The following is a 115343-nucleotide window of genomic DNA, read 5'->3' as shown; positions in this document are numbered from 1 at the left end:
ATAATACGAGTAGGTGATACTTGATATTTTTCTAAGCTTGACTCTATAAGCGGCAGTAATCGTTCATCTAAAAATGATTGTGCTGATAGATTAATTGCGACTTGATTTAATTCTGGGTGTTTTTCAACACAAGCAAGCGTGTTGCGAATAACACATTGATCCATCAAAAATGTATCGTTTAACATTTCAAGCGATGGAATAAATTGATTGGGGTACACAAGTTTATCATTGAGCTTTAATCGTAGCAGCACTTCAAAGTAAGCAACTTTACTTTGTTTGAAGTCCCAAATAGGCTGATAATGAAGCTCTATATTATCTTGTTGTAATGCTTGGCGGATTTCGTGACCCCATTCCAAACCTGTTTGCAATGTCTTATTTTGCGAGTCTTCTTTTGAATAACAGTGGACTAAATTTCGACCTAAATTTTTAGCTATATATAAGGCGATGTCGGCTTGTTTTAAGCATTCATTGGGATCGCAATTTTTAGATGTTATTTGAGCTAAGCCAATAGAGCAGCTTATTGTGTAAACTTGATCCTCTGATTTAAAAGTATGTTGTTCAATTGCGATACAAACACCTTCGGCCACTAAATGCGCTTCTAATAAGTTCATGTTTGTTAAAATAACAGCAAATTCATCACCGCCAATACGGCAAACAAGGTGTTCATCACCGATATTGTCTTTAAACAGTTGAGCCACTTCTTTTAAGACAATATCGCCCTGGTGGTGGCCCTTACTGTCATTTATTATTTTAAAGTGATCAAGATCGATATAAATAATAGCATGTTCTATATCATCGAAAGTGTGCTTTGGTTGGCAGATACGATTAAGTTGTTGATCAAAATAATAGCGGTTATGTAAGCCTGTAAGTGGATCGTGATGCGCTAAATGGCGTAACTGTAATTCAGCTTGCTTTCGCTCATGAATATTGTCGATTGTGGCGGTAATTGTTGCTGTATTACGACTATTTTTGATCAGTTGAAACCTGCATTCTACCCAAATTTGAGTGCCATTTTTGTGCTGTAACTTAATTTCTACTTGTTGCTGATTTTCACCCCCTAAAATATCACAAATCGTATTTTGTAATTTTTCTTGGCATTCATTAATACAAAATGCGGTTAAAGGTTTTTGCAGTGTTGGTTTTACGCCATGACCACTTAGTGTTTCCCAAGCTGGATTTATAAAGCGTATTTTACCTAGTTGATCAAGTTCAAGTACCACGGTATTTAAGTGTAATAGAATGCGTTGGTGGGCTGAGAATAACTCTTTATATTTCACTTCACTTACACTCAATTGCTCAACTTTGTTGGCAAATTCAGCATAACTGACCATAAAGTCTTCTCGACGTGCTGCGTGGTCACATACTTTATTTAAAAAGAAGGGTCGTAGGGGGCACGAATAAAATCGGTAACACCTGATAATAAGAGCTGCTCTGCATAATTTGCATCATCATTATCTATAATTGTTACAATTGCCTGTTTTGGGTTATGTTGCAAAATCTCTTCTACTAAAACACTCGACGTTTCAGCTCTTGCGGCTGTGGCATCTAACAGTACGATGGCAAATTTTTGCTGGTAGTAAGCGTTTAGCGCTTCTTTGCTTGTTGTTGTATGTGTAATTGCAAAGTTTAGCTTTAGTTGTGCGCTAATATCATTGGCTTTATCTTGCAGTGGCTCAAGTAATAAGAGGTTTAAGCGGCTACTTTTTTCTAAATGTGTCGACAGCACATTAGCCAAAACCTGTGGCAGCATGTCTTGTTGCTCAAAAGGCAGTACGGCATCAATACCATAACTACGCGCAGTTGTTTCTGCGATGCGTTCACAATAAATGGGAGGGATGAGTAGTATCGGCGTATTCTTTGGTGTTTTTAATAAACCCGAACGGATCATCCGTGAAAAGCGCCAACCATCTATTTTACCGACATTGAGGCCCGTGATAATAATATCAACAGGCTGTTGCTTTAATAGTTTTAAAGCTTGTTGGCTGTCTTGTACTTCAATAAAAGCAAAAACATTCAGGCTCTCTAAAGTGGCACGAATAGTAAGGCGTTCAGCACGACTTGCGTTTAATATTAGCAATTTAAGTTGCTCTACCACGTATTTCTCAACCCATATTTATTTAACCGAATAAGAATAGTGATTTTTTGATTGAAGAACAAGAAAATTAATGGTCATTCGTAGGCTTGCGTACTTCAATTTTGCAGAATATAAGGGGATTTCTTGAGCTTGATAGGCGATAGATATACACTTGGCGCGATTTTAAATGATGTGGATTACTAACTATGCGCGTAGCTGATTTTAGCTTTGACTTACCTGATGAATTAATAGCTCGCTTTCCTAAGCCGGATCGTACGAGTAGTCGTTTACTTAGCCTAGATGGGCCTAGTGGTAGTGTAGAACACAAAGTCTTTAGTGACATACTTGAACTGGTAAATGAAAACGACTTACTGGTTTTTAATAATACCAGAGTAATCCCTGCACGCATGTTTGGTCAAAAAGCATCAGGTGGTAAAGTTGAAGTATTAGTTGAACGCGTACTTGATGAACATCGTGTGCTTGCACATGTCCGTGCTAGCAAATCATTAAAGCCTGGTAATGAAGTTATTTTAGAAGGTAAGGCCAAGGCAATAATGGTTGCACGGCATGACACGTTATTTGAGCTTGAATTTGATCACAGTCAAAACGTACTTGATATATTAAACGACATTGGACACATGCCATTACCGCCTTATATCGACCGTCCTGATAACGAGGCAGATCGTGAGCGCTATCAAACAGTTTATGGTGAAAAACCAGGGGCAGTGGCAGCGCCTACTGCTGGTTTACATTTTGATAAACAGTTAATGGCTGCATTAAAGGATAAGGGCGTGCAAATGGCTTTTGTTACCTTGCATGTTGGTGCAGGTACTTTTCAGCCAGTGCGTGTTGACAGTGTTGACGATCATATAATGCATTCCGAATACATTGAAGTGCCAGAAGATGTGGTAGCGGCTGTTGCAAAAACTAAAGCGAAAGGTGGGCGCGTTATTGCCGTTGGTACAACCTCAGTGCGTTCATTAGAATCTGCAGCAAAAGTACATGGTGGCAAGCTAGACACTTACTTTGGTGATACAGATATATTTATTTATCCGGGTTATCAGTTTAATGTAGTGGATGCCATGGTTACTAATTTTCACCTACCGGAATCAACGCTTATAATGTTAGTGAGTGCCTTTAGCGGGCAAGACAACATTATGGGTGCGTATAACACGGCAATTGAACAGCAGTATCGTTTTTTTAGTTATGGCGACGCGATGTTTTTAACACGTAAATAGTTAAGTAACCGGCCCTATTGCAAGTAAATTCAACACAGTTAGCGCTGAAAATAGTTGCTTGAGACAGACTTATTATCCAGGGTTCAGGTTAAGTATTAAATTATCAGTAAAAATGATTACAAACCCCAGTTAAGTTGCTGGGGTTTTTTATTTGAATGAAGTTATCAGTATTGAATTTACCGCAGCTAATAGTATTGGCTGGTCAAAAAGGGTAGAATCGAGCGGTTAAATTATAGCTTGTTGGACTGTTTTTCTGACATTGAGGATGATATGAAATTTGAATTAGACCGTACTGACGGAAAAGCGCGCCGTGGCCGCTTGATTTTTGACCGTGGTGTAATAGAAACACCTGCATTTATGCCTGTTGGTACTTACGGTACTGTAAAAGGTATGACGCCAGATGAAGTAAAAGCGACTGGTGCACAAATTTGTTTAGGTAATACCTTCCACTTAATGCTTCGCCCAGGTACTGAGATCATTAAGCAGCATGGTGATTTACATGACTTTATGAACTGGGATTTCCCTATTTTAACTGACTCAGGCGGTTTTCAGGTATTTAGCCTAGGCGCAATGCGTAAAATCACTGAAGAGGGCGTATTATTTCAATCACCTGTAAATGGTGATGAAATTATGATGTCACCTGAAAAATCGATGGAAGTACAACGCGATTTAGGCTCAGATATTGTAATGATATTTGACGAATGTACGCCGTATCCAGCGACTGAAAAAGAAGCTAAAGATTCTATGGAGCTATCTCTTCGTTGGGCTAAGCGTTCTAAAGAAGGTCATGGCGACAACCCATCTGCTTTGTTTGGTATTATTCAAGGTGGTATGTACCCAGAATTACGTGCACAATCACAAGCCGGTCTTGAAGACATTGGTTTTGACGGTTATGCATTAGGTGGCCTATCAGTAGGCGAGCCTAAAAACGAAATGATGAACATTCTTGATCATTGTGCGTTTAAAATGCCAGAAGACAAACCTCGTTACCTTATGGGTGTAGGCAAACCAGAGGACTTAGTTGAGTCGGTTCGCCGAGGCATTGATATGTTTGACTGTGTTATGCCAACGCGTAATGCACGTAATGGTCATTTATTTATTACCACAGGTGTGGTTAAAATACGTAACGCAGTGCATAAAACAGATACAGGGCCACTTGACCCTGAGTGTGATTGCCATACGTGTGGGAATTATTCACGAGCTTATTTGCATCACCTTGATAAATGTAATGAAATTTTAGGTGCGCGACTAAACACAATTCATAATTTACGTTACTATCAACGTGTTATGGAAGGTTTACGCAATGCAATTAGCGAAGGTAAATTAGAAGAATTCGTAAAAGATTTTTATGCTCGCCGAGGCCAAGATGTGCCAGAGCTAGCAGATATAAAAAATTAAACTTTAAAAATTAAAGAGGAAGTATCATGAGTTTATTTATTTCAAACGCACAAGCAAGTACAGGCGCAGCAGCGGCAGGCGGCGGCACTATGCAAATGCTAATTATGTTAGCTATTTTTGGTTTAGTTTTTACTTTTTGATTTATCGCCCACAAGCTAATCGTGTTAAAGAACACAAAAGCCTAATGAATGCGATGGCTAAAGGTGACGAAGTGCTAACTCAAGGTGGCTTAGTAGGTAAAATAGTTAAAATTTCTGAAGATAAAGATTTCATCGTTATCTCTTTAAATGAGCAAGCAGAAGTAACAGTACAAAAATCATCTGTATCTGCAGTATTGCCAAAAGGCACAATGAAGTCGCTATAAAAATAATAAGGACGACCCCGTGTTAAACAAGTTTCCGGTTTGGAAGTATTTACTTGTTTTAGCTGTGGTAGCCATTGGCCTTTTATATGCTTCTCCAAACTTGTATGGTCGCGATCCGGCTATACAAGTTTCAGGTGCTAAAGGTGCTGATGTTGATCTCAGTGTTGTAGACAAAGTAAACGAAATCCTCAAAAAAATAATGTAACCGCTAAATCGACAATACTTGAAGATGGACAAATTTTAGTTCGTTTAAAAAATGTTGAAGAGCAGTTAAAAGCGCAAGATTTACTGCGTGATTCGCTTAGTGATGATTACATTTCTGCTATTAATATGGCACCTGCTCAACCAGCTTGGTTAAAAGCGGTTGGTGGCAACCCAATGAAGTTAGGCCTTGATTTAAGTGGTGGCGTACATTTCACCATGGAAATCGACATGGCAACAGCGGTTGATAACCAGCTTGAGCAAATGGAACAAGATTTTCGCAGTGATCTGCGCGAAGAAAAACTACGTTACCGTAGTGTTCGCCGTGTAGCTGGCTCTGAACGTATGCGTGTAGAAATGCGTACCGAAGAAGACAAAAATGCTGCAGAAAGTTTCTTAGGAACTCGTTACCCGCTAAACGTTTACATTGATGATAGCAGCAACGATAAAGCATTTTTTGCAACAATGAGTGAGCAAAAACTCAAAGAAATTCGTGACTACGCTATCAAGCAAAATGAAACGATTATTCGTAACCGTATCAACCAAATTGGTGTTGCAGAGCCTAACGTACAACGCCAAGGCGCTGAGCGTATTATTGTTCAACTACCCGGTATTCAAGATACAGCACGCGCTAAAGAAATTTTAGGTGCGACAGCAACACTTGAATTTCGTGAAGTAGACGAAAATGCCGATGCAAGTGCTGCTGCTCAAGGTCGTATTCCAGCGGGTACTGAAATGATCATGAGCCGCGACGGTTACCCTGTTGTACTTAAAAAGCGTATTATTTTAGAGGGCAGCCATATTACGGGCGCGCAATCTGGCGCTGATGAATACCAACGTCCGCAAGTAAGTATTACGTTAGATAGCAAAGGTGGGGCAAAAATGAATGCCTTTACCAAGCGTGCTATTGGCAAGCGCATGGCAACGGTATTTATTGAATACAAGCCATCAGGTAAAAAAGATGCTAACGGTAAAGCACTTCCACCTATTAAAGTTGAAGAAGTTATTAACGTGGCAACGATTCAAGCTCGTCTTGATCGCTCGTTCCGTATTACCGGCATTGATAATCCAGCAGAAGCACATAACTTAAGTTTACTACTTCGTGCAGGTGCGCTTGTAGCACCAATTCAAATTGTTGAAGAGCGCACTGTAGGTCCAAGTTTAGGACAAGAAAATATTGAAGCGGGTATGACTGCGGTTGCACTTGGTTTTGCGTTTGTACTTGTGTTTATGCTTGTGTACTACAAAGGCTTTGGTATGGTTGCAAACCTTGCGCTTGCGGCTAACTTAGTACTGATTGTTGGCGTTATGTCTTTAATTCCAGGCGCTACTCTTACGCTACCAGGTATTGCGGGTATTGTATTAACCGTAGGTATGGCAGTTGATGCTAACGTACTTATTTTTGAGCGTATTCGTGAAGAACTGGCCGATGGTCGTAGTCCTCAACAAGCGATTCATTTTGGTTACGATAGCGCATTTAGCACTATATTTGATGCCAACATCACGACACTAATTGCTGCCATTATACTGTTTGCAGTGGGCACTGGTCCGATTGCGGGCTTTGCAGTGACACTTGCGATTGGTATTTTAACTTCAATGTTTACAGCCATCGTTGGTACCCGTGCGGTAATCAACTTGTTTGTTGGTGGTAAACGCATTGATAAACTTTCGATTTAAGGAGCAGACATGCAAATTTTAAGTTTGGGTAGTAGAACCCTTCGTTTCATGTCTCTTCGAAAAGTGGCTATGGGTTTTTCGACGTTACTAATTTTAGCGTCGTTTGCATCAATTTTTGTTAAAGGCTTAAACTTTGGTTTAGATTTTACAGGCGGTACTGCTGTAGAAGTTGGTTTTTCACAACCTGCTGACCTTAAAAAAGTACGTGATGCGCTAGCTGAAAATGGCTTTTCCGATGCATCGGTACAATTGTTTGGTTCAAGCCAAGAGATTTTAGTTCGCTTAGCGCCACGCGGTAGCGATGTAAAAGCGGAAGTAATTGGCAACCAAGTAATCGACGCACTTAAAAAAGCAGACGACAGCGTAGTAATGCGCCGCATTGAGTTTGTAGGCCCAAGTGTAGGTGAAGACTTAAAAGAGCAGGGTGGCCTAGCCATGTTAACTGCACTTATTTGTATCTTAATCTATGTTGCATTTCGCTTTGAATGGCGCTTCGCTGTGGGTGCGGTAGGTGCACTATTACACGATGTTATTATTACTGTAGGTTTGTTTTCTATATTAGGTTTAGAGTTTGATTTAACTATATTGGCGGCAATTCTTGCGGTAATTGGTTATTCACTTAACGATACCATTGTTGTGTCGGACCGTATTCGTGAAAACTTCCGTAAAGTACGCATTGACGATACCGTTGAAATTATTGATATTTCACTTACCCAAACACTTAACCGTACACTTGTAACATCAATCACCACTATTTTAGTATTGATTGCCTTGTTTGCATGGGGCGGACAAACTATTCATGGCTTTGCAACTGCATTGTTATTTGGTGTGTTTATTGGTACTTATTCTTCTATTTATGTTGCCAGCTCTGTTGCACTTGCAATGGGCGTAAGCAAAGAAGATTTAATACCAGAAGTAATTGAAAAAGAAGGTGCAGACCAAGACGCTATGCCGTAATGGTTGTGTAACTGTTAAAAAAACCGCTCTGTTGAGCGGTTTTTTATTGCGTGGCGTTTATTTCAGTGCAATAAAATTGTAATACAGGCTTGCTACTTTATTATTCTTATCAAATTATAATTAGAGTCCGACGTGACCGTACAACACAAAGTTTTAGAGTATATTTTAAATAATGCTGAAATAACGACATTATTTCAGCCTATTTTTAATATATCTAATCAAAGTATTATTGGTTACGAAGCGCTCAGTCGCGGTCCTAAAAATAGTCCACTTGAAATGCCGAATAAATTATTTGAAGTGGCTCATCAGCATGCATTAATTTCAGAACTTGAATTATTATGTCGCTCTAAAGCAATCGAAAACTTTGTAAAATTAAACCTCCAAGGCAAGCTCTTTTTAAATGTAAGCCCTAAAACTTTACTCGATCCGTGTCACCCCAAAGGCGAAACGTTGCATTTAATTGAGCAATTTGGATTAGCTGCGAACAGAGTTGTGATTGAGGTTACTGAGCAAGAGAAAGTTGATGATGGGTTTTTACTTTTAAAAACAATTGCTCATTATCGAGAACTTGGCTTTACCATTGCTATTGATGATTTAGGCGCTGGCTACTCAGGGTTAAAGCAGTGGTCTGAGTTATGTCCAGATTTTGTAAAAATAGATCGCTATTTTATTGATTTTTGTGATGAGAGTGACGTTAAAAAAGAGTTTTTAAAATCAATCACTATACTTGCTAAAGCAACTAATACAGCCGTTATTGCAGAAGGTATTGAGCGTCCGGAGGAGCTGGCGTTAGTTGAGAGCTTAGGCATTAGTAACGTACAGGGATTTTTACTCGAAAGGCCCAGTTTACGACCAAGTTATGACTTTAGTTCTGAGCAAATACAAGCACTAACATTTAAAGCAAAGGCGCTCTGTGAGCAATCAATGGCAATAGGGTATCTTGCTTTAACTCAGTCAGCAATTGATAGCGAAACACGCTGTAAGGATGCTCACAAGCTATTTGAGCAAGACAAATCAATTATTAGTATCCCAGTATTAAATCAAGATGACCAGCCAATTGGTTTACTTCATAAAGATCAGCTAACGGAAGTATTTGCGGCTCCCTACGGGCACGCACTTTATGATAAACGCCCAGTTACAGAATTAATGGACAAGCAACCATTAGTCGTTGACGAGAATCAAATGCTTGATGTCGTAAGTAAGCAAATAACAGATCAGGATTTTGATATACGCAGGCATATAGTTATTACACGCAATAATAAATACTTGGGATTAGCGCCACTGAGAGATATTTTAAAACATATTACCGAAGAAAAAATTCGCCACGCACAGCACGCTAATCCGCTTACTATGCTACCAGGTAATGTTGCTATAAATGAAGCTATAGAGCAAAGGCTGCGTAATAAGTTAAAATTTTCATTAGCTTATATAGACCTAAATCACTTTAAACAATTTAATGACTTATATGGTTATGCCAGCGGTGATAGTGTAATTAAATTATTAGCCGATGTAACAGTGCAAGCTTGCACAAACAGTGCTAACTTTGTAGGACATATTGGCGGTGATGACTTTATGGTTGTGTTTGACCAAAGTGATGCAGTTACAATTTGCAATACAATTATTGAACGGTTTGAATTGCAGTCACAGCTATTTTTACTCCTGAGCATATTAAAAGCAAAGGATACTGGGCTACAAATCGCGAAGGTGAAAAGCAATTTGTCCCTTTACTGACCTTATCGATTGGTTTGGTTGAACCTGATTTACAACAGTGTAAAAATAGTCATCAAGTAGCTGCATTAGCGACTGATGCTAAAAAAGAGGCCAAACGATACCGTCATAGCTATCTTTTTATCTGTAAGCGAAGAAGGCCTACACCAGCGGTGGTGCGTTTAGCAAATAGTAAAAAGGTAGTTTAACAAAGTAGGTGATTATTATGTTGCCATTTAAGTATCTGGTTAGCGTTGTAAGCTTGTTTGTGTGTAGTGCTATAGCAAGCGAAGTCAATATTATTAATGTCCCTCAAGATCAACACTCGCATTTTACGCGTGACGACTACCTCAATGAATTACTCTCAAAAGCACTTATCAGAGCAGATTACTCAGCTGAAATAAATTTAGTGCCAGTTCACCCTCATCAACAACGAAATCTTATGGCACTTGATGGGAACGCCCTTGATTTATATTGGAGTATGAGTAGCCCTGAGCGAGAGTCGTTGGCGATTGCAATTAAAATCCCTTTATTTAAAGGGTATATTGGTAAAAGAGCACTGCTTACGAATACAAAAAATGTAGATAAATTTAAAGGTATTACCTCTGTTGAGCAATTATCAATGCTTATTGCAGTGCAAGGTCATGATTGGCCTGACATGCGGATATTAGTTAACAATGGACTAAGTGTTAGGCCACTTTCTAATTTAAACTCGATGTTTGCATTAACAAGTCAGGGGCGGATTGATTATTTTCCGCGCTCATTCATCGAAGTTAATTCAGAGCTTATGGATTTAAAAGATAAGAATTTAGTAATAGTGCCAGATTTATACATTAGCTATCCAACTGGGCTTTATTATTTTGTCTCAAAAAATAAACCCGAACTGGCTCAAGCGATTGAAAAAGGGCTTAAGATCATGCAAAAAAATGGTGAATTTGATGCGCTATTTTATGAGTATTTCGCGACAGAGCTTAATTCATTACCTTACACAAAAGGTAAAACAATAGAGCTTAAGCTTGATAACCCTTATTTTTAGACACAAAAAAAGGAGCCTGAGCTCCTTTTTAGTATACTGCTGTACCAATCTACTTAGGTAGGGAAATTTAATTCGTTAAATTGTTCAAATACTTATGCAGATTAGTATTAGTAGCATTAAATTAGCGAAGTAACGACTCAGTTAATACTGGGCGAATTTCACGAATAATTGCTTGAGTCAATTTTGGTGAACCACAGATGATATTACCGCTGTGGCTATAGTTATTACCACCAGCAAAATCTACAACCATACCGCCGGCTTCTTTAACCATTAGTTCGCCCGCTGCAGAATTCCACGGTTTTAAACCAATTTCAAAAAATCCATCAACACGACCCGCTGCAACGTATGCCATATCTAGTGCAGAACAACCTGCGCGACGAATATCAGCAGTGTGTACAAACAATGCTTTAAACGCTTCAGTGTATGCATCCATGTGGTTTTTATTTTTGAAAGGGAAACCAGTAGCAAGTACAGTGCCCGCAAGAACGGTAGTTTTGCTTACACGAAGACGTTTGCTGTTAAGTTGAGTGCCTTGACCACGAGAAGCAGTGAAAAGCTCACCACGAATTGGATCATAAATAACAGCTTGGTCTAAACGACCTTTAACTTTAAGTGCGATAGAAACCGCGTAATGAGGGATGCCTTTGATGAAATTAGTTGTTCCATCGATAGGATCTACAATCCATTGGTAATCATCATCCTTGCCTTTATGCTCACCTAACTCTTCACCAACAATCGAGTGAGTTGGGTAAGATTGTAAAATAGTGTCACGAATTACGGCTTCAGCTTCTTTATCAATGTTAGTTACTAAGTCGTTAGCGCCTTTTTGTTGCACTTCAACTTTTGATAAATCTTCACTTGCGCGAAGTAAAATTTTGCCTGCGTTACGCGCAGCGCGAACCGCAATGTTTAACATTGGATGCATGGAGTTACCTTTGGGTTGTAAAAGAACGTTTATATATTTCAGCCGGCGTATTTTAGCGATTTCTGCCATAAAGTAAACAATAAACCCTAAATACTTTTGTGTGTTTTTTATACTTTATTGTTCTGCATATATATTTGCGGCTGTATAAAATTTAAATAAATCTAAAAAACCACTTTACCTAAAGTTAACTTGAGGTTTTATTGTGTTTGCATACTCAATCAAGAAGGACACATTATGTATTTAGAACATGTCAATTTAGTGGTTAATAATATTGAGGATATGATTAAATTTTATCAAGCGGTATTCCCTTATTGGTCAATCCGAAGTGAAGGTAGGGGCACTTGGCATGGTAAAACAAGGCGCTGGGTGCATTTTGGTGATGACACACAATACATTGCAATGAGCGATCATGGTGAAGGTGAAAACCGAGATTTAGCAGGCCATCAATTAGGTTTAGCGCACTTTGCTTACGTTACTCAAAATTTAGATGCAGTAGTAAAGCGTTTGCAACAAGTTGGTTTTAAAATAGATAAACAAGGCGGTGACAACCCATTTAGAAAAAATGTTTATTTTATCGATCCGGCTGGATTTGAAGTAGAGTTTGTAGAATATTTAAGTGATATACCAAGCGAGCGAAATAACGATTTATAATAAAACGTCAGGCAGTAACTTAGGCTTATTTATCTTTCGAAGTTGAATTTTAAGCCGTGTGTTTGGTTTTTAGTAGAACACACCTATGTGGTGTGCTTATTCCCTATAAATAGGTAATAACAACGTATAAATGCCAAACACAGGCTAACGAAAGGCTCTACCTAGGACTGCAGTTAGCACTGAAAATAGTTGCTTGAGATAGATTTATTATCCAGAGTTCAGGTTATTTAGGTTACAAATCTCGGGCAGCAATTAAACGCACCTAATTAAGGCAATATCTGACCTTAAAGGTCAATCGACTCTAACGCGCTGCTAGATAAATTATAATGAGCGGTTATTATTAACGCCAAGTTGTGTTTTTAGCTCGTTTGCAAAGCTCATAAACTTCTCTTTTATGGTGCGTTTTATTTTAACTTCAACCGACCCCATTACTGCTTTACCTTCAATATGAATAGTGGGTCCTTGGCGCTTGTTAAGCGATACCGACTTGTTTTCAAGGCTGCTTAAAATACAAAACATTTTAGAGACTACATTTACATGCTCTGGTACATAAATTTCATCGCTACCAAAAATACAGTTAACGTGAATCGTTACATTTTGGTGGGTAAAAATGGCATCAGTAAAATCAAGCACTACAGAGCCCATAAAATTGGTTAAGTATATATTTTTTGGCACAACCCATTGACCACTGCGCTCGTTAGAACCCAAAATGCTGCGTAGCGTAAAATCATCATCGCTGTTTTGCTGTGCACTATAATGTGGAGTAAATTGCGATTGTTTTTCTGCTTTATATTGCTGATCGGTATTAAGTGTTAAGTCTTCAACTAGGATTAACAAAGCTTCATTACTACTTGCATCCATAGCCTCATCTAAGCGTCTTTCAAATGCATCAACTGAAATAACGCCATGGCTGTAATTATAAATTAATTGATCAATCACTTGTTCGCGTACTTGCTCTATTGGGCGGTCTTCAACTTTTACAGACATGGGCATTCCTTATTATATTTACTATTGGTAGTGAGTAAGCAAACGGCGTACCAAATATAATTTCAATAATTATCAGAGGCTTAATTTTTCAGTCTGTTTTTAGTTTTGTTATATTAACGATAGATTAACCAAAACAGCAATTATCTAGCTATTTTCACAATGTGAGAAAGTTTTACCGATGAGTCTGTAAATAGTTACACGGCTATAACATGGAATTAGTTAATTTAAAAGGCCAACCCATTGAATTTAAATGTTAAATTTAGTTGGCCTAAAGTTCGCATTAGTTAAAGTGTCTTTAATCAAAAGGAGAAAGATTATGAAAACATTTAACAAATCTATTATCGCGGCTTTAGTTCTTGGTTCTACGGCTATGAGTGCCCAAGCAAACAGCTGGGAAAACGAAAGTAAAGATGCTTGGATTGATGGTAAGGCAGAAACAGTGCTACTTATGAACACTAATCTAAACAACTTTGACATTAACACTGATGTAAAAAATGGCAAGGTAGTACTTACAGGTAAAGTTGATAGCGAAATTGAAAAAGAGTTAGCAGAAGAACTTGTACTTAGCCTAGATGGCGTATCCGATGTTGAAAACAGCCTGACTGTTGTAAAAAACATGGATACCAAAACCACAGACAAAGACATGATGGATGATGGTGATAACGACCTAACAGACGCTAAAATCACCACTGTAATCACAACACGCTTCCTATTTGACTCAGAAGTTGGTGGTACAGACATCGATGTTGATACCGATAACGGTATTGTAACCTTAAACGGTTCTGTAGAATCTGAAGCTGAAAAACAGCTAGCGGTTAAAATTGCCAAAAATGCTGAAGATGTGCGCGACGTGGTAGATAAATTATCTATCGTTGCTGAATAATGCACTATACTCAAAGCCCAGTGAATCTGGGCTTTTTGTTTTTTAATTTTAAAGGAGTTAAGTTATGGATATCATTCGTATAATATTGTCAGTTTTATTACCGCCACTAGGTGTATTTTTGCAAGTAGGCTTAGGTATGCATTTTTGGTTAAATATTTTATTAACACTGCTAGGTTATTTCCCAGGGTTAATACACGCCATTTATATTATTGCTAAAAAGTAACGTTGTGTTATTTGTATTATTAGTTGTGTAAGTCAATTTTAAATGCAGCTTAAATAGGCACTTTTAATTGGCTTGCATGAATCCCTTCTCCTAAATTCCTCATTTTTACACATTACTCCCTCATAAAAGATTACTATTTAAGCAGTTAGCTTACTGATTGTTAAAATAAAGGTTTTTAGTAGTGACAAGCCCCCAAAAAGTTTTTATACTGCAACCCGCTTTAGTCGCTCTGTGACTGAACGCTTCAAAAATTAACTGCCTAGCAGTTATATAAAAGTTGGCCCCTTAGCTCAGTTGGTTAGAGCACACGACTCATAATCGTTAGGTCCCCAGTTCGAGTCTGGGAGGGGCCACCACTTTTACAAGCTTTCCAAGTAAACTCCTACTAACAGAAATTACCCTGTACTACTTTTTTAAATAGAAAAAGATAAATAGCTATTATCAGTATCTAATCGATAAAATATTTCAAATGTGGAAAGTAATAAAAAATTGATGTACCCTTTTATTTTTATTGAACGAGGGAATGTTATGTCAAATAAAATTATGATCGAACGAAATATCGGTGTTCTGCGCGAAAAAATTAGAAACGCAGACACAACGACTGTCATGGGGTGTGTTGCGATTGCGACGAGTGCTGATATGCTATCAGGTGCAAAGTTATCTAAACGGCAATATAGCTTCATAGTTAATAACCGCCAACAATGCTTTTTAATGAAGCAATCACTGACACAAGATTTGACAAAGTTAATGGTATTGAAGGCTATACCTAAATTATTATCTGCTGCAGATCCAACCTCAGATTTATCTAAAACTGCTTTCATGGCCGAAGCTACTGCAGACGCTGCTGGTGAGGCTCTTGAGGTGAAGATAGGTATACCAGCATTTAAAACAGCTGCTGTTTTAAATGCATTAAGTGCTGGTATTCAGATTAAAACTATGTGAGATATTCAAGCGATCGAAGATGGCTTTGCGCAAAGCCCGAAACAGTTTGAAAAATTATTTGCCGACTGGAGAAGTTGGAATATTGAAGAGCGTTATCAGGTGGCCCGATGAAAAAGTTATTAATTTTATTATTCCCAAGTACATGTTTTGCACAGTTTTCAGACTTGTCGTTATGTGAAAACAAACAAACTATGCTTGGAATAGATTTTTATTCAAACTGTGTGGGGGTCGCAGACGCCTCAGTACAAAAATTAAAATCTGAGATAACTGCGAAACAGCTATATGATTACATCACTCTTAGTATTAAAGATGTTAGCGTTTTAGAAGAGCACCTTTCAGATGACATGATAGGCAGAGTACATGCATTAATATCGATTGATCCAAACCCACTTTATTATACTACTGTTGGTAATAATGTCTTAGTCAAGACCAAAGAAGGGCTTAATATTTTTGAAAAGCATGATGGCTATTGGTTACAAAAATTAGTATCAGAGAGATCCGGTAGATAAATAGAGTTATCTCAAAAGTAATTTGATATTGGTAATTACTTTAAATAGGTTTCAGTAATTTCAGCTCTAAAGTAGTCTAGCTCTTTTGGTAAAACTCTAAGAGCTAGCGATCTGCTAAGTCATAATTTTTTAGCTCAGTCATCCTCCCTTATGCGTAACTATATAAATCCATTGGTGCTGCTAGCAAAAAGAGCAGATCGCGATTAGATGCTTTTGAAAGTGAACATTTGTGGACTCTGTCAGTATTATAGCGTTGCAAATAGTTAATTCCCCTACCAGGCACTGTCATAGGTTGCTCTAAGCGCCTTTGTCCTTTCACCGTGTGCTCTGCGCAATCTTCTTGTTTATTAGTAATGTTATCTACTGGCGTTCGTAACTCATCAGAAGTTTTTTATAAACAGCAGTGAGCAAGTATTTAATATTCAAAAAGCCCCTATTGGGGCTTTTACTTACTATTGTGTACTTCTATTACTCAAAACGACAAGAGTTAACTAATTTTTTCGATATACATCATGATCCATATCGTAAATATTGACGCTTAAGCTATCAGAGTCTCTGCAGTAGGTTTTTAAACATGCGAGTAGGTGCTCACTTAACATTTGTTTTTGTTCTACCGTTCGCCCTGCCATTATATGCACTTGAATATGAATAAACCCTTCTTTACCTATACCTAGTTGGTATTGTTGGTATGCAATTGCGCGTGTTTTAATTGTTTCTAAATCAAAAAGTCCGCTTTCAAAAGTACTGTTATGAATTTTCTCTACTAGTACTTGTGGTAAAACAGGGAGGTCTTCTGAGTGTTCAATAATAATATGCGGCATTTAGGCGTTTCCTATTATGAGTTACTGCATTAGCGAGGGTTAATTGTATCAAATACAACAGGGTTCGCTAAACCTAGGGCTATCTAAAATCTTTACTTTAAACTAATTTAGTCGTATTTATTTTTGATGTTAGTATAAAACAAACAGGTGAACCTTTGCTTAGTGACGTAGATGCTAAGTTACCTATTATAGATAAGGATAAGTATGAAATTACCACAAAAATTTAAACGTTTAGCTTTACTTGCAGGTGCGGTAGTTACGTTGAGTGCTTGCTCTGATGATGTTGCGTCGGTAAGCCTTGGGTTATTTACAACTAAAGATGTCGTGGTTAATTCGCAGCAAGATCCGATTATTAAAGGTGTTACGTGCCACATTAGCCATATTGAAGCTGATTTAGACTTTTCTGATCCGTCTGATATGTCAATTGCGTGCCGTCAAACGGGGCCTATTACAGCACAGCAGCTACAAGAAATTGACCGAAGTAAGTCGGGCGAGGTGGTATTTAAATCATCTAAAAGTATTTTATTTAAATCTTTAAAGGTGCGTCGTATTTACGATGCTGAAAACCGCACCTTATTGTATTTATCGTACTCAACGAAAGAATCCAGTGGCAGCCATCATCATGCGCTATCAACAGTGCCGCTATACAATACTCAAGCGTGGGAATGGGCGCTTACACAAAAAAACTAAACTAGCACCTAAAACTTATAAGAGCACCTTATGTTAGCTTTATTTAAATCGGCACCATTATTGGAAGATCAAGAACAGCAATGGCTTATTGATACGTTTATTTGGGCGGTAGAGAATTTTGATGCGGAGTACTTTACTAAGCAAACAAAAATAATATTGCCGACAGCAGCGTTTTTTCCTGATTCGGTATCAAGTATTGAAGAAATGGCGACTAACGTTTTTACCCGCGTTACTAATTATGCAGGTATGAGCGCGTGGCCTATTCAGTTAGTTGCGCCTCAGCAATTGCAGCCTCAGGTTTTTCCGCACTTTGAATTTAGCAATGAAATACGTGGAGAAGGCAGCCATTTAATTGTGCCGCCAAGCCATAAGGTCAGCATTTCTTTTAATCCTAATCAGATTAATCAGCCACAAGATTTAGTAGCAAGTTATGCGGGTACTCTGGCCACCATACTTATTCATCACGTTGGGGTGCTACCGCCAGGTGGCAGGGAGTATTTACCACAAGCTGCCGATGCGCTTGCCTGTTTTTTAGGGTTTGGTGTGATGATGAGCAACACGGTGTATCAGTTTAAGGGCGGTTGTGGTTCTTGTTACAACCCATACGCTAACCGTGAAGCTAAGCTAAGTGAAACACATACGGTATTTATGCATGCCCTTATTAGTTACTTTAAAAACGATAAAGTCTCTAAAAAACACTTAAAACCGCATCTGCGTGGTCAGTTTAAAAAAGCACAAAAAGAAATTAAAGCATTGGTAAATAACTCGGCCAACCCGCTGTTATTAGCTTATTCGCCAAACTAGCAAGGACTTGCGTGGAATACTTAGATGAATTTTTACTGATTGTTATTGCTCATTTTTTTGCAGTAGCAAGCCCTGGGCCTGACTTTGCCGTTGTGCTCAAGCAAAGTGTGCAACAAGGTAGGTGCAATGCATTGTGGACAAGCGCCGGTGTTGGCGCTGCTATTTTACTGCACGTTGCCTATTGCGTGTTAGGTGTAGCGCTTGTTTTAACGCAATCGCCTAGTTTATTTATGGCGCTTAAGTACCTTGCTGGTGCATATTTAGCGTATTTAGGCGTACAAGCTCTTAGAGCTGCAAAACAGCCTGCAAGTAATGAAGGCGAGGCTGCAAAAAATGTTGAAAACAAAACCGTTCAAGAGGAACCTGTTTGGGTTGCTTTTAGACGCGGCTTTTTCACCAATGCATTAAACCCAAAAGCCACGTTATTTTTTATGTCGTTATTTACACTCGTGATTAGTCCAACAACACCTACTAGCGTGCAGATCGTTTATGGCGTGTACATGGCACTGGCTACTTGGGTGTGGTTTTCAATGCTTTCAATAATGCTTTCTAGAGATAATGTGAGGGGCTTTTTCCAGCAGCGTGGTTATTGGTTTGACCGTGGAATTGGCGTTATTTTAATTGCCCTTGCAGTACGTGTTGTTATTTAACTTATTTAAAAAGCGCAGGAGATAAAATGCCGTTATATAATTTTTCGTTTGGCTCTAATATGTCATCTAACCGTTTGTTGGCGCGTTTACCGAATGTAAAGCGTGTAGGAACAGCGGTACTTAAAGGTTACGAGCTTACTTTTGATATGCTATTTAAAGATGGCTCAGGTAAGTGCAGTATTTGCCCAAGCAATAAAGAAGATGCGTTGGTTTATGGCGTTATTTATGAGCTTAATGAAGAAGAAAAAACCATTTTAGACAGTATTGAGGGCGCAGGTTACGACTGCGTAGATATAACCCCAACGCTTTTAACGGGTGAGGCTGTAGCCGCACATTGTTATATAGCTAATACCCATGACAGCGATGTACTCCCATATGATTGGTACATAAAACACGTTCATCGCGGCGCACTTGAAGCAGGCGTACCAAAAGAATACAGTGATGCAATACTCAATAGGCCGCACAAAAGCGATACCAATAAAGAGCGTGCCGAAATTGAATTTGCAGTTCATCAAAAATAATAAAATAGGATTGATATGAAATTAACCAAATTAGCCGCAATTGCATTACTAGCAAGCACTACGTTTAGTAGCTGGGCACAAGTCGATACCAACAAAATTGACGACGTTATTAAAGCGTCAATGGCACGTTTTGACGTACCAGGTATGGCAGTCGCCATTGTTGAAAACGATAAAGTGATATTTGCTAAAGGCTTTGGAGTAACTAATCTCGATACCAACAAAAAAGTAAACAAAGACACCTTGTTTGGTATTGCTTCAAACACCAAAGCGTTTACAACAGCGGCACTTGCCAAGTTGGTTGATGAAGGGAAGTTGAGCTGGGATGACCGCGTAATTGATCATTTACCAGAGTTTAGATTGTACGACTCGTACGTAACACGCGAAATGCGTATTCGTGATTTATTAAGTCACCGCAGTGGGCTAGGGCTTGGGCAAGGCGATTTAATGATTTGGCCAAGCACGGATAAGCCCGTTGATGAAATTTTAGCGGGATTACAGTATTTAAAACCAGCGAGCAGCTTTCGTAGTAAGTACGCTTATAACAACTTGATGTTTGTTACCGCTGGCGAAGTGGTTGCACGTGTGTCGGGTATGAGCTGGAACGATTACATCGAAAAAATATATTACAACCGCTACACATGGACAACTCACGCGCAGGTTTTTCACGCATCCCAAAAAGCAACACTAACTGGGCAACAGGTCATATTCCTATGGATGGCTCACTTCATCCCTTTTTTGTGAACTACCTAGAAGACTTTAGAGGCGCAGGCGCCATCGCTTCAAGTGTAAGCGATATGAGTCAATGGCTTCGTACGCAATTAGCGGGCGGTAAAATGCCTAATGGCGAGCAGCTGTTTAGCGAAAAGCAACAAGCGCAAATGTGGCACCCACATATTACGTCTATGGCATCTAAAAGCGCGTTTGAGTCGTACCATCAGCAGTTTAGAGGGTATGGGCTAGGTTGGAGCATTGAAGACTACCACGGCTTTAAAAAGTTAGGTCACGGCGGTGGTATTTTAGGTATGGTATCGCAAGTTACTTTATTGCCTGAGAAAAAACTCGGTATTGTTATTTTATCTAACCAACAAGCTTTTGGTGCGCTTTCGGCGGTAACCCATGAAGTACTTGAAGATGCGCTTGAACTTGAAGATAAAGACTGGGTAGAAGATCTAGCTAAAAGCCATTTTGAAAGAAAACAAAAAGCGTACGCTAATGCAAAACCAGAAGCACCTGCTGACTACCAGCCACAATTACCAAATATTAATTACACCGGTACATTGCACGACAATTGGTATGGTGATGTGATTATTGAGCAGCTCGATAGTAAATTACACATTGATTTTACGCATACTAAACGTTTAAAAGGCACACTTGAGCACTACACTGGTAATACATTTATTGTTAAGTGGGATGAAAAGCTACTTGAAGCAGATGCGTTTATTACCTTTGATATGGATGTTAGTAATCGTGTGAACAGCGCTAAAATGCGTGCAGTATCAACACAAGTGACCGACTTTAGCTTTGATTTTAGAAACCTGCATTTAAAAGCAAAGTAGTTAATAGTTTTGATATTTAAAGTGTTGATATACACCAAAGTCGCAAAGCCACCAGCCGGTGGCTTTGTTATATTAAGCTTTTACACCTTGTAAGGGACTTTTTATGCGTACCGCAGTTATTTCTCATCCTCATTGCCGTAAGCATAAAATGATAGACGACCATCCTGAGTGCCCAGAGCGCTTAGATGCAATAACCGACAGATTATTAGCCAGCGGTGTAGATGTTGGCTTAACACACCTGCAAGCACCTAAGGCCGAGCGTGAGCATTATTTACTTGCTCACGATGAAGCTTTAGTTAAACACGTAGAAACTACACTACCAACGGAAGGACTCGCTAATTTAGATGGCGATACTTGGCTGTGCCCCGATTCGTTTAAAGCGATTGAGCGTGCAGTAGGTGCAGGATTGTTAGCTGTTGATGAAATACTTGCCGATAAACTCGATGCTGCTTTTTGCTCAGTACGCCCGCCAGGACACCATGCTAATAAAGCGTCATCATCTGGGTTTTGTGTGTTTAATAACTTAGCTATTGCCGTTAAGTACGCACAAAGCAAAGGGGTTAAACGCATTGCTATTGCGGATTTTGATGTACACCATGGTAATGGCACACAAGACATTTTTATTGATGACGAAAATGTACTGCTTTGTTCGTTATTTCAGTATCCGTTTTACCCAAATACAGCAGTTAAAAATAATAGCCATATAGTTAATTCCCCTCTGCCAATTGCTAGTAATGGCGACGACCTAAAAGAGGTGTTTACTGGGCAATGGTTACCAAAATTAAAAGCGTTTAAGCCTGAATTACTTTTTATAAGCGCAGGGTTTGATGCACACCTAGAAGATGATATGGCAAGCTTAAAGTTTGTTGAAAGTGACTACATTTGGCTCACCGAGCAGCTATGCAGTGTGGCAAAGGAGGGCGGTTGCAAAGGGGTTATTTCGTATTTAGAAGGTGGCTATGCGCTATCAGCGTTAGGTCGTAGTGCTGTAGCGCATATAAAAGTGCTTACTGAGGTTTAATTGTGCTGCGTTTTATAGCTCAAGTAAGTTAAATGCCTGCTCAACGGTGAGGGTTGTTATTTTACTTAAACAACAATGCCCTTCATTTAATAAGTAACTTGTTACGAGTACAGCAAGTTGCTCTGCGCTTAACGGCTCACAAGGTGTGTTTTTTAAAGCGCAGTATTCACCACGCTTATTAAGTATGACCACATCAGTTAAGTCGCTTGTTGCAACACTGTGCAAGTGCTCCTCACGGTCTTGTGGTGTGTGAGCTATCTCAAGCTCATTATAAATAACCAATAACTGTGGGTAGCTGTTTAACATAGCCTGTTAGCCTACCGTTACTTCATAAGATGTAAATTTACGAATATTAATAACGCCTTTTTCAAAGATTAGGTACTGACCTTTAATACCTTGTAAAACACCACTTACAACAGGGTCTTTATCAAAGTTAAATGAGCTGATTTTTGTTGGGTATTCGGTTACTGGAAAATCTAAATCAACAACATCTTCATCTAATTGCTCTATTGCTGTTGCGCCAAATAACTCACTTAGCTCGTTTAGTTTTTCGCTAATTTGTGGAATTAACTCAGCCGCTGCTGCTTTTAAATCAAGTGCGTCGTTTTGGCCTTTTAACATATTGCGCCAATTGGTTTTATCGGCAATAAATTCAGCCAAAGCAACTTCCACTAAACCCGATTGCAGGCGAGTTTGCACTTTAAAAATAGGTAATGCCTGAGTAGCGCCTTGATCCACCCAACGAGTCGGTATTTGTGTGTGGCGGGTAATACCTACTTTTAATCCAGAGGTGTTAGCGAGATACACATAGTGTGGGATCATGCAATTTTCTTCGCCCCACTGTGGCTCTCGGCAAGTGCCTTGATCGTAGTGGCAAGTTTCTGGTTTCATAATACACATGTCGCAACTAGCGAGCTTGCGCATGCATACAAAACAGTGACCTTGAGAATAGCTTTTTTTGGTTTTTTTACCGCAGTTAGAACATAAAATAGTGCCACTAAAGGTGAGCGTAAGCTCCTTACCTATAAATGCATTTAAGTCTACTAAGTGCTCACCTACAGGTAAGTGATATTGTACTGGTTCGGTTAAACTCGATTTTAGTTTACGCAGTGTGCCTTGCATCTTTACTTGGCCCCTAAAGATGTTAAAAAGAGGAGTCTAACATTTTTAAGCTATATTGGCTTTTTAAGAAGTGTAAATAGTCGGTGTAAGGCAGTGCTTTTGCGTATAAATAACCTTGGGCAGAATCAGCATTCATGTCTTTAAGTAAGTGATGAATCTCCTGAGTTTCTACCCCCTCAATTGTTATTGATAAATTAAGGTTGTGCGCCATATCAATGGCTGTTTGTACAATAACTTGATGAGTGGGGTTATTAGGTAAATCAAAAACAAACGACTTATCTATTTTTAGTTCACTAAAATGGTAGTTAACTAAGTAGTTAAGTGATGCGTAACCTGTACCAAAGTCGTCTAAAACAACGTTAATGTCTAATGCCGATAATTCATCAACTAATTTAATGAGTGCATCTTGACTCTCTACAAAAGCTGATTCGGTTAGTTCAAACTTAAGTAAACGAGCCGGTACTTGGTATTTAATTAGTATATTTTCTACTTTTTCAGCTAAGTTATTTATGGTCAAGTTTTTAGCGCTGAGGTTGACGCTAATAGTATGATTGATGTAACCATTTTTTGTTAGTTCGGCAATATCTTTACAGGCTTGTTCAATGACCCACAGTGTTAGTTCGTTAATAATACCTGTATGTTCAGCAAGAATTACTAACTCTTCAATCGGTAAATTATTAAAGGTTGGATCGGGCCAGCGTAGTAAAGCTTCTGCGCCAATTACTTGGTTATTTAATAAATTTATTTGCGGCTGGTAATAGAGTGCAAGTTGATTTGTTTTTATGGCTTTTTGTAGCTTTGCAGCTAAGGAAACGTCCATCATTTGGTTATTCACGTTTGATGATAACCCTACTTGATTAACACTACTTTTTGCTTTTTTAAGTGCTAAATATCCACGTTTTAACCAATACTCAAAGTCGTTAGTTTTACCCGCACAGCTAATGCCAATACTGTAATTAAGTTGCAGGTTTAGCCCTTTAATTTCGTATTGTTTTGGTAAGTTGCTAATTACTTTAGTGAGAAGTGCTTCTAGCATTTCTTGGTTTTGTGTTTTAGTCGAAATACAGGCAAATACGCCGCTATTGAGATCGGCTAATCGAGGGATGGTGTTTAAGTTAGTATCAAGATTTATAAATTCGCGCTCGTGGCTCAATTCTAACTCTAATTCTCTCGCTATATGTTTTATAAGTGCATAGCCTTGAGAAGGGGTAATTATAGTATTAAGAGAGTTAAAGTGGCGTATTTTAATCAAACACAAAGTTGTTGAGCGGTTTTTTGCTTGTAACTCCATAAAGGTTTGCTTGAGCTTAGCACTATTAAGAAGCTTTGTTTGTTGAGTGTGCGTAGCGTGATATAAAGCACGTTCACGCTGATACCTAACTCGGTCTGCTAATGCCATTGCCATTAATATTACTTCGCATAGTATAGCCATTAAAAAGGCGTGGCGTGTGGTAAAGCTATAAGGTAAAAGGCCAGTCAGTTCCATAGGTTGAATCGCCGCGCCAAAAATTAGTGGCACCCATGAAAAAACATAAAATTTAGCCCATCTAAAACCACTACGTAATTTGTTATAAATTAAAATAATACACGCTATATAAAGTAGGCTCATCACTCCAAAAAAATAGGTGCTGCTATATTTTCAGGGATAAAAAGGCTGCTTACAGCAAGAACAAACATAAGCTTAAGTAGCGCTGTACTCATTTTATAGCGCCAGCATTTTTCTTTGTGATAACGTAAAAACATAATACAGAAGGAGAGGGTAAAAAAAGCAACGCCGTAATTACCAAGTACTATTTTTTCGTGAATAAATAATTGCCATTCCATTGGCCATAAATAAAAGCCAAAACCTAATACCGCTCCCATTAGTATAATAGCGCTAATAATGTAGCCAATATAAATTAAGTAAACTCGGTCTTTTATACCAAAATAAAGAACAAGATTGTAAAGCGCTGCCATTAGCAATACGCCAACAAAAATCCCCCAAATCCCTGTTTGCGAACGCACTAAGTCAATAAACTCTTTATCACGATATAAATTTACAGGTGTTTTACTTATACCTATCGTATCTATTTTCATTACGAGTCGTTGTGAGGACTTACTTTCGAGCGAAAAGCGGATATGCGGCACACTGTATTGAAATAAAGTAAGTGCTTGTTCTTTATCTCCGAGCTTATAAGTATCCATTAATTGGTTGTTTTTATTGAGTCGAAAAATAGTTAGGTGATCAACCATGGGGTTATCAAAATGGGCAACAACGTTTTCTTTTTTGAAGCTCTTATTTTCTAAATCGAGAAACAGCCAATAATTTTGTTGAGTAAAACTCCATGGTATTTCCGAAAATTTTTGATGAGTGAGTAACTGCGGCTGGGTTATAACATCGTTAAAAGTAAGGCTCTTAGTTTCATCAATATAGTACGCGTAATCAAGATATACGGGCGCGGTTTTATCAATTGTATATCGTGTAGGCACGACGAGGTTTGATGCCAGTGTACTTATAATAAAAAATATAAGTACTAGTATGGCAACAGCAATTGCATGATAACGTAAAGTTCTTAGTTCCAACGTTTGCGTACTTTTAAAAAAACTTTTAATTAGTGTAGCACTAAAAAAGCGCAGAGAGACTGCGCTTTTGTAGTTAAATTAACTGGTTATACCAATAAACAGGTATTTTAAGCCTATTGCTCGCGGGCAATAGCACGATAAGCAATATCTGTACGATATTCCATACCATCCCAGCTTATTTGTTTAACAAGCTCATAGGCGCGTTGCTGCGCTTGCGTAACAGTATTACCAAGTGCTGTTGCGCATAATACGCGACCGCCTGCGGTTACAACGTCATTGCCATCTTGCTTAGTACCCGCATGAAACACTTTTTCACCCGCAGGGTAATCAACTTGTAGCCCCGAAATAGCATCGCCTTTAGGGTAATCGCCAGGGTAACCTTTAGCGGCAAGTACAACACCAACAGCTGCACGTGGGTCAAACTTAATTGTTGTTTTATCAAGTTCTACACGGTTAGCGGCTTCAATCAATTCAACTAGGTCTGATTGCAAACGTAGCATCATTGGTTGAGTTTCAGGGTCGCCAAAGCGACAGTTGTACTCAATGACTTTAGGGGTGCCTGTTTCATCAATCATTAAACCTGCGTATAAAAAGCCTGTGTATGGATGGCCTTCGCTTGCCATGCCCTCTACCGTAGGGTAGATCACTTCGTTCATAATACGCTGGTGGATTTCATCAGTAACAACTGGCGCAGGTGAGTATGCACCCATGCCACCCGTATTAGGACCCGCATCGCCATTGTAAGCGCGTTTATGGTCCTGACTGGTCGCAAATGGTAATACGTTTTTACCATCAACCATTACGATGAAAGACGCTTCTTCACCGTCTAAAAACTCTTCAATAACAACACGACTTCCCGCATCGCCAAAAGCATTACCCGCAAGCATATCGCGAATAGCTTCTTCGGCATCGGCTTGCGTCATGGCTACAATTACGCCTTTACCCGCAGCTAAACCATCTGCTTTTACAACAATTGGCGCGCCTTTCTCTTTTAAATAAGCAAGAGCAGGCTCAATCTGTTCAAACGTTTGGTAGTCGCCCGTTGGGATTTTATGACGTGCTAAAAAGTCTTTAGTAAACGATTTAGAGCCTTCAAGCTGAGCTGCGCCCGCCGTTGGGCCAAAAATAGCCATGTTATGTTCACGAAACTTATCAACAACACCCAGTACTAACGGTATTTCAGGACCTACAATAGTAAGCTCTACCTTATTTTGCTGTGCAAAACTAAGTAAACCATCTAAGTCGTCAACGTTTATTGCTACGTTTTCAAGTTTTGGTTCAAGTGCAGTACCTGCATTACCAGGGGCTACAAATACAGTATTTACTTTGGTGTTTTGAGCGGCTTTAAACGCAAGTGCGTGTTCGCGGCCGCCGCTGCCAATGACTAAAACATTCATGGCGAAAATTCCTATTTAAAGCGGTTTCTTAAATTTCAGCGTCATGCGGTCGCTTTCACCAATGGCTTTATATTTATCAGCATCTTGTTCGCCGAGTCTTAAGCTTGGTGGTAGCGTCCATACACCTTTAGGGTGATCGGCTGTATCTTTTGGATTTGCATTTATTTCACTGCTTGCTACTAATTCAAACCCTGCTTGTTTAGCAAGGTCTACTACGTAGCTCTGCTTCATATAACCTGATGTTTTTTGATCTTCGTCAGCACGTTCTTCAGCTAAACGGTGTTCAACTAAACCTAATGTACCACCTGGTTTAAGGGCTTTATAAAAAGCTTGGAATGCACTTAATGCACCGCTTTTATCTTTGCCCATGTACCAGTTATGTACATTACGAAATGTTAAAACCATATCGGCACTGCCAGCTGGCGCAATATCTAAATGTGTTACAGGTGCAAACTCAGTAATTTTAACGCTACTAAAACGCTTATCTTCAGCTACTTTTTGTTTAAAGCCCGCAAGAGAGCGTTGGTAGTAGCCAACTGATGAATCAGCAGGAAAGTGCGCGGCATAATAAGTGCCTTGCTCTTTTAGTGCTGGCGCTAAAATTTCACTATACCAACCACCGCCGGGCGCAATTTCAACAACTGTCATAGTTGGTTTAAAGCCAAAAAATGCCAGTGTTTGAGCCGGGTGACGATATTCGTCACGAACGCTGTTTTTAGCGCTGCGTTCGCTTGATTGAAGTGCATGTTCAAGGCTCGATTCGTGGTTATGGCTAAGCGCCATAGTCGATGTCATCGTTAGTGTGGCTACAAGTAGCGATTTTAGCGCAAATTTCATTGTTTGTTCCTTCACATTATAATTTTAAATAGGTTATTGAATAATCAGAATACGTGAATTTATAGCAAACAAAAAGGGTTAAACCAACGTTTAACCCTTTGTGTGATTAGTGGCGGAAATGGCGCATACCAGTTAGTACCATTGCCATGCCAGCTTCATCAGCAGCTGCAATCACTTCTTCATCACGCATTGAGCCACCAGGCTGAATTACCGCAGTAATGCCAGCGGCTGCGGCTGCGTCAATGCCATCACGGAATGGGAAGAACGCATCAGACGCCATAACTGAACCTTTAACTTCAAGGTTTTCGTCTGCAGCTTTTATGCCTGCAATTTTAGCTGAGTATACGCGGCTCATTTGGCCTGCGCCTACGCCAATAGTCATACCGTCACGGGCATAAACAATTGCGTTTGATTTAACAAACTTAGCTACTTTCCAGCAAAACAGTAAATCTTTAAGTTCTTGCTCTGTAGGTTGGCGTTTAGAAACAACTTTTAAGTCGCCTTGCGTTACCATGCCTAAGTCGCGGTCTTGAACTAAAATACCGCCGTTAACGCGTTTAATATCTTGGCCAGCGGCTTTGCCTGTCCACTGTCCACATTCTAATAAACGAACGTTCTTTTTAGCTTCAACAATTTTTGCAGCGTCGCTCGAAATACTCGGTGCAATAATTACTTCAACAAATTGACGGTCAACAATGGCTTGTGCCGTTGCACCATCTAGCTCTCGGTTAAAGGCAATAATGCCACCAAATGCTGATGTAGGGTCTGTTTTAAAAGCACGCTCGTATGCTTGTAGGATATTGTCGCCAATTGAAACACCACACGGGTTAGCATGTTTTACAATTACGCACGCAGGTACATCAAATTCTTTAACGCATTCAAGCGCTGCGTCGGTATCGGCAATATTGTTAAACGAAAGGGCTTTACCTTGCAATTGAGTTGCTGTTGCAACTGATGCTTCAGCAATGTCATTTTCAACATAAAAAGCAGCATCTTGATGTGAGTTTTCACCGTAGCGCATATCTTGCTTTTTAGTGAACTGCATATTGATAGTACGTGGGAATTTAGTCTCTACAGCAGCTTCCTCGGTGTAATCAGGCACCATTTTACCGAAGTAGTTAGCAATCATGCCATCGTATGCGGCAGTGTGCTCGTAGGCGGCAATCGCTAAGTCAAAACGTGTTTTATACGTAGTAGAGCCATTGTTGTTTTGCATTTCGCCAATAACACAGTCGTAGTCGCTCGCGTTTACCACGATTGTTACGTCTTTGTGGTTTTTAGCGGCTGCACGAACCATTGTAGGGCCGCCAATATCAATATTTTCAATAGCATCTTCAAGGCTGCAGTTTTCTTGAGCGACTGTATTCGCAAAGGGGTATAAGTTAACTACAACTATGTCGATAGCAGAAATGTTGTTATCTGCCATTACGCTTTCATCTTGTCCGCGACGGGCTAATATGCCGCCGTGAATTTTTGGGTGAAGAGTTTTTACGCGGCCATCCATGATTTCAGGGTGGCCTGTGTGATCTGATACTTCAGACACTTTTATGCCGTTATCAGCAAGTAGTTTACATGTGCCGCCAGTTGATAAAATATCAACGCCTTGCGCTTCTAGTGCGCGGGCAAATTCAACAATACCGGTTTTATCAGACACACTTAATAGTGCGCGACGAATGGGACGATGAGTATCCATTGTAGTTTGATTTCCTCAGTTAATGAGCTAGCTTAGAAGCGGGCATTTTAACTGATTACAACTCAAAAAACGACTTATAAAGCGCCGATGAGGGTGAGCATTTTGCAATTTGGTTAATAAGTTGTAGGCATAAAAAAGCACCCGAGGGTGCTTTTTTTGCATAATACCAGTTGTATTGGATTAGTAAGTAGTTATAACGATAGAAAAACAAGTCTATAACAAGGCAAAAATTTTGCTGTGTAGTTATTCTACATAAAAAATTATTAACGACGTTATGGGCTTGTTTAACTCGTTAGAATACTTACGCTTTCAATATAATTGGTATTAGTTCATGCCGTATTTTTTAAGCTTTTTACGTAAAGTACCACGGTTGATACCTAGTAAAATTGCTGCACGAGTTTGGTTACCACGTGTATATGTCATCACTTCTTCAAGTAATGGCGCTTCTAGCTCTGAAAGAACAAGGTCGTAAACGTCTTGCACATCTTGACCGTTAAGCTGCTTTAAATAGTGGTGAACAGCTTTTTTTACTGCATCACGCAATGGCTGCGGTTTCTCGTGTGACTGAACATGAGGGTTAGTGATAAATGGAGAAGTCACGTTTTGTTCGAACATTATTAAGTCTCTTTCTTTCTTAGTTAGCTGCTAGTGTTTTAAAGTATTGCTCTAATGCGACGACCTGTGCCTGTGGGTTGTCGAGCGCATTAAATACTCGCCTAAACTGACCATCACTGTCATGGGTTTGCAAATACCAAGATACATGTTTGCGAGCAATTCGCGCTCCCATTGGCTCACCGTAAAACAAATGGAGGTTTGTTAAATGCTCCATTAATATACTGCGCACCTCTGCAATAGCAGGCGGCTGTAAATGTTCCCCAGTTCGCAAATAGTGGTCTATCTCCCTAAATATCCAAGGGCGACCTTGGGCGGCTCGGCCAATCATAATGGCATCTGCACCCGTATAGTCTAAAACCTGTTTTGCTTTTTCTGGTGATGTAATATCACCATTGGCAACAACAGGAATCGACACTGAACGTTTTATATCCCTAATCGTGGCGTACTCAGCATCACCTTTGTACATACATGCGCGCGTTCGCCCATGTACAGCAAGTGATGCAATGCCATAACGTTCAGCTATTCTCGCAATCTCTACACCATTACGGTTATCCGGATCCCATCCTGTACGGATTTTAAGTGTTACAGGTATATCTACAGCGTTAACGACTGCATCAATAATCTCTTCCACAAGTTCAGGAAACTGTAATAAGGCAGAGCCTGCGAGTTTCTTGTTCACTTTTTTGCTGGGCACCCCATATTGATATCTATGATCTGTGCACCGTTAGCAACATTGAATTGTGCGGCCTGCGCCATAAGCTCAGGATCTGCTCCTGCAATTTGCACAGCACGTATACCCGACTCACCGCTGTGATCCATACGGTTCATCGACTTTTCTGTTTTCCAAACCTTAGGATTTGACGATAGCATTTCAGACACAGCTAAGCCCGCACCTAAGCGTCGACAAAGTTGTCTAAATGGTCTGTCTGTAATGCCTGCCATTGGCGCGACAATTACATTATTCTCAAGTTGGTATTTACCGATACGCACTATATTCAATAGGCCTCTTTTCAAGGGGCGCTAAGTTTACGGTTTTTTTAGCAAAAATCAAAGGCTATAAATTGAACAAAAGTGACTTTTTTTGCCCTTTTCGTATTGACATTTGATAACCGTATGAGGAATGGCTTTATTTGTGCGAAATTTGAGCGCATTTTGTTTTTGCAACAAAATAAGTTTATTTTTTATTATGTAAAAAAATAGTAAAGCCTGTTAAATACAGGCTTTACATGCATGTTTTGAGTTAATGCTCTAAATTTGATTGTGCAGTTTATTACGCTTTTTTAGTGCCACTCACTCGAGTCCAATCACCTTCAACGGCAATGTCATCTAGCTCAATAAACGGTGCATAAATGTCAGCAACCGATTGGGCTTGCTCTTCTAATATGCCCGACATAGCAATTTTACCACCTGGCTTTAATAACCCTAAAATCACACTATGTAATTCGCGAAGTGGCTGGGCTAAAATATTAGCCACAACTATATCGGCAGTAAACTCAGGTTGGTTTTCTGGAAGGTATACTTCGAGTTTGTCTGCAACACCATTTCGGTTAGCGTTATCAAGGCTTGCCTCAAGCGCTTGAGGGTCAATATCTATCCCAATCATACGCTCTGCACCTAGTTTTATAGCTGCAATACCTAAAATGCCTGAGCCACAACCAAAATCAACAACCGTTTTACCCGTCAGATCTTGGCTTTCTAACCACTTAAGACATAAGGCCGTTGTTGCATGTGTGCCCGTGCCAAAAGCAAGGCCTGGGTCTAGCAATACATTTACTGCATCAGGGTCTGGAATGTCGCGCCAGCTTGGGCAAATCCATAGTTTTTCGCCAAATTGAATAGGGTGGAAGTTATCCATCCATTCACGTTCCCAGTCTTTATCTTCAAGTTGCTCGATTTTGTATACTAAATTGTCTTTTAGCTCATCATGGCGCTTCAATAACGCAACAACTGCGTTCATATCGTGATTAGCTTCGAACAAGCCAATGACTGTGGTATCAGCCCAGAACACAACAGTGCCAATTTTAGGCTCGTAAATAGGGGTATCTTTTGCGTCAATAAAGGTTACTGAAGCGCTACCCGCTTCCATTAATAGGTCGCTTACGGCATCAGCTGTTGCAGCATTGGCATTAATACGAATTTGGATCCAAGCCATGGTTATTTCCTTCAAATAGAAAAAAGGCCGCTATAGCGGCCTTTTTAGTTTATATAGTAGCGCTAAATTATTTAGCGTCTAAAAAGCTTTTCAGTAAATCTGAGCGAGAAGGGTGGCGTAATTTACGCAGCGCTTTCGCTTCTATTTGACGAATACGTTCACGTGTTACGTCAAACTGTTTACCTACTTCTTCTAAGGTGTGGTCGGTATTCATATCAATACCAAAACGCATACGTAGTACTTTAGCTTCACGAGCTGTTAGGCCTGCAAGTACATCGTTAGTTGCGCCTCGAAGAGACTCCATTGTTGCCGAATCGATTGGCGAATCAATGGTTGTATCTTCGATAAAGTCACCTAAGTGAGAATCTTCATCATCACCGATTGGTGTTTCCATTGAAATTGGCTCTTTAGCAATCTTAAGTACCTTACGGATTTTATCCTCAGGCATCATCATGCGTTCTGCTAATTCTTCTGGATTTGGCTCACGACCCATTTCTTGTAACATTTGACGAGAAATACGGTTAAGTTTATTAATCGTTTCAATCATATGTACCGGAATACGGATTGTTCTTGCTTGGTCAGCAATAGAGCGAGTGATTGCTTGACGTATCCACCACGTAGCATAAGTAGAGAACTTATAACCACGGCGATATTCAAACTTATCAACGGCTTTCATCAGGCCAATGTTACCTTCTTGGATCAAATCCAAGAATTGTAAGCCACGGTTTGTATATTTTTTAGCAATTGAGATTACAAGACGTAAGTTAGCTTCAACCATTTCTTTTTTCGCGCGGCGTGCTTTCGCTTCACCAATGCTCATTCGACGGTTAATGTCTTTAATACGCTCAATGCTTAAACCTGTTGTTTGTTCAATAACAGATAATTTATTAATACTACGAATGATTTCTGGCTTAACTTCTTCAAGCTTAGCTGAATACTTTTCGTTACCTGAAATTTCTAAATCAACCCAAGAAGCGTCAGTTTCGTTGTTAGCAAAGTGCTTAACGAACGTTTTCTTCGGTAATTTAGCAATTTGTACAGCTTGTTTCATGATTAGACGTTCTTGAACGCGAACTCTGTCCATCATTTCACGCATGTTATTTACCATGCGGTCAAACTGTTTAGGTATTAATTTAAAGGTTCTGAAAAGCTCGCCAATTTCAAAAATGGCTGCTTGTGATTCAGGATGCGAACGACCTTTAGCTTCAAACGTATCACGTGCTTTGTTGTATAAATCACGTAGATTTTCAAAATGAATGCGAGCTTCTTCAGGATCTGGTCCTGTGTCTATCTCTTCTTCATCTTCATCGTCGCTATCAGCATCGTCTTTGTCGTCTTTATCATCGTCGTCAAGTTGCTTAGCACTTAATTCTGAACCAATATTAGTTGCTGAAATTGGCGCTGTATCTTCATTCGGATCGATAAACCCAACGATGATATCGCTTAAACGCATTTCTTCAGCTTCAAACTTATCCCACTGTTCAAGTAGGTAAGTGATTGCTTCAGGGTACTCTGCAACAGAAATCTGAACTTGGTTAATGCCTTCTTCAATACGTTTAGCGATTACAATTTCGCCTTCACGTGTCAGAAGTTCAACAGTACCCATTTCACGCATGTACATGCGTACCGGATCAGTTGTACGGCCGATTTCTTTTTCTACAGTCGCAAGGGCTGCAGCGGCAGCTTCTGCTGCGTCTTCGTCTGTCGTTGTTTCTTGCATCATTAATTCATCAGCATCAGGCGCATTTTCGCTAACCTTGATACCCATATCATTAATCATGCTTATGATATCTTCTACTTGATCTGAGTCTATAATGTCTTGTGGAAGGTGATCATTTACTTCTGCAAAAGTTAAGTAGCCTTGCTCTTTACCTTTCTGAATCAGAAGTTTTAATTGTGACTGAGGAGTTGGATCCATAGAGATTTTTTCTTCCACTCTGATAAGTTGATACAACAGGCGCCATCATGTAGTTTGCATTTAAGCCAACTAGAATAATGTGACGCAGTGAATAGCACAGTATAACAGCCAAAATTAGATCTGACTAGCTGTTAGTCGCTTTTAACGCTGTCATTAACAAATGACATTCAAGTCTTTCATCGCTATTGAGACCTTGTGTCTTGTCCTTTATTAATAAGGTCTCTAGTCGATAATTTAAACACTGATCTTCAATAAATTTAAAAGTATTTTGAAAAACAGTCTCTAAACGCTCTTCATTTATTTCGTGTTGCCACGTTGCAAGCTTTATTAATGGCTCGTAATCTTCAGTTCCTCTAAAAATTCGAGTAATTGCGCGGTGGTAACATTCTCTTTTTCTAATGCTTGTTCTTGTAGGCGCAGTAATAATCCAATACCGGCTATGCTCATTTGCGCTAAATCGGGCAAATAAGGAATACTTTTAGCCAATTGTGGGTGCTGAATTAAAATACCAATGGCCTGTCGCATAGGTGTTATTTTAAATTTTCGCTCAATAGAGTGCTGTTGCTTAGGTGTTTTTAAGCGACTATTAAGCTGCTCACGTGTTCGACCAATTAAACGACCGAGTTGTTCAAGAATGTTTTCTTGATAAAACTCACTGGGTATTTTTTCTATTAATGGCAGTGCAGCACTAAGTAATTTTGCCTTGCCAGAATCGAGTGTTAAATCTATTTCTAGGCTTAATTTATTGAATAATACTTTAGTAAAGTCATCGGCTTCACTCAAGCGTTGTTCAAACAGCTCTTTACCTTCTTTTTGTACTAGAGAGTCAGGGTCTTCACCATCGGGTAAAAAAACAAAATTTAAGGCTTTCCCGTCATTCAAATAAGGAAGAGCATTTTCAAGTGCCCGCCACGCTGCATCTCGCCCTGCGCGATCCCCATCGTAACAACAAATAACTTTATCTGTTGTTCTAAAAAGGGTGTGCATGTGTTCGCTCGTAGTTGCAGTACCAAGTGCAGCAACAGCATATTCAATACCTTGTTCAGCAAGCGCCACCACATCCATATAACCTTCAACAATAAGTACATGGTCTAACTTTTTATGAGCTTGTTTTGCCTCATATAAACCATATAACTCAAAACCTTTATGAAAAATTCTGGTTTCTGGAGAGTTTAAATATTTAGGACCTTGGTCGGCTTGCATTACACGCCCACCAAAGGCGATAACACGTCCGCGTTTATCGCGAATAGGAAACATTAAGCGGTCGCGGAAAAAATCAAATTGTCTACCGGGTGTTTTTTCTGAAGCGAGCTTTAGCTCAACTAATTGCTCTTTTTGTTCTTTGTTGCGGCCAAGCTGTAGGCATAAACCATCCCATTCACTTGGAGCGTAACCAATCATAAATTTTTTAACTATTTCACCACTTAAACCTCGGCCCTTAACGTAGTCTATTACAGCCGTTGAATTGCTGTGGTGTTTTAATTGGTGTTGATAAAAGCGTGCTGTGTGGAGCATTAAATCGTAATCAGAGCGCTTTTGTGCTGCGGTGCGTTCTGGTGCTGAACTTGTGCCTTGTTCTCGAGGTACTTCTAAATTAAGCATGCTGGCTATTTCTTCAATAGCATCAACAAACTCGAGCTTTTCGTATTCCATTATAAATGAAATCGCATTCCCGTTAGCGCCGCAGCCAAAACAATGATAAAACTGCTTATCTTGAGATACCGTGAACGAAGGGGACTTTTCATTATGAAAAGGGCAGCAAGCTTGATAATCTTTACCTGCTTTTTTTAGACCTACTTTTGAGTCTATCAGGTCGACAATATCGGTTCTGGCAAGTAAATCGTCTATAAAGTTACGTGGGATCTTTCCAGCCATTAGTAAAATGCAGTCCTGAGATAATGATAAAAATAACGAATGTGAAATTTACTTTTTATACTCGCTTGGCGCAGAGTATAACGTGCTTTAACTTACCAAAACGAAAGCTAAATAAACAGAGTAGCTATAAATAATTTTATCTTTAAATAACCACATTGAAGCACTTTTATTAAAGTTAAAAACAAAGAAACCGAGCACAAGGCTCGGTTTACTTCAATCATACTTTAATGTATGTGGGAGTATTAGGCAGTTAATCGTTGCTTAATTAAACCAGAGATCTTGCCCATATCGGCGCGACCCTCAGCCTTGCTTTTGATTATACCCATTACTTTACCCATGTCTTGCATACCTGCTGCATTAGTATCAGCAATAGCCGCGTCAATGAGAGCAATGATTTCTTCTTCACTCAATTGTTGAGGTAAAAAGTTTCAAGCGCTACTATTTCATTGGCTTCAATATCAGCTAAATCATCACGCCCAGCATCTTTGTACTGAGTGTAAGAGTCACGACGTTGTTTAACAAGCTTCACTATAACGGAGGTAATACCTGCGTCGTCTAGCGTTATTTGCTCGTCAATTTCACGTTGCTTGATTGCAGCAAGTACCATACGAATAGGGTTAAGACGTTGCTTGTCTTTGGCTCTCATCGCATCTTTTTGCGCATCTTTTAGCGTTATTAAAAGGCTCATTTATACAAGACCTAATATATTAGTATAATTTAACGCGACGAGCGTTATCACGAGAAAGTTTTTTCATGTGACGTTTAACTGCAGCAGCTTTTTTACGTTTACGTTCAGCTGTTGGTTTTTCATAGTGCTCGCGACGACGAACTTCTGAAAGGATTCCTGCTTTTTCACATGAACGCTTGAAGCGACGAAGTGCTACGTCAAACGGTTCGTTCTCTCTTACTTTAATTACTGGCATTAAAAATTCACCTACCTAAATTATGAGCGTTGCTCAAGTTGATCAAACATTGATCAAGTGGTTCAAAAATGGTGCGGTATTGTAATCCGAAGCAACACCACATGTAAAGGACAATATTAACAGAAACACATCATGTAAAACAGTATTAATTTGATTGGCGTTGGTACAACCTAGAAAACACTTGCCCAGCTTTTTTTCTTTAATTAACAGCCAGTTATCTGGTTTTGTGAATGAGTTTAAATCACTTTCAACTTCAACGTAAATTAAAGCTTCTGAGCTGAGCCATTGATTCTTTTCTAAAAAATCGCAGCTAATTTGGGCTAGGTTTTTACGAAAAGGGGGATCAACGAAAACGAGGTCAAAAGGTTCATTTAGGTTTTTTTGTTCTAAAAACGATAATGTATTTATATTTTTTACGTGCGCGTTTTGCAATTTTAAAGTTGTTATATTGTGTTCTAATTGCGTTGCTGCTAATAAATCAAGCTCAATAAAAGTAGCGCTTTTAGCAAAACGAGATAATGCTTCAAACCCTAAACCACCAGAGCCGGCAAAGCAATCAAGTACGTTTGTATCTCGCGTATCTTGCATTAACCAGTTAAATACTGTTTCTTTTATGCGATCGGTGGTTGGACGCAGACCTTGCACATCCTTTACTGGTAGCTTTCTGCCACGAAATTGACCGCTTATAATTCTAATAAAGCCATCACTTGATTTATTAATTACTTTATTTTGCGCCGTTTTATTTCTCATTTAGCTCACTAAAAAATGGTATCTGGGATCTAGCTCAGATAATATTGCAGTAGATTACGTATAGCTTCATTTTTCAACTGCATTAAAAGTGTTACTATTTAGCTCTTAATGTTTTGAACTGTTTTTTTGCTGGCAGATATTGCCGAGCACAATAAAGCTATTTTCAAATTTTAGTTTATCAGATTTTTATAAGTGGTTATTAGCAAGTATGGCAAAAAAAGTAAATTCCTGTCTTGGTTTGGTTTTGGTAAGTCAGATGAAAAACAAGCAGAGCAAGTAAAAGAAACTAATAACCAACAAGCGTTGGCCGAACAACAAGAAGCTGAGCGTATAGAGCAAGAGCGCGCTGAAACTGAGAAGCACGATGCAGAGCAAGCTGAAAAGTTAGCGGTTGAACAAGCAAATGCTGAATTATTGGCAAAAGAACAAGCTGATGCCCACGCAAAACAATTAGAGCTGCAACAGCGTTTAGCCGAACAAGAAATGCAAATGCGCCTTGAGCAAGAGCGAATTGCGGCTGAAAAAGCTGAAACCGAGCGTTTAGAGCAAGCGCGTATTGCAGCAGAACAAGCAGAAAGCGATCGTCTAGAACAAGCGCGTGTTGAGGCTGAAAAAGCTGAAAGCGAGCGTTTAGAGCAAGCACGTATTGAGGCTGAAAAAGCTGAAATCGAGCGTTTAGAGCAAGCGCGTGTTGAGGCTGAAAAAGCTGAAACCGAGCGTTTAGAGCTGGCGCGTATTGCAGCAGAACAAGCAGAAAGCGATCGTCTAGAGCAAGAGCGTGTTGAGGCTGAAAAAGCTGAAACCGAGCGTTTAGAGCAAGCACGTATTGAGGCTGAAAAAGCTGAAAACGAGCGTTTAGAGCAGGCGCGTGTTGCGGCAGAACAAGCTGAAAGCGAGAGTCTAGAGCAAGCGCGTATTGAGGCTGAAAAAGCTGAAACCGAGCGTTTAGAGCTGGCGCGTGTTGCAGCTGAAAAAGTTGAAAACGATCGTCTAGAGCAAGCACGTGTTGCAGCTGAAAAAGCTGAAGCTGAACGTCTAGAACAAGAGAGTGTTGCGGCTGAAAAAGTTGAAAGTGAGCGTTTAGAGCAAGCGAGTATTGAGGCTGAAAAACTTAAAGCGGAGAAGGAAGATAAACCCAAAAAAGAAGGTTTTTTTCTCGCCTTAAAAAAGGCTTATTAAAAACTCGCGTTAATATTGGATCTGGATTTGCGTCTATATTTAGCGGCAAAAAAATTGATGACGATTTATTTGAAGAGCTGGAAACCCAGCTATTAACTGCCGATTTGGGCGTTGATACAACCATGAAGTTAATCGATCGATTAACAGATGGGGCTAATCGTAAACAGTTAAAAGATGGCGATGCACTTTACGAGCTAATGAAACAAGAAATGGCCACTATGCTTAAAACTGCAGAGCAGCCTTTAGTGATACCAACTGATAAAAAACCATTTGTAATACTGATGGTGGGTGTGAATGGTGTAGGTAAAACCACGACTATTGGTAAACTGGCTAAGCAATTTCAAAACGAAGGTAAGTCGGTTATGTTGGCTGCTGGTGATACGTTTAGAGCGGCTGCTGTTGAGCAACTTCAAGTATGGGGTGAGCGCAATAGTATTCCTGTTATTGCACAACACACCGGCGCTGATAGTGCTTCAGTTGTTTTTGACGCATTTCAAGCCGCGAAAGCTCGTAAAGTGGATGTATTAATCGCCGATACAGCTGGGCGCTTGCAAAATAAAGATAATTTAATGCAAGAGCTTGAAAAAATAGCGCGTGTAATGAAAAAAATTGCCCCTGATGCGCCGCATGAAGTGATGTTAACGATTGACGCAGGCACAGGGCAAAATGCGATTAGCCAAGTGAATTTGTTTAATCAGTGTGTAGGCTTAACTGGTATTACCCTTTCAAAACTTGATGGAACTGCAAAAGGTGGTGTTATTTTTGCGGTGGCTGATAAGTTTAATATTCCAATTCGTTATATTGGTGTTGGCGAAAGTATCGATGATTTACGTACTTTTAAGAGTGATGACTTTATTGATGCGTTATTTAGCCAAGATGAGGACGACGTTTAATTTACTAAGAGGGAGCTTGCTCCCTTTTTAATTGCGAGGAATACCAATTGCATTCGTGTTTATGATGAGGTTGGCATAATAAAAAATGATAAATTTTCAGCAAGTAAGTAAAACCTACCCAGGAGGGCATCGGGCCCTTGAAAAAGTTAATTTTCATATTAAGCCGGGCGAACTTGCATTTTTAACTGGTCACAGTGGTGCAGGTAAAAGTACGTTATTAAAGTTAATTAGCTTAATGGAGCGCCCATCTGCGGGTAACGTGTTTATCAACGGTGTTGATTTAAATAAGGTTAACTCGCGTCAAATTCCCTATGCCCGTCGTGACATTGGTATTATTTTTCAGAATCATCGCTTATTAGAGCGCCATACTGTATTTGATAATGTGGCATTGCCATTAATTATTGAGGGTACTCATCATAATCAAATTGCAAAGCGGGTTCATGGGGCGCTCGATAAAGTGGGCTTAATTGATAAAGTGAAATGCCACCCGTCTATGCTTTCTGGCGGCGAACAACAGCGCGTAGGTATTGCTCGCGCGATAGTTAACTCGCCACCAATTTTATTGGCCGATGAGCCAACAGGTAACCTTGACCCTGAACTTTCGATGGAAATTTTACGATTATTTGAAGATTTTAATAAACACGGTACAACCGTGCTTATTGCCACTCATGATTTAGGCTTGGTTGCGCGTATGAAATATAGAAGCTTAACTTTAAAAGACGGGCGAATGCTTCAAGACCCCTTAGCGCAGGAGGTTTTATGAGCTTACTATTTAAGGGGCGCCAAAATAAAAACGAAAAGCAAAAAAAATCTATATTAGCTGGCGGTTATTTTTTTATTATTAATATTTTTCGTCAAGGAATACACAGCCTTGGTGAAATGTGGCGTACGCCTTTAGCTTCGATGATGACAATTGCTGTACTAGGTTTGAGTTTAACGCTACCAGCAACACTTTATTTAGTGGTTAAAAATGTTCAACAAGTCAGTAGCGGGTTTGAAGAAGCAAGCGAAATATCTTTGTTTGTAAAAGAGACGATGAGCGAGCAACAAACACAAACTTTGGTGAAACGTTTAGCACTGTATCCCGAAGTTGAGAGTGTGGCATTTATTTCAAAGCAGCAAGCACTTACAGAGTTTAAAAGTGTCTCGGGGTTTGGGCAAGCATTAGAGTACTTAGATAGTAACCCACTTCCTGATGTTGTGTTGGTCACGCCAACTAAGCGTGATCGTCAGCCTAATGCAGCTAGAGCTCTTTTAACTAAGCTGGAAGCTGAGCGTGAGGTTGATTTTGGTAAGCTCGATATAGCATGGTTAGAGCGTTTAAATGCATTGTTGAGTTTGTTAAAAGAGAGTGTAATAACGATCACGCTACTGTTACTTACTTCAGTCACGCTTATTATTGGTAATACTATTCGTTTATCTATTATGGATAAAAAAGAAGAAATACAAGTAATGAAATTAGTTGGGGCTACTAATACATTTATTCATGCACCATTTTTATGGACCGGTATTTGGTATGGTGTTATCGGTGGGCTATTTGCTTTTATATCGGTTGCTTTAATGATGTGGTGGCTATCTTCTGCTGTTAGTAGTGTAGCGGGTGTTTACCAAACAAGTTTTTCGTTAATTGGTTTAACATTAAAAGAGTTTGGCCTGTTAGTTTTACTTGCAACAAGCTTGGGCTTTATTGGTTCGTATCTTTCTGTAAATCGATACATTAAAGAAATAGAACCCGATAAAGTATAATTCGAATCTATTAGTCGTTCGATGCTTATGTACCATATAAGTGAACTAACCCTGCTCGGTATGCGTATGCTATCGGGTTGGGTAGTACCTCCTTTATTAAAACTGTCATGTTTGTGTACTATTCTCCTCAAGGTAATAAGTTATAAATGAGGTGCTGCGATGAGGTGAACCTCTTGCATCCCTTTAATTCATCACTTATTCAGCCGCTTATAGTAGACTTAAATAACGCAAAAAAACCTCTTGATTTATGATTAAAAAAAGTTTTAAATTGGGGTTAGCACTCTTGGTTAAAGAGTGCTAAGATGGTTTCAAATGTTTATCACCGAGGTGAAAAATGAGTAAAGATTTATACGCAATGGCACTTACAGTCGGACAACAAAGCGCAAGCATGGACGGTTACCTTCAAGCGGTAAGCACTATTCCTATGCTTAAGGTTGAACAAGAACAAGAGCTTGCTAAAAGGCTTCAGGAAGAAGGCGATCTTAGTGCTGCCAAGCAACTCATTATGTCGCATTTACGCTTTGTAGCACATATTGCTAAAAGCTACTCGGGCTATGGTTTACCACAAGCAGACTTAATCCAAGAGGGCAATATAGGCCTGATGAAAGCGGTAAAGCGTTTCGACCCTACAGTGGGAGTTCGTTTAGTATCGTTTGCAGTTCATTGGATTAAAGCAGAAATTCATGAGTTTGTGCTTAAAAATTGGCGCATAGTTAAAGTTGCGACAACTAAAGCACAACGTAAATTGTTTTTTAATCTTCGCAAAAATAAAAAGCGTTTAGGTTGGTTTAACCAAGCAGAAGTTAGCACTGTTGCGAGCGAGTTAGGTGTGAGTGAAAATGAAGTTCGTGAAATGGAATCGCGTATGAGCGGCCAAGACATGGGCTTCGACTTGACAGGTGACGACGATGATAACGCACCAACAAGTACTTACTCTCCAGTACAATATTTAACGGATGGTGCAGCTGATCTGGCTGACGACGTTGAACAACAACAGTGGAAAGAGCAGGCGCATACGCGTTTATTTAGCGCACTTAAAACACTTGATGAACGCTCGCAAGATATTGTTAGCGCACGTTGGTTGTCTGATGATAAGGCGACTCTTCAAGAGCTGGCACAAAAGTACAGTGTATCAGCCGAACGTGTTCGTCAGCTTGAAAAAACAGCGATGAAAAAGTTACAAAGCGCTATGAGCTAAACACAGCTCAAGCAGCAAAATTTAAAAAGCCCTGCATGAAAATGCGGGGCTTTTTTGTTTACGGCCGTAAGCTTTCACCTGCCTAGTGCTAAAATTGATAACCGGCTCTACTTTAAATAAGTAACTGAGAATATCTATATATGTTTTTATGGCTGGTAAAATTATAATTAATGTAGTTAACGCGACAGCCCAAGGTTTACTAAACCACCATACTTTTGAAGTTTGAAAATAGTTGGGTGGGGCTTTTAATTTTTCTCTTTCAGAAATCATGGTAGGTGAAATCTCTATAACTTCAGCAACAATAAATTTTATTAAATGAAAATTACGTAGCTTGTTAATTGAAGCTTCAGAGTAAAAGCTTTGGCTATGGAGTTAATTGTTTGTATTTCTTTACCATGATTCAGAAAATAATCAGCAAGGAAAAAAATTAGTTATTTTTCATGTTTGCTATACATATAATTTCCTTATTAAAGTACATATCATCGAGCACTAACCCCTTTGCCCTCAGCCTGCGCCAACTGAATGTATTTACGCTCAACCAGCTGCGAAACCGGCACAAGTTCAAAGCCTTGATCTATTAACTGTGGTAACGCTTCACGTAAAAAATCAATAGTTTCAGGATAAGGGTGGGCGATAGCAATGGCAAAATTGTGATCGGTTGCTTGCTGTTTTAATTCATCAAACCTTAACTGCAATTGCTCGGGGGTGATAATGTTGTCTAAAAATACTTGGCGGCTAATATTAGCAACACCTAAAAAGTTTGCCGCATTTTGAGCTTGGCTTAAATCTGTGGTACGACTATCTAAAAAGTATAAATGGCGTTTTTTAAGCACTTCCATTGTCCATTTCATAGCTTGGCTTTGTTGTGTTAGTGCTGAGCCCATATGATTATTAACGCCCTTAACTTGTGGCAGACTAGCTAAGGCAGTGCCTAGAGTTTGCTGGAGCTGCTCTTTACTCATACTTAATGTAAGCGCGCCGGGGCCTAGTTTTTTCCCATTTAGCGCCTGCATGGGCACATGAAGTAATAGCTCTTTATTTGACTGACTCGCTAGCGAAGCAAAAGCTTGCGAATAGGGGGTGTGAGGCAAAATTGAATATGACAATTGCCCCGGTAAGGTTAAGAACTCTAAATCTCTTTGATGGTAGCCTATATCGTCAATTACGATTGCTATTTGCTTCGCTTTAACATCAAAAGAGACAAAGCAAGTGACTAATAAAAGCCACGTTATAATGCTTGCGTTAATATTTTTCAAATTTATAATTTTTATTATCTTATTAAGCTCAGTAAGTTGCTCTAAATAAAGCGAATGTTATTGCATACTGAGCAACTGTTTTGCTTTAACTAATTGTAAATCAGCCAAATTACTTGAAAGTAATTGCTGAGTACCTTTAGTCTGTTCGTTTTTTATTATAACGGCTTTATTGTTTTGTGAAAGGTTTGTTTGATTAATCGCCACATCGGGCGTTATTCCTACACCATCAATTGATTTACCTGAAGGCGTAAAGTATTTTGCTGTAGTCAGTTTTAAGGCTGTATTACCGTCACCTAATGGGATGAGAGATTGAACAGAGCCTTTACCGAATGACTGGCTTCCTACAATCTTTGCACGATTATTATCTTTTAAAGCAGCCGCTAAAATTTCAGCTGCTGAAGCCGAGTTTTCATTTATGAGTACCACAATTGGTGCACCTTTTAACACATCACCGTGCTTGGCGTAAAAGGCTTGATTTGCATCAAAAAAACGCCCCTTAGTGGTTACAATAGTGCCGCTTTGTAAAAACAGGTCTGATACTGCCACAGCACTTTTTAAGGTGCCACCAGGATTGTCGCGTAAATCGATGACCAGTCCTTTGAGTGGGTAACCATAGTGATTTTGCATGGCTGCAACTTGTATTGCTACCTCATGTAGTGTGTGATTGGAAAAGCTATTGATAGCTAAGTAGCCAGTGCCGGTATCTAAAAGCTGACTGGTTACACTTTCTAAATCTATTTGGGTGCGGGTAACATCAAAAGGTATATGGGTTTTATTTGTATTACGTTGCACTGTTAAGTGAATGCTTGCAAACTTACTGTCCCTTATTAAAGCAGCTACTTGGTCAATTGTAAGTGTTGCAACAGTATGGTTATTAATACTAATTATAATATCGTTAGGTAAAATCCCTGCATTTTTGGCCGGAGAGTTATTAACAACATCGATAATAGTCATTTGCTCGTCAATATTTTTAACTTCAATACCAAGACCTGTGTAACGACCGTTTGTGTTGTCAAATAATGCAGTGAGTTCATGCTCGTCGAGGTATTTAGAATAAGGATCGAGCTTTGAATATAAGCGTTCAAATTGATGATTGTTGTATTTTATATGCATGCTATTTTGTAATTCTAAGTCATCAACATAATAAGCATGAATATTAAATAAAATTTCGTCTATTTGTTGCCTCTTCAATTGTTTTACTGAGCTGGCAGAGGCGCTATTGATAAAGAAAATAAAGACAAGTAAACACAGGCTTAAAATGAAACCTGTGTTTTGTTTTTTTCGTAGAATGTCGTTGGGGTTTTGTTTTTCATCAGCTGCTCCAGAGCGGTGCAGCGGTTTATTCAATTAAATGCGTCTGCACCATTTTACAGGATTTACTGCGCGTCCTTTGTGGCGTATTTCAAAGTATAGACCAGAACTTGCTTGTCCGCCGCTTTGGCCAACTAAAGCTAAAGTTTCACCTTCTCTAACCATATCGCCAACATCTCTGAGGAGTGTCTGTGCATGGCCGTATAAACTCATAAAGCCTTCACCATGATCAACAACGATCACCCAGCCATAACCTTTTAGCCAATCGGCAAATACAACTTGGCCATTGTGCACGCTATTAACATTCACGCCTTCTTTTGCACCAATTAACACGCCTTTCCAATCAATACCGCCATGCTTACGCTGGCCAAAGGTGTGCTCTAACTTACCTCTGGTCGGCCAATTTAGTTTACCCTTACTTTTATTTAGGCCGAGTAATTCGATCTTTTGCGTTTTCTCTTTTTCAAGCTCTTCAATGGTTGTAATTAAAGTTTGTTGGTTTTCTTTTAAGGTAATTAATAGAGCTTTTGGTACTTGTGAGCTGAGCTTGTAAGTTTTTAAGATTTGCTTGGCGTTCACTTTGAGCGTTAAGCAAAGCAGTTTGACGCCTTTTTTGCTCGTCATGTAAAGCGATTAACCTTTGTTTTGTTTTAGCCAGCTCTATCTGATTAGAAGCTATTTCCTCTTGAAGGGCTTTTAGGTCTTCAATTTGCTCTATCCTGGCTTTATTTAAGTAATTGTAATAACTGAGAGTGCGCTCAAATTTTGCTGTGTCTTCTTGGTTCAAAATCATTTTAGAGTAGTCATCGCCGCCAGCCATATAGGCACTTTTTAATTGCGCGGCTAAAATGCGCTGAAATAGGGCGTGTTTTTGATCAAGTTGTTCTGCTTCTTGTTGTTGCAGTTTTTGCTGCTGTTGGTTTTTTTAACCGATTGCTCAGCCATATTAAGCGCTTTAGCATTTTTTGCTATGTTGAGCTCATGACTTTTGAGATTTTTTTGTAGTTTTGCTATTTTTTTTCGTTGTTCATTATATTGCGCTTGATTTTGTTCAAGCGCGTTTTGTACTTCGGATAAATCTTTTTTAGTGCGGTCTTCGTTAGCGACTGCAGGTGCAGCCGCTAACGAAGTAAGTATTAAGCCGCACTTAATTAACCGGTTAATACGTTTATTCATTTTATTTCAACATCATGATAGGCGTACCAGTCATTTCTCTTGGTTGCTCCATACCCATTAAGTGAAGCATTGTTGGGGCTACATCACTTAAGGCTTTACCTTGCATTGGCTCTGCATCGCGACCAACATAAATAAAATGCACCGGTTCGCTAGTGTGGGCGGTATGTGCTTGGCCTGTTTTGAGATCAGCCATTTGCTCAGCATTACCATGGTCAGCTGTTATTAACGCTTCACCACCAAACTCTTCTAGCGCATCAATAACACGTCCAATGCAGCTATCTACAGCTTCACAGGCTTTAACAGCAGCCTCAAATACACCAGAATGACCAACCATATCGCCGTTAGGGTAGTTGCAAATAATAGCATCGTATTTACCGCTTTTTATTGCAGCTACCAGCTTGTCGGTTAACATTTCTGAATTCATTTCTGGTTGTAAATCGTACGTTGCTACTTGCGGCGAAGGAATTAGTTCGCGTGTTTCGCCTTCAAATTCACTTTCGCGCCCGCCACTAAAGAAAAACGTAACGTGTGCGTACTTTTCGGTTTCAGAAATACGTAGTTGAGTTTTACCATTTTTTTCAAACCATTCACCTAAAACATTAACTAAAGGCGTAGGACCAAATGCCACTGGTGCGTTAATGTCGGCTGCGTATTCTGTCATCATTACAAAAGCACTAAGTTCAGGCGTTCTTTTTTTAGTAAACCCATCAAAATCAGGTTCAACAAATGCACGTGTAATTTCGCGGGCTCTATCTGCTCTAAAATTAGCAAATATAATAGTATCGCCATCATTTATTGTTGCTGGTGTCGCGCCTGCAGGGGTAATTGTGGTGGCAGCTACAAATTCGTCGTTTTCGTCGCGCTCATATGCAGCTTCAAGTGCTATTACGCCGTTATCGTAATTAAAATCGCCCTCGGCAAGAGTCATTACGTTATAGGCTTTCTCTACACGATTCCAGCGATTATCTCGGTCCATGGCGTAGTAACGGCCAATTAATGAAGCCAAACGACCGCATTTAAGCTCGCTAAATAATGCTTCAATACGTTCAATAGACGCTTTAGCGCTACGTGGTGGTGTGTCACGGCCATCTAAAAAGGCGTGAAAATAGACTTCTTTAGCACCACGTTTAGCAGCAAGTTCAATACTTGCAACGATATGATCTTCGTGGCTGTGCACACCGCCGGGGCTCAATAGGCCCATAATATGAACGGCTTTACCTGCTTTCACAGCTTTATCTATATTTTCAACAAGTGCAGGTGTTGAATCAAATTCGCCATCATTAATGGCTTTGGTGATACGAGTAAAGTCTTGATAAACGACGCGTCCAGCCCCTAAGTTTACATGGCCAACTTCAGAGTTGCCCATTTGCCCATCAGGAAGACCAACATCAAAGCCCGAAGCTGAAATTAATGTATGAGGGCGTGTAGCCCATAAGTTGTCTAGTACTGGCGTGTTTGCCGCCAAAATAGCATTACTTTGCTCATCTTCGCGATACCCCCAACCGTCTAAAATCATTAATACCAGTGGTTTTTTATGTTCTGTCATAGTCACTCCTGAAAGTTAGCACCTGTTTGGCTTTAGCATACCGTGTTTTGTAACTAGGGTCAGCATGCAAAGCCGCATATTAATTTTTTTCACTCTGCTGAAAAACGTAAACACACACTTAGATAAGGTATATATGGGGCGTTTTATGTACTTTTAAACAACGTCTAAACTCGCATTTTAAGTTGGTTTGGGTATACTTGCGTGGCTAAAGTCTAAAATATCTAAAACACTACGTTTTAGGATGTAATTTATAGTGGAAGTCGAATGGATCAATATATTGAATTTATCACCAATCACCCAATTTTAAGCCTTGCTTGGGTGGGTATTGTATTTCTTATTGTTAGTGGCTGGATAAAAAGTAAGTTTTCAGCTGTTCGTCAAATAAATCCTCAGCAGCTTACGTTACTTATTAACCGTGATGACGGTCAAGTAATCGATATACGTGCGCAAAAAGAGTTTAATGCAGGGCGTATTTCTGGTGCTGAGCACTTAAGCCCAGAGAATGCGAAAAAATCTGACTTTTCAAGCCTTGAAAAGTACAAGACTAAACCCATTATAGTTGTATGTACTACAGGTATGACTGCCCAAGGTACTGCAGCCGCTATGAGTAAAGCTGGTTTTGAACGAGTTTACTTATTAGCCGGTGGCATGGGTGCGTGGCAATCTGCTAGCTTACCAACTACAACAGGTCGCTAATCAGTTTAGCTAGGCCGATAGAGGATTTATTATGAGTAATGTTGTTTTATACACCAAGGCGTATTGTCCATTTTGTCAGCGTGCTCTTTCGCTTTTAAACAGCAAAGGCGTTGAATACACAAATTATGATATTGGTGTACAGCCTGAGCTACGCGATGAAATGATTGCCAAAGCAGGTGGTGCAAGCACAGTACCGCAAATTTTTATTAATGATGAACATATCGGTGGCTGCGACGACATGATGGCTATTGAAGCGCAAGGTAAACTTGACGCCAAGCTAAACGCTTAATTTAATTATAATAACGAACAAGTTAGGAATAACAATGAACGAAGAAACTCAAAACGTAGCAGCTGCAGAAGCCGGCGCACAATTTACTATTCAGCGTATTTACACTAAAGATGTGTCTTTTGAAACGCCAAACTCTCCGGCCATCTTTCAAAAAGAATGGACGCCAGAAGTTAAGTTAGATTTAGATACACGTTCTAACAAGTTAGATGAGGGTGTATTTGAAGTTGTTTTGGCATTGACAGTAACAGCTTCGCTTGGTGAAGAAACTGCGTTTTTATGTGAAATTCAACAAGCGGGTATTTTTACTATTGCTGATGTTGAAGAAGTGCAACTTGCACATATGCTAGGTGCATTTTGCCCTAACGTGTTATTTCCATATGCACGTGAGGCTGTATCAAACCTTGTTAACCGTGGTACATTCCCACAGCTTAATCTTGCGCCAGTAAATTTTGATGCGTTATTTGCACAGTACATGCAACAACGTACTGCGCCAGCTGACCAGGTTACAGCAGACGCATAACTTATGAGTACAGCAACTACAGCTGTTACTGTATTAGGGGCGGGGTCTTACGGCACCGCCCTTGCTATTTGTTTAGCCCGAAATGGTCACAACGTGACACTTTGGGGAAGAAATAGCGACGACGTTGCCACGCTTGCAGCTGAGCGGAAAAATCAACGTTACTTACCAGATGCCCCTTTTCCTGACACCCTTACTCTTGAAGCTAACTTACAACGTGCCGTTGCTAGCAGCGCTATTGTACTTGTTGTTGTGCCAAGCCATGCTTTTGGCGATACACTTGCGCAAATCAAACCAGCATTACAAAAAGGCGCTAAAGTAGCATGGGCTACCAAAGGGCTTGAGCCTAATACTGGGCGCTTGTTGCAAGAAGTTGCACTGCAAGAATTGGGAGATGATATTCCACTTGCGGTACTTTCGGGTCCTACATTTGCAAAAGAAATGGCGATGGGTTCACCTACGGCTATTTCTGTGTCTTCTACGTCGCCTGAATTTGCCCAGCAGCTTGCGGATTTACTTCATTGTGGTCGCTCATTCCGAGTGTATAACAATGATGACTTTATTGGCATTCAACTTGGTGGTGCGGTTAAAAATGTAATTGCAATTGGTGCCGGTATTTCGGATGGCGTAGGCTTTGGTGCAAATGCACGTACCGCGCTCATAACGAGAGGACTTGCCGAACTTACTCGTCTAGGTTGTGCTCTTGGCGCCAAGCCAGAAACCTTTATGGGAATGGCTGGCCTTGGTGATTTAATACTAACCTGTACAGATAACCAATCACGTAATCGTCGATTTGGTTTAGCGCTGGGTAAAGGCGAAAGTGTAGATGCTGCTATTAAGTCAATTGGCCAAGTTGTTGAAGGCTTTAGAAATACTAAAGAAGTGTATTTGTTAGCGCAGCGCACTGGTGTGGAAATGCCAATTACTGAACAAATTTATAAAGTTCTTTATGAAAATAAAGACATGAAAGATGCAGCTATGGCGCTATTAGGCCGAGAGCAAAAGTCGGAATAAAAAATAAGCCTTTTAGCTAATATCTGAAAGGCTTATTTTCTTTACGTTTTAAAAACAGTTACTGATTTTTTCAGTTTAAGAGCGAGTGTTTTCATATCTTCTGAATATGTTTGAACTTGTTCAATTTTCCCCATGCTGTTTTGACCAGCACTGACAACTTCATTGATATTTTTACTTAGATCTTCAGCAACAGTGCTCTGCTCTGATACAGCACTAGAGATGTGACTCGACATATGTGTAATAGATTCTATTACTTCAGATATATTTTCTATTAATTCACTGGCTGCATTTGCAGCACTCATGCTTTCTTGACTCATACTTTTACTTAAGCCCATAACATTAACAGCAGATTGTGAGCCTTGTTGTAATTTGTTAATTGTTTCATGAATTTCAGCTGTACTCGTTTGTGTTCTACTTGCTAAAGAGCGTACTTCATCAGCAACAACAGCAAATCCACGGCCTTGCTCACCAGCTCTGGCTGCTTCAATAGCGGCATTTAATGCTAGCAAATTGGTTTGTTCAGCTATCGCTTGAATAACATCCAGCATAGATACAATATCTTGCACGCTATTTTCAAGACTAGCAATTACAGTTGATGCTTCATCTAATTGTCCCACCAAGTTCTCTATTGAATTTATAGAGCTTAGGAATGCATCATGAACTTTTTTTGCATCTATATTTGCTGTTTCGGCGGAGCTTAGCGTTAATTTGGCATTATTTTCAATTTCTACCGCAGACGATGCCATTTGCGTAATTGCAGTTGCTATCTGGTCTGTTTCTGATTGTTGTTCTGTTAAATAGTGAACACCTTCGCTGCTAACATTAGAAATACTCCCAGCAACGTTAAAGGAATCCTCTACTGATAGTTTCACACCGTTAATAAGCTCAGCAATTTTGTGTTCAAATTGGTTGAATGAAGCCGCGAGTTGGCCTATTTCGTCGTTGCGACGAACAATTATCTCTTGTGTTAAATCACCATCGCCATTGGCAATGGTTGCCATTTTTTCAGCCACTTCAGATAATGGTTGAGCAACTAATTTTTTGAAAATATAGATTAAAACTCCAGCTAAAATAGTGACGAGTAGTAATATTTCTATAACCGAAAAAATAGCCAGTTCAAGTAGCACAGCCTCAATATGGCTAAACTCAATATAAAGATTAATTTTGCCTACTTTATTTTGCGTTCCTGCATCATCGTAGAATAACTCAGTTTGTGTCATTGATGGTGTTTCTGCACCATCTGTTTCAACGAATACCTCTCCATTCGTATCGTATACTACTATTTTGGATATATTTTGGGATGCAACTTCGGCATTTATTAGCTTTTTGGCTAATTCATCTTGGAAGTTCCACATCGCATTGGGCAGTGACAGCCCAATACGCTCTTTTGCAAGATTGATTTCAGTATCAAGCTTTAGCTTTAATTGATTGCTTTGTGCGGTGTAATCATAAACACCAAAGCAAAGCAAAACAAAAACCATAGCGCTTAATGTAGTAATAACCAGCCTAAATAGAATTGAACGAGTCAAAATATCTCCTTACTTAATCGGAACTCTGGTTAAAGTTGTTGATAACGTTTTGAACGATAGTTAATTTATTTTTCTGTCCAGGTATTTTAGGAGAGCAAAGCGAATTTACGCGTTAATAGCTGGCTCGTTGCAACTAAATTCAACGAGGTTAATGTTGAAAATAGTTGCTTGGGATATATTTACTATTCAAAGTCCAAATTACTTAAGATAATTTGCCATAATGGTGTTTACATCTATTTTTGTAAGCCCCTGATTATAGATTTTCTGCCATTTTTGCCCTTCAGTATCATTTCTAAAGGCAATGTATAGTTTTTTATCTTCTAATAATGTTGTGTTCATTGCTACCTTATTTTTTAGTGCTGATAGCGATTTATCGGTATCCAGTAAGTACTTAAGTACGTTTGCGTCTATTACTGCAGCATCAATTCGCCCCGCAGCTACTTTTTTAATATTTAATACATCAGAAGGAGCTGCGTCTCCTTTAATTGTGCCAGAGGCAATCATGTCATCAAGTTCTTTTGTATTAACATAGTCTTGTACAACACCAATACGTTTACCTTTAAGGTCTCCCACCGATGAATAGGCAATTGGTTTAGCGTTATTTTGTAGCAGCCCCAGAGGTCCAGTCCCTGTTGCATCAGAAAAAACAAAATCCGATGTTTCATGCATATATTCTGGAAAGTAGCCGACATACTTAGAATTTGCTTGTGAAGCAGAGTTAACGGCACGTGACCAAGGATAAAAATCTACGATAAGCTCATGTCCTTCGGCCTTAAATGCTGCTTTTGCGACTGCGACTGATGCTCCTTGTTGTTCTAATGATTTATCTGAATAAGGAGGCCAAGCCAAGGATGTTAAATAAACTGTTTCAGCAGCTATAAAATTAGAAAAAGTAAGTAAAAGAAAGAATAATGTGGTTTTCATTTATAAACCCTTAGAAGTTAAATGTTCTTGAAACGGTTGCTAGTAAAGTTGCATCACCGTACGTTTCTAAATCTGTGTCTTCATAACCAGCAGTAAAATTCCACTCATTCCAAGTATAGTTTGCAGTTATACGCCAATGCATATAATTATCATCACCAGGCTCCCATTCCCACTTGTCATCGTCGAAACTCATAGAGTAATCGGCGCCTACATCAATTGAAAAAACGTCATTAATCGGAACGTTGTGCGTCAGCATAATGATGCTATGCCCAGCCCCTGTAGCAAAGTAATCCCATGCGTACCAAAAGTTAAGGTTAGTGTTGCCATAATTGAATTTGGCGTAAGTTTCAGCGTAGTTATAATCGGAGCTAAAATCTTCACCATGGTAAGTATATTGCGCAATACCAATATCTAGATTAATCGAGTCTGTTAAGCTTGTGTAATAGCCAATGTAGCCATCGGCTTCTATATCAGTGCCTTCACCAAAGTCGACATTAGAGCCCCAAATTCCGGCATACAACCCCGAGTTTCCGGCCCAATCAAAACTTGCTTGTAAAGCCGGGTCTTCTTGAGTTTGACTTACACCATTGAATAAGTAATCAGATGCTAAGGTAACTGTCGCTGATGTAGCAGCAATACTCGATGTAGAGCATAAAATAAGTGAGCAAAGAAATATTTTTTTCATAGAGTTTCAATGTAATTAAATAATTGTATGACATTGAGCTTAGTTCAATAATTATGATTATGAGAACTATATAGTAAAAAATGAATGTTAATTTGATACAGGATAGTCTTTACTTTGGGGCGGTTTAAATGAGATGCATACAGATAACCTGAATTCCGGTTAAGGGATTTACTAATATATTGAACAATAATGATATTTTAATTTATTTTTCTCTAGCAAGGGATTTGCAGTGAAAGCAAGGTGAATTTACACGCCAATAATGGGCCTATTGTAAGTAAATTCAGGTTAGATAATACGCAGCCGAAGATAGGTTGTTGCTTTTATTCCTGGGCTGTAATTTTGTAGTCCAACATTTTAAGTTTGTATGTATTTTCTGATAACTGCATACATTAGCTAATAGTGTAGCCAAGGGCTTTGATTTAGAGCTCATTTAAACTAAGAGCCATATCTTGGCTTACAATATTAGTAAGTGCATTAGTTATTGTGCGTTAGGGAAACCCAATTGACGCCAAGATTCATAAACAAATACAGCCACGGCGTTTGACAAGTTCATACTACGACTATTAACTTGCATAGGAATACGAACACGTTGCTCATTTGGTAGGGCTTGGATCATATCATCAGGAAGGCCACGGGTTTCTGGGCCAAATACAAGGCAATCGCCAGCTTCGTAACTTGCTTGATGATGAAACTGGCTACCTTTAGTAGTACATGCATATACTTTTTTAGGCTTACATTTTTCTAGGTATGCCTCAAATGAAGCGTGACGTTGAACATGGCTGAATTCATGGTAATCAAGGCCCGCACGTTTTACACGTTTATCATCCCATTCAAAACCCAAGGGCTCAATTAAATGCAGTGAATAGCCTGTGTTTGCGCACAGACGAATAATATTACCAGTGTTAGGAGGAATTTCAGGTTGGTATAAAACGATATCCAGCATAATAAGCCTTTTAAATGATCAGTAGTTTAACGATTTTCAGTATACACGAAACCTTTTAAAAAAATGATATACTCACTGTATTGAATACACCTATTAACGGATAAAAACGTGCACAACCGCAGTTACGAATTTTGGGTTAAAACTTCTAGTATTGTTACCATGATAATGGTTAGTTTAATGATTACTGCAAAAACGTGGGCGTGGCTTGCATCGGGTTCAGCATCAATGCTTGGCTCACTAACCGATTCGTTAATGGATATAACGGCTACTGCAATGAGCTTTTTAGTTTTAGGTTATGCGCTGCGCCCAGCTGATGATGATCACCGATTTGGTCACGGCAAAGCTGAAGCTATAGCAGGGCTTGGGCAAGCCGCTTTTATTGCAGGTTCAGGCTGTTTACTGGCATTTCATGGTATTGAGCGATTATTTAACCCAATACAGCTCAGTCATTCTTTATTAGGCGTGTGGGTTAGCATTTTTGCTATTGCGTGTACCTTGGTTATTGTATTTGTACAAAATAAAGTGATTAAGTACACCGATTCAATCGCAATAAAAGCTGATTCAGTACATTACAAAGGCGACTTGATTTTAAATGCCGCCGTGTTGCTTGCTATTTTATTAGCATACTATGGCGTATTGTATGCCGATCCTGTTTTTGCTATTGGGGTAGCGGGTTACTTACTTTACAACAGCTGGGAAATAGCCAGAGATAGTGCCGATCACTTAATGGATAAAGAGCTGCCAGATGACGAAAAACAAAGCATATTTGAAATAGCTAAAGCGCATGCTGATGTACATGGCGTACATGGTATTCGTACTCGCCAAGGCGGTAAGATAAAATTTATCCAAATGCATTTAGAGCTTGATGACAATTTAAGTTTGATTCGTGCGCATAACGTGGCTGATGAAGTAGAAGTATTGATAACCAAAGAGTTTGAATCTGAGGTCGATATTCTGATCCACCTCGATCCATTGTCGGTGCTTAACTTAAACTCGGATTAAGCGATTTTTAGCATATTGATTTGTAATGCCAACCTGTATAAATCTTTGAGCAATTTAACGAATTAAATTGCACTATTACAATAAAATTTAACACAATTAGCTATTAAATCGTCACAGATTCACAAAACTGATATAAGCTTTTAAGCAGTGGTTGGCGTATTTCATCGCGCTCAAAAAATAGTTCGTGTTTAGCGTCGGCAAAGCTCTCAAGTATTGTATTTTCGTGCCTGTTTGCCAGTTTATATTGCGCACTGTTATCAACTATTTCATCATTTTGAGCACTGGCAATATAAAGTGGAATATTAACCGTTAATTTATTCACGGATGAAATAAATGCAAAAGTAGTGTGTAGCCAACCATAAGTCACACCACCAAGTTGTAATTTAGGCTCTTGTTTATAGGCTTTCCTAAATAGTTCGTAACGTATTGGGCTACTAGTTAAGGTATTTATAGCAAACTCATCAGGCGTATAATCTGTTTGCCCGAGCGCATAGCTGTATTGAAAGCCAAGTAATGTTGCAGTACTTGCGACTAATTTAGCTAAAGGTTTTGGTGTGCCTTTGGTGTAAATGTCGAGCATTGGCGCAGATAAAAACGCGCCACTAAAAGTGTGTTCAAAATGTGCAAGATAATCAAATGCAATAGCCCCCCATTGAGTGACTGACTAATACCTTTTTACCTTGCCAATAATTATCTACAACTTCTTTATTAAATAAATGAAGGTCGGCGGCATAATCTTCAAAGCGCTTTACGTAGCCTTTGTGCTTGTTTTTTAAATGCCTGTAAGAACGACCTTGGCCTTGATGATCAATTATAAACACCGCATAATTATTATTATAAAGTTCCCATAGTAACTCTTTATATTTTTCTAAGCCCTCTATACGACCTGAGCTAATAACAATCGCAATGTGTGGATTTTTTGGGATAGCGTAAGCGTAAAAAAGTTGTCCATAAGGTGTATTTAAATAAGATTTTGTCAGTGTATTATCATAAAAGTTACTAATGGCCGGTTGGTTACTTTTAAGCTCGTTCTCACTACTATAAAACATTGTTTACTCTTTAATTATTGGCAACGTTATATTTGCACATAAGCCGCCTTGTTCTTTATTCGATAATACTAAGTTGCCACCATGTGCAGTAATTGCATTCTTGGCAATTGCCAAGCCTAACCCCGTACCGCCGCTAACTCGGTCTCGCGCATCTGACTGTCTAAAAAATGGTTCACAGAGCTTATTAAGTTGGTTATTAGGGACTCCAGGTCCATCATCACATATTTCTATATAAATGGCATCAGTATGCTTTAGAGTAATGCTAATAGTGCTATTGGCGTATTTAATCGCATTGCGTAGTAAATTTTCAAGTGCGCTGGCAATTAGTGTTTCATCACAGTTAACACTAATGTCTGCACTTCCCATAATCTGTAATTGCTTGTTGTTTTGTTTTGCTTCAAATTGTGCGTCGTTAAGCACATGGTCAATTATAATTTGCAATGATTGTTGTTGAAGTAAAAGTGCCTGACTTTTCGCCTCTAAACGAGACACTTGCAGTACATCAGCAATCATTTTATCTAGTTGATTCGCTTCTTTTTCTATGCGCAGTAAATAGGACTGACTCGCTTCATTTGCTTGCATTTGAGCAAGGCCCGTTGCCATTTTTAAGCGGGTAAGAGGTGAGCGTAACTCATGTGATATATCTGCAAGTAAGCGTTTTTGCGAGCTAATTAATTGCTCTAATTGATTAGCCATGCTGTTAAAATCACGACCGAGTATACCGAGTTCATCTTTTCTGCTTACTGAAATGGCCGCTCGAGCACTTAAATCACCACCAGATAATTTAACAGCTGCTTTTTTTAGGCTATTTATAGGGGCAATTAAGTTACGACTAAATAAAAAGCTTAAAATTAGAGATGCGATGATGGCGATAGAAACTTTCATCCATCCAGGCATAAGCTTTAAGCGAAGGAACAAAGGTGGCTGATGATTTATGTCTATTTCATACAAGTAAAAGTTGCCCGAGGGTACTGTAATTTGAATAGGGCCAAATGCTTGATACTTTTCAGTAAAAATAATTTGCGGTGACATTGTCTTAGTAAAATTAAGTAGGCTCAAATCAACGTCATTCGGGACTTCTTTATTTGTTAATGAGTCTTCTTGTTGCTCAGCACTTAAATATAATAACTTACGTTTAGATAAGCGTGGGTGAGACAACATATCACTCAGTGTCCGCTTATGTTTTACAACAGAGCGTTCTATACTTTTGGCTGTATAGAGTAAGTTTTTTTCCATCGGACCGTGTAATGGCTCGTTACTAACGGCGTTGATTGCCGTAATGTTGCTTAAGAAAACCAGTGCTGTAATCGTGCCTATTATAGTTAGCCAAAACCATATAAATATTTTAAAGAATAAGTAATGCCCAGGATGTTTAAGCCAAGACAAAGAGCCTACTTTATTCTCCTTGGATAAAGACATAACCTGTTCCTCGCATTGTTTTGATTCGCTCGCCTGAAATATGCTCAGCTATTTTTTTACGGATATTGCTTACATGCATATCAATAGAGCGATCGAAGGAAGCTAAGCGACGGCCAAGTACCTCTTCACTTATGAGTTCTTTACTGACTACTTCGCCTGCATTTTTGCTTAAAAGGGCTAGTATTTCGTATTCGGTGCCTGTTAATGTAAGTGTATGATCATTAACAGACGCTTCTCGAGCGGCTAAGTTAACAGTGATCCCATTAACCTGTAACTTATTACTGGTAGTAATGTTAAAGCTATTAATATGTTCTATACGGCGTGTAATCGCTTTAACACGCGCAAGTAACTCACGGTGGTTAAATGGTTTAGGGATATAGTCGTCTGCGCCAAGTTCTAATCCGAAAATACGATCGAAATCTTCCCCTTTTGCTGTAAGCATGATTACCGGCGTTAATTTTGTTTGTCTAAGTTGTTTAAGTACTTCAAAGCCATCTAGAGTTGGTAGCATCACATCAAGTAGTATTAACGCATAATCGTTTACTTGCGCGAGCTTAAGACCTTGTTCACCGTCATGTACGCTTTGTATTTCAAAACCTTGGGCAGTTAAATATTCACTTAATAGCTCGCAAAGGCCGGTATCGTCGTCAATCATTAATAGTTTCATTTACAAACCCTTAGAGTTGCTTATGGCGTTATTTTACCCACTAAATTGTGCAAAAGTGAATCTTTACACAACCTTTACACTGCTTTGCGTTACTTTGCATTGAGTTAGGTATAGTTAACTTAGTTGATTAAGCAGTCACAACCACACAAATAGAACCAATAGTTAAACCAAATAGTTAAGGTAATGATTATGACTAAATTAAATACACTTTCTAAATTAGTACTTGTTTTTGGCCTGGCAACAGCAACACTTGGTGCCGGTAGTGTTATGGCTAAAGCTGACGGGCATAAACAAGGTCATTCTCAAGCTCGTTTTTTACTTTCTGAGCGCGGCGTTGAAAAATTAAGCCTAACAGATGAGCAGCAAACTAAGCTAAAAGCTATTTTTTCAGCGCAAAAAACACAAATGAAAGCATTACGTAGCGACGATAAAGAAGCTCGTAAAGCGATGCGTGAAGCGCATAAAGCAAAAATGGATGCGTTACTTTCGGCTGCAACATTTGATGAAAATGCAGCTAAAGAGTTATTAAATGAACGCTATGAAAAGGGTGAACAATTTGGTTTAATTAAACTAAAAACGCAGCACCAAGTAATGCAAGTACTTAACGCTGAGCAAAAAGAGAAATTTGCTAAAATGCAAAAGCGTATGAATAAAAAGCACCGTAAACAAAAAAGTTAATTTTACTTTTTTGTAAATACTAAAAAACCAGCGTAATGCTGGTTTTTGCTTTTATACCAATTCGCTTAATTAAGTGATCTATTTTGAGGGAAGAAAATCGTGTCGATAACAAGGCAAAAATTTCGTTATTTAGTTGTTCTCGGCAATTGCTCCTGCATTGCTCTACCTCCTGCATCCATGCAGTCGTATATCAGAAATTTTTAACGTAGTTAACGTCTGATTTAACCCCTCAAATTGATTAAGTATTATTGCGGATTGGTATTAGGGCATTATGGAGATAAATTATTTAAAAAAGTCATCTTCATTTTTGGCCATCATAGCTTCAATATCTTCAATCATATCTTGGCTAAACTCTTGTGCTGATGTAATTGGCGCTGAAATTTTATTATTTTCAAACGACCACTCACCAAGATCAATTAGTTGGCAGCGTTTAGAACAAAAAGGCCGATGTGGGCTCTGTTCTGACCACTCAACTTTAGCTTTACAGGTTGGGCAGTTTACAATAGTAGGCATAATTTACTCTCTACAATCTTTTTTTGCATTTTACATTACTTAGATATGAGTCTCTAGGTATAAGTAAGGCTCTGAATTTAGTGTTCAGAACCTTGTCGCTTTTAACTATGGATCTTTAAAAACTTGTTACTCGATTAATTTCAGCAAGCGAGGTCATTCCATCAGCCGCTTTACGAATACCTGATAATCGCAAGTTATTAAATCCTGCTTTAAGTGATACTTCTGCTATTTCTAATGAATTACCGCCACGCATTATAATTTGTGCTATCTCTGGTGTTATTTGCATTACTTCATAAATACCGACACGACCCTTATAACCATCAGTGCAATTATCACATCCTTTAGGTGCATAGAGGGTCATTTCACTAATTTGTTGCTCGCTAAAACCTTGGCGGGTAAGTTCTTCGTTTGGTAATATTTCCGGTGTTTTACATTTAGGGCATAAACGTCGAGCCAAGCGCTGGGCTATAATCAAACTAATTGAACTTGCTACGTTATAAGCTGGTACGCCCATATTTAATAACCGAGTTATCGTTTCAGGTGCTGAATTAGTATGCAGAGTTGATAGTACTAAGTGACCTGTTTGCGCCGCTTTTATTGATATTTCTGCGGTTTCTAAGTCACGTATTTCACCTACCATGACGACATCAGGGTCTTGGCGTAAAAATGCACGTAATGCATTTGCAAAGGTCATATCGGCTTTAATATTAATTTGTACTTGGTTTATACCTTCGAGATTAATTTCGACAGGATCCTCTGCGGTACTAATATTACGCTCTGGTTGATTAAGTATATTTAAACCAGTGTAAAGTGATACTGTTTTACCCGAGCCCGTAGGTCCTGTAACTAAAATCATCCCTTGAGGCTGAGCAAGCGCATCCATATAGAGTTTTTTCTGCTCCGGCTCGTAGCCTAATACATCAATACCTAGCATTGCGCTTGATGAATCAAGAATACGCATTACTATTTTTTCCCCCACAGGGTCGGCATTGTACTTACACGAAAATCGATACTTTTACGTTCAGTAATTTTTAGCTTTATACGACCATCTTGTGGTTTCCGTTTTTCGGCAATATCTAGGCGTGACATTACTTTTATTCGTGCAGAAAGTTTTGTTGCTAAGGTATTAGGTGGGCTGGCTACCTCATGTAAAATACCATCAATACGAAAACGGATGCGGTACTTATGCTCATAAGGTTCAAAGTGTAAATCAGAGGCCCCTTTTTTAATGGCATCCATTAGGATTTTATTGATGTAAACAATGATAGGTGCATCATCTTTTTCATCATCTTTTGGGGTGGCTTCTTTAGTGTTTTCACTATCTAAGTCAGCAAATTCTTTAAATTCGTCATCGCTTAAATTTAAGCTACCAGTTGCATCAAGCAATTGGTCAATTTTTTTATCAAGTTCAATGTAGTCAACTACTACTATTTCACAGGATAAGCCGGTACTAAATTCATAGTTTTCAAACGCACCATAATCGGTCGGATCAGACGCGGCTATGTATACTTTTCTACCTTTTTGCACCAAGGGTAAAATATGGTGTTTACGGATCAACTTTTCTTTTACAAGTTCGGCTGGGATCCTTGCAGGTTCAAAGTCTTTTAAATCGAAATAAGGTACGCGAAATAAATCAATACATTGCTCAGCTAAGTCTTTGCTATCGATGTTTCCACATTTGGCAATAAGCTCGGCGGTTGAGGAAAAATCTCGTTGTTTTACTTTAACGGTATCTGCATCAATACGGCCAAGGGTAATAAATTTTCTTAGTAACGGTGAGTTAATATTCATTGCGCACCTGCTTAATTCGTTAATGATTAGCAATTTATCAGAAAAAACAAGGAGATTATATTACTCTTCATCAGATGGACTAGTTTTGCTAACTAAATATTGTTTTATAAATTATCTTATTGTTTTAAATTACTTAACCTGAACTCTGATTAAGGGATTTACTAACATATTGAACCATAATAATATTTAAATTTAGTTTTCTCTAGCTAGATATTTCAACGCAGTTAGCGCTGAAAGTAACAGCTTAAGATAGATTTATTATCCAGAGTTCGTGTTATCTAACTCGCATTTTTTAATGCTAATTGCATATAACGAGTATGTAGAGACCGAAGTGATAATTTGACTAACGCTAAATCCCTATCATTATTTAAAATATCATCTGCTTTTTTACGTTTATTTTCACGAGACATTTGTGTTGCAATAATACTATTTACTTGTTCAAGGCTCACATTATCACGCTTAAGTGTGCGCTCGACTTGGACATTTTTAGGCACGTCAATGAGTAGGGTTCGGTTACAGTACTTATCGAGACCATTTTCAAATAATAACGGGGCAACTAAAACCACGTAAGCACTATTAGCGGCATTTAAATCAGCGACTATTTTTTTGCGAATAAGAGGATGCAGCAAGTTATTTAGCCACTGTTTATCTGCATCGTTAGTAAAAATGCGCTCTCGTAAGGCACTTCTGTTTAGCGTGCCATCGCTAAGTAATAACGTATTGCCAAAGTGCGTTATTATTGCATTTAAACCGCAGCTCTTGGGCTCAACTACTTGGCGAGCAATAATATCCGCATCAACAATGGTTATATCAAGTTTCTCAAACATGTCACTAACAGCTGTTTTTCCGCAGCCAATACCACCTGTTAAACCCAAAACCCAATTGTTTTTTTTATTGCTAGAGAGTTTAGTTATTTGCTCACTCATTTTAATAACCAATTAAATTAAAATAAATGTTTTGTAATTCAGTGCCCCATAGCATAGTGATCCAGCCTGCAATGGCAAGGTAAGGACCAAATGGTATCGGGGTTGCTTTGTCTTTTCCTTGAATACTGAGTAATACAATGCCAATAACAGCGCCAACAACACTTGAAAGTAATATAATGCTAAGTAGTGATTGCCAACCAAGTAATGCACCAAATACAGCGAGTAATTTAAAGTCGCCATAGCCCATACCTTCTTTACCCGTTAGTAACTTAAATAGCCAAAATACACTCCATAGGCTCAAATAACCAAAAACCGCCCCCATAATTGCATCGCTCGGCGCTACGGTATAGCCCATTATTGACGCTATTAAAGCAAGCCATACTAGTGGTAATGTAAGTTGATCGGGTAATAGCATATGGTCTATATCAATAAAGGTTAGTGCAACTAATGCCCAAGTAATCAATATATACAGTAAAGCTTGTTCATTTGCGCCCATAGTATAAGCAATAAATAAGCTTAATATTGCTGTAATGGCTTCGACTGCAGGATAGCGTATTGATATAGGGTTATTACAACTTGCACATTTTCCTTTTAAAAATAACCAGCTAATAACAGGAATATTTTGCCAAGGTTTAATAGCCGTTTTGCACTTTGGGCAGGTTGAGTTTGGCTTTACTAAATTAAATTGCTCGTTATTTATTGCTTTACTATTTTTAAGCTCGTCTTCTAACAGTATTCTACACTCACTTTGCCATTCTTTTTGCATCATTAACGGTAGCCGGTAAATGACCACATTTAAAAAGCTACCTACACATAAACTAACTAAGCCAATGGTGGTTAAGTAAAACCACAATTGGCTTTGCATTACTTCTATAATAATTTGCATATAAAAAACCAAATAATTAAATAACAGAACCAAGTTGGAAAATAGGGAGGTACATAGCAACAATTAAACCACCAACAAGTACACCTAATACAGCCATAATTAATGGCTCTAGTAAGCTAGATAAGCCATCAACTGCATCATCTACTTCTTGCTCATAAATAGTGGCTACTTTGGCCAGCATACCATCGAGCGAGCCAGATTCTTCACCGATAGCAACCATTTGGATTACCATGTCAGGGAAGATTTTTGAGTTTCTCATTGCCCAGTTCATTTGGTTACCTGAGCTAACCTCTGCTTTAATATCTAAAATAGCATAACGGTACACTGCATTGCCCGAAGCACCTGCTGCTGAATCAAGTGCATCAACTAATGGAACACCGGCAGCAAATGTGGTCGAAAGTGTTCGCGCGTAACGTGCCACAGCTGCTTTGTTTAAAATCATGCCAATAACAGGGAGCTTAAGTATGGCTCTGTCGGTTGCATCCCTGAGCTTTAGGCTTCTTAATTTAGCCTCTTTAAAAGTCCAGCCAAAAACCACTATCGCAATCAGAATCATCCACCAATAAGCTTGCATAAAGTCAGAAATACCAATTACAAATAATGTAAATGCAGGGAGTTCAGCCCCAAACCCTGCAAAAATGTCCTGAAATTGTGGCACTACGAAAATAAGCAAAATTGAGGTCACTATAAGGGCAATGACTAAGACAGCAATAGGGTAAAACATTGCTTTTTTAATTTTTGATTTAAGCGCTTCTGATTTTTCTTTATAAATAGCTATGCGATCAAATATTTTATCAAGTGCTCCTGACTGCTCGCCAGATTCAACTAAATCACAATATAAGTCATCAAAATAACGTGGATATTTTCTAAGTGATAAAGACAAAGGCTGACCAGCTTTTACATCATCGCCTACAGCTGAGATAAGCTTGGTAACGCTTTTATTTGTTGAGCCAGAAGCTATCATTTCAATAGATTGAATTAAGGGTACGCCAGCCATTAACATAGTGGCAATTTGGCGAGTAACCAAGGCGATATCTTTAGGTGTTATTTTTTGAGTGTGTACGCCAAATAAAGGTTTTGGTTTACGTTTTACTTTTGAGGGAGTAATACCTTGCTTACGAAGTTGAGCTTTTACTAAGGCAATACTGATACCAGCGATTTCACCTTCTAAGCGCTTTCCTCTAGTACTAACTCCTATCCATTGGAAAGTATTTAAATCATCGTTTTTATTTTTTTAGACACTTTTCAGGCCTTCAGTCACTTAAGGGGTAGCAGTATATACAGCTACCCATTTTGCTTAAGTTAGTTTACATCACAGTTTATACCACGACCAGAAGTTGTTGCAGAGCAACCAGTTCCCGTCATAACCCATTTTAGACTACCATTACCAACTGTAGGTGTAATTGTTAGTACCATATTTGCACCGGCACTATTTGTAGCTGTAGTGGTTAATAAAATAACACCATCAGTAGTAGTAACTGCATCAACAAAGTTGATTGTTGCACCATCGTCAGCTGCAATGTTTGCTGGGATGTCTTCAGAACCACCATCACAGTCACTTAAGCTGCCATTCATCTGGCTACAAAGAGCTACTGCAGTTTTAAATGAAGCTACTCCAGCTAGCGCCGAGCTAACTTTAGTTCTTTGGGTATAATCTTGATATTGAGGCAATGCAATTGCAGCAAGAATACCGATGATTGCTACTACGATCATTAATTCAATTAGGGTGAAACCCTGTTGTTTTTGAGTCATTGTTTTCATGTTTCCTCTCCTAAAGGATAGATTTTTGTAGGTTAAATCATATAAGCAGCAAAATTGCCTAACTTAATTTAGCTGATTTAGTTTACAGTTTTACTTAAAAAAACTTTATTTCACGTTAACTTTTGAGTGTTGACCACAAAAGCTATAAATTCATTGTGTGCTACTACGTTGTATCAATCAAATTATACGTTAGCAATGAATACTAGACACTTGATAAAATAATTTAGTGTATTTAGTTTTTAAACTAAATTGCCAAGTAACTATTTTGGCTGAACTTATAAAATAAGTTGATACAACAGTGCGAGTCTAGCACTGTTTATTGTTATTTAGCATACGTATTTAATGTTAAAGGTACTTTATTTAACAAAATATTAAAGAGTAGTCCTTTTTCACTATTAAATGCTCAATTATTTAAAATGTCAATGAATTAGCTATGCTTAAACCTTTTTTAGCGTGTTTTTTATTCAAAACGCATTGATAAATCGATTGATTGTAAATTTTTTGTAAGCGCACCACTTGATATAAAGTCAACACCCGCTTGAGAATAGGCTTTGAGTGTTTCTAGCGTCATATTACCAGAGACCTCAAGTTTGGCGCGTTTATGCGTTAATGTAACTGCCTGCTTAATTTGCTCAATGCTAAAGTTATCAAGCATTATAATATCAGCGCCAGCGTGAATAGCTTGATTTAGCTCATGAAGTGATTCAACTTCGACTTCAACTGACTTATTAGGATGGTTCAGTTTTGCTTGAGCCACTGCTTTATCAATTGTGCCACAGGCTGCTATATGGTTTTCTTTAATTAAGAACGCATCAAATAAGCCAATACGATGATTTGCACCACCGCCACATTTTACTGCGTATTTTTGTAATGCGCGAAGCCCTGGTATTGTTTTGCGAGTGTCGAGTAGTTGTGTAGTGGTACCGCTTAACTCTTTTACATAATGCGCTGTAGTAGTCGCTGTACCTGATAAGGTTTGCACAAAGTTAAGTGCAGTACGCTCGGCAGTTAATATTGAACGTGCTGAACCAGTGGCTGTAAATAATGTGCTGTTTGCTTTAATTACGTCGCCATCATTTACGAGTACGGCTACTTTTACAGTCGGGTCTACTTGTTTAAATACTTCAAGGATGATGTCTTTTCCGCAAAAACGCAGTCTTCGCGCGTTATTACTTTGGCATTTGCTTGCTCGTTTAGTGGGATCAGTTGTGCGGTAATATCGCCATCTTGCGCGGTTTGGTAATTTAAATCTTCGTCGAGTGCAAGAGTAACAAGTTGACTAATTAAGGTGTGCGAAATAGACATAGCAAAGCTCATAAGCGTTAATAAATTAAGAAAATTTTACTATGTTTGTAGATGAAAGAGAAGCGATTGGCTTTGTTCCGATATAAAGATAAGCGCGCGAAGTGAATTTGCACCTACGGTTTGGTGTATGTTGTAGGTGAGGTTTTACACCTCGCTTTTAATTTAAAAAGTTACGTTACATGAGCGCGAAATAAATTCGCACCTACGTGTGGGTTTAAATTATTTGTAGGTGAGGTTTCACACCTCGCTTTTTAAACACCCAAGCCAAGTTACATGAGCGCAAAGTAAATTTGCACCTACGGTTTGGTGTATGTTGTAGGTGAGGTTTTACACCTCGCTTTTTAAACACCCAAGCTACGTTACATGAGCGGGCGTAAATTCGCACCTACGGTTTGTCGTATGTTGTAGGTGAGGTTTTACACCTCGCTTTTAATTTCAGAAGCTACTTTACATGAGCGCGAAATAAATTCGCACCTACGTGTGGGTTTAAATTATTTGTAGGTGAGGTTTTACACCTCGCTTTTTAAATACCAAAGCTCCGTTACATGAGCGGACGTAAATTCGCACCTACGGTTTGGTGTATGTTGTAGGTAGGGTTTTATACCTCGCTTTTAATTTCAGAAGTTACGTTACATGAGCGGACGTAAATTCGCACCTACGGTTTGATGTATGTTGTAGGTGAGGTTTTACACCTCGCTTTTTAAAACCCAAGCTACGTTACATGAGCGAACGTAAATTCGCACCTACGGTTTGGTGTATGTTGTAGGTGAGGTTTTACACCTTGCTTTTTAAAACCCAAGCTCCGTTACATGAGCGGACGTAAATTCGCACCTACGGTTTGCTGTATGTTGTAGGTGAGGTTTTACACCTCGCTTTTTAAACACCCAAGCTACGTTAAATAAGCGGGCGTAAATTCGCACCTACGGTTTGGTGTATGTTGTAGGTAAGGTTTTACACCTCGCTTGTTACTATCATTGTTTTAATAAATCCTTTAGCATCAGCGATATGTATATCTTGATATTTATATAGCAAACGTATCATGAAAATAGATTTAAGTGGTGTTTTAAGTACGGTAGTGCAGCGGCCTTGTTCGCACTTTGATGAGCGCCCTGATGAGGCTGATATTTCTTTATTGGTGATTCACAATATATCATTGCCAGCAGGGCAGTTTGGTACACCTTTCGTTGATGAGTTATTTATGGGTAGCATTAACTGTAATGCTCATCCGAGTTTTAGTGACTTAAAGAATTTACGTGTATCTGCCCATTGCTTTATTAAGCGCACCGGGAATGTTTTACAATACGTGCCATTTAATAAGCGCGCATGGCACGCCGGCTTATCTGAATTTGAAGGGCATGCGGCGTGTAACAATTTTAGCATTGGTATTGAGCTTGAAGGAACTGACACCACTCCTTATACTTTAATGCAATATAATGCGTTAGCTGTTTTGAGCAAGTCAATAATGCAACGCTATCCAAAAATAACGCCTTCACGTATTGTGGGGCACTGCGATATTGCTCCAGGGCGAAAAACCGACCCAGGTAGTAGCTTTAATTGGCAATTGTTTTTAAATATGCTTGAGCAATCAAGCTAAGAGAGTAACTACAATGATTTTGGTTTCTATAATAATTGCACTAATACTTGAGCGTCTAGGTGCTAGGTCTAATTATTGGCAAATAAGTTATTACGCAAATGGTTATTTAAATCGCTCTAATAAATTACTTGGTGATAAGGGCTTATTTAGCTCAACACCGGGGTTTTTTGTTTGGCTTGCACTCCCTGTTATAGCTATAGCGCTAGTTTATTGTTTGTCAGATTTTGTATTGTGGCAGTTGGGTATTAATATCGCGGTACTTTTAGTGTGCTTTGGTTGTGCTAAGCAGCGTGCTTTATACAAATCGTATTTAAATGCGTTAACGCGCGACGATGGTACTGCAGCATCTTTATATGCACTGCAAATAGGTCAAAAGCGTACCGATGATCAAGATGGTGGCGAGACTTTTGGGCAAACATTGGCGTGGGTAAACTTTAGATTTTATTGTGCGGTTATTTTTTGGTTTGTTGTTTTAGGCGCGCCAGGTGCGGTTTTATATGCATTAGTACGTACTTTAGCTGATTTAGTACGAGAAGATCATAAGGTAATATTTGCTAAGCGTTTTAAGCTTATACATAAACTATTGTTTTGGCTCGACTGGTTACCTGCACGTATTACCAGCTTTGGTTATTTAGTAATAGGTAACTTTAATAAAGGCACGAGCTGTTGGCTACGTTACGTACTTAACTTTAAATCTCCAAACCGAGAAGTCGTAACATGTACTGCACTGGCTGCGGAGCAAGTTGAAAAGCGTTATTACGGCTGTACCTACGAAGCCACTTGTATGATTAAGCTTGTTAAGCGCAATGTATTATTTTACTTAGTACTTATAGCACTACTTACATTATTTGGTGGGCTGTCTTAAGTTAATACCTTTTTAATAAAGTACCTTATGCAATGTAAGGTGCTTTAATCTCTTCCTGCAATTTTTAAACACAATAAAATAGAGCTAATATTCTAAATTCATCTGGTCAGACCAATTGTTTTCATCCTATTAACGTTATAACAATTTTTGTAAATTGCGCATTGTTTAATCTTCGTTCAAAATGCGTTACGCTACTGCCAACGTATAAACACACTGTAAATTGACAGCTATTAGGCTTTTTGATACCGTATTGAAAATTTTTGGTATGACCAATTTACCTTTTGGGTAAATCATACGACTTAAAGCCCCGTTTTGTGGGCTTTTGGTATTTATACAACGCGGACGTTGATTCATGTCTTTAAAGATTAAAGCAGCAAAATTATCTGATGTTATTTTACAGCAACTTGAGAACATGATTCTTGAAGGCTCGTTAGCACCAGGTGAAAAGTTGCCACCAGAGCGTGAACTAGCAAAGCAATTTGAAGTGTCTCGCCCGTCACTACGAGAGGCAATTCAAAAGTTAGAAGCGAAAGGTTTAGTTACGCGTCGCCAAGGTGGCGGCACGTTTGTAAAAAATCAGCTCGAAGAAGGGCTTACTGATCCACTTTTTGATTTGATTAGTAAACACCCTGAGTCGCAGTTTGATTTACTTGAATTTCGTCATGCATTAGAAGGGATTGCTGCTTACTACGCAGCACTGCGCGGGACCAGCAACGATTTTAGCAAAGTAAAGCAAAGCTTTGATGAAATTGCCTTAGTTAATGATGATTTACAGCAAAAAGCAAAAGCAATTAATGCATTTCACTTTAGTGTGGCTGAAGCTTCGCATAATGTCGTGTTATTGCATTTAGTTAGAGGTATGAAAGCGCTGCTTGAGCAAAATGTACTGCAAAATTTAACTGTTTTATTAAAAAAGTCAGATATTAGCAGTCAGTTAGCCGAGCACAGGCGTTTATTAATGGATGCCGTTATTGACGGTAATCCAGAACAAGCCCGTTTAGCAAGTAATGCGCACTTAGCGTTTATTGAAGAAGCACTACTTGAAGCAGGCAAAGAACATTCGCGAATTGAACGTAGTTTAAGACGCACTAAACAAAATTAAGTTAGTACATAACTACTTTGAACACACAAATTAAGTAGCTGTGATATTAAATTAACAATATTCGTATTTTAAACATAAGGAAACCTCCATATGTCTGAAGTCAATAAAATTGACGTAGACGCGCTAGAAACACAAGAGTGGTTACAAGCTCTTGAATCAGTTGTGCGCGAAGAAGGTGTTGAACGAGCTCAGTTTTTACTTGAGCAAGTATTAGAGCAAGCCCGTTTAGATGGCGTTGATATGCCAACGGGTATTACCACGAACTACGTTAATACTATTCCTGTAGATCAAGAACCTGCTTACCCGGGTGATGTAAATCTTGAGCGTCGTATTCGTTCAATTATACGTTGGAACGCGATTATGATCGTTCTACGTGCATCTAAAAAAGATCTCGACTTAGGCGGCCATATGGCGTCTTACCAATCATCTGCTGCATTTTATGAAGTGTGTTTTAACCACTTCTTTAAAGCGCCAAATGATGTAGACGGTGGTGACTTAGTTTATTACCAAGGTCATATTTCTCCTGGTATTTATGCACGTGCGTTTGTTGAAGGTCGTTTATCGGCTGCACAGCTAGATAACTTCCGCCAAGAAGTTGATGGTGAAGGCTTACCATCGTACCCACATCCTAAGTTAATGCCTGAATTTTGGCAGTTCCCTACGGTATCAATGGGCTTAGGTCCTATTTCATCAATTTACCAAGCTCGCTTCTTAAAATACTTAGATGGTCGTGGCTTAAAAGACACTAAAAACCAACGTGTATACGCGTTTTTAGGTGATGGTGAAATGGATGAGCCAGAATCACGCGGTGCTATTTCTTTTGCTGCACGTGAAAAACTAGATAACCTGTGTTACTTAGTTAACTGTAACTTACAGCGTTTAGACGGCCCAGTTATGGGTAATGGTAAAATTATTCAAGAGCTAGAAGGCTTGTTTAAAGGCGCTGGCTGGAACGTAATTAAACTAGTGTGGGGCAGCGGCTGGGATATTCTTCTAGCTAAAGATACAACGGGTAAATTACTACAGTTAATGAACGAAACTGTTGATGGCGATTACCAAACATATAAAGCTAAAGATGGCGCGTACGTACGTGAAAACTTCTTTGGTCGTTACCCAGAAACAGCAGCACTTGTTGCTGACATGACAGATGATGAAATTTTCGCGCTTAAGCGTGGTGGTCATGAGTCATCAAAATTATTTGCTGCATTTAAAAAAGCAGAAGACACTAAAGGCCGTCCAACTGTAATTCTTGCTAAAACTGTAAAAGGTTACGGCATGGGTGAAGCAGCTGAAGGTAAAAACATTGCGCACCAAGTGAAAAAAATGGACATGTCGCATGTTGCACATTTACGTTCACGCCTTGGTCTTGACGATTTAGTATCTGAAGAACAGTTAAAAGAACTTCCTTACCTAGAGCTTGAAGAAGGTTCTCCTGAGTATAAATACCTACATGCACGCCGTGATGAACTTAAAGGTTATACACCTAAGCGTATACCACGTTTTAGTGAAAAATTAGCGTTGCCAGAAGTAGAAGCATTTAAGCCGCTACTTGAAGAGCAAAAACGTGATATTTCTACCACTATGGGCTTTGTTCGTGCACTTAATATCTTATTAAAAGATAAAGGCATTGGTAAAAACATCGTACCAATTATTGCCGATGAAGCGCGTACATTTGGTATGGAAGGTTTATTCCGTCAAATTGGTATTTACAATCCGCATGGCCAAAACTATACGCCACAGGATCGTGATATTGTTTCTTACTACAAAGAAACTGTATCAGGGCAAGTGCTTCAAGAAGGTATTAATGAGTTAGGTGCAATGTCGTCATGGGTTGCTGCTGCAACTTCATACAGCACTAACGATTTACCAATGATCCCATTCTACATTTACTACTCTATGTTTGGTTTCCAACGCGTTGGTGACATGGCATGGATGGCGGGCGATCAACAAGCACGTGGTTTCTTATTAGGTGCTACTGCGGGTCGTACAACGCTCAATGGTGAAGGCTTGCAACACGAAGATGGTCACAGTCATATTCTTGCTAATACGGTTCCTAACTGTATTTCTTATGACCCAACTTACGCGTTTGAAGTAGCTGTTATTGTACAAGACGGTATTCGTCGTATGTACGGTGATGACCAAGAAAATATTTACTACTACCTAACGCTTATGAACGAAAACTACCATCAGCCAGCTATGCCAGAAGGCGCTGAAGAAGGTATTCGTAAAGGTATTTACAAGCTTGAAAGTTACGAAGGTAAAAAAGCCAACGTACAGCTATTAAGCTCAGGTACTATTATGACTGAAGTGCGTAAAGCCGCTACGATTCTAAGCGAAGAGTATGGCATTGCGTCTGACGTGTTCTCTGTAACGTCTTTCAACGAATTAACGCGTGAAGGTCAAGATGTTGAACGTTTCAACATGCTTAATCCTGAAGGCGAGCAAAAAACAGCATTCATCACAAGCGTATTAAACGACTCTGTGACTGTTGCAGCAACGGATTACATGAAAAACTACGCAGAACAAGCGCGTTCATTCATTCCAAGCAGCAACTACAAAGTGTTAGGTACAGATGGTTACGGTCGTTCTGATAGCCGCGAAAACCTACGTCGTCACTTTGAAGTTAACGCGGGCTACGTTGTTGTTGCTACGTTATCTGAACTTGCTAAACGCGGTGAAGTTGAGAAGTCAGTAGTTGTTGAAGCACTTAAAAAGTTCAACATCGACACTAACAAACTTAACCCACTGTACGCATAAGAGGTTTGCAATGAGTATTGAAATTAAAGTACCTGATATTGGTGACGACGAAGTAGAAGTAACCGAAATATTAGTAAGCGTTGGCGACAAAGTAGATGTGGACCAATCACTATTAAATGTTGAAGGCGACAAAGCATCAATGGAAATACCTGCTTCGCAAGCGGGTACAGTGAAAGAGATTAAAGTAAACGTTGGTGACACCGTTACAACGGGCTCTTTAGTGTTTTTGTTTGAAGGCGAGAGTGAAGGCACTGGCTCGACTAATGCATCAGCCGCTGCTCCAGCTAAATCTGAAGAGGCAGCACCTGCTGCTTCTACAGGTTCTTCGACTAAAGAAGTAACCGTACCAGATATTGGCGATGACGAAGTTGAAGTAACTGACATCATGGTTGCTGTTGGCGATACCGTTGAAGAAGAGCAATCTATCTTAAACGTTGAAGGCGACAAGGCTGCAATGGAAGTGCCAGCACCATTTGCTGGAACGGTTAAAGAAATTAAAGTAGCCGCTGGCGATACAGTTAAAACAGGCTCGTTAGTGTTTGTTTTTGAAGTAGCAGGAAGTGAATCTGCAGCACCGGCTAAAGAGTCGGCTCCTGTAGAAGCGCCAGCAGCTAGCTCCACAGCAAACGCAGCACCAAGTACTAAAGAAGTAAATGTACCTGATATTGGTGGCGATGAAGTTGAAGTAACTGAAATTATGGTTGCAGTTGGCGATACGGTTGAAGAAGATCAATCAATCTTAAACGTTGAAGGCGACAAAGCCGCAATGGAAGTACCCGCTCCATTTGCAGGTACGGTTAAAGAAATTAAAGTAGCCGCTGGCGATAAAGTATCGACTGGCTCATTAATTTTTGTATTTGAAGTTGCAGGCAGCGCGCCAGTAGCAGCATCTGCACCAGTTGAAAAATCAGCACCTGCAGCAGCGGCTAAAACTGAATCGGCTCCCGCTCAAGCAGCACCTGCAAAAGCAAGTAATGAAAGCTTCACAGAAAACAGTGCGTATGCTCATGCATCACCTGTTGTTCGCCGTTTAGCGCGTGAGTTTGGTATTAACCTAGCTAACGTTAAAGGCACTGGTCGTAAAAACCGTGTGGTTAAAGAAGACGTGCAAAACTATGTTAAAACACTGGTTAAGCAAGTTGAATCTGGTCAATTATCAGCTGGTAGTAATGCTGGTGGCAGCGAGCTTGGTCTAATTCCATGGCCTAAAGTAGATTTTGCTAAGTTTGGTGAAATTGAAGAGAAAAACTATCTCGCATTCAAAAGCTATCAGGCAAAAACTTACACCGTAACTGGGTACAAATCCCACACGTTACACAGTTTGACGAAGCTGATATCACCAGTCTTGAAGTATTTCGTAAAGAGCAAAATGCACTTAGCGAGAAGAAAAAGCTGGGTGTTAAAATCACACCTCTTGTGTTTGTGATGAAAGCAGCGGCTAAAGCACTTGCAGACTTCCCAACATTTAACTCTTCACTGTCTAACGATGGCGAAAGTTTAATTCTTAAGAAGTACATTAACATTGGTGTTGCTGTTGATACGCCAAATGGTTTAGTAGTGCCAGTGTTTAAAGATGTTGATAAAAAAGGCATTATTGAATTATCACGTGAACTAATGGAAGTATCTGTTAAAGCCCGTGACGGTAAGCTTACATCGTCTGATATGCAAGGTGGCTGTTTTACTATCTCTAGCCTTGGCGGTATTGGCGGTACGGCATTTACGCCGATTGTTAATGCGCCAGAGGTTGCTATTTTAGGTGTATCTAAATCTGAAATGAAACCTAAATGGAATGGTAAAGAGTTTGAACCTAAACTAATGGTTCCGCTGTCTATGTCATACGACCATAGGGTTATTGACGGAGCATTAGCTGCACGCTTTACTGTGACTCTTGCAAGTTACATGAGCGATATTCGCCAGTTGGTGATGTAACCAGTTTAGAAAAATTGGTATACGCAATAAAATAAATAGAATCAAATCCCAGCCAGTTGTTTTTAGCTGGGATTTTTACCATTTGCAATGATACAATCTTTGTACGAATTGCATCACTTTGTGCGCTGCTCACTCTTTCTGCCTTGCAGAAACATGGCAGTTAAATTTTAGGGCAGTGTCCCGTTCAAACAATTAAGGTAAAAGCATGAGCAACGAATTAAAAACTCAAGTTGTTGTACTAGGCGGTGGTCCTGGTGGTTATTCTGCGGCTTTCCGTGCTGCTGACTTGGGCTTAGAAGTTACATTAGTAGAATCTCGCGAAACATTAGGTGGCGTATGTCTTAATGTTGGTTGTATTCCTTCTAAAGCACTTTTACACGTAGCTAAAGTGATTGATGACGCAGCTGAAATGTCATCTCACGGTGTTACTTTTGGCGCACCAAAAATCGATCTTGACCAAGTTCGTACTTGGAAAGATTCTGTAGTTGGCCAGTTAACTGGTGGACTAGAAGGCATGGCCAAAATGCGTAAAGTGAAAGTTGTATCTGGATACGGCAAATTCACTGGCAGCAATACTTTAGTAGTTGAAGGCGCAGACGGCGCTACAACTATCACGTTTGATAACGCGATTATTGCAGCCGGTTCTAAACCAGTTAACTTACCTTTCATCCCACAAGATGACCGTGTAATTGATTCAACTGGCGCGCTAGAGCTTAAAGATGTACCAGAAAAGCTACTTGTACTTGGTGGTGGTATTATCGGTCTTGAAATGGGTACGGTATACCGTGCGCTAGGTTCTGCAATTGATGTTGTAGAATTTGCTGATCAATTAGTACCAGCAGCTGATAAAGACATCATCAAAATTTACCAAAAATACGTAAGCAAAAAATTCAACGTAATGCTTTCAACTAAAGTTGTTGGTGTTGAAGCTAAAGAAGACGGCTTATACGTAACGTTTGAAGGTAAAAACGCACCAGCAGAACCTGTACGTTACGACAAAGTACTTGTTGCAGTTGGCCGTACTCCAAACGGTAACTTACTTGATGCTGAAAAAGCGGGCGTAAACGTTGATGAGCGTGGCTTTATTAATGTTGATAAGCAATTACGTACTAATGTAAGCCATATTTTTGCAATTGGTGACTTAGTTGGCCAGCCTATGCTTGCGCATAAAGCGGTTCATGAAGGTCATGTTGCTGCAGAAGTTATTTCTGGTCAGAAGCATTTCTTCGACCCTAAATGTATTCCTTCAATAGCGTATACTGACCCAGAAATCGCTTGGGTAGGTGTTACTGAGAAAGAAGCAAAAGAGCAAGGCTTAAAAGTTGAAACTGCGGTATTCCCGTGGGCAGCATCTGGTCGTGCAATTGCATCTGCTCGTACTGAAGGTTCTACTAAACTTATCTTTGATAAAGAAAGTGGCCGTATAATCGGTGGTGCTATGATCGGTATTAACGCGGGCGAAATGCTTGGCGAAATCGGTTTAGGTATTGAAATGGGTGCAGATGGTGAAGACTTAGCGCTTACAATTCATGCTCACCCAACATTGAACGAATCAATCGGCCTTGCAGCTGAAATTTTTGAAGGTTCGATCACTGACCTACCAAACAAAAAAGCAGTTAAAAAGAAGTAATTTAACTCTTTAGCATTTGTTTGAAAAACCCAACTTAGGTTGGGTTTTTTTATGTCTGATTTTAAATTTGAGAGATGTTGAATTAATTCAATGATACCAATCTGCTTATATATGGGGTCTATTTAACGTTAAGAAAATTACGCTAGAACTAGGCAAAATTTTTTGTATCTAGTTGTTCTAAATAAAAAAATTTTAACGACGTAATAGTTCAATTTAATTCGTTAAATTGATCAAAGATTTATGCAGGTTGGTATGGCTATAAATATAAGATTAAATAACAAGAAGTCGTTACAATGCGCGCTTAATTAATTGAAGGTAAATACAGTGAAAAACTCAGTTTTAGCATTACGCGCTCAACAAATAAGTGAATCCCGTCGAGAGTTTAATGCTCGAGGCGGTAAATTAGATCGCTGTGAGCAATGCTTAATAGCTAAGCACTACTGTATTTGTAAAGGTGTTGAACAGGCTGATTGTACGGCTGCAGTCTGTTTATTGATGTACCATAATGAAAGCTTTAAACCTTCAAATACCGGACGTTTAATTGCTGAAATAGTACCTGATAATCACGCTTTTAGATGGGACAGAACAGATCCTAACTCAGCGCTTTTAGCTTTAATAAATGATTCGCAGTATCAGCCAATGGTCGTGTTTCCCGCTGAAGATGTAGAAGAGGGCAGAGCTATTACCGAAGTTAGTATTGAATTAGGTAAAAAGCCGCTATTTATATTTTTAGATGGTACGTGGCGCGAAGCAAAGAAAATGATTCGTAAAAGTCCCTATTTAGATAACCTGCCTGTACTTTCTGTTACTGCTGATAAACTATCTGATTACCGATTACGTGTAGCCCCTCATGCGCATCAACTAGGCACTGCTGAAGTGGCTATTATGGTGTTAGCCCTTGCTGGCGAAATGGATGCATCAACAAAGCTTGAGCAACATTTTATAAAGTTTCGCGATGCGTATTTATTAGGTAAACGTAATAAAGGCAGGCCTGAGCCTGATCAGAGCTAACTTAAGCCGATTGTTTGCTCGTGTATTCTAAGTAAGCTATCGCTTTATTTTGAAGTGCTGTAAAATTTTCTTCAGATGTTAACTTTACAACTGTTTCATATAGTTGATTCATACTTGTATGCACTTGACTAAATGAATGGAAGTCACTGCTTTCCATTTTTTTGCTTCTTCTACTCTTTTAAAAAATACTTATTAATATTAACTTTACCATTAAAATTTGTGCGGCCTATTGCATTTGCTAACTTATTTAATTGATAACTAAATTCGTCATCACGGGCGGTCTCGCCTCTTTGGGTTGTTCTTATATCACTTTCTAATTGAATAATAACGTTGAGTATCGTTTTAAACTCACTCATAGACATGTTAGAAAAATCGTATCCTTCTGGATTAAACAAAGCAGAATAAGGATTTTCTTTTGGGGTAGGAGCCGTAAAAATACAAATATACTCTGCTTTGCTATTTACTGGGCTATTAAGTGTGGAGACGTTTTTACTCGATTTAAAATTTATATCCATAAACTATTTATGTTCCTTCATATAAGTTGTGCTCTGAAGCTGATGAGATTGCTATTTCCTCTATTATTAATATGTTTGACTTAATTACCTATGCAAAGAAAAGCGCGCTCTATCTCTAGGCGCGCTTGCGGAATCTTCTAATTTTCTGCATCCTGCAATTGAACTTAATCAACTCCAATTTTTACTAATCCATGTTATTACAATATTACTTTTTAGTTCTATGTAATCTAGGCTATCCGGGCCTGTCTCCTTTAATTCCTGAACATCCTGTAAGGTAAATACTATTACCAAATCCTTCCATTGCACTTCCTAGTGCATCCGTGTATTAATCAATCCATTGTGTTGCCTAAAAGGCCTGTCCATCTATTCCTTAAACATCCTGTCAAACAACTTAAACCCTTGTTGTTATCCCTTTCGCACCTTCCTGATGCTATCCATTTTTACAACATTCCATTGTGTTACTCATCCTGAGCCTGTCCTAAAATCCGTATTTCCTTGGTAACCTAATCATTGGTTGGTCGAATAAATAATTTGCTTGTATTTAATCGATAAGCATCACTGCTTGGTTGATGAGTAAATTATAGGTGAATGGAGCAACTTAAATAGGGCTGAAACTATATTTAATTAGTATTTATGCAATAGCTAAAGTTTATTAATTCTTTATTTTCAATTGGTTATTTAATTAATGCTTGTTTTATATGTTGCTTTTTACTCATTAGCTGTCACATCCGTGAGAGATGTCTTACATGACATTTCTGTTTTAGACACCTTTTACCTACTTACAGCTATTTAAGGTGTGCACTTTTTAACTGTTCACGGTAGAATTATTTGATAATAATTGTTATTTAGGTGGAATAATGAAGACACTCGCTATCACTTTAGGATTAATAGTATCGGCGCCAGCCTTTGCAAACGACGTCGTTAATATTTACTCTTTTCGCCAACCGTTTTTAATACAGCCAATTTTGGATGATTTTACAAAACAAACCGGCATCCAAACGAATGTTGTTTTTGCTAAAAAAGGATTAATTGAACGTGTTAAGCGCGAGGGAAAACATAGCAAAGCCGACTTAGTACTAACTTCTAACTTTAGTGCACTTATTCAATTAGAAGATTTAAAGTTAACGCAAACTATTAAAAGTGACAGCGTAAATAATAATGTGCCTGCAGCATTTCGTGATGGCGAAGGCCAGTGGGTTGCGCTAACAAAGCGTGTGCGTAATGTTTATTCATCAAAAGAGCGAGTAGGTGCGTTACCAAACCTAACTTATGAAGAGTTGGCTGATCCTAAATATAAAGGTCAAATTTGCACTCGTTCGGGTAAGCATCCTTATAATTTGGGGCTTGTTGCATCAATGATAGCTCACCATGGTAAGGCTGATACTAAAACATGGCTTGAAGGCGTTAAAGCTAATTTAGCGCGCAAACCCCAAGGTAACGACCGTGCTCAAGTTAAAGCTGTTAAAGAAGGTTTGTGCAATTTAGCGTTAGGTAATAGTTATTACCTTGGAAAAATGTTGCAAGATAAAGAACAAAAAGGTTGGGCGGAAGCGGTAAATATTAATTTCCCGAACCAAATTAATCGTGGCTCGCACATAAATGTATCGGGTGCGGTTATTACTAAGTTCGCTAAAAATCCTGAAAATGCCTTGAAACTCATAGAGTATATGACCGACAATAAAGCACAAAACATGTATGCCTCACTAAATATGGAGTATCCAGTTAAGCCAGGTGTGCAATTATCCAGTTTGGTTGCGTCTTGGGGGAGCTTTAAGGAAGACAGCTTGCCACTCGATGAGATCAGTAAATATCGTCCGTTAGCGCTTAAGCTGATTGATGAGGTGAAGTTCGATCTTTAATGACTTATAAATTTAAGCTGTCTAAATGGCAGCTCTTTGCGTGGTCGACGGGTTTGATTCTGTCGGCCCCGTTGTTTTTTCTTCTTTTTGAATCTCTGCAAGGTAACTCTGAGGTGTTTTCTCATCTTTGGGATACAGTGCTTTGGGATTACATTACTAATACTGTGTTGCTGGTTTTAGGCGTTTGTGTGCTTAGCTGTGCTATTGCGCTGCCACTCGGTTGGCTTACTGCTTACTGTAGTTTTCCTGGTAAAAAGCAGTTTGAATGGGCACTTATGCTGCCCCTTGCTATGCCTACCTATATTATTGCCTATGTATACACTGATTTATTAGACTATGCGGGCCCTGTGCAAATAGCACTTAGAAAATGGTTTGGCTGGCAATCACCTAGTGACTATTGGTTTTTTGATATACGTACACTACCTGGCGCTATCGTTATGATTGCCTTGGTACTTTACCCGTATTTATTTTTAATTTTTAAAACAGCCCTTCGCGAACAGTCATTCAAATTAGTACAAGCTAGTCAATTAATGGGGCTATCTCCTAAACAAAGTTTTTTTAAAGTAAGTTTAGTGCTCTCTCGCGGCGCAATTGTTGCGGCTCTTGCACTCATTAGTATGGAAACTATGGCTGACTTTGCAACCGTCAGCTATTTTGCCGTGAGCACATTAACGACCGCCGTATATGACACATGGTTTGGTTATTATTCGCTTACAGCGGCCGCTAAAATATCGGGTGTAATGCTCTTACTTTTATTTTTGGCATTAATGGCAGAGCGCTTTAGCCGCCGTAACCAAGCGGTATTTGAGCGCCAATCAAGTGTAAATAGCGAATCTCTCTATGTATTAAAAGGAAAGTCGGCTTGGCTAGCAACTGCATTTTGTGGCTTTATTTTACTTATCGCTTTTTTAATTCCCATTGCAGTACTCGTAAACTACGCAATTACCTACTTTGATAAAGCGTGGAACATTGAGTTTTTTAGCTATGCTTGGCAAAGTTTAAAAGTAGCAGGGATAGTGAGTGTAATAACCATTACGTTGAGTATTTTTGTGGTTTTTTATCAGCGTGTTGCAAAGCAAACGTATCCGCTTATTCCTGGGCGTTTAGCCAGTACGGGCTATGCATTGCCTGGTACAGTGCTCGCTATTGCTGTTTTATTACCACTTACATTATTAGAAAACACCATCAATGAAGCGCTCGAACCATATAATTTAGATATAGGTTTACTGCTTACAGGCAGTATTCTTACTATTATTATTGCTTACATTGTTAGGTTTTATGCCATCGCACACGGAGCGATAGAATCGAGTTTTTTACGCATTAGCCCATCACTCGATATGGCAAGTCAATCAATGGGTAAAAGCCAAGGGCAAACATTGCGTTTAATACATCTACCTTTATTACGCCGTGGACTACTTACGGCGGCATTACTGGTGTTTATTGAGTGCATGAAAGAGCTACCTGCGGCGTTATTGCTCAGACCGTTTAATTTTGAAAGCTTAGCAACTCATGTATTTCAGTATGTGAGTGACGAGCAGTTAGAGCTTGCTTCAATTTCGGCATTATTTATTGTTATTGTCGGGTTTATTCCTTTGTATTTTATTAATCGTTCTATGGAGCAGCGTAGTTAAATGAGTAGTTTGATTTTACAAGGCGTGAGCTATCACTATAACGGCACAAAGGTTATTCACGATTTAGATTTAACAGTGGGCAAAGATGAAATTGTTTGTCTGCTCGGTGCAAGTGGTTGCGGTAAAACAACCACATTAAAAGCCATTGCAGGTTTAATTGAAGCCAAGCAAGGGTCTATTTTTATAGACGGTAAATTAGTGAGTAATGAGCAATCATTTGTCTCACCTGAGCATCGCAACATTGGCATGATGTTTCAAGATTATGCATTGTTTCCGCATTTGACGGTGGCAAATAATATCGCATTTGGGCTTAGTAAAATGAGCAAAGCCCAAAAGCAGCATCGTGTTGATGAAATGCTTAAGCTTGTGCATTTAATTGGCTGTGCCGATAGATTTCCTCATCAGTTATCGGGTGGTCAGCAGCAACGCGTAGCGATTGCTCGCGCATTAGCTTATAAACCTAGTTTGTTATTGCTTGATGAGCCTTTTTCAAACATTGATACACAAGTACGCTTTGAGCTAATCGCCGATATACGTCGAATTATTAAGGCAACACAAGTCTCTGCTGTATTTGTTACGCACTCAAAAGAAGAGGCATTTGCCTTTTCCGATACACTTGCCATTATGCATCGCGGTAAAATTGCGCAACAAGGCACGCCAGAACAGCTTTTTGCAGCCCCAAGCTCAAAGGAGGTTGCAGAGTTTCTGGGTCAAGGCATATACTTAGAGGCAGAAGTATTAACGACAACTGAATATAATACACCGTTTGGCTTAGTTAAATCATATATTGGACATGAGCATAGAGCGAGTGTAGGGAAAATATATGTTCGTCCTCACCAGATTGAATTGGTAAGTGATAATCTATGTGACAGACACTGTGAACGAGCTACAATATTAAGTAGTCGCTTTATTGGTTCAGCGTATGTTTACACAGTCGTTATTGCTGAGCAAGAAGTTGAAGTTGCTGCACAATATGACCAATCATTTGAAAAAAATGAGCAGGTTATAATAAAAATAAAACCTCACACGGTGAACTTTTTCGAATCATAATTAATTTGTTATTCGCTGTGTTTTTATCTATAAAACTAAGGAATAACAATGGCGCAAGCGCAATCAGGGATTTGTGCTGAAGCAAACTTACACGGTTTGCACTTATTTTTTAATGTGTTTGATGGTCAAGATGAATCGTTACGCGTAAAACTAAAGCAAGTAAGCGCTATTGAAGAAGAATTTAGCGATCAGTTTTCAGAGTCAATGCTCTCTTGTATGGTCGCTATTGGTGCGCAATATTGGCCACATATCCTTCCTGAGTACATTCCAAGCGAATTACAGAGCTTTCCTAATATAAATCACAGCGATCACCAAATGAGCGTGCAACCGTGTGATTTGTTTGTGCAAATTCGCTCTGACCGTGAAGACGTTAACCATTTATTTGCCCTGCAAGTATTAAAGTTATTTGCTCCTGATGTAGAGCTGGTAGAGCAGGTTCGTAATTTTCGCTTTTTAGATGGACGAGACTTTAATGGCTTTATTTATGGTGGCGATTCTGCTCATGGTAGAAAAAAGCGTGCGACGGCACTAATAAATAAACCGGGTAGCTTTGAAGATCAAGGAAGTTATATTCATGTACAACGTTATAAGCATGACTTAACTGTGTGGCAGCATTTATCATTAAGTGAGCAAGAGCAAATAATGGGTCGTACGCGCCTTGATAACACACTAATTACCCCCGCGATCGAAACCAGCCATGCTTCGCGTAGTGAGCTAAAAGATGAAGACGGGCAACCGCTACTATTAAATCAAAGCATGCCTTATGGCGATGTGTATGAGCAGGGAATGTTATCAATTACATGTGCATGTACAGGAACCGCGTTCGAAAAAATACTTAAAAGCCGTTTAGGCGAAGGTGATTGTTACGACCACTGGCTTGATTTTACTCAAGCCGATATGGGTTCTGCTTTTTTGCACCTTCGGTCGGATTTTTAAAACAGATTTAATTACGATTAATAATCAAACCGTATCAAATAAAATGCGAACGCGTTCAAGCGTCACGTCTATTTCAGATATTTTAGCCGGGGCGATAAAAATAGTGTCATCGCCGGCAATAGTTCCTAGTACGCCATCTGCTTTACCTAATGAATCTAATAAACGTGCAATAAGCTGAGCCGCACCTGGGCTGGTACGAATGATGATCATCATTTCGTTGTGCATTATGTCGATTACTAATTGGCGTAATGGGCTTTTAGCCGTAGGTACACCCATTTCAGCAGGTAAGCAGTAAACCATTTCTTGCTTGGCATTACGTGTGCGTACAGCGCCAAACTTACTTAACATGCGTGATACTTTACTTTGGCTTATATTGTCAAAGCCTTGCTCTTTTAACGCATCAACTATTTCGCCTTGAGAGCCAAAGTTTTCTTCTTTTAAAAGCGATTTAAATGCTTTTACCAGTGCTTCTTGTTTATCTTGTGGTTGCATAGTCTTTATTCATTTTTGTTATTTATGCTGCAAATTCTACACAATAATGAATAATTATGCAGCAGTTGTTTAGTTAACTTGCCAGTTTGATGCGTTAAATCACAAAAGTTTACGACTATGGTCGAAAATATACTTGAAATAGACAGGATAAATTTGTTTTTAGTCGCTAATTTCATTATCTTAAGAGCCACAAATATTTCCTACCTCAAATGACGGAGAATTCCAATGAAAGTTGCTGTATTAGGTGCTGCAGGCGGTATCGGCCAAGCGTTGTCTTTATTATTAAAAACAGGCTTACCAGCTGGCTCTGAATTATCACTTTATGATGTTGCACCAGTAGTACCAGGTGTTGCGGTTGACCTTTCTCACATCCCAACAGATGTTAAAGTTGCAGGCTTTGGCGCAGACGATTTAAATAAAGCGCTTGAAGGTTCTGACATCGTTCTTATCCCAGCGGGTATGCCACGTAAACCAGGTATGGATCGTGCTGATTTATTCAATGTAAATGCTGGCATCATCAAAACGTTAGCAGAAGGCATTGTTGCCAGCTGTCCTAAAGCGTTAGTAGGTATTATTACTAACCCAGTAAACGGCACAGTTCCAATTGTTGCTGAAGTATTCAAAAAAGCAGGTACTTACGACGCTAAACGCGTATTCGGTATTACTACGCTTGACGTTATTCGTTCAGAAGCATTTGTTGCTGAACTTAAAGGCGTAGACGTAGCAACTGTAAAAGTACCAGTAATTGGTGGTCACTCAGGCACAACGATTCTGCCTCTACTTTCTCAAGTTGAAGGTGTTTCTTTCACAGATGAAGAAGTTGCTGCACTTACTCCACGTATCCAAAATGCGGGTACTGAAGTTGTAAATGCTAAAGCAGGCGGTGGTTCAGCTACGCTATCTATGGGTGCTGCTGCAGCGCGTTTTTGTATGTCTTTAGTTAAAGGCCTACAAGGTGAAGAAGTTGTAGATTACGCTTACGTTGCTGTTGAAAATGGCGATGCAGAGTACTTTGCACATCCAGTACGTTTAGGTAAAAACGGCGTAGAAGAAATTCTTTCTTACGGCGAACTAAGCGCATTTGAAACAAAAGCAAAAAATGACATGCTTGAAACATTGAAAAAAGACATCAAAGAAGGTGTTGATTTCATGGCGTAATAGCCGGTTTAAGCAACAAAAAAGCCTGCATTTGCAGGCTTTTTATTGCTCAGAATTAATGTCACACTGTGTAACTAGTTAAAACTAGTGGTCGCGGTCAACCGCAATACGGGCAAGGCTTATAAGTGCTTGCTTATAGTCAGACTCAGCTAAAAAGTCTAAACAGGCAATGGCTTTTTCGGCCTCAAGCTCTGCTTTTTGCATTGTAAACTCAAGCGCATTAGTTTGTTTTAGTGCAGTTAAAATTTCTTCTAAATGCTCCATACCATTACTGTGCTCTATTGCATCACGAATAAGTTGCGTTTGCTGCTCGCTACCATGTTGCATAGCATAAATAAGCGGAAGGGTTGGTTTGCCTTCAGCTAAATCATCGCCAATGTTTTTACCTAACTGCTCAGCATCCGCATTGTAATCGAGTACATCATCCACTAACTGAAACGCGGTGCCTAAATGCATACCGTATAAGTTTAATGCGTCGAGTGTCGCTTGGTCTTGCTCAGTAATAATGGCAGCAAGGCCTGTCGCTGCTTCAAATAATTTAGCCGTTTTAGAGTAAATAACCTGCATATAGCTGGCTTCAGTCGTATCTGGGTCATTGCAGTTCATCAGCTGCAATACTTCACCTTCAGCAATAATGTTTGTTGCATCGGCAAGTACTTGCATAATCTGCATTTTTCCAAGGCCAACCATAAGCTGAAATGAGCGAGTGTAAATAAAGTCACCAACTAATACGCTAGCAGCATTACCAAATTCAGCATTTGCTGTAGGCGTGCCACGTCGTAAGTTTGATTCATCTACAACATCATCATGCAATAGCGTTGCTGTATGGATAAACTCAACAATTGTTGCAAGTGTTATGTGATCTTTACCCTGATAACCGAGCGCCTTGGCTGCTAAAATTGCGAGCATTGGACGAACACGTTTGCCGCCACTGCTAACTATATATAAACCAAGCTGATTAACTAACGCCACATCTGAGCGCATTTGCGCATGTATAAGTTGATTGACGTCATTCATATCGCTTTCGATTAACGCCTGGATAGCTTTTATATCCATTGATCTCCGAGCCAATTTTTATGTGTGAACGGCGCAGATTGTACAACAAAAAATGCACTAGCTCGATATTTTGTGACGATTGATTGAAAAAACACTATTAAAGTACTGAATAAGAGCTTAATTGGTTGAGATAACTGATTAATAGATAACCAATATGCAGTCTGAGTCGCGCTTAGATATTATACAGCGAGAGCTCTATTTAAGCGCATTAACTTATTTCGCTTAACAGCTAAAAAGCACTTGGCAAAAGGGTCAATTAATATAAACTGGGGGAAATATTGAATTACTCTCAATGCAGCTACTTTTTATTCATTTTAATTACAAAATAGGCTTGCTAGTTATTTCGCGTTAGCGTAAACTTCGCGCCCTATCGAAGAATATTTTAGTTGCACCGATTTGAGGGTGCACAGACGGAGTTAATTATGTACGCGGTTTTCCAAAGTGGTGGTAAACAGCATCGTGTGACTGAAGGTCAAACGATTCGTCTTGAAAAATTAGACGTTGAAACTGGTGCGGCAGTAGAATTTGATTCAGTACTTTTAGTTGCTGATGGTGAGAAAATCGAGATCGGTGTACCGTTCGTAAACGGTGGCAAGATAACAGCTGAGGTTGTTTCACATGGTCGCGGTGAGAAGATTAAGGTTGTTAAATTTAGACGCCGTAAGCATTCTCGTAAGCAAATGGGCCATCGTCAATGGTTCACTGAAGTTAAAATCACTAGCATTAGCGCTTAATTAGAGGTACTTAGAAATGGCACATAAAAAAGCAGCTGGTAGTACTCGTAACGGTCGCGATTCAGAAAGCAAACGCCTAGGTGTTAAGCGTTTTGGTGGCGAATCAGTTCTAGCGGGTAGCATCATTGTTCGTCAGCGTGGAACTCGTTTCCACCCTGGTACAAACGTAGGTATCGGTAAAGACCACACTATCTTCGCAAAAGCAGATGGTAAAGTTCAGTTTGAACAGAAAGGTCCTTTAAACCGTAAATACGTAACTATCGTAACTGAGTAATCAGTAAGGTAGTTAAAAAACCCCGCCTTTGCGGGGTTTTTTGTTTTAAGAAAAAATATATACCGAAGCCAAGCCTGCAATCAGCTTGGCTTCGGTATATAATAGTTAAATTAACAAGCCAATCCCTAAAGTGAGTAATCATGAAGTTTGTAGATGAAGTAGAAATTCGCGCAGAAGCTGGAGACGGTGGCAGCGGCATCGTGTCTTTCCGTCGTGAAAAATATGTTCCAGATGGTGGACCAGACGGCGGTGACGGTGGAGACGGTGGTAGTGTTTATCTACAAGCTGATGAAAACTTAAATACCCTCATTGATTATCAGTTTGAGCGTTTCCATAGAGCTGAACGTGGTACTAACGGTCGTAGCCGTAACTGTACAGGCCGAAAAGCCGATGACTTATTTGTTATGGTGCCTGTAGGTACACGTATTATGGATGTTGATACCCAAGAGGGACTTGGTGATTTAACGCAACATGGTCAACGTATTTTGGTTGCAAAAGGTGGTTTCCACGGCTTGGGGAATGCACGTTTTAAATCAAGTACTAACCGAGCACCTCGTCAAAAAACCTTGGGTACTGAAGGCGAAGTACGTAATTTAAAATTAGAGTTGCTACTATTAGCGGATGTAGGCTTACTAGGGCTTCCTAACGCAGGTAAATCTACGTTTATCCGTAGTGTATCAGCAGCAAGGCCTAAAGTAGCTGATTACCCGTTTACAACGCTTATTCCTAATTTGGGTGTAGTGCGTCCAGAAGCGAATAAATCATTTGTAATAGCTGACATACCAGGCTTAATTGAAGGTGCATCTGATGGTGCAGGCTTAGGCATCCGCTTCTTGAAGCATTTAGAGCGTTGTCGTGTATTATTACACATTATTGATGTAATGCCGGTAGATGGTTCAAACCCTGTTGATAATGCATTCTCGATTATTAACGAGTTACATCAATACAGCCCTAAATTAGCTGAGAAGCCACGTTGGTTAGTTTTTAATAAAATAGATTTATTACCAGAGGACGAAGCAAAAGCGTTATGTGAAGCTATTGCAGAAGAACTGGGCGAAACTGAAAATATTTATCACATTTCAGCGATTAATAAACTCAACACTCAACCTTTAATTCACAACATAATGACACTGCTCGATAGCATGCCTAAAGAGAAGTTTGTACAGGTTGAAGATGAAGAGATTGAATTCAAGTGGGATACCTATCATGAAAAAGCCACTAAAGGTAAGGGCAATGATGATGATTGGGACGACTGGGATGAAGATGATTACGACGTAGAAGTTGTCTACGAGCGCTAATTAAATAGAATTTATAAAAAGGAGCTTATGCTCCTTTTTCTTTGTTTAAAAATAAAGTACTAGGTATTTAATATGATAATTTCAATGATTGCAGCAATGGCAAATAACCGTGTAATTGGCCTAGATAATAAAATGCCATGGCATTTACCTGCAGATCTTCAGCATTTTAAAAAAGTGACTACAGGTAAGCCTGTAATTATGGGTCGTAAAACTTTTGAATCTATCGGACGTCCTTTGCCTGGGCGACGTAATATTATTATTACTCGTAATCTTGGGTATCAAGCTGATGGAATTGAAACGGTAGCAACACCAGAGGCTGCATTGAATTTAGTTTCTGACGCTGAAGAAGTAATGATTATTGGTGGTGGAAATATTTATCAGCAGTTTTTAGAGCGTGCAGAGCGTTTATATTTAACGTTTATAGATTTAGATGTAGAAGGCGATACACAATTCCCAGATTATCAAAAAATAGCTAAATGGGAGCTTAAAGAAGAGTTAAGTATGCAGCCTGATAATAAAAACAAATCTAGTTATAAATTCGTAACTTTATATAAAATTCAATAACATTATTGCGAAAATCTACGTGTGTTGGTACAATATTAACCAATCAACATAGGTAAAAAGTACCATAAAGGGTTTTTCATGTTTAAATTACCAAAGCTAGTTATTGTTACTGCTATTGCAGTAGGTTCATTTTCGTATGTAGCGCCTGCAAACGCTGAAGATCAATTAGCTGTATCTATTTGCGAGTATATAGCAGCGGACGATAAAAACCGTTTACGTAGTAAACTTAAAAGTTCTCGTGTAAAAATTCGTAATATCTACGATGCAATACAATGTAATGGTAATAACTTATTACGCCATGCAGTTGCAAGCAACGCAATAGATACTGGTGAATACATTGTTAAAAACCTTTCAAAAAGTTCATTAGCTGATGGCGCAGATATCGCTTGGGCTGAAGGTAACCATGCTGGTTCACCACTTATTGCTGTAATTAAAGACCGTGCTGGTCTGTAATTAAAAAGCATTTAAAAGCCGCGTTTTATACGCGGTTTTTTTGTAATTAAAAATCACGTAACTGTGATTTTTCAATAAAAAGCCGATATTACTATGTAATATCGGCTTTTTATTGAAAGGGTAATTATCTTATACCAATCTGCTTATATATGGGGTCTATTTAACGTTAAGAAAATTACGCTAGAACTAGGCAAAAATTTTTGTATCTAGTGTTTTAAATAAAAAATTTTTAACGACGTTATAGTGCAATTTAATTCGTTAAATTGATCAAGATTTATGCTGGTTGGTACTACTCTTTAATAAAGGCCTCACCTTCAACCATCCATTTAGCAGCAGGTTTACCTTTTAAGTAATGATCAAAATACTGCATCATACGCACTGAAAAATCGACCTGATTAGGAAACTTTTTCAAGTGATGCGGTTCACCTTCGTATTGTAAAAAGGTTGCATCTTTACCTGCACGACGAAGTGCTAAGTAGTACTGCACGCTTTCATGCCAAGGTACGGCATCATCTTTATCACCAGACATTATCAAAATAGGCGTATTCACTTTGTCTGCAAAAAACACCGGTGAGTTTTCTATGTACAGATCTGGTGCTTCAAATAAGTTTTTACCTATACGGCTTTGCCCTGTTTCGTATTGGAATTGACGAGCAAGACCCGATTTTAATCGAATGCCGCTATAAGCACTGGTCATGTTTGATACTGGTGCACCTGATACAACCGCTTTGAACATATCTGTTTGGGTTATCATAAACGCACTTTGATAACCTGCCCATGAGTGCCCTTGTAAGCCAATTTTGTTTTTATCAGCTATACCTAAATCAATAAGCTTTTGGGTGGCGTTTATCATGGTTTGCGTTGACGATTTACCCGGGTGACCTATTTCAAAGCGAATATCAGGTAAAAATACCGCATAACCGTTTGAGGTAAACAGAGGGAAATTAGGGCGATGGTTTAATTCCATTTTTGGAAAGTCATACATACGCTGGCTCATGTAACGGTAAAAATACACAACCACAGGTACTTTATCGCCTTTTTTATAGCCCGCTGGTTTTATTAGTACGCCTTGTAAGTCTTCGCCATCAAAACCTTTATAGCTTATTAGTTCTGGCTTTTCGCCCCACGCAAAATTACTAATTTGCGGGTTTAGGGTGGTCACTTGTTTTGGTGCGCTAAAGCTAAAATCAGTTTGGTAGTAATCAGGAAATTGGCTATAAGTTTGCGAGGTAAATAAGTACTTGTCAGCCTTTTTGGCTTTTTTAACTATATCAAAGCGTTTATTACCGCTAAGCACCTTAGTTAGTGTGTTAGTGGTTAAGTCGAGCTTTGCAACTTCGCTTTGTTTAGTTTGTAAGTTAATAGCAGAGACAAGTAATGTATCGCCTTTTTTAAAGCCCACTTGGGTTTTATCAAGCTTAATAACACGGTACTGCGTATTGCTTTGCTTACCATTAGTTAGGCGTTTAGCTTGCTTAGTTTTTACGTCAAATGCCCAAATATCGTATTTGCTATAAGCAAGCACTTGGCTGCTATCGGTCATCCAACCAGCAAAACCATAACCAGGTTGAGTAGATGGGTAGTCGTGTTTATCATCAGCAAAGGTTGCCTGAATCGCTTTTGTAAGCGATGTTACTTTATTATTTTTTAAATCTTTTAACTGTATTTGGCTGTCGCTAAAATAAGCTGCAAACTCACCATTAGGGGCAAGGCTCGGTCTAAACGGGTAGTTGCTAATAATTGGAGTTTGTTTACCGGTATTTATATCTACTGCAAAGTAATCAGCAAAAAAACCGCCGTACATTATTTTTTCTAGGTAGGGGATGTTAGATGAGCCAAGTAAAGATACATCTCGCTGAGGGTTTAGTGCAACCTCAGGCATATTAGTGGTACTGAGCTGTACCACTTTTTGCGAGTTAACGTGATATACCGCGCTGTAATGGCGGTTTTTATTAACTTCGTTCCATTGCTGTTCTTCACGTGGTTTTATTTGCGCATCGTTGTTGTGCCATACATCTAAACCTTTATGTTCACGTATGGTATCAAAGTCGTACAATGAGGCTTCGTCGGTATATTCTTTGGCTTTTACTTTAGCTGCTAATTTTGGATGGTTTTCAAAATATAAGCGCTCGCCATTTTCTGACCATTCAAGGGAGGCCGTTTTGCCTAAAGCCCACACTTTGTCGGGTGAATCTATAGTTGCAAGCTTCTCGTTTTTATATAGCTGTAAAGTGTAGCTTCGACGGCGCGTGTCATCATTTACATAGTTACCCAATGTAAATGCTGCAATATTGTCAGTTGGGTGCCACGCTATTTTATTTGCGATTACGCCCGGTTCATCAATTAATACACTGCTATTAAAGTCACTTAGCTCAATTAACGCTATTTGGTTGTTATTACCGTCGCTGTAACTTTGACTCACTAATAGCTGGCTGTTAGCTGAGTTAATAGCGTAGCTAAATACGTTTTCTATTGTATGGCTGCGTTTATCAGATAAATTTACGATAACAAGTGGATAGCTCTTATCTTTTTTATCGGGCGTGATAGCGTTGTCTTCTTCGTTTTTAGTGCTATCGGATTTATCTTCTACTTTTGCGTCATCGTCTTTTTTATTTAAACGATAAGCAAGCCACATACCATCATCAGATAACGCGTAATCTTTTACATCAGCAAAGCTTTGTTGAGCACCTGATTGTGTGCTTACGAGTACCAGATTGCTTTTAAGTGTGTCTTTTTTTGGTTGTTTCTTTTTCAAGTAAGGTAGGTACTTGTGTAAAAGCGACCCAGTTAGCGGCTTTATTAATATGAGGCTTTGTACCGCGTTCTACTTCTGCGATGAGTGTATTGCTTTGTAGTGAGTAAACTTGGCCAGTTGCATTTCCACGATACGGCGTTGCACTAAAAGTGAGTACTTGGCCATTGTCAGATAGTTGCGTGCTTTTAGCTGATTTAAAACTAAATACGTCTTTAAATTGTAGCGATTCTTTGGCGTGTATGCCGGTGCTAGTTAAGCTGGCAATGAGTGCCGTGCTTAATAAGGTGAGTTTTGTTTTCATTATTGATTCTCGTATTATGACATTGTTTCATTGTAACGAGTTTGGTTCATAATTCGAGCGGATCAGATAAATGGCAGCTATATACGATAAAACGACCCGTAGGTCGTTTTATCGTATATAATTTATTAATTTAGCAAACATTACAGCCAAATTTTTTGTAGCTCAAGCCATTGTTTTTCAAATTGAGTACTTGGTTTAACTTTAAAGTCGCTACGTACAAACTGATTCATTTTTCCTTCAACGTAAGCAAGTAAAAAGTTTGCAAGCGTAAGCTCATCACTTTGAAAGTTTTTACCTTCACGAAGCTTTCTCTCACGAAGTACTTGTTTAAACTGAGTTTCTAGTTTTTCAAAAAAACTTTGTACACGCTCACGTAATCGCTCTTGTTCACCTTGCAGAGCATCGCCAGTTAGAATACGTGTAATACCTGGGTTTTTTTCAGCAAATGTGAGTAGCAGCAATAAAATATTATATATACGTGCTTGGCTTTCTTTTTCGTTTTCTAAAATAAGGTTAATGCGCGATAAAAGAGTATCTTCAATAAACTCAATTAAGCCCTCAAACATACGTGCTTTGCTCGGAAAGTGGCGATATAGCGCAGCTTCAGATACACCTACCTCTGCAGCTAGCTTAGCTGTAGTGATTCGTTGCCCAGGGCTGGTTTCTAGCATTTGTGCGAGTGCTTGCAGTATTTGCTCTTTGCGATTACTTCTTTTTGTCGCAGGCATGAACATTCCTTTTTATTAGTTATTCTTAGTGGCGCAGTTAAGAACCCTAGTCATTTTTTGTTCAAATGAATGGCGTATGTTAATGTTTTATTCAGTTTGTTTCCAGCCTTTTTATAGATGTTTGGCCAGCTGTTCGATCACCTTGCGAGCTATTTCTGTTTTACTTGTTGGTGGTAATTCTAGTTGTTCATTATGCCAGTACAGTGTTAAAGCATTATGATCGGAATTAAACCCTAAGCCACTTTTTGACACGTCATTAGCGCAAATCATATCTAGGTTTTTGTTTTTTAGTTTACCTTTAGCGTAGTTTTCTACGTTTTGTGTTTCAGCGGCAAACCCTACTGTATAAGGGCGGTTTTGCTTAAGATTAGCAACAGCAGCAATTACGTCAGGGTTTTTAGTTAAAGTCAGTGTGAGTTCGCCGCCTTGCTTTTTCATTTTTTGAGTCGCAATATTTGCAGCTCGGTAATCTGCAACAGCAGCACAGCCAATAAAAGCATCTGATTGTGGCGCGTAAGCAAGTGATTCAGTTAATAACTGCTCAGCGCTTTCTATATTAATAAGATTTGCGCCAGTAGGGGCTTTTATAGTTACAGGGCCTGAAATTAAGTTAACCTTTGCGCCAAGTAATAAAGCCGCTTCTGCAAGTGCGTAGCCCATCTTCCCTGAGCTGTGATTTGATATAAAACGCACCGGATCGAGTGGCTCTCGCGTTGGACCTGCTGTTATTGTAATTGTTTTACCAACAAGCAGTTGTGGGTGCTCTTTTGTAATACATAGCTGGACAAGTTCATGTGGCTCTAGCATGCGTCCTGCGCCAACATCGCCACAAGCTTGCTCGCCTTTGCCTGGCCCCCAAATAAGTACGTTACGTGCCTTTAGCGTTGCCAAGTTAGCCTGTGTGGCTGCGTGGGCATACATTTGTTGATTCATTGCTGGCGCAACAGCTACTTTTGCAGGTGTCGCCAGTAGCAGCGTAGTTAGTAAATCATCAGCAATACCAGCGACCATTTTGGCGATAATATTACACGTTGCAGGAGCAACTAAAATTAGATCAGCCCATTTTGCAAATTCAATATGGCCCATTGCAGCTTCGGCTGAAGGGTCTAATAATGAATCTGAGACAATTTCGCCGCTTACAGCTTGCATAGTCAATGGTGTAATAAAGTGCTTAGCGGATTCAGTCATGACTACTTTTACTTCACAACCAGAATCTTTTAATCGCCTTACTAGCTCAGCGCATTTATAAGCCGCAATACCACCGCTAATGCCAAGTACAATTTTTTTGTTCGTTAAAGTGATCATGGTTGTTTATCAGTCTTATTTAATATTGTGTCTAAAATAACAAATCTTTGCTTATTGAGCTAAGTTTTAATACTAAAATAACGGGCAAAATTTGAATTTTGCATTACATTTATAGAACACTTTTGCTCCTCAAGGATGAATAATGCAACTCACTGCACTACCTAATTCGCTTCGCCCTCGTGAAAAGCTCATTGAAAAAGGGGCCAAAGCATTAAGTGATGCAGAGCTTCTAGCTATATTTTTACGTACTGGGTTACCGGGTATGAATGTTATTGAGCTGGCTCAACATTTATTGAATGAAAATAAAACACTGCATAATTTATTTAACGCCAGTATTGAAGAGTTTTGCTCTCAAAAGGGATTAGGAACTGCTAAGTATGTACAGCTACAAGCTGTACTTGAGTTAAGTCAACGTTACATGCAGGAACGTTGCCAACGAGATGCCGTATTTAATTCGCCAAATTCAGTCTACGATTACCTGACAATTCAAATGCGTGGTTTGCAGCAAGAAGTGTTTATGGTGTTATATCTCGATAGTCAAAATCGTTTAGTTAAAGACGAAATACTTTTTTATGGCACAATTAATTCTGCCAGTGTTTATCCGCGTGAAGTGGTAAAGGCTGCGCTAAAGAATAATGCGGCTGCTGTTATTTTTGCCCATAATCACCCAAGTGGCATTGCAGAGCCAAGCCAAGCAGATAAACTCATCACTAATAAATTACAACAAGCGCTGCAATTGGTCGACATAAGTGTGCTCGATCACATCATTGTTGGCGGCGAAACTTGTGTTTCGTTTGCTGAGCGAGGCCTAATTTAGCTCCTTAGATAGATAAATGTGCTAAAAATGAGCTGTTTAATACGTTTTGGCAAATTAGTTTAATTTAAATGCAGTTTTTACTTTCCCTAAGGGCATTCGATCTTTATAATTGGCCGCTATCAAATTTACATATGAGCTGGTTGGATAGATCAGTATTTGATCTTTGCCTGTAAAAGCTGTATAAAGAGCGCCCTTCGATTTATCTCTAGGGCAGAAATACACGGCCTTAGATTAAATTAAGCTCGAGCGAAGTTATTGGAGATATATAGACATGTCTAAAGTATGTCAAGTTACAGGTAAGCGTCCAGCGGTTGGTAATCACCGTTCACACGCGAGAAACGCGACTAGACGTCGTTTCCTACCTAACCTACAAACACACCGTTTTTGGGTTGAAAGTGAAAAACGTTTTGTAACATTACGCACTACTACTAAAGGTATGCGTATTATCGATAAAAAAGGCATCGACACGGTTCTTACAGAAATCCGTGCTCGCGGCGTTAAAGTTTAAGGATCTGAATCATGCGCGATAAAATCCGTTTAGTTTCAACTGCCGGTACTGGTTTTTTCTACACTACTGACAAAAACAAACGTAACATGCCTGAGAAGATGGAAATCAAAAAGTTTGATCCAAAGATTCGTAAACATGTTCTTTTTAAAGAAGCTAAAATTAAGTAATTTTAGTTCTTCTTTTAGAATGTAAAAACCCAGCCTAGGCTGGGTTTTTTGTTTTATGGTTAAGTAATTTAATATTGGTTCCTAGATTCAAATTGTAAGTGCATAACTTGTTTTGACTAGATTAAGTGGTCAGTTGCTCATAAGCTAACTGCTTTTTCTCCGGCAAGAGATTTTACAATGAGACATTACAAACAACTGACCTATGAGCAAAGATGCCAGATCGCTGTTCTAAAGAAAAGCGGTTTTACGCAACAAAGTATTGCTGAGCTAACTAATTTATCGCAATCTACGATTTCAAGAGAGCTTTCTAGAAATACAGGCAAGCGAGGTTACAGATACAAACAAGCTCATGAGCGGGCTTTGTCTCGCCGAAGAAGTGCAAGAAAACCACTTAAGATGACACTTGAAATGATGGCTTTAATTACCCAGAAGCTTAATGAGAAGTGGAGTCCTGAACAAATAACGGGATGGTTGCGCAAGGAAAATAAACAATCTGTCAGTCATGAATGCATTTATCTATATATCTGGGAAAATAAAAAAGCAGGTGGTGAGTTATACCTACATCTACGCCGACACGGTAAGAAATATCACAAGCGCAGTCATGGTAAGACAAACCGAGGACAAATAAAAAATCGCGTTAGCATTGAAGAACGTCCACAAATAGTTGATGAGAAAGGCCGTATCGGAGATTGGGAAATAGATACCGTCATAGGTAAAGGCCATCGAGGCGCCCTTGTTACCATTGTAGAGCGGGTCACCCAATTCACTGTATCAACTCAGGTGGCAGGCAAAACAGCACAAGCCGTTACTGCGGCGACGATAGAACTATTAAGGCCATATAGGTCAGCGCTTCATACCATCACGGCTGACAATGGAAAAGAGTTCGCTTATCATGAGAAAATCACAAAGGCATTAAGTGTTCCTGTTTATTTTGCTCACCCTTATCACTCATGGGAGCGCGGATTGAATGAAAACACGAATGGATTACTACGCCAGTATTGGCCGAAGAGCACAGATTTTAAGGCGGTAACACCAGCGCAAGTTATACCAGTACTTGAGCAACTTAATAATCGTCCGAGAAAGACACTTGGATTTGAAACGCCTGCAAAATTGATGCAGGATCACTTGGCGGCTAAAGCCGCCTAAACGTTATGCACTTCAGATTTGAATCCGCGGTTTGAATAATACCAATCTGCATAAATAAAAACCGAGCAAAGCTTCCGCGTCCTGCTCACGCCCCTTACCTACATCCATGCAGGCAACAAAGAGTAAATAGCCCCTAGGAAGAATCCTTTGGGCAGCGCCTGTTTGGTATTAATGCTACGTTATCGCCTATTTATGGGGAATAGCCACACTGCATAGGCTCTGCCTTGCCTAAATACCAAACAGAATGCTGCAAATTTAACCTTAAAAGAACAACATACCCTAATTAAGTGATCTACTTTGAGGTGAGAAAACCGTGTTGATAACAAGGCAAAAATTTCGTTATTTAGTTGTCCTATATCAGAAATTTTTAACACAGTTAGCGTCAGATTTAATCCCCCAAATTGATTAAGTATTATTGCGGATTGGTATTACTCACCGTATTAAAAATGATTCATAGTCGGCTGTATGGATGTAGGAGATAAAGTAAGGCACTGCGTAATTAGTGATAACAACTATATGTCATACCTCGCCTTGTTATTGCGCAACTATCTTATCGTTAAATAAACCCATATAAGCAGATTGGCATAATCCGAGTTGCTATAAATTGTTTTTAAATAAAAAAAGGCCAAGCTTTTCAGCTTGACCTTTGCTCTCAGGGAGTTGTTTCAATAAATTATGGCTGATATTGTCCGGTAAGAGTTAAGCCAGAGAATGTGCTGTAAGCGTTAACGCTTAAATGCCATGTTCCTGCTTGTGGGCTTGAGAATGTACATGTTTCAGCGTTACCATTTTTATATGGACGGCAGTCGTAACTTGATGCTGTTGGTTGGCTACCAAATTTAACAAATAAGTCAGCATCGCCAGTCCCACCTGATGTTGTTACGGTAAATGTAGACATACCGGCAGGTACATCTAGGGTGTAATGTTTCCATTGACCAGCATTAGCACTTACATCACTTACTGAGCCACCACCGGCTGCAGGTGGTGTTGTTGTCGTACCGCCACTTGCTGCAGCAACAGCGGCTGCTGCATCTACAATACCAGTACCACAGTTATTACATGAAGCTGGGAATGAACGCGTTGTCGATTTTAGAATATTTTCTATTTCATCAGGCGTAGCATTTGGTTTAGCTTGCTTAATAAGTGCTGCAACACCAGCAACATGAGGAGCTGCCATAGATGTACCTTGTGAAAAACCGTAGCTATCACTTGAAGGTGTTGACGAGCCTGTATTATAAGTTGATAGAACGCCTTCAGAGTCGTTTGCAAAACTTTGTGCGCCGCCAGGTGCTGCAACATCAATATTGCTACCGTAGTTTGAGTAATAAGCGCGACCGCCGTTGCGCCCAACCGATGCTACGTTTACTACACCGCTACAGTTACCTGGATTGTAGTTTGCTGAGTTGTCGTTATCGTTACCAGCTGCAATAACCACAACAGTGCCATTGCTACGTGCTGTGTTAATCGCATTTTGCGTTGTAGAACTACATGAACCGCTGCCACCTAAACTCATGTTAATTACATCTGCAGGGTTTGAGTTTGCAGGAACGCCTGAAACACTTCCACCTGATGCCCAAATAATGCCGTCAGCAATGTCAGATGTTAAACCACCACACTTACCAAGCACACGAACAGGAACTACTTTTGCATTATAAGCAACGCCAGCAACACCTTCACCATTATTAGTGACAGCAGCAACTGTGCCAGCAACATGCGTACCATGCCAGCTAGAGTTTTGTGCACCGTTAGAACCACATTCATTTGCTGCAACCGCATCGCCAGGATCGCGAGCATCGCTATCACGACCACCGCCATCATTTGCTACCGACAAGTTAGAAATCATATCGTAACCAGGGAGAATATTTGCATTCAAATCAGCATGAGGGCGGTAGCCTGTATCAAGCACCGCGACCACTACGCCGCTACCTGTTGCTGTATCCCATGCTGCTGGCAAGTTTAGACCACCCGCTTGCTCGTAGTAATGCCATTGATCATCAAAGCGAGGATCATTAGGTGTCGAAAAAGGTTGCAACATTTGATCGACTTCAATGTATTCAACATTGCCAGAAGCAATAACGTCTTGCATAAACTCTTGCGCTTCGGCTGCATTTAGCTTCTTGTCTGCACGCATAACATGGTGATTATTAAGTGCCATTGCACGTACATATTTACCTTTTACCTTCCCTTTTTTAGACGAAAAGTTTTTAACAAAACGTTGAGCGCGTTGTTTCATATTTGATGAGTTAGCGCTCGCTGTTGAAAAAGTGGCTATTTCATTATTGTTATTTTTATATTTAATAATGAATTGGGTTTCAAAACCGCTTTGGATTTGTAGTTTTGCTGTGGTTTCAGCCATTGAAGGAGCAATTGCTTGAGCTGGATTTGCCATACTTGATGTTGCTGAAAAAAGCGTACTTACAGTTAAAGCTATAGCGCACTTTTGAAAAGTTTTTCTTGTTGTCATAATTTTTCCTAGATTTTATTAGTAATTTCGTGATTAATGCTCACGATGTAGGAACAAAGGTAAAGTATTTGTTAATAAAGTTAAAGTATTAATTTCTTTTTATGTATTTTGTTTGGTTATAACTAAGAACTTTAATGATTTTTTAATACTTTTGTCGTTGTTTTTAAGGTGTTTCGTGCTTTTTATGATTTGTTAATATTATTGGTTGTTTTTCTGGTTTATTTTGTTGCGTTATTATTGATAATGATTGCGCGCTGTTTGTTGTTAAACTTTGCTATAATCGAAAAAAATTTTAACGAGATAAATAAATGACCCAAGTAGATGTAATAGTAATAGGTGCGGGAGCTGCAGGATTAATGTGTGCAGCGCAAGCAGGATACCGTGGCCGAAGCGTTACAGTACTTGATATGGGGAAAAAACCAGGTCGTAAAATTTTAATAAGTGGTGGTGGGCGTTGTAACTTTACAAATGAAAACGCAACACCCGATAACTACTTATGCACAAATTCTCATTTTGTTAAATCATGTTTAAGTCGCTATACACAGCATGACTTTATTGAGCTGGTGGACAGGCATGGATTAGCGTATCACCATAAAACACTAGGCCAGCTATTTTGTGATAACAATGCACAAGACATTGTGAATATTTTACTGACCGAATGTGAGTGGGCAGGGGTAAATATAAAGCTACGCAATGAAGTGATCAGCGTATCAAAAACCGAAACCGGCTATAGCGTTACCACAGAGCAAGAAACATTAAGCTGTGAGTCGTTAGTTGTCGCATCAGGTGGCTTAACTATGCCAAAACTAGGGGCTACACCAATAGGCTATAAAATTGCAGAGCAGTTTGGCTTAAGCGTGTTACCAACCATGGCTGCACTTGTACCATTTACTTTGCATCAGCACGATAAAGAGCGTTTTGAAGGGCTCTCGGGAATTAGTATTGCATGTGAAGTTTCAAGCGAAGACGGCACCGTATTTAAAGAAAATATCCTCTTTACTCACCGAGGGTTATCGGGCCCAGCAATATTGCAAATAAGCTCATTTTGGCGAGCAGGGCAGGCTGTAACTATAAACCTATTACCTGAAATTGATTTAAGGCAGCAACTTGCTGATTGGCGAGAAATGCAAGCCCAAAAGTCGTTAAAAAACAGCCTTGCAACTATTTTACCTAAACGCTTTATAGAAATACTACACGAAAGCAAAGCGATACCAGATTGTAATATTAATCAGCTTACGCATGCTCAAATAGATGAGCTGGTAAATTACATTCACGCTTGGCAAATTAAACCCAATGGCACAGAAGGTTATAGAACAGCAGAAGTAACATTGGGCGGTGTAGATACCGACGAGTTGAGCTCAAAAACCTTTGAAGCTAAAAAAGCTAAAGGCCTATACTTTATAGGCGAAGTAACTGACGTAACGGGTTGGTTAGGGGGCTACAATTTTCAGTATGCGTGGAGCTGTGGATTTGCTTGTGGGCAGTACGCATAGGTGTGTAGTGACAATAAAGTTTGCCCGTAAGCATTAAAGTTTGCCCGTAAAAGTTTTTTCAGACAATAAAGTTTGCCCGTAGTGAGGTTTGCCACTATGCTCTATTTAGTTAAGCGTATTGGTAAAAATAATGTCCAGAGGAAGAAAACTAGAGTCTGTAAAAGACTATCAAAGAGCCCTTAAAAGTAAATATGGCATAGGAGAAGGCTTTAATTATAAGCCATGGCTTCGAATCCAGGATGTCAAATCTCACGGCATAAGATCATTGATTTTTGGACGAAAGTCTCAGCGTGAACATCATATGATGTCCTCAATTGAGGCTGAGCTCTTCTATTTGGCAGAGTTTTCTGACAGCGTTGTTGATATAAGAGAGCAATTTCCTATCTTACCACTCAATTATACGCAAAAAGTGGCAAATATTCTGGGTGTTAAGCATCCGACCCACCCTAATACCAAAGAACCTATAATTATGACTACGGATCAATTACTCACTATTGATTCTACTCAAGGTATTTCATATCACGCCATTTCAGTTAAGCCAGAAAGTGAATCGAATAAGCAACGAGTACTAGAAAAAATTGATATTGAGCGAGTTTGTTGGGAACTGCTTGGAGTTAAGTTTAGCTACTTCACCGGCAACGAATTAACCAGAATTCAAAGCCGTAACCTTGACTGGGCATCAGCTCCTTTTCGCGAAAACCCAACACGATTTTCTGACGAACAGATAAGTAGTGCCCTAACTATTATAAATGTAGGGCAGGTTTTTTTCAAAGATGTTTGTAATAAACTTATTTCAATGAATATAGCGACACATGATGATTCTCAGTTACTTATTCGTTATTTAATTGCAGATAAATATATTGATGTGGATCTATCTTCAAATATTCCTGAATTAGGGATTATGGATGTAAAATCTATTGCGGTTATGGGTAAAGGTGCTATGAATGGAACTTCCTAGAAACAGTGTATGGGAGTTAAAAGGTTCCGACTTAGCCGAAGATGGTTTATACCGAATTTTAGAAATTATGCTTGATGTTACATCGATCATTCTATTTCCTTTGGATACTAAATCGGTCACCATTCGCCCTTTTGCTGTCTCAATTGAAGCATTTACTGAACATGTAAAAAGTCGAAATGCTAGTAAAGCAGATTTTAATCTTCCCTGTTTTCTTTTAGTTGCAGAGGAAAACATTGCAAAAGAACATATTACTCGTAGAGATAAAAATTATTCTCTAATTGAAGGAATTATTTCTGACCGAGCTTTTATTTTTGATTATGCAACTAAAAAACGTGTTCCACATCTCGCAAAATATGCGGAAAAAATGGGCATTGATCGTAAAGCATTATCCCGCCTTTTAACTCAATTTTGGCGTTATGGACAGGATAAAATGGCTCTTCTCCCAGCTTATAGCAAGAGTGGTGGTTTAGGGAAAGATAGGAAACCAACAGATAAACCACTGGGATCACCTAAACAGCCAAGAACCGTGGCTGTGGAAAGATCAGTTAAATTTATAGTCACTGATATAGATAAAAATAAATTTACGAAAGCACTTAAAAAATACTATCTAAAGCAGACAGGCTTGACGTTGTCAAAAACTTATAAAAATATGCTAATAGATAGTTATGCTGATGAAGTACGTCTTGCTAATGCATATGGTAAACCGCCAGTAGTTCCTACTCTTAAACAGTTTAGCTACTGGTCAAAGAAAATATTTTCGAAAGATGAGTTTATTAAAAATAGAACCTCGGAAAATGATCACCTAAGGAATAAAAGAGGTTTATTAGGTAGCGTTATTCAGGATAGTTATTTGCCTGGGGCTCACTTTGAAATCGATGCAACAGTTGCTGATGTTCATATCGTTTCTGAGCTTGGCTCTCAATATGTATTAGGCCGACCAATAATTTACATTGTCGTTGACAGAGCTAGTCGAATGATAGTTGGCATGCATGTTTCACTCTTCCATGCTTCATGGCGTGCAGCTAGGCAAGCATTATCAAACTGTTTTATGCCTAAATCACGTTACTGCGATGAGTTTGGTGTTGATATAGATGACTCAGAGTGGCCTTGCTCGCATATCCCAATGGAGCTTGTTTGTGATAATGGTGAAATGATTGGCTTACAGCCTAAAAAAACGTTAAACCCGATGACTAAGCTTTCTTTCACCCCTCCTTATAGGCCGGATTGTAAGGGAGTGGTTGAGAAGCGCTTTGATATTTTAAATAAAGAAGTTATTCATGAATTTTTAGGTACCACTCGAGGTGGTAACGTCATCAGGGGAGTAGAGATCCTAGAAAGGATGCTATTTACACTCTAAAAGAAGTGACTGTTCAAATCATTAAAGCTGTTTTAGAGCATAATAAATCCATATTTGCTGACTTAGCTTTTTCTAGTCCGTTATTAGTTGAAAATGACTTATCTCCAACTCCTATCAATTATTGGAAGATCCATCTCGCTAAGCATAAACATGAACTTCAAGCCGCTCTACCTCATGACGTTATATCCCGCTTACTTCCCCTACACAAGTTAGTATGACGCGCAATGGAATTCACTTTAATGGGTTGTATTATTCGAATAAAGAAATTGAAGAACGAAATTTAGCATCTATTGCTAGATCATCAGGCCAATGGAAATTAGAAGCGCGAATTGATGAAAATACAACTAATCACATTTATGTAAAACTAGATAAAAATAAAAATTTTGAGCTCTGTTATCTATCGCCACGTAGTCGCATGTTTAAAGATAAATCGATGTATGAGTCTGAATTTATACAAGACTGGTTAGACTCAAAAAAAGAATTGACACCTATAAGTGTTACATCGATAGATGATCACCAAAACCGTCATCATGTGACTAAAAACGCTAAAAAAGAAGCTACAATACTGAAAAGATAGCATTTTCAGAAAAAACGAAGAATGTCCGCCAAAGACGTGAGAATGAGTTGCAAGCAACAACGAACGTACTCCAGCCAAAAATACAGAGCAATAAAAATATCGATACTACACCATCAGAAAACAGATCTGATAAGATCGTTTCTTTACCGGTTGGTAGAAAGAGAAGAACAAAAGGAGAGTCATCATGACAATAACTCAAGCTATATACCATGATGCAATATTACCTGAACACAAAGGTAATCCCTTGATTGAAGCTCTTCCTCCTAAAATTGCTTGGCAAGTTGTTATGACTGTATTTTGTAATTATCCAGATTATGCTGAAGAAGTTTCTGAACACCCAAACCCATTAGTAAGAGAAGAATACCTAAATAGAATAGAAGAACTCAGACAACCTTTGACTGACTATGAGTCTTGCTTCAGAGCAATAGAAAGAGCTATTAAAAAAGGATACTCAGCAAAAAATCCACTTAGCCCTACTACTGCACAATATTTACATTATTTAGTTGATGAAAGGCCTGAAATTGAACCTAGAACTGGCTTTTTCCAGCCTAAAGGTGAGGGTTTAACGCTAATTGGTGAAAGTGGTGTAGGTAAATCGTCAATGCTTGAGCAAGTTCTTAATTACTTTCCTAATGTTATAGAGCATGATTCATACAAAGATTGTTCATTAACAGCACTAAAACAGGTTGTTTGGATAAAAGTTGATTGCCCAAGTAATTCTAGTGTAAGAGATTTATGTGAAGAAATTTTATCAGTATTAGACCTTTCATTAGATAGAGAAAAAACTAAGCCAGCAGGAACTATAGGTGCGCTTGTTCGTCAATTAGAGCAGTGTATTAAATCTAGCTTTCTCGGAATGCTAATTATAGACGAGATGCAAAACTTACAGTTTAAACGAACAGGTGGTGAAAACAATCTGCTTAGGTTCTTGCATCGATTAGTGAACAAATTAGGTGTGCCGCTCTTCTTTATTGGAAATCCCCATTTGATCAAACTTTAATTAAGGAATTGAAAGCAGCTAGAAGAGCTGAAAGTGGATACCATCACACTATGTCTGTCCTTGCTAAGGACAGTGATTCATGGCGGGCGTTTATAACTCAACTTTGGAATTATCAATGGACTAATGTTTATACAGAGCTCTCGGAAGAGCTCAACGACTCATTACACAATCTTTCGGTTGGGAATATAGACATGGCAAGCCGGACTTATCGAGAGGCACAGCGATTAGTGATTGGCAGCAGTGATGAGCGTCTAACAGTATCAACACTCGAGGCTGGCAATGCAATAGCATGCGGTTTATCCCGACAAACCAATGAGATTCATGAACTAAAAAGTGTAATTACTTTACCAATAGGAAAACAGCGACGTAGTACTAAAAAGATTGAGACAGAAAGAGTGAGTACTATAGATAAAACTGGCGATATTACTAAACCGCAACATCCAGAATTTGCGGGTCAACTAATTGAATTAATAGGTGCTGTCGATTTAAACGACAGAGTAAAAGTTCGCGATATATTTCAACAGGCTAGTGGTTTAAAAGATCCAATTAGTTTTTTAAAACAAAAAAAGATGTTACTTGAAGATCCTTTATCAGAGTTATTTTGATGTGTTCAAAAAATAGGCAGCAAGTCTGTTTGTAGTCTAAAGTTACTACATCGTTGAACTTGAAATCCTAAATGAATGCAACTTCCTTTACCTTATCCAGATGAAATAATATTCAGCCGTATTGTGCGTCACTTTACTTTGAGTGGTATGACTTGTGAGCATTATTTATCTGATGTATTTGGTAATCATAAAGTAACTATTCACCCTTATTTAACCGCGGGCCTTGAACAAGTCTGTAAATTTAGTCACGAATTACCAATTGAAGTTTTAAAGATGCAAACATTAGCTCCTTTGTTTATGCATTTTTTGCCATCTTACGACTCAATTATTTCGAATGCTTTGATATCTAGTAAAGCAAGTGAAGCTATTCGCGCTTGTCAATTAACTTGTGTTCGTGAAAGAGAGCAAATCTCTATTAAGTTTTGTCCTGAATGTGCTAGAGCTAATGCTAAAGAGTTTGGTATATCATATTGGCACAGAAGTCACCAAATCCCTGGTGTTGAATCCTGCTCATTGCATAGGGTTCAGTTAGAACATTTTTTGTTAGAAAGTCGCTCAAGATTAAGCCATTACTTACTCCCCCTTAGATGTTAGCTCTAGAGCAACTAACAGGCTTAGTTGTGAGTTTGCACAATATACGTATGAAGTATTAACTCAAGTCAGTCATAGTGATAAACGCTTCGCTTTATTAACTTTTAAGATACAGCTTGAAAAACTTGGATATATAACGAATAGAGGTAGTTATCGTACAGCTAAGATTTTAAAAAGCTTCTATCAATTCTCTCAATACTTAGCCTGTGACACTCTCGCTTTTCTTCCTAGGTCAGTGAAAGACTGTCGTTATATTTCTTACTTACTATCAGGTAAAGTTTCACAGCATCCGATTAAATTTCTTTTATTTGGCTTTTGGCTTATGAAACAAACAGTTAATTTGGTTAAATGTGATGCTCTATTGGTAGAATCAAAACCAGCGATTCGGATAGAAGAAGAATGTATTAAGCTACTTCGTCGTGGTGAGTCAATGGCAACTATCAACCGAATTACAGGCAAAAGCCGTTGCTATATTAAAGCCTTAGCATTGAAGCTCAATATTCCATTAAATTTAAAACCAAGATATATAACAGAATCAATAAAACGGGGAGTGTTGCTTCTAGCTAACAAAGGTTTTCATCGCAAAATGATTGCAGACCACTTTCAAATATCTTCAGGTAGCGTTGAACAAATAATTTCGACCGTAGAGGGCTTAGTAGAAAAGCGAAAGCAATTTAGATTCCAATCAAAAAGGAGAAAGTATAAAGCAGTAATATTAAGAGCTATAAGAAATAACCCCTTTGCCATTAAACAAGAAATAAAAAATAGTTTTTATGCAGCTTTTCACTGGCTGTATGCCCATGAAAAATATTGGTTAGATAATACATTGCCTGCGCCAACTAGACCTAAAATACGGTCAAAAGTTGATTGGAAGAAAAGGGATAGTGCTTTGACTGCGAGGGTAGAATCAATTATGGGGAATTTAATAGGACCAATTTCACGCTCGCAGCTGGATGAAAAATTAGGAGGGCACGGTTGGCTAATTCGTTACCAACATAAATTACCTGAGACTATAGCTATCTATCAAAAAATAAACAAAGAACTAAGCCGATAATTAAACAACAAGTATAACTAACTAATAAATAATATGTATTAGTGTGATTACCAAGGGATTATGTCGGTCTAATTACCGAGCGACTTTGACGTAAATAGCATACCAGCCAGTTATTTAACTGTATTAGTTCAGACAAGATCTGACAAGAATGGGTAACTGTCAGATCAAGTCAGAGCTTGTACAAATAATATTGTTACTAATAATATCTTGGTAAAATAAATCAAATTCATCCAACCCATTAAAATTGTTCTCGAAAATAAAATCCGCTTTAGAAGCCATTTCAGATATCTGTGAATCAATAGTGTAGCTTTTGTAAATCTTCTTATTTGCCTTTATATAAATTATTTTAAATCCGTTTGAGCTGCACCACTTAAATTCATCTTCCGATCTGATATCGGAAATAAGTATGTTTTTACATTTATCTTTAAAATTCGTTATTTCTTCATTTAGCATTCTAATGTAAATATCTCTTTCAATATCTCGTAATGCATTTAAGTGCAACCAAATATCTCGAGGTGATTTTGTAATTAATTCCCCAGAGTTCAAAGTGATGTTTAATGGTTCTTCTTTAACCAATGGAGGGTAATCTTTTTCTAACCATGGATAAATCATAGCCGCAATTCTCTTAAGTTGGTCACTAAATGAAAAGCGCTGGTAATCAAACTCTTTAATAAGATGGTTTGCAATGAAGTCTTTACCTGCCCCAGAAACTCCCATCAGTGCTATTTTATTTTGCATAATACTTTCCACTGGTAACCGATTTTAATATGTTAAATGTAGCCTAATACACGGATAAGTGTAAAACTAGTAATTGATTTTATTAGTGTTTGAAATGGAGGTTCTGTTGTTGCTAAATGAATTAGAAAAAGCTTTAAAATTGATCACCCCCTCTATTTGTAAGAGTTTCTGTGGCCGTATAGTTGATTTACAAAAGCCTTTAGAACCTGATGAGCTATATTTATCGTCTAAAGCAAGTCTAGGAAGAGCTGCTGAGTTCATTGCTGGCAGAAATTGCCTAAAAGAAGCAATAAAAAAATATCTTTGGTCGAATCAACGATTGGTCGTTTTGTCGATGGAAGGCCTAAACTCCCTTCGGGGTTAGCTGGCAGTATTTCTCATAAGTATCCGTACGTAGTTACATTGGCTGGGCTTAAAACTGAAGTTTTATCATTGGGTGTAGATATTGAGCGAGTTGATAAATGGAACGCTAAGACAGCTGCTGTTTTCAGTTTGAGTCGAGATTTTTCAAATTTTGAGGACTTAAACCTCCCATTTCATATTTTCTCATCGATTTTATTTTCTGCGAAGGAAAGCGCATTCAAAGCGTTAAGGGCTATAAGTGACGCTGATACAATAACGTTAAAAACCATTTCACCTTCTATATCTTTGATAACTAATAATATATACAATTTTTCGGTTTGTTTGGCAGCTTACCAATGTTCTGGACACGCAATAGTTATTGACAATAAATGGGTAATAGCGACAGCTTGGGTTGATTAATATCAAATACATAGAGTTGTTTTGTTTGATTTTCACACAGGCGTGCTATATGTTGTTAGATAACGTAACAAGGTGTATTTATGATGAGCAAAACATCACTAAAAATAACAAAAGCTGAATATAAAAAATTAAAAAAAAGCTTAAAGCTGAATTAATTGATGAACTTGATTCTGAAGTTCAATTTGCTGAATTTGAAACTGACGACGAAGGTTTGTGGGATACACCAGCTGTTGACTCAAAAGCTGTGGTTAAAATTTCTCCAGTGGTTGAGAGTTACACTGGAACACAACTAGATCCCTCTTGGATTAAATGTGGAGGTTATGATTCTGTCCTCGAAGCTGTTGATCATATTATGGAACAGTTAGAGCTCGAGTTCGATAAAGCTGAGGAGAAGTAAAATGAGTTCAGATGCTCGAGTTGTAATAGGTACAAAATTAAAAGAAGCCCGAGAGTATTTAGACATTTCTCAGGAACGTGCTGCTACAGAAATAGGTATAAATAGATCAGCCATTTCTCTTATTGAAAACGGACAAAGAAAGCTAGATACAGTCGAGTTAATGTCACTAGCGAAGCTTTATCAAAGACCAGTAGCATATTTTACAGATCAAAATTTTAGCGTTGAGCCAAATCCAAATGCGGCTGTATTCGCTAGAAATATTGACAAGTTATCAGAAAATGACCGCCTAGAGCTGGATAAATTTGCTGAATTTTTATCAATGAAGTCATCAGGTGAAAAATGAATTATAGGGAAGCTACTTTACGTGGTACTCGTGGAGCATCGGAAGCTTTATCTCGTTTAGGGCTTAAAACAAAAATTAAAGAAGGTTTACATCAAATAGACGTATTTGACAGCTTGAAACAATTAGATGTAGTGACTGTGTGTAGGCCTTTGGAGGGGTTACTTGGTGCTTACACCATGCATGGAAAGACGCATGGTGTAATGGTTTCAACAAACAGACGCTTACCGATACAACGTTTCACCGCAGCGCATGAACTCGGTCATTTCTGGCTGCAACATGGTACCAGTTTAGATAGTGAAGAATCTATAGGAGATGCCCGTAACGTTAAAGGCAATGCACCTTTTAAAGAAGTTGAGGCAGAAGCATTTGCATCAGAATTTATACTTCCTAAAAGTTTAGTTGGTTATACGATACGGCGACAAAATTACGCAAAGCCAGACTTGAAGAACCCTGAAACTATTTATCAATTGTCCCTGCGGTTAGGTGCTAGCTACTCAGCAACAAGAGTAGCTATGCAAAACCATAAATTTATTTCTTTGCAAGAATCAACTATAGCTGCATCAGTATCTCCAAAGTCAATAAAGCAGTGTCTTTTGAAAGGCTTAGGGATAAATGCATCTCATCCAGATGTCTTTATCCTAACAGAAAAAGATAATGGAAGTTATATACTATCGGGACCTGAAGATACTGTAATTATTGAACTACAAGAGCATTCTACAAGTGGTTATTCTTGGACTGAAATCCCTTCATCTACAATTGTAAATACGTTATTAGATCTCACATAACAATGATAGCAGCTCCAGAGTCGGTGGATTAACACAAAGAAAGCGGGTTCTTCAAGGTGATCAGGTAGCGCAAATTAATACTCAAGAGAATAGGGCTTGGGATGTAGACGGAAAACCTATCAATTCTTTTGAAGTTACACTGGACTTTCGTGGTCAAGAAAGTGGTTTGCCACGGGCATATAATCAATGAGCAGTCCGTTAATTATAGAAACAGATTTGAGAGGTTTATTACCAAATGTAAGAGACCAAGGGCCACGCCCTCTTTGTCTTGCTTTTGCCGCTAGTGACTTTAACTCTGTACGTAACCAACTTGAATTTGATTTATCTGTCGAATACCTTGCACATCATGCTTATAAAAAAGATGGACATGCCAATTTTCAACTTGGTCTAACGACTAAAAGCATCATTGAAGTTTTGTATGGTGAAGGACAGCCAAGCGAAGCACAATTTTCATATGATAGTTTAGCAACTTCTCCCCGTTTACCACCTAGCAACATCAAACCGAAACATTATGCTAGGGCTACTGAGTCTATAACTTGTATTGACTCGATTAATGAGCACCTAAAAGGTGGAGAGGTGGTAGTTGCATGTATTGCTTTGCCAAAAGCATTTCAAACTATATCTTCGCCATACATTCTTGATGATGAGATTGGCGAAATAGGAAATCACGCAGTTTTAATTGTTGGAAAAGCGAAGGGACGATGCGGATCAGATTTCTTTCTAATAAGAAATAGTTGGGGAGTTTCATGGGGTGATAATGGTCACTGTTGGCTTTCTGAATTTTTTAAAAACAAGAGCATTTGCTTTAATAAAGGTAGCTAAATAATATGCATGTAATTAGCACTGACACACGAGAAGAAGCTTGGTTACAAGCTGTTAAACATCTAAAAAATGGGACGTCGCACAAGATTGAATATAACCTAATTCTTGAAGTAAAAAAGCCAGGCCAAACGACGACTAGAACAAAAGAAATAAGAGATAAGTTCGACTGTTTTGCAAAAGATAATCTCTCTTATAATTCACATACAGTGGCTGAAACAATTTTTCCGGCAAGCCTCTACAAAAAGTACGGTGTGGAAGGTGTTTATACAATTTATCCTGAGCAGGTTTATCCAACTATTAAAGGAATCCAAGCTAACAACCGAGGTACTTATGCAATGCGTATTGTGCGTGGTTCAAGTGCCATAGGTCATAAAATAAATCCAGTGAAAGAGGTAATATCTCGATTAAAAAAAGCCGCAAAATCACCTTCAGGTATACGGTGCGCACATGAAATATCTCTTGATGACAGTGAATCTATTCCAATAAATCACAACGATAGAAGTCGATATGGTTTTCCGTGTTTAAGCCATTTAAGTTTCAAATTATCTTATGATAGAAAAGAGCTCCACCTAACTGCTGTTTATAGATCGCAGTTTTTTATTGATAAGGCTATGGGTAACTTACTTGGCCTTGCTCGGTTACAAAGTTTCATATGCCGAGAAGTGGGAGTCAGTATGGGAGCGTTAGTATGCCATGCCACGTATGCGCAGTTAGACGACACTGGAAAAGTTAGAGCTTTCAATAAGCTGTTAGAGTCACTGGAAGAATAAATATGGATGCAAATCAATTTCAACAGGAAGCTTCAAGGACAGTTAAGATAAATTGGGCTCATGAAAATGGACCTGACATAGCAATACTCGGTGCTATAGGAGAGCTAGGTTCATTAGCTTCTGTACTCAAAAAGAAACAAAGAGATGGTAAAGCCTACTCGCATTTTACGGAGCATTTCTCTGAAGAAATCGGAGATATTCTTTGGTATGTTGTAGTAATGGCTTCCAGAATGAATGTTACTTTTGATGAGTGGCCTAGTTATAAAGGGGTAGAGCTAGATATTTTCCAATCAACATATTCTTTACTTGACCAAATTTACTTGCTTCATAAAAAAAGGGGAGCATTATTTGAAATTGGTTCGGCAAATCAGGAAGTTGTAAATTTATACTTAGAAACTCTTCGTAATTTGCAACACCTTGCAGGGTTTGTTGAGCAAGACTTAAGTGAGATTGCTGATAAATGTGTAAATAAAACACTTTCATATTGGGGGCATGATGAATTGCCTGCTGCAAAATTTGATAGTAATTTTCCTGAGTATGAACAATTACCAAGGAAATTTGAAATCGAATTTCTCCCTCTAAAAGACCCCAATACAACGATAATGCGTATGAACGGTGTTCAATTAGGAGATAGACTCACAGATAACTCATATGAAGACGATGGTTATAGGTTTCATGACGTATTTCACATTGCCGGAGCTGGCTTGTTAGGTTGGTCGCCTGTTTTTAGAAGGCTATTAAAAGCTAAACGCAAAAGCGATTCTAAAGTTGATGAAGTGGAAGATGGCGCAAGAGCTGCAATTATAGAAGAAGCGATAATCAATCACATATATGATTTTGCTAGACCAGAGTTTTTAAAGGGAATTCGCCGTGTTGATTTAGATTTAATTAAACGAGTACAACGACTGGTTAGAGGTTATGAAGTTAGCCAATGTGAGCCTTGGGAATGGCAGCATTGTATTTTAGAAGGCTATAGAATTTTTCGTGAACTAAAGATTTCCGGTGCGGGCATTTTGCAGGTGGACGCTGAAAAAAGAACACTTACATTGCAGCCACACCCGGATAAATAGATTCTATATTATTGTTAATATTCCATTTAGGCGGGTACCAAACCTCAATAGGCGATTTTTGAGGTTTAAACTTTTGCTTGATGCGGGTTCTGCCGCTAATTCCAGAAACTTCTGGATGTGCTACTCTTGCGTACTTATCTACCTCACAAAACAGGTTTTGACAGTCTATTAACTGTAAAGGCCGGCCCCATAAGTTCTTGAACGAATATCCAAACTTATCAAAGTAGTTTTCTTGATTATCCATCATATAGCGGATTATATCTGCTTCACTGTAATCACCTAAATTTGTAAAACACTTTTTAATGCCATCCATTGCACCTGGACCAGGGACGACGAATTCTTGTTCACTGAATTGAAAATAATCTGAATAATTTAAATCAGTAACAAACTGATATGCTAAAAACTTGCCTAAAGACTCAACTTCTAAAATTCGCTTGTAAGCATTTTCCATTGAGGTGCAAGATAATAAATCATTACTAAAGGAGCCTGACATTAATTTCTGGAGCAACATTAAGTGGAACTCATGCTTACGTTTCCCCATGTATTCTTTTTTTGGACCTGAGGGAATTATGTAGGCTGCTGAATAAATGCTCTGCTTTTTGTCCATTGCTTTTTGTAGTATATTTGCGTACTTTTCTACAGAGAAAGTTTTCAACGAAACTTCACCAAATGACGCTTCCAGTAATTGCCAAGTTTCAATTTTATTAAAAAACTTAAATAACAAAACTCTAAAAATTGTATCCATGTCAGACCAACATTTTGAATAAATGACATTTTTTATTAAGTACTGACTTACTCTATCAGAAGCTCTGTAAGCATTAGTGAACTTGTATTCACTAATAATTCCATCTTCACTCCATGGGCCCTGAGTGCAATTAAGGCGATTAAAAAAGCTTCTTGACGCTTAGAAGCAAACTTCCAATACGTCTCAAAAACGATAGATTTCTTTGGTTTTTGTTTTTTTATAAAAACATTGTTTGAGGCAGAAGCAATCATTAGAGTAATCTATAAAATTTAATTAAATCCATTATATGAAAATATCTTTACTTTTGCACTTTTTATTTTATCATAATATGATCGCTTTAATTATATTATGATTTATTTTGGCTCGTACAAGAAAAGATCCAAACATTTCAAAAGAAATGTCCTACAGACTGCGCTACCTTATCAACGAATGTATTGATGCCTCTGTTGAGGAGTGTTCAAGTATATTGGGTTACGCAAATTCATCCCCTCTACGTAAAGCAATGGCTGGCCATTGTTTTGTCGATACGGAGAGATTAATATTACTGTCTTCAATTAAAAGCGCAGAAGGCTTTTATGCAAATCTACACTGGCTATTGACTGGGTTAGGTCAGCCACTTTTAAAAGATAGTAAAGTTCAAGGAAGTAATGCTGACTTAAAAAAATTAATGTCTTTACCTCAGAATAAGCTAAAAGCAATTATTGAATTGCTTGATTTATAAGTTTTTAAAGATTGTTCCCTAAAATGTCAGGTGATGCATATCATTTGCCGTATGTAACGAGGTATGATTAATTTTATCATTTTAAGGAAACAACTTAATTTGGAATTTAGACTATGAAACCTATGCAAGATGAGTCTTTGCACAGCTGGATCTATAGGTGTTTGCTTGTTAATGGTGTTGTGGATTTCTCATGTATCATTGATCAATCAGGTCTATGGTGTACAAACTTAGATTTCCCTATAAAATTTAAACAATGTTTTACATTTCCTACTGATGCTGAATTACTTGAGTTATTTTTAAAATCATCGCTTAGTTTTGAATATAAAAAAATAGATGAGCCATGGGTCGTTGCTTCCAATATTAAAGCTAAACTAATCAATGAAGACTCCATAAAAGCCAAACGGAGAAATATCTCTGTGAGGTATTGTGCAGCTTGTATTAAGGAATCGATTAAAAGAGAAGGTTTCGGTTATTTTAAATCTGATTGGTTTTTTTATAGGCACTGCCATAAGCATAATACCCTTCTTTACTCTTTATCCTCGAAGTCCAGAGCGCAGAGTCTAAAACTTATAAGAGGTTTATTATCTGGTAGATCGTCAGGTAAATTATTGGAAACAACAAATCAATACAAGATACCTATACCTTCTTTAAATTTTAAAACTAGTTATTTGATGCCCTGTCTCGTAGAAGCTTTATATAATTCGCTTGATAGCGCTAGAGTTGAAGAAATAAATAAGCGGGAAAGCAATTCTCAATCTAAGTTTCAAAGTGACTATCTTACTGATGATATCATTTTTGCTAATAAATTATTTTTTTATTACAAAGTGATAGAGTTTATAAGTGAGTTTTTTAATAGTGGCGAAGCTGAAGTGTCTGCA

91 protein-coding genes, 1 tRNA gene and 19 pseudogenes (2 of these 111 cut by a window edge) are annotated in these 115343 nt (G+C 38.8%); 66 read left to right on the top strand and 45 right to left on the bottom strand.

What is annotated here, in order from left to right; translation table 11 throughout:
• Positions 1–2095, bottom strand: a pseudogene (locus tag P4S71_RS06845) (EAL domain-containing protein) (it extends 418 nt beyond the left edge of the window).
• A gap of 185 nt (positions 2096–2280) precedes the next feature.
• Here P4S71_RS06845 and queA point away from each other — a divergent pair.
• The 7 genes and pseudogenes from queA to P4S71_RS06810 all read left to right on the top strand — a co-directional run bounded on the left by queA (position 2281) and on the right by P4S71_RS06810 (position 10652).
• Positions 2281–3312: a tRNA preQ1(34) S-adenosylmethionine ribosyltransferase-isomerase QueA gene (gene queA, locus P4S71_RS06840; protein WP_007375991.1), complete on the top strand. Its 1032-nt coding sequence runs from the start codon at positions 2281–2283 to the stop codon at positions 3310–3312.
• A 270-nt stretch (positions 3313–3582) separates the two neighbouring features.
• Positions 3583–4710 (top strand): tRNA guanosine(34) transglycosylase Tgt, encoded by a 1128-nt coding sequence (gene tgt / locus P4S71_RS06835; RefSeq protein ID WP_007375992.1) that lies wholly within the window; start codon positions 3583–3585, stop codon positions 4708–4710.
• Positions 4711–4736: 26 nt separating this feature from the next.
• A pseudogene (gene yajC, locus P4S71_RS06830) lies at positions 4737–5074 on the top strand (preprotein translocase subunit YajC).
• A 19-nt stretch (positions 5075–5093) separates the two neighbouring features.
• Positions 5094–6952: pseudogene (gene secD, locus P4S71_RS06825) on the top strand (protein translocase subunit SecD).
• A 9-nt stretch (positions 6953–6961) separates the two neighbouring features.
• Entirely contained in the window at positions 6962–7909 is a 948-nt protein-coding gene (secF, locus tag P4S71_RS06820; protein ID WP_007375995.1) for a protein translocase subunit SecF, read from the top strand.
• Positions 7910–8041: 132 nt separating this feature from the next.
• Positions 8042–9825 (top strand): annotated as a pseudogene (locus P4S71_RS06815) (GGDEF domain-containing protein).
• A 17-nt stretch (positions 9826–9842) separates the two neighbouring features.
• A complete protein-coding gene (locus P4S71_RS06810) occupies positions 9843–10652 on the top strand; it encodes a substrate-binding periplasmic protein (RefSeq protein WP_007375997.1) in 810 nt (269 codons plus the stop codon).
• Between the two features lie 121 nt (positions 10653–10773).
• Here P4S71_RS06810 and suhB read toward each other — a convergent pair whose 3' ends face one another.
• A complete protein-coding gene (gene suhB / locus P4S71_RS06805) occupies positions 10774–11577 on the bottom strand; it encodes an inositol-1-monophosphatase (RefSeq protein ID WP_007375998.1) in 804 nt (267 codons plus the stop codon).
• Positions 11578–11811: 234 nt separating this feature from the next.
• On the opposite strand from suhB, the gene P4S71_RS06800 reads away from it, so the two are divergent.
• Complete coding sequence (locus tag P4S71_RS06800; protein WP_337150349.1) at positions 11812–12228, top strand: VOC family protein; 417 nt, start codon at positions 11812–11814, stop codon at positions 12226–12228.
• Positions 12229–12549: 321 nt separating this feature from the next.
• On the opposite strand, the gene P4S71_RS06795 is transcribed toward P4S71_RS06800, so the two are convergent.
• Positions 12550–13215, bottom strand: a complete 666-nt coding sequence (locus P4S71_RS06795; protein WP_033030818.1) for a LiaF domain-containing protein — start codon at positions 13213–13215, stop codon at positions 12550–12552.
• A 316-nt stretch (positions 13216–13531) separates the two neighbouring features.
• On the opposite strand from P4S71_RS06795, the gene P4S71_RS06790 reads away from it, so the two are divergent.
• From P4S71_RS06790 to P4S71_RS06770, 5 genes are all read left to right on the top strand, one after another.
• On the top strand, positions 13532–14098 hold the full coding sequence (locus P4S71_RS06790; protein ID WP_337150348.1) for a BON domain-containing protein: 567 nt from the start codon (positions 13532–13534) through the stop codon (positions 14096–14098).
• Positions 14099–14162: 64 nt separating this feature from the next.
• A complete protein-coding gene (locus tag P4S71_RS06785; protein WP_002957822.1) occupies positions 14163–14321 on the top strand; it encodes a YqaE/Pmp3 family membrane protein in 159 nt (52 codons plus the stop codon).
• A 279-nt stretch (positions 14322–14600) separates the two neighbouring features.
• Positions 14601–14677 (top strand) — tRNA-Ile (locus P4S71_RS06780).
• A gap of 172 nt (positions 14678–14849) precedes the next feature.
• A complete protein-coding gene (locus P4S71_RS06775; protein ID WP_337150347.1) occupies positions 14850–15263 on the top strand; it encodes a hypothetical protein in 414 nt (137 codons plus the stop codon).
• A 107-nt stretch (positions 15264–15370) separates the two neighbouring features.
• The gene (locus P4S71_RS06770; protein WP_008136929.1) at positions 15371–15772 is read left to right on the top strand and encodes a hypothetical protein; all 402 of its coding nucleotides are present in this window, start codon (positions 15371–15373) and stop codon (positions 15770–15772) included.
• A 491-nt stretch (positions 15773–16263) separates the two neighbouring features.
• On the opposite strand, the gene P4S71_RS06765 is transcribed toward P4S71_RS06770, so the two are convergent.
• Positions 16264–16593, bottom strand: coding sequence for a 5-carboxymethyl-2-hydroxymuconate Delta-isomerase (locus P4S71_RS06765; RefSeq protein ID WP_007376008.1), 330 nt, complete (start codon positions 16591–16593; stop codon positions 16264–16266).
• 204 nt (positions 16594–16797) lie between these two features.
• Between P4S71_RS06765 and P4S71_RS06760 the strand changes: the two genes are divergently transcribed.
• From P4S71_RS06760 to P4S71_RS06735, 6 genes and pseudogenes are all read left to right on the top strand, one after another.
• Positions 16798–17283, top strand: a complete 486-nt coding sequence (locus P4S71_RS06760) for a CreA family protein (protein ID WP_007376009.1) — start codon at positions 16798–16800, stop codon at positions 17281–17283.
• Between the two features lie 30 nt (positions 17284–17313).
• Positions 17314–18087 carry a hypothetical protein gene (locus tag P4S71_RS06755; RefSeq protein ID WP_096793840.1) on the top strand — a complete coding sequence of 258 codons (774 nt, stop codon included), beginning with the start codon at positions 17314–17316 and terminating at the stop codon, positions 18085–18087.
• Positions 18088–18098: 11 nt separating this feature from the next.
• On the top strand, positions 18099–18737 hold the full coding sequence (locus P4S71_RS06750; RefSeq protein WP_337150346.1) for a LysE family translocator: 639 nt from the start codon (positions 18099–18101) through the stop codon (positions 18735–18737).
• 26 nt (positions 18738–18763) lie between these two features.
• Complete coding sequence (locus tag P4S71_RS06745; protein WP_337150345.1) at positions 18764–19258, top strand: gamma-glutamylcyclotransferase family protein; 495 nt, start codon at positions 18764–18766, stop codon at positions 19256–19258.
• Positions 19259–19273: 15 nt separating this feature from the next.
• Positions 19274–20814: pseudogene (locus P4S71_RS06740) on the top strand (serine hydrolase).
• 103 nt (positions 20815–20917) lie between these two features.
• Positions 20918–21835, top strand: a complete 918-nt coding sequence (locus tag P4S71_RS06735) for a histone deacetylase family protein (RefSeq protein ID WP_337150344.1) — start codon at positions 20918–20920, stop codon at positions 21833–21835.
• Positions 21836–21847: 12 nt separating this feature from the next.
• Here the strand turns inward: P4S71_RS06735 and P4S71_RS06730 are convergent, their stop codons facing one another.
• The 14 genes and pseudogenes from P4S71_RS06730 to rsmD all read right to left on the bottom strand — a co-directional run bounded on the left by P4S71_RS06730 (position 21848) and on the right by rsmD (position 37679).
• Positions 21848–22141, bottom strand: a complete 294-nt coding sequence (locus P4S71_RS06730) for a DUF4144 family protein (RefSeq protein ID WP_337150343.1) — start codon at positions 22139–22141, stop codon at positions 21848–21850.
• A gap of 6 nt (positions 22142–22147) precedes the next feature.
• Positions 22148–22957, bottom strand: a complete 810-nt coding sequence (locus P4S71_RS06725) for a DUF2797 domain-containing protein (protein ID WP_008136908.1) — start codon at positions 22955–22957, stop codon at positions 22148–22150.
• A gap of 22 nt (positions 22958–22979) precedes the next feature.
• Positions 22980–25519 (bottom strand): annotated as a pseudogene (locus P4S71_RS06720) (EAL domain-containing protein).
• Positions 25520–25632: 113 nt separating this feature from the next.
• On the bottom strand, positions 25633–26916 hold the full coding sequence (gene purD / locus P4S71_RS06715; RefSeq protein ID WP_337119495.1) for a phosphoribosylamine--glycine ligase: 1284 nt from the start codon (positions 26914–26916) through the stop codon (positions 25633–25635).
• Between the two features lie 15 nt (positions 26917–26931).
• A complete protein-coding gene (locus tag P4S71_RS06710; RefSeq protein WP_007376020.1) occupies positions 26932–27753 on the bottom strand; it encodes a class I SAM-dependent methyltransferase in 822 nt (273 codons plus the stop codon).
• A 106-nt stretch (positions 27754–27859) separates the two neighbouring features.
• A complete protein-coding gene (purH, locus tag P4S71_RS06705) occupies positions 27860–29446 on the bottom strand; it encodes a bifunctional phosphoribosylaminoimidazolecarboxamide formyltransferase/IMP cyclohydrolase (protein WP_337150342.1) in 1587 nt (528 codons plus the stop codon).
• A 324-nt stretch (positions 29447–29770) separates the two neighbouring features.
• A complete protein-coding gene (fis, locus tag P4S71_RS06700) occupies positions 29771–30061 on the bottom strand; it encodes a DNA-binding transcriptional regulator Fis (RefSeq protein ID WP_002957804.1) in 291 nt (96 codons plus the stop codon).
• A gap of 19 nt (positions 30062–30080) precedes the next feature.
• Positions 30081–31051, bottom strand: a pseudogene (gene dusB / locus P4S71_RS06695) (tRNA dihydrouridine synthase DusB).
• 280 nt (positions 31052–31331) lie between these two features.
• The gene (gene prmA, locus P4S71_RS06690) at positions 31332–32213 is read right to left on the bottom strand and encodes a 50S ribosomal protein L11 methyltransferase (RefSeq protein ID WP_182193906.1); all 882 of its coding nucleotides are present in this window, start codon (positions 32211–32213) and stop codon (positions 31332–31334) included.
• 67 nt (positions 32214–32280) lie between these two features.
• The gene (gene rpoD, locus P4S71_RS06685) at positions 32281–34131 is read right to left on the bottom strand and encodes an RNA polymerase sigma factor RpoD (RefSeq protein ID WP_007376024.1); all 1851 of its coding nucleotides are present in this window, start codon (positions 34129–34131) and stop codon (positions 32281–32283) included.
• Positions 34132–34255: 124 nt separating this feature from the next.
• A pseudogene (gene dnaG, locus P4S71_RS06680) lies at positions 34256–36006 on the bottom strand (DNA primase).
• A 242-nt stretch (positions 36007–36248) separates the two neighbouring features.
• Positions 36249–36694, bottom strand: a pseudogene (locus P4S71_RS06675) (GatB/YqeY domain-containing protein).
• Between the two features lie 19 nt (positions 36695–36713).
• Positions 36714–36929: a 30S ribosomal protein S21 gene (gene rpsU / locus P4S71_RS06670; protein ID WP_002957797.1), complete on the bottom strand. Its 216-nt coding sequence runs from the start codon at positions 36927–36929 to the stop codon at positions 36714–36716.
• Positions 36930–37074: 145 nt separating this feature from the next.
• A pseudogene (gene rsmD, locus P4S71_RS06665) lies at positions 37075–37679 on the bottom strand (16S rRNA (guanine(966)-N(2))-methyltransferase RsmD).
• Between the two features lie 483 nt (positions 37680–38162).
• Between rsmD and ftsY the strand changes: the two are divergent.
• The 4 genes and pseudogenes from ftsY (at position 38163) to rpoH (ending at position 42695) form a co-directional block, all read left to right on the top strand.
• Positions 38163–39751 (top strand): annotated as a pseudogene (ftsY, locus tag P4S71_RS06660) (signal recognition particle-docking protein FtsY).
• Positions 39752–39836: 85 nt separating this feature from the next.
• Complete coding sequence (ftsE, locus tag P4S71_RS06655; RefSeq protein WP_096793829.1) at positions 39837–40514, top strand: cell division ATP-binding protein FtsE; 678 nt, start codon at positions 39837–39839, stop codon at positions 40512–40514.
• Entirely contained in the window at positions 40511–41497 is a 987-nt protein-coding gene (ftsX, locus tag P4S71_RS06650) for a permease-like cell division protein FtsX (protein WP_007376031.1), read from the top strand. The genes ftsE and ftsX overlap by 4 nt, the downstream gene beginning before the upstream one ends.
• Before the next feature lie 334 nt (positions 41498–41831).
• Positions 41832–42695 carry an RNA polymerase sigma factor RpoH gene (gene rpoH, locus P4S71_RS06645; RefSeq protein ID WP_337150341.1) on the top strand — a complete coding sequence of 288 codons (864 nt, stop codon included), beginning with the start codon at positions 41832–41834 and terminating at the stop codon, positions 42693–42695.
• 479 nt (positions 42696–43174) lie between these two features.
• Here the strand turns inward: rpoH and P4S71_RS06640 are convergent, their stop codons facing one another.
• The 4 genes and pseudogenes from P4S71_RS06640 to gpmM form a co-directional block, all read right to left on the bottom strand.
• The gene (locus tag P4S71_RS06640; RefSeq protein ID WP_373462520.1) at positions 43175–43942 is read right to left on the bottom strand and encodes a divergent polysaccharide deacetylase family protein; all 768 of its coding nucleotides are present in this window, start codon (positions 43940–43942) and stop codon (positions 43175–43177) included.
• A gap of 66 nt (positions 43943–44008) precedes the next feature.
• A complete protein-coding gene (locus P4S71_RS06635; protein ID WP_442961710.1) occupies positions 44009–45241 on the bottom strand; it encodes a S41 family peptidase in 1233 nt (410 codons plus the stop codon).
• 57 nt (positions 45242–45298) lie between these two features.
• Positions 45299–46438, bottom strand: a pseudogene (locus P4S71_RS06630) (murein hydrolase activator EnvC family protein).
• A gap of 1 nt (position 46439) precedes the next feature.
• Positions 46440–47984 carry a 2,3-bisphosphoglycerate-independent phosphoglycerate mutase gene (gpmM, locus tag P4S71_RS06625; RefSeq protein WP_008136787.1) on the bottom strand — a complete coding sequence of 515 codons (1545 nt, stop codon included), beginning with the start codon at positions 47982–47984 and terminating at the stop codon, positions 46440–46442.
• Between the two features lie 264 nt (positions 47985–48248).
• Between gpmM and P4S71_RS06620 the strand changes: the two genes are divergently transcribed.
• Genes P4S71_RS06620 through gpsA form a run of 4 tightly spaced genes read left to right on the top strand, consistent with a single transcriptional unit; the run spans position 48249 to position 50500 of the window.
• A complete protein-coding gene (locus P4S71_RS06620; RefSeq protein ID WP_007376037.1) occupies positions 48249–48680 on the top strand; it encodes a rhodanese-like domain-containing protein in 432 nt (143 codons plus the stop codon).
• A 31-nt stretch (positions 48681–48711) separates the two neighbouring features.
• Positions 48712–48969, top strand: a complete 258-nt coding sequence (grxC, locus tag P4S71_RS06615) for a glutaredoxin 3 (protein WP_002957783.1) — start codon at positions 48712–48714, stop codon at positions 48967–48969.
• Positions 48970–49003: 34 nt separating this feature from the next.
• Positions 49004–49489, top strand: coding sequence for a protein-export chaperone SecB (secB, locus tag P4S71_RS06610; protein WP_007376038.1), 486 nt, complete (start codon positions 49004–49006; stop codon positions 49487–49489).
• A gap of 3 nt (positions 49490–49492) precedes the next feature.
• The gene (gene gpsA, locus P4S71_RS06605) at positions 49493–50500 is read left to right on the top strand and encodes an NAD(P)H-dependent glycerol-3-phosphate dehydrogenase (RefSeq protein WP_096793827.1); all 1008 of its coding nucleotides are present in this window, start codon (positions 49493–49495) and stop codon (positions 50498–50500) included.
• 41 nt (positions 50501–50541) lie between these two features.
• Here gpsA and P4S71_RS06600 read toward each other — a convergent pair whose 3' ends face one another.
• The 4 genes from P4S71_RS06600 to trmL form a co-directional block, all read right to left on the bottom strand.
• Positions 50542–52029, bottom strand: coding sequence for a methyl-accepting chemotaxis protein (locus P4S71_RS06600; protein WP_007376040.1), 1488 nt, complete (start codon positions 52027–52029; stop codon positions 50542–50544).
• A 198-nt stretch (positions 52030–52227) separates the two neighbouring features.
• Positions 52228–52953 carry a substrate-binding periplasmic protein gene (locus P4S71_RS06595; RefSeq protein WP_007376041.1) on the bottom strand — a complete coding sequence of 242 codons (726 nt, stop codon included), beginning with the start codon at positions 52951–52953 and terminating at the stop codon, positions 52228–52230.
• 10 nt (positions 52954–52963) lie between these two features.
• Positions 52964–53638: a TorF family putative porin gene (locus P4S71_RS06590; RefSeq protein WP_096793824.1), complete on the bottom strand. Its 675-nt coding sequence runs from the start codon at positions 53636–53638 to the stop codon at positions 52964–52966.
• Between the two features lie 478 nt (positions 53639–54116).
• A complete protein-coding gene (gene trmL / locus P4S71_RS06585; protein WP_337150340.1) occupies positions 54117–54581 on the bottom strand; it encodes a tRNA (uridine(34)/cytosine(34)/5-carboxymethylaminomethyluridine(34)-2'-O)-methyltransferase TrmL in 465 nt (154 codons plus the stop codon).
• Between the two features lie 159 nt (positions 54582–54740).
• On the opposite strand from trmL, the gene P4S71_RS06580 reads away from it, so the two are divergent.
• Positions 54741–55583 carry a cation diffusion facilitator family transporter gene (locus P4S71_RS06580; RefSeq protein ID WP_081824583.1) on the top strand — a complete coding sequence of 281 codons (843 nt, stop codon included), beginning with the start codon at positions 54741–54743 and terminating at the stop codon, positions 55581–55583.
• 103 nt (positions 55584–55686) lie between these two features.
• Here the strand turns inward: P4S71_RS06580 and P4S71_RS06575 are convergent.
• From P4S71_RS06575 to P4S71_RS06565, 3 genes and pseudogenes are all read right to left on the bottom strand, one after another.
• Positions 55687–56632: pseudogene (locus tag P4S71_RS06575) on the bottom strand (alpha/beta fold hydrolase).
• Positions 56633–56635: 3 nt separating this feature from the next.
• Positions 56636–58051 (bottom strand): ATP-binding protein, encoded by a 1416-nt coding sequence (locus tag P4S71_RS06570; RefSeq protein WP_337150339.1) that lies wholly within the window; start codon positions 58049–58051, stop codon positions 56636–56638.
• The gene (locus tag P4S71_RS06565) at positions 58029–58718 is read right to left on the bottom strand and encodes a response regulator (protein ID WP_007376047.1); all 690 of its coding nucleotides are present in this window, start codon (positions 58716–58718) and stop codon (positions 58029–58031) included. The genes P4S71_RS06570 and P4S71_RS06565 overlap by 23 nt, the downstream gene beginning before the upstream one ends.
• A gap of 189 nt (positions 58719–58907) precedes the next feature.
• Here P4S71_RS06565 and P4S71_RS06560 point away from each other — a divergent pair, with 189 nt between their 5' ends.
• On the top strand, positions 58908–59396 hold the full coding sequence (locus tag P4S71_RS06560) for a periplasmic heavy metal sensor (protein WP_096793822.1): 489 nt from the start codon (positions 58908–58910) through the stop codon (positions 59394–59396).
• 282 nt (positions 59397–59678) lie between these two features.
• Here the strand turns inward: P4S71_RS06560 and yacG are convergent, their stop codons facing one another.
• The 7 genes and pseudogenes from yacG to nadC all read right to left on the bottom strand — a co-directional run bounded on the left by yacG (position 59679) and on the right by nadC (position 66578).
• Positions 59679–59909 carry a DNA gyrase inhibitor YacG gene (gene yacG, locus P4S71_RS06555; RefSeq protein WP_007376049.1) on the bottom strand — a complete coding sequence of 77 codons (231 nt, stop codon included), beginning with the start codon at positions 59907–59909 and terminating at the stop codon, positions 59679–59681.
• Positions 59910–60024: 115 nt separating this feature from the next.
• Positions 60025–61700, bottom strand: a pseudogene (gene pilB, locus P4S71_RS06550) (type IV-A pilus assembly ATPase PilB).
• 278 nt (positions 61701–61978) lie between these two features.
• Complete coding sequence (coaE, locus tag P4S71_RS06545) at positions 61979–62626, bottom strand: dephospho-CoA kinase (protein WP_337150338.1); 648 nt, start codon at positions 62624–62626, stop codon at positions 61979–61981.
• 1 nt (position 62627) lies between these two features.
• Positions 62628–63512, bottom strand: coding sequence for a prepilin peptidase (locus tag P4S71_RS06540; protein ID WP_337150337.1), 885 nt, complete (start codon positions 63510–63512; stop codon positions 62628–62630).
• 16 nt (positions 63513–63528) lie between these two features.
• Positions 63529–64710, bottom strand: coding sequence for a type II secretion system F family protein (locus tag P4S71_RS06535; RefSeq protein WP_337151601.1), 1182 nt, complete (start codon positions 64708–64710; stop codon positions 63529–63531).
• 104 nt (positions 64711–64814) lie between these two features.
• A complete protein-coding gene (locus P4S71_RS06530) occupies positions 64815–65273 on the bottom strand; it encodes a pilin (RefSeq protein WP_337150336.1) in 459 nt (152 codons plus the stop codon).
• A gap of 460 nt (positions 65274–65733) precedes the next feature.
• Positions 65734–66578: pseudogene (nadC, locus tag P4S71_RS06525) on the bottom strand (carboxylating nicotinate-nucleotide diphosphorylase).
• 1039 nt (positions 66579–67617) lie between these two features.
• Between nadC and ampD the strand changes: the two are divergent.
• From ampD to P4S71_RS06490, 7 genes and pseudogenes are all read left to right on the top strand, one after another.
• The gene (gene ampD, locus P4S71_RS06520; RefSeq protein WP_008136808.1) at positions 67618–68172 is read left to right on the top strand and encodes a 1,6-anhydro-N-acetylmuramyl-L-alanine amidase AmpD; all 555 of its coding nucleotides are present in this window, start codon (positions 67618–67620) and stop codon (positions 68170–68172) included.
• A gap of 13 nt (positions 68173–68185) precedes the next feature.
• Entirely contained in the window at positions 68186–69037 is an 852-nt protein-coding gene (ampE, locus tag P4S71_RS06515) for a beta-lactamase regulator AmpE (RefSeq protein ID WP_033031936.1), read from the top strand.
• A gap of 352 nt (positions 69038–69389) precedes the next feature.
• Positions 69390–70139 carry a pyruvate dehydrogenase complex transcriptional repressor PdhR gene (gene pdhR, locus P4S71_RS06510; protein WP_337150335.1) on the top strand — a complete coding sequence of 250 codons (750 nt, stop codon included), beginning with the start codon at positions 69390–69392 and terminating at the stop codon, positions 70137–70139.
• Between the two features lie 90 nt (positions 70140–70229).
• Positions 70230–72896 (top strand): pyruvate dehydrogenase (acetyl-transferring), homodimeric type, encoded by a 2667-nt coding sequence (gene aceE / locus P4S71_RS06505; protein ID WP_337150334.1) that lies wholly within the window; start codon positions 70230–70232, stop codon positions 72894–72896.
• A gap of 10 nt (positions 72897–72906) precedes the next feature.
• Positions 72907–74825 (top strand): annotated as a pseudogene (gene aceF, locus P4S71_RS06500) (pyruvate dehydrogenase complex dihydrolipoyllysine-residue acetyltransferase).
• Positions 74826–75030: 205 nt separating this feature from the next.
• The gene (lpdA, locus tag P4S71_RS06495; RefSeq protein ID WP_007378726.1) at positions 75031–76455 is read left to right on the top strand and encodes a dihydrolipoyl dehydrogenase; all 1425 of its coding nucleotides are present in this window, start codon (positions 75031–75033) and stop codon (positions 76453–76455) included.
• Between the two features lie 324 nt (positions 76456–76779).
• A complete protein-coding gene (locus P4S71_RS06490; RefSeq protein ID WP_337150333.1) occupies positions 76780–77466 on the top strand; it encodes a tRNA-uridine aminocarboxypropyltransferase in 687 nt (228 codons plus the stop codon).
• Positions 77467–77636: 170 nt separating this feature from the next.
• Here P4S71_RS06490 and P4S71_RS06485 read toward each other — a convergent pair whose 3' ends face one another.
• The gene (locus tag P4S71_RS06485) at positions 77637–77981 is read right to left on the bottom strand and encodes a hypothetical protein (RefSeq protein WP_337150332.1); all 345 of its coding nucleotides are present in this window, start codon (positions 77979–77981) and stop codon (positions 77637–77639) included.
• 854 nt (positions 77982–78835) lie between these two features.
• Here P4S71_RS06485 and P4S71_RS06480 point away from each other — a divergent pair.
• The 4 genes and pseudogenes from P4S71_RS06480 (at position 78836) to P4S71_RS06465 (ending at position 83468) form a co-directional block, all read left to right on the top strand.
• On the top strand, positions 78836–79840 hold the full coding sequence (locus tag P4S71_RS06480; protein ID WP_033015947.1) for an extracellular solute-binding protein: 1005 nt from the start codon (positions 78836–78838) through the stop codon (positions 79838–79840).
• Positions 79840–81471 (top strand): ABC transporter permease, encoded by a 1632-nt coding sequence (locus P4S71_RS06475; RefSeq protein WP_033023849.1) that lies wholly within the window; start codon positions 79840–79842, stop codon positions 81469–81471. Before P4S71_RS06480 ends, P4S71_RS06475 begins: the two co-directional genes overlap by 1 nt.
• Positions 81472–82521, top strand: coding sequence for an ABC transporter ATP-binding protein (locus P4S71_RS06470; protein WP_033038668.1), 1050 nt, complete (start codon positions 81472–81474; stop codon positions 82519–82521).
• Between the two features lie 48 nt (positions 82522–82569).
• Positions 82570–83468: pseudogene (locus P4S71_RS06465) on the top strand (Dyp-type peroxidase).
• Positions 83469–83481: 13 nt separating this feature from the next.
• On the opposite strand, the gene argR reads toward P4S71_RS06465, so the two are convergent.
• A complete protein-coding gene (gene argR, locus P4S71_RS06460; protein ID WP_006794541.1) occupies positions 83482–83949 on the bottom strand; it encodes a transcriptional regulator ArgR in 468 nt (155 codons plus the stop codon).
• A 225-nt stretch (positions 83950–84174) separates the two neighbouring features.
• Between argR and mdh the strand changes: the two genes are divergently transcribed.
• Positions 84175–85107: a malate dehydrogenase gene (gene mdh / locus P4S71_RS06455; RefSeq protein WP_002957751.1), complete on the top strand. Its 933-nt coding sequence runs from the start codon at positions 84175–84177 to the stop codon at positions 85105–85107.
• 84 nt (positions 85108–85191) lie between these two features.
• Here mdh and ispB read toward each other — a convergent pair whose 3' ends face one another.
• Positions 85192–86163 (bottom strand): octaprenyl diphosphate synthase, encoded by a 972-nt coding sequence (ispB, locus tag P4S71_RS06450; RefSeq protein WP_024596483.1) that lies wholly within the window; start codon positions 86161–86163, stop codon positions 85192–85194.
• Between the two features lie 422 nt (positions 86164–86585).
• On the opposite strand from ispB, the gene rplU reads away from it, so the two are divergent.
• The 5 genes from rplU to P4S71_RS06425 all read left to right on the top strand — a co-directional run bounded on the left by rplU (position 86586) and on the right by P4S71_RS06425 (position 89486).
• A complete protein-coding gene (gene rplU, locus P4S71_RS06445; protein WP_002957748.1) occupies positions 86586–86897 on the top strand; it encodes a 50S ribosomal protein L21 in 312 nt (103 codons plus the stop codon).
• A 16-nt stretch (positions 86898–86913) separates the two neighbouring features.
• A complete protein-coding gene (gene rpmA / locus P4S71_RS06440; RefSeq protein ID WP_002957747.1) occupies positions 86914–87171 on the top strand; it encodes a 50S ribosomal protein L27 in 258 nt (85 codons plus the stop codon).
• A 140-nt stretch (positions 87172–87311) separates the two neighbouring features.
• Positions 87312–88469 carry an Obg family GTPase CgtA gene (gene cgtA, locus P4S71_RS06435; protein WP_007378734.1) on the top strand — a complete coding sequence of 386 codons (1158 nt, stop codon included), beginning with the start codon at positions 87312–87314 and terminating at the stop codon, positions 88467–88469.
• Between the two features lie 72 nt (positions 88470–88541).
• On the top strand, positions 88542–89033 hold the full coding sequence (gene folA / locus P4S71_RS06430) for a type 3 dihydrofolate reductase (protein WP_007378735.1): 492 nt from the start codon (positions 88542–88544) through the stop codon (positions 89031–89033).
• A gap of 78 nt (positions 89034–89111) precedes the next feature.
• Positions 89112–89486, top strand: coding sequence for a DUF3718 domain-containing protein (locus P4S71_RS06425; RefSeq protein WP_337119483.1), 375 nt, complete (start codon positions 89112–89114; stop codon positions 89484–89486).
• Positions 89487–89775: 289 nt separating this feature from the next.
• On the opposite strand, the pseudogene P4S71_RS06420 reads toward P4S71_RS06425, so the two are convergent.
• The 3 genes and pseudogenes from P4S71_RS06420 to coaBC form a co-directional block, all read right to left on the bottom strand.
• Positions 89776–92542: pseudogene (locus tag P4S71_RS06420) on the bottom strand (prolyl oligopeptidase family serine peptidase).
• A gap of 140 nt (positions 92543–92682) precedes the next feature.
• Complete coding sequence (slmA, locus tag P4S71_RS06415) at positions 92683–93270, bottom strand: nucleoid occlusion factor SlmA (RefSeq protein WP_007378613.1); 588 nt, start codon at positions 93268–93270, stop codon at positions 92683–92685.
• Positions 93271–93381: 111 nt separating this feature from the next.
• Positions 93382–94575 (bottom strand): bifunctional phosphopantothenoylcysteine decarboxylase/phosphopantothenate--cysteine ligase CoaBC, encoded by a 1194-nt coding sequence (gene coaBC / locus P4S71_RS06410; RefSeq protein ID WP_337150331.1) that lies wholly within the window; start codon positions 94573–94575, stop codon positions 93382–93384.
• Between the two features lie 142 nt (positions 94576–94717).
• Here coaBC and radC point away from each other — a divergent pair, with 142 nt between their 5' ends.
• The 4 genes from radC to P4S71_RS06390 all read left to right on the top strand — a co-directional run bounded on the left by radC (position 94718) and on the right by P4S71_RS06390 (position 97213).
• Positions 94718–95392, top strand: a complete 675-nt coding sequence (radC, locus tag P4S71_RS06405; protein ID WP_007378615.1) for a RadC family protein — start codon at positions 94718–94720, stop codon at positions 95390–95392.
• A gap of 271 nt (positions 95393–95663) precedes the next feature.
• A complete protein-coding gene (gene rpmB, locus P4S71_RS06400; protein ID WP_004335549.1) occupies positions 95664–95900 on the top strand; it encodes a 50S ribosomal protein L28 in 237 nt (78 codons plus the stop codon).
• Between the two features lie 11 nt (positions 95901–95911).
• Positions 95912–96067 carry a 50S ribosomal protein L33 gene (gene rpmG, locus P4S71_RS06395; RefSeq protein WP_004335545.1) on the top strand — a complete coding sequence of 52 codons (156 nt, stop codon included), beginning with the start codon at positions 95912–95914 and terminating at the stop codon, positions 96065–96067.
• 177 nt (positions 96068–96244) lie between these two features.
• A complete protein-coding gene (locus P4S71_RS06390; RefSeq protein WP_337150330.1) occupies positions 96245–97213 on the top strand; it encodes an IS30 family transposase in 969 nt (322 codons plus the stop codon).
• 673 nt (positions 97214–97886) lie between these two features.
• Here P4S71_RS06390 and P4S71_RS06385 read toward each other — a convergent pair.
• Entirely contained in the window at positions 97887–99677 is a 1791-nt protein-coding gene (locus P4S71_RS06385) for a S8 family peptidase (RefSeq protein WP_008138088.1), read from the bottom strand.
• A gap of 308 nt (positions 99678–99985) precedes the next feature.
• Here P4S71_RS06385 and P4S71_RS06380 point away from each other — a divergent pair, with 308 nt between their 5' ends.
• The 8 genes from P4S71_RS06380 (at position 99986) to P4S71_RS06345 (ending at position 107312) form a co-directional block, all read left to right on the top strand.
• Entirely contained in the window at positions 99986–101170 is a 1185-nt protein-coding gene (locus P4S71_RS06380; RefSeq protein WP_096793804.1) for an NAD(P)/FAD-dependent oxidoreductase, read from the top strand.
• A 130-nt stretch (positions 101171–101300) separates the two neighbouring features.
• The gene (locus P4S71_RS06375; protein WP_337150329.1) at positions 101301–102128 is read left to right on the top strand and encodes a TnsA endonuclease N-terminal domain-containing protein; all 828 of its coding nucleotides are present in this window, start codon (positions 101301–101303) and stop codon (positions 102126–102128) included.
• The gene (locus tag P4S71_RS06370; RefSeq protein ID WP_337150328.1) at positions 102115–103485 is read left to right on the top strand and encodes a transposase; all 1371 of its coding nucleotides are present in this window, start codon (positions 102115–102117) and stop codon (positions 103483–103485) included. Before P4S71_RS06375 ends, P4S71_RS06370 begins: the two co-directional genes overlap by 14 nt.
• A 214-nt stretch (positions 103486–103699) precedes the next feature.
• Positions 103700–104062 carry a hypothetical protein gene (locus tag P4S71_RS06365; protein ID WP_337150327.1) on the top strand — a complete coding sequence of 121 codons (363 nt, stop codon included), beginning with the start codon at positions 103700–103702 and terminating at the stop codon, positions 104060–104062.
• A 184-nt stretch (positions 104063–104246) separates the two neighbouring features.
• Complete coding sequence (locus P4S71_RS06360; protein WP_337150326.1) at positions 104247–105062, top strand: ATP-binding protein; 816 nt, start codon at positions 104247–104249, stop codon at positions 105060–105062.
• 8 nt (positions 105063–105070) lie between these two features.
• The gene (locus P4S71_RS06355) at positions 105071–105667 is read left to right on the top strand and encodes a hypothetical protein (protein WP_337150325.1); all 597 of its coding nucleotides are present in this window, start codon (positions 105071–105073) and stop codon (positions 105665–105667) included.
• Between the two features lie 75 nt (positions 105668–105742).
• Positions 105743–106261 (top strand): TniQ family protein, encoded by a 519-nt coding sequence (locus P4S71_RS06350; protein ID WP_337150324.1) that lies wholly within the window; start codon positions 105743–105745, stop codon positions 106259–106261.
• A 319-nt stretch (positions 106262–106580) separates the two neighbouring features.
• Entirely contained in the window at positions 106581–107312 is a 732-nt protein-coding gene (locus tag P4S71_RS06345; protein WP_337150323.1) for a TnsD family Tn7-like transposition protein, read from the top strand.
• 159 nt (positions 107313–107471) lie between these two features.
• Here P4S71_RS06345 and P4S71_RS06340 read toward each other — a convergent pair whose 3' ends face one another.
• Positions 107472–108050 (bottom strand): hypothetical protein, encoded by a 579-nt coding sequence (locus P4S71_RS06340; protein WP_337150322.1) that lies wholly within the window; start codon positions 108048–108050, stop codon positions 107472–107474.
• 273 nt (positions 108051–108323) lie between these two features.
• Here P4S71_RS06340 and P4S71_RS06335 point away from each other — a divergent pair, with 273 nt between their 5' ends.
• The 6 genes from P4S71_RS06335 to P4S71_RS06310 all read left to right on the top strand — a co-directional run bounded on the left by P4S71_RS06335 (position 108324) and on the right by P4S71_RS06310 (position 112999).
• Positions 108324–108812, top strand: a complete 489-nt coding sequence (locus P4S71_RS06335; RefSeq protein ID WP_337150321.1) for a hypothetical protein — start codon at positions 108324–108326, stop codon at positions 108810–108812.
• Positions 108813–109210: 398 nt separating this feature from the next.
• Positions 109211–109552, top strand: a complete 342-nt coding sequence (locus P4S71_RS06330) for a helix-turn-helix domain-containing protein (RefSeq protein ID WP_337150320.1) — start codon at positions 109211–109213, stop codon at positions 109550–109552.
• Positions 109549–110337 (top strand): ImmA/IrrE family metallo-endopeptidase, encoded by a 789-nt coding sequence (locus P4S71_RS06325; RefSeq protein ID WP_337150319.1) that lies wholly within the window; start codon positions 109549–109551, stop codon positions 110335–110337. Before P4S71_RS06330 ends, P4S71_RS06325 begins: the two co-directional genes overlap by 4 nt.
• Before the next feature lie 186 nt (positions 110338–110523).
• A complete protein-coding gene (locus P4S71_RS06320) occupies positions 110524–111159 on the top strand; it encodes a C1 family peptidase (RefSeq protein WP_337150318.1) in 636 nt (211 codons plus the stop codon).
• A gap of 5 nt (positions 111160–111164) precedes the next feature.
• On the top strand, positions 111165–111929 hold the full coding sequence (locus P4S71_RS06315; protein ID WP_337150317.1) for a hypothetical protein: 765 nt from the start codon (positions 111165–111167) through the stop codon (positions 111927–111929).
• Positions 111930–111931: 2 nt separating this feature from the next.
• Positions 111932–112999 carry a hypothetical protein gene (locus tag P4S71_RS06310; RefSeq protein ID WP_337150316.1) on the top strand — a complete coding sequence of 356 codons (1068 nt, stop codon included), beginning with the start codon at positions 111932–111934 and terminating at the stop codon, positions 112997–112999.
• On the opposite strand, the pseudogene P4S71_RS06305 reads toward P4S71_RS06310, so the two are convergent.
• Positions 112971–113879, bottom strand: a pseudogene (locus tag P4S71_RS06305) (nucleotide kinase domain-containing protein); the annotation flags it as partial. The gene P4S71_RS06310 and the pseudogene P4S71_RS06305 overlap by 29 nt on opposite strands.
• 223 nt (positions 113880–114102) lie before the next feature.
• Between P4S71_RS06305 and P4S71_RS06300 the strand changes: the two are divergent.
• Together P4S71_RS06300 and P4S71_RS06295 are read left to right on the top strand one after the other, a co-directional pair.
• On the top strand, positions 114103–114465 hold the full coding sequence (locus P4S71_RS06300; RefSeq protein WP_337150315.1) for a hypothetical protein: 363 nt from the start codon (positions 114103–114105) through the stop codon (positions 114463–114465).
• Positions 114466–114578: 113 nt separating this feature from the next.
• Positions 114579–115343, top strand: the 5' portion of a protein-coding gene (locus tag P4S71_RS06295) for a TniQ family protein (RefSeq protein WP_337150314.1). 231 nt of this gene lie beyond the right edge of the window; 765 of the gene's 996 nt are visible here — the first part of the coding sequence; its start codon is at positions 114579–114581; its stop codon lies beyond the right edge, outside the window.

Source organism: Pseudoalteromonas sp. B62 (assembly GCF_037162565.1).
In the GTDB taxonomy this organism is placed as follows: Bacteria; Pseudomonadota; Gammaproteobacteria; order Enterobacterales; family Alteromonadaceae; genus Pseudoalteromonas; species Pseudoalteromonas fuliginea.
Note: the sequence above shows the minus strand (reverse complement) of the source record. Positions and strands in the feature narration are given on the sequence as shown.

What these genes read in the sequence shown, in the direction of transcription:
- coaE (WP_337150338.1), bottom strand. Translation starts at nt 62,626, where the DNA reads ATGAGTGAGCAAATAACTAAACTCTCTAGCAATAAAAAAAACAATTGG.
- ftsX (WP_007376031.1), top strand. Translation starts at nt 40,511, where the DNA reads ATGAGCTTACTATTTAAGGGGCGCCAAAATAAAAACGAAAAGCAAAAA.
- prmA (WP_182193906.1), bottom strand. Translation starts at nt 32,213, where the DNA reads ATGGCTTGGATCCAAATTCGTATTAATGCCAATGCTGCAACAGCTGAT.
- P4S71_RS06800 (WP_337150349.1), top strand. Translation starts at nt 11,812, where the DNA reads ATGTATTTAGAACATGTCAATTTAGTGGTTAATAATATTGAGGATATG.
- P4S71_RS06320 (WP_337150318.1), top strand. Translation starts at nt 110,524, where the DNA reads ATGAGCAGTCCGTTAATTATAGAAACAGATTTGAGAGGTTTATTACCA.
- radC (WP_007378615.1), top strand. Translation starts at nt 94,718, where the DNA reads ATGCAACTCACTGCACTACCTAATTCGCTTCGCCCTCGTGAAAAGCTC.
- mdh (WP_002957751.1), top strand. Translation starts at nt 84,175, where the DNA reads ATGAAAGTTGCTGTATTAGGTGCTGCAGGCGGTATCGGCCAAGCGTTG.
- P4S71_RS06795 (WP_033030818.1), bottom strand. Translation starts at nt 13,215, where the DNA reads ATGTCTGTAAAAGTTGAAGACCGCCCAATAGAGCAAGTACGCGAACAA.
- P4S71_RS06735 (WP_337150344.1), top strand. Translation starts at nt 20,918, where the DNA reads ATGCGTACCGCAGTTATTTCTCATCCTCATTGCCGTAAGCATAAAATG.
- lpdA (WP_007378726.1), top strand. Translation starts at nt 75,031, where the DNA reads ATGAGCAACGAATTAAAAACTCAAGTTGTTGTACTAGGCGGTGGTCCT.
- P4S71_RS06385 (WP_008138088.1), bottom strand. Translation starts at nt 99,677, where the DNA reads ATGACAACAAGAAAAACTTTTCAAAAGTGCGCTATAGCTTTAACTGTA.
- rplU (WP_002957748.1), top strand. Translation starts at nt 86,586, where the DNA reads ATGTACGCGGTTTTCCAAAGTGGTGGTAAACAGCATCGTGTGACTGAA.
- P4S71_RS06770 (WP_008136929.1), top strand. Translation starts at nt 15,371, where the DNA reads ATGAAAAAGTTATTAATTTTATTATTCCCAAGTACATGTTTTGCACAG.
- ampD (WP_008136808.1), top strand. Translation starts at nt 67,618, where the DNA reads ATGAAAATAGATTTAAGTGGTGTTTTAAGTACGGTAGTGCAGCGGCCT.
- P4S71_RS06365 (WP_337150327.1), top strand. Translation starts at nt 103,700, where the DNA reads ATGACGCGCAATGGAATTCACTTTAATGGGTTGTATTATTCGAATAAA.
- rpmB (WP_004335549.1), top strand. Translation starts at nt 95,664, where the DNA reads ATGTCTAAAGTATGTCAAGTTACAGGTAAGCGTCCAGCGGTTGGTAAT.
- tgt (WP_007375992.1), top strand. Translation starts at nt 3,583, where the DNA reads ATGAAATTTGAATTAGACCGTACTGACGGAAAAGCGCGCCGTGGCCGC.
- P4S71_RS06325 (WP_337150319.1), top strand. Translation starts at nt 109,549, where the DNA reads ATGAATTATAGGGAAGCTACTTTACGTGGTACTCGTGGAGCATCGGAA.
- P4S71_RS06470 (WP_033038668.1), top strand. Translation starts at nt 81,472, where the DNA reads ATGAGTAGTTTGATTTTACAAGGCGTGAGCTATCACTATAACGGCACA.
- P4S71_RS06790 (WP_337150348.1), top strand. Translation starts at nt 13,532, where the DNA reads ATGAAAACATTTAACAAATCTATTATCGCGGCTTTAGTTCTTGGTTCT.
- P4S71_RS06390 (WP_337150330.1), top strand. Translation starts at nt 96,245, where the DNA reads ATGAGACATTACAAACAACTGACCTATGAGCAAAGATGCCAGATCGCT.
- P4S71_RS06725 (WP_008136908.1), bottom strand. Translation starts at nt 22,957, where the DNA reads ATGCAAGGCACACTGCGTAAACTAAAATCGAGTTTAACCGAACCAGTA.
- folA (WP_007378735.1), top strand. Translation starts at nt 88,542, where the DNA reads ATGATAATTTCAATGATTGCAGCAATGGCAAATAACCGTGTAATTGGC.
- fis (WP_002957804.1), bottom strand. Translation starts at nt 30,061, where the DNA reads ATGTTCGAACAAAACGTGACTTCTCCATTTATCACTAACCCTCATGTT.
- P4S71_RS06590 (WP_096793824.1), bottom strand. Translation starts at nt 53,638, where the DNA reads ATGAAAAAAATATTTCTTTGCTCACTTATTTTATGCTCTACATCGAGT.
- grxC (WP_002957783.1), top strand. Translation starts at nt 48,712, where the DNA reads ATGAGTAATGTTGTTTTATACACCAAGGCGTATTGTCCATTTTGTCAG.
- P4S71_RS06595 (WP_007376041.1), bottom strand. Translation starts at nt 52,953, where the DNA reads ATGAAAACCACATTATTCTTTCTTTTACTTACTTTTTCTAATTTTATA.
- purD (WP_337119495.1), bottom strand. Translation starts at nt 26,916, where the DNA reads ATGAATGTTTTAGTCATTGGCAGCGGCGGCCGCGAACACGCACTTGCG.
- rpsU (WP_002957797.1), bottom strand. Translation starts at nt 36,929, where the DNA reads ATGCCAGTAATTAAAGTAAGAGAGAACGAACCGTTTGACGTAGCACTT.
- P4S71_RS06570 (WP_337150339.1), bottom strand. Translation starts at nt 58,051, where the DNA reads ATGTCTTTATCCAAGGAGAATAAAGTAGGCTCTTTGTCTTGGCTTAAA.
- argR (WP_006794541.1), bottom strand. Translation starts at nt 83,949, where the DNA reads ATGCAACCACAAGATAAACAAGAAGCACTGGTAAAAGCATTTAAATCG.
- P4S71_RS06580 (WP_081824583.1), top strand. Translation starts at nt 54,741, where the DNA reads ATGATAATGGTTAGTTTAATGATTACTGCAAAAACGTGGGCGTGGCTT.
- P4S71_RS06475 (WP_033023849.1), top strand. Translation starts at nt 79,840, where the DNA reads ATGACTTATAAATTTAAGCTGTCTAAATGGCAGCTCTTTGCGTGGTCG.
- P4S71_RS06560 (WP_096793822.1), top strand. Translation starts at nt 58,908, where the DNA reads ATGACTAAATTAAATACACTTTCTAAATTAGTACTTGTTTTTGGCCTG.
- gpsA (WP_096793827.1), top strand. Translation starts at nt 49,493, where the DNA reads ATGAGTACAGCAACTACAGCTGTTACTGTATTAGGGGCGGGGTCTTAC.
- P4S71_RS06315 (WP_337150317.1), top strand. Translation starts at nt 111,165, where the DNA reads ATGCATGTAATTAGCACTGACACACGAGAAGAAGCTTGGTTACAAGCT.
- rpoD (WP_007376024.1), bottom strand. Translation starts at nt 34,131, where the DNA reads ATGGATCCAACTCCTCAGTCACAATTAAAACTTCTGATTCAGAAAGGT.
- P4S71_RS06425 (WP_337119483.1), top strand. Translation starts at nt 89,112, where the DNA reads ATGTTTAAATTACCAAAGCTAGTTATTGTTACTGCTATTGCAGTAGGT.
- P4S71_RS06730 (WP_337150343.1), bottom strand. Translation starts at nt 22,141, where the DNA reads ATGTTAAACAGCTACCCACAGTTATTGGTTATTTATAATGAGCTTGAG.
- suhB (WP_007375998.1), bottom strand. Translation starts at nt 11,577, where the DNA reads ATGCATCCAATGTTAAACATTGCGGTTCGCGCTGCGCGTAACGCAGGC.
- P4S71_RS06565 (WP_007376047.1), bottom strand. Translation starts at nt 58,718, where the DNA reads ATGAAACTATTAATGATTGACGACGATACCGGCCTTTGCGAGCTATTA.
- P4S71_RS06485 (WP_337150332.1), bottom strand. Translation starts at nt 77,981, where the DNA reads ATGGATATAAATTTTAAATCGAGTAAAAACGTCTCCACACTTAATAGC.
- ftsE (WP_096793829.1), top strand. Translation starts at nt 39,837, where the DNA reads ATGATAAATTTTCAGCAAGTAAGTAAAACCTACCCAGGAGGGCATCGG.
- P4S71_RS06810 (WP_007375997.1), top strand. Translation starts at nt 9,843, where the DNA reads ATGTTGCCATTTAAGTATCTGGTTAGCGTTGTAAGCTTGTTTGTGTGT.
- P4S71_RS06540 (WP_337150337.1), bottom strand. Translation starts at nt 63,512, where the DNA reads ATGCAAATTATTATAGAAGTAATGCAAAGCCAATTGTGGTTTTACTTA.
- P4S71_RS06380 (WP_096793804.1), top strand. Translation starts at nt 99,986, where the DNA reads ATGACCCAAGTAGATGTAATAGTAATAGGTGCGGGAGCTGCAGGATTA.
- secB (WP_007376038.1), top strand. Translation starts at nt 49,004, where the DNA reads ATGAACGAAGAAACTCAAAACGTAGCAGCTGCAGAAGCCGGCGCACAA.
- P4S71_RS06340 (WP_337150322.1), bottom strand. Translation starts at nt 108,050, where the DNA reads ATGCAAAATAAAATAGCACTGATGGGAGTTTCTGGGGCAGGTAAAGAC.
- P4S71_RS06330 (WP_337150320.1), top strand. Translation starts at nt 109,211, where the DNA reads ATGAGTTCAGATGCTCGAGTTGTAATAGGTACAAAATTAAAAGAAGCC.
- pdhR (WP_337150335.1), top strand. Translation starts at nt 69,390, where the DNA reads ATGTCTTTAAAGATTAAAGCAGCAAAATTATCTGATGTTATTTTACAG.
- purH (WP_337150342.1), bottom strand. Translation starts at nt 29,446, where the DNA reads ATGGATACTCATCGTCCCATTCGTCGCGCACTATTAAGTGTGTCTGAT.
- ispB (WP_024596483.1), bottom strand. Translation starts at nt 86,163, where the DNA reads ATGGATATAAAAGCTATCCAGGCGTTAATCGAAAGCGATATGAATGAC.
- P4S71_RS06370 (WP_337150328.1), top strand. Translation starts at nt 102,115, where the DNA reads ATGGAACTTCCTAGAAACAGTGTATGGGAGTTAAAAGGTTCCGACTTA.
- rpmA (WP_002957747.1), top strand. Translation starts at nt 86,914, where the DNA reads ATGGCACATAAAAAAGCAGCTGGTAGTACTCGTAACGGTCGCGATTCA.
- P4S71_RS06310 (WP_337150316.1), top strand. Translation starts at nt 111,932, where the DNA reads ATGGATGCAAATCAATTTCAACAGGAAGCTTCAAGGACAGTTAAGATA.
- rpoH (WP_337150341.1), top strand. Translation starts at nt 41,832, where the DNA reads ATGAGTAAAGATTTATACGCAATGGCACTTACAGTCGGACAACAAAGC.
- P4S71_RS06360 (WP_337150326.1), top strand. Translation starts at nt 104,247, where the DNA reads ATGACAATAACTCAAGCTATATACCATGATGCAATATTACCTGAACAC.
- secF (WP_007375995.1), top strand. Translation starts at nt 6,962, where the DNA reads ATGCAAATTTTAAGTTTGGGTAGTAGAACCCTTCGTTTCATGTCTCTT.
- P4S71_RS06350 (WP_337150324.1), top strand. Translation starts at nt 105,743, where the DNA reads ATGCAACTTCCTTTACCTTATCCAGATGAAATAATATTCAGCCGTATT.
- ampE (WP_033031936.1), top strand. Translation starts at nt 68,186, where the DNA reads ATGATTTTGGTTTCTATAATAATTGCACTAATACTTGAGCGTCTAGGT.
- P4S71_RS06785 (WP_002957822.1), top strand. Translation starts at nt 14,163, where the DNA reads ATGGATATCATTCGTATAATATTGTCAGTTTTATTACCGCCACTAGGT.
- P4S71_RS06775 (WP_337150347.1), top strand. Translation starts at nt 14,850, where the DNA reads ATGTCAAATAAAATTATGATCGAACGAAATATCGGTGTTCTGCGCGAA.
- slmA (WP_007378613.1), bottom strand. Translation starts at nt 93,270, where the DNA reads ATGCCTGCGACAAAAAGAAGTAATCGCAAAGAGCAAATACTGCAAGCA.
- P4S71_RS06755 (WP_096793840.1), top strand. Translation starts at nt 17,314, where the DNA reads ATGTTAGCTTTATTTAAATCGGCACCATTATTGGAAGATCAAGAACAG.
- trmL (WP_337150340.1), bottom strand. Translation starts at nt 54,581, where the DNA reads ATGCTGGATATCGTTTTATACCAACCTGAAATTCCTCCTAACACTGGT.
- P4S71_RS06375 (WP_337150329.1), top strand. Translation starts at nt 101,301, where the DNA reads ATGTCCAGAGGAAGAAAACTAGAGTCTGTAAAAGACTATCAAAGAGCC.
- yacG (WP_007376049.1), bottom strand. Translation starts at nt 59,909, where the DNA reads ATGCCTACTATTGTAAACTGCCCAACCTGTAAAGCTAAAGTTGAGTGG.
- coaBC (WP_337150331.1), bottom strand. Translation starts at nt 94,575, where the DNA reads ATGATCACTTTAACGAACAAAAAAATTGTACTTGGCATTAGCGGTGGT.
- gpmM (WP_008136787.1), bottom strand. Translation starts at nt 47,984, where the DNA reads ATGACAGAACATAAAAAACCACTGGTATTAATGATTTTAGACGGTTGG.
- P4S71_RS06765 (WP_007376008.1), bottom strand. Translation starts at nt 16,593, where the DNA reads ATGCCGCATATTATTATTGAACACTCAGAAGACCTCCCTGTTTTACCA.
- queA (WP_007375991.1), top strand. Translation starts at nt 2,281, where the DNA reads ATGCGCGTAGCTGATTTTAGCTTTGACTTACCTGATGAATTAATAGCT.
- P4S71_RS06530 (WP_337150336.1), bottom strand. Translation starts at nt 65,273, where the DNA reads ATGAAAACAATGACTCAAAAACAACAGGGTTTCACCCTAATTGAATTA.
- P4S71_RS06710 (WP_007376020.1), bottom strand. Translation starts at nt 27,753, where the DNA reads ATGAAATTTGCGCTAAAATCGCTACTTGTAGCCACACTAACGATGACA.
- aceE (WP_337150334.1), top strand. Translation starts at nt 70,230, where the DNA reads ATGTCTGAAGTCAATAAAATTGACGTAGACGCGCTAGAAACACAAGAG.
- rpmG (WP_004335545.1), top strand. Translation starts at nt 95,912, where the DNA reads ATGCGCGATAAAATCCGTTTAGTTTCAACTGCCGGTACTGGTTTTTTC.
- P4S71_RS06345 (WP_337150323.1), top strand. Translation starts at nt 106,581, where the DNA reads ATGAAACAAACAGTTAATTTGGTTAAATGTGATGCTCTATTGGTAGAA.
- P4S71_RS06620 (WP_007376037.1), top strand. Translation starts at nt 48,249, where the DNA reads ATGGATCAATATATTGAATTTATCACCAATCACCCAATTTTAAGCCTT.
- P4S71_RS06760 (WP_007376009.1), top strand. Translation starts at nt 16,798, where the DNA reads ATGAAATTACCACAAAAATTTAAACGTTTAGCTTTACTTGCAGGTGCG.
- P4S71_RS06745 (WP_337150345.1), top strand. Translation starts at nt 18,764, where the DNA reads ATGCCGTTATATAATTTTTCGTTTGGCTCTAATATGTCATCTAACCGT.
- cgtA (WP_007378734.1), top strand. Translation starts at nt 87,312, where the DNA reads ATGAAGTTTGTAGATGAAGTAGAAATTCGCGCAGAAGCTGGAGACGGT.